Source organism: Vibrio sp. 11986-1-5 (assembly GCF_963878025.1).
GTDB classification, from domain to species: domain Bacteria; phylum Pseudomonadota; class Gammaproteobacteria; order Enterobacterales; family Vibrionaceae; genus Vibrio; species Vibrio injensis.
In genome coordinates this window covers 519044-613956 of record NZ_CAWNVW010000011.1, presented here as the reverse complement: position 1 = coordinate 613956, position 94913 = coordinate 519044, and the positions used below count along the sequence as shown (strand labels likewise).

Below are 94913 nucleotides of genomic sequence, written 5' to 3'. Positions count from 1 at the left end.
ATGGAAGTTCTGCGGCATTCTGGCTACGCAATAACGAGGAAAGACTTGCTCGTAGCTGCAACCATACTTGCTCAAAATCTATTCAGGTACGGTTGCGCTTTGGGGAAATTATGAGGGGATCCCTCAGAGCAACGTTCCCAAACGCTCCGAAGCTTTGCCATACTGATCTGCCTCAAGCTTCACCCACGCGGCATACGTATCGAGAATACCGTCTTTTTGTTGTTCAAAACGCGCCCAATCAATAGTAAAACCATCTAATTTTTTATTTCGTACAGTATCGAGAATCAGCATTAAACGCGCTTCGGCGGCCAGTTTCGCCTTCTCTACAATGTCACGAACCTGACTAATATCATCGACTTGAATTGCTGCCCGAATCACATTGGCAATATTGGCTTCTATTATCTGGCTATCTGAATCGGGATCTTGAGGCTTTAGCTCTTCATCTGGTTTATTTGGACTTGGGAAAATCAAACAACCGTTTTGTATTTGGTGTAAGTTATAAGCTACCGCTCTTGAGACTTCGGACAATAGCCACGAGCCGCACCACAAATCTTGGCTACGCCTTCCCGCCTCGATCAAACTTTGAACAGGGCCAATACTAATCGCGACTAAATACTTCATTGTTATTGTCCTTGTTTAAAATAGTCGAGGAAGGCGGAAAGAGGGTCGTTAGCTCTCCCTTTCATTGGTTTGATGTCGTTAGTGAGCCTATCTCTCTCAACTTGCTGATCTTCATCTGGCCAATGATTAACTGGATAAGTCACCTTTCTACTCTCTGACGATTTTTGTTCTAATGTTAAGGGCTGAGTTAACGCTTTTTTCCAATTAGGTAGCAGTAACGCCAGCGCTCGCCATTTTTTATTTTTATCTAAATAAGGTCGTAGAATGAGGGGGCTTGCCAAACGTTCTGAGTCTTCTGGACATAACTTCATCTCATCAGGGTCATTATTTTTCCTTGGGAATTGAAACTGTATGGGAAGGCCAAAAGCTGCCCTAGGAAAAGTCAAATTCTTCTCAAATTCCGGCATATGACGTCCATTATCATTCTTACCTGTCAAATGACGTAATTGATCGGCTTCCGGCCAAAAACTACGTCCCTCCTTACCATTACCCTTTTTATTTCGGCCGATGCTAGGTTTTTGACGAAAATTATATAGCAACTCAGTGGCGGCTTCCCAAGCTTGATCAGCCGTATCATAATGTTTCTTAATATACTCTAATTTACACCCATTGCTTGTTTGCGCATGATCAAAATCAGTTAAAGAGATAGAATCGAGCCCCTCTACATCCACCGCGCCAAAACCACGGCGAGTTTTGGCTCCAATACCTCCAAAGCTAGCCCACCACCGTAGGGCAATTTCTACATCAGGCTTAACCTCTTCGGTACTGTAAATATCTATATCAAATGGGATATTTTTTTCGTTAGATAATATCGAAGGTAATTTTGCACTAGAGCCATTAACAGAACCCAATACGTACTTAATTCCTATTGAAGGTTGACGCTTAAATTCATTAACTGTTTTTACTGAATAGTTACCTAGATCAAGTGGCTTTACTCTAATCTCCACCTGACTCGCTACAGCTGCCTTATCGCCAATCCCACCCCAAATCTCTGTCTCTCTATCAAACATCTCTTTTGGACTACTAAACGGCCCACAAGCAATGCGCCACCAAAAACGTAATTGCCCACGAATTGAGCTAGCTCGAATCGGCATGTCTTTATCGACTTCGCCCGCCTTTACCCCGCCACCGTACATAGGGGTAACAAGCGTACACTTGTATGTTCGCCACTCTTTGCTAGGTTTGCTGCTTAGCTCTGCTCGCAAATCATCCAGCAAACTTTTCTCTATTTGTCTTCGCATTCCATAGTTCCATTCGCTAAATTAACAACCAAAGGTGAGGATTTATACCCTTTAGCCAACCTTATACCGAACGTAACATTGATTAATGTAATAAAGAATCGACACTTATCAATAACCTATTGCATATCAAAAAATAAATAATTATGACAACTTTCCCAGTAACAATGAAACTGCCTGTGCGGCAGTGAACTTATTGACGTATCCGCAACCAGCCCAAGTGCTTTTCTAAGCTGCCTGTGCGGCAGTGAACTAAAGCGGTGTTTCTGTGCGGCAGTGAACACAAGGCGTTGTTTGCCTTCCTTTTCTTTGATTTTCTAAGCTGCCTGTGCGGCAGTGAACCCATGGCAGGATTTTTACTCCCTGTATTAACATTTCTAAGCTGCCTGTGCGGCAGTGAACGAAAGTGGAACAAGGAAATCACAGCTTCTGGATTTCTAAGCTGCCTGTGCGGCAGTGAACTGGTTTCTTACCTGTGGTTTCGCAAGCATTAATTTCTAAGCTGCCTGTGCGGCAGTGAACACAAACCCTGACCATATCGGGAATTATCAATTTTTCTAAGCTGCCTGTGCGGCAGTGAACATGTGGCGTAAAGCTTAGGGATGTAATCATCATTTCTAAGCTGCCTGTGCGGCAGTGAACGAAAGCGTCATTAATGAAGCAAGGGCAATTGTTTTCTAAGCTGCCTGTGCGGCAGTGAACTTGGATAAACCTACAGCGGTATATCATCTATATTTCTAAGCTGCCTGTGCGGCAGTGAACAATAGAATAAATCAATAAAAATAAGTTACAACAGTCAGTTAGGATAAAAATCATCTTTTTACCTTGTCAAAAACCACCAGTTGTAACTTATTGTATTTAAAGCTTATTTTTAAAGAGCAAAAATAAAGGGTAAAAACTACCCTTTTTCGTTCAATTTAAAAGTGCGGCACGGTAGCCAATGCTGATTGTCCATTCGCTTTGCTACTTAAACCATAGCAATCGAAGCCCCCATCTTGAGATGTGCTTTGCGGCTGCATCTCAATAAACAGCGGAAACTTGCTGTTTTTATCGGGTGAACGCTGCTTAGTTTGCTGGCTATGTAGGTAAATAAACGGCAAACGGCACAGTTCTGTGGGCTTACTTTGTTCAAGTACGGCTAAGCATTCTGCAAGCGATTGACCCGATTTAGCAGCCCATCGTGCCGCTTTTTGCTGCATATCTCGCTCTATTCGTTCGGGCGATTTCACCTGCTTGCGTAAAAAGCTGACGTAAGTTACATCGCTTGGTACGGATTTGATGCCTTTGATGTGCACATAGTCTTCTAGCCGAGTTAGCCAGCGGTGGATATCCAACTTTTCCAATGTCGCTTGCTCTTTTGCAAAGAGACGCAGCTTAGCGCCGAGCGGAAACTTTGCTTGACGATAATCAGGAAAACCGACCGCAACCAGAGATTGATTGCTACCCACTTTGTGCTCCACCAAAGCAATGTGCACTTGTTGAAAGACGTTTTGCCACAGGAAGCCTACTGCGATGTCGGCATCTGGCAATAACGTGATCTCTTGGTAGTAGTTCATCACTGCCACCTATTTGTCACTTTCGCCAAATACACCACCACGCACTAATACCGCCATAACGTAATGCTCATCTTCTTCACGAGGCAAGTTTTCACCACGCGCCCACTTATCGAAGAAGGTATAAAAATCCTGCTTGTCTTTCGGGGTACGGAACGCCTTTCCTAAATTAGTGACAGCGCCATAGGGTTCAATCGCAATGGCTCCTGCACTTTGCTCTTCAGATGCGTAATCTGGGTACCAAGTATCAATGGAACGCAGTGCGTTACCAATTTTTTGTGAATGCATCGCAGCATGCTCATTAACCGCATACAGGATTTTACTTTTCTTGGTTTTGCTGTTGCCCTTATCGAGCACTAACTCTTCACTTGGGTAAACCTCTTGGGCTTTACCGACTTTGGCATAGCAATCAATTTGCAGCATCAAATGTTCAGACTCGCTGGCTAAAGCTTTGGCAATACGTTCTGCCAAGCTATTAATATGCTGATCATTATGATCAAAATGACGTGTACTAAATTGTTTGGCATCAAAAGTCCAAGTTTGCTCCGCTCCTTTGTTAAGCGCCTTGACTTGCACTTCAATGTCTTCTGCACCAACTCGGTTGCGCCATAGAAAACGGGCATTGGCAAGGTTGCTAGCGTAGCGTTTCGCCAACTCAAAACAGCCATATTTGGCAATATACTGCGAAACCGCAGCACTGTAACTCTGTTTGAACAGCGTATTGTTACATGCCGAAGGTTGAGCAAGCCCGCCTAATACTTTGAGTGTGAAGTGCAACTTCAAAGTATCGTGATCCTGCCCCAACGCACAAGCATCCACTCGCTGTAAGTTTGCTTTTTCAACTTCCGCATTCAGCTTAGCGGGATCATTTTTCACCGCCGCTTTTAAGCGATTAGAAATCGTGCCGCGTACTGATTTTTCTTGCAGCGCTAATGGCTTTGCTTGCTCTTTGGTTTCCCACTGGCATCCAAAAAGGTAGCCATCGGATGGAACTAATTTTTTTTCAAATGCCAGAACTGAAGCTGTGTCGTTATTTTTAGCCATGAGAAATTTCCTTATTGATGTTCGTTGATAGGGTTAACTTGCTGACAAAGGTAGAGATCGTTTTCTAAATCAGTGTGGTATTGCCAAAGGATGTCATCGAGATGTTTGATTTTGTGTGCCATGACAAATTCGCCTAGCGTGACCACACTTTCGGCAAAGCGGTGCGGCACTGATGGATCGCGCTGATTTTTGGCTTCACCTAATGGCGAGATACCCTGAAAACCAGTGGCAATCGGCACAATCCAGCCACTCGTCTTGCGTTGGCTATGGCAAACAACACTTTGCTCTTCAAACTGTTCACAATGGTGGTGCACGGTGAGATAACCCAGCAGCGCATCTATTGCGTCATCACCTTGCTGCATGGCGTCAATCATTAAATCGCGGCGTTCGATTAGCACATAACCAGGCATTAATTGGCGCAGAACTCTGCCAGTATCATCCTCAGTGATCACAGATTTAACTGAGGGCTTCCCAACAGCAAGAACGTCACCTCCTGCCACTTTCATCGTCGCGATCACTGCTTGCAACTGCTGGATAAACTCTGGCTGCTGAACTTCATCCTTATTACCACTCCATTCAATGACAAGGGACACATCCAAATGACAGCGTGCTTCCTCAATAAATGCCGAGCGTGAACCATCCTTATCGAGTGGATTACCTGTACCGATAATGGAATAAACATAGTCACCTTCGCCTTTATGAGTCTGTACATCACAACGGTGGCTCACCACCGCAGCACTATGCAGCATGAGATCGGATAACCCAGATTGGCTGAGCTTGCGCTCTAAGGCGTGCACAAAACCTAACCATGCCGTCATGGCCGGAAAGCCGATAGTAAAGGGGCTTGAAAGTGCATTGGCGTTGTGAATTTTAAGATGCGGTAAAATCAATACGTTCATCGCAAGTTCTCCTTATTGCTGGCAACCACCTTTTCTATCGCCAGCAGCTCGTGGTCTGCCAATGTGACGGGACTGGCGATCACTTTGCTGCGGCTGTAATGGTTGATTAAACCGCGTGCAATGTGGCGAATGATTTTATCGAGCCACTCATCTTCCTGATGACGCTGCTCAGCAAACTCTGGATAGAGCCAGATTTTTTGCTCCAAAGGCAACGCACTCGATAATTCACCGGAATACGCTTCAAGAAACAGGCGTACTTGCCACATTTTTTCAATCACCAAATCAACGTATTGCTGAATGCGGTAGTCGCGCCCATCACGGAGATTGATGTTGTTGTAGTCGGTTTGAAAGAGTCGATGCAGCGCTTCAAGGATTTCTTTGGCTTGCCAAGCGGTAAAACTCTCTTTGAAAAAATCCGCTCTCGGCAGACGAATATCGCGAGGTGTTAACTCCGGAGGTATGGACGATAACAAATAGTAAGTCTGGTATTTATTATTTAAACCAGAAATATTTTTAGGATGATCACCACCATGCTTTGTTACCGTAAGATCCGATAACGTTTTGTAACCCAGTTCATGATAATCATTGTTCTTTCTAGCTTTCTTCCCAGAGTAAGCTTGAGGTGAACGACTGGTAATCCAATCAATTTTGGCTTTCATATTGAAGACCAAACCAGCTGGTGTTAACAGAGAAAGTTGATGGTACTGCTCAAAACCAATCGGAAAATAAACTTGTTTTACAAACCTATCAGTGTCAACAGATTGCGAATAAATGCAATCAGTAAACATATTCACAATATTCTCAAAAAACGCTCCACTAAGTCCGAATGTTTCGGCAAGCAATGCAACATTAGAATTTTTTAAGTGCTCTAAAATATAAACGTCGTTTATTTTCAAAGACAGGAATTTGTAGACCTTCAATTGAGTAGCATTGATATGCAAATCAAAAAATGTCTCCGCATTACCACTCCGAAGATAACCATCTTGAGTTTTTTTAAAATCAGTAGAATACACTCTCGGGTACTTACAAGCAGGATGACTCATTTTACAAGGGTGACTAACCACAGTGCCATGCTTGCTGTCTTGGGCAACTTTTTCGATTAATCCTGCTACAGCATCGGCTTCAAAATTAGCAATTTCATCATGAGCCATACCATCCTTAAACAAGAAATATGCTTCTAATCTTTCAGCGCAAAAACCTTTTGCAAGTTCAACTAAACCCGCTGATTCATCGCTAGAAATATCAAGTAAAGTCCACAACTCAGTCAATTTGGGATGAGAATGCTCACACATAAACTTAAAAGTAATCTCATATTTAAATGTAGTCGTGCCTTCATTAATAGAACTAATCATCAATAGACAGGCATCACACTCAGAAACTGATTTAGGCAAATAACTCTGCGGGCTATGTCTCAACACCCTATCTAAGACCTTAAAATAATCAGGTTTTGCCTTACCATTCTTGTCTGTTTTTTTAAATACTAGATCCGGCCTATTTTTTATCAGCCTGTCTAGATTTTGTTTTATTTCACACTTTTCTTTTTCCATTATTTAACCTTAACCAAGCCTAGTTGGTCGTTGTAGCTGTATTGCTGATTACCTTCACGGTAGATAAAACTGATTTCGCCATAGCGCACAGAGGTGGCGAACTCCTGCTCAGCACTAGGGCTGTATAAACTGACTAGCTCGCTGTAATCACGCTGTAGCCAGAGCTTCTGTTGCTGCATTGGTGGAAGCGGCAGGTGTTTAATATTTAACACTTCATCGATTGAAGGCATCCCCTCTTCACGCAAACAAAACTCAATGCTGCGCTCTTTTTTAACTAAGTAGATTTGCACTGTCGGTTCACTTTTACGAAAGCGCTTGAAGTATTGTGGCAGTGCAGTAAGCCACCAGTAGCCGTGAATATGACCGTGCAGATGCTCATACCAACATGACTGCGGCGAGCGACTGCGACGATTACGGTTGTATCTATCCTGACGACTAGTATTCGCTTGCTGTGGTTTGCCAATTTGATCGGTGCCAAGGGTTTTCGCGATGGCAAAGTGCTCTAAATCCGCTAAGTTGTTGCGAGGTTCTAGTACTGCTCGCTTTTGAATACGGACAATGGCATTAACCGCTTGTAGCAGCGACTTTTCATCCACCAACTCAGATAAGTCATGAGTGGCGAGCTGGGTGGCGCTGTCTGTTTCATAACCGGGATAATTAAATACTCGCTCAGCGCCGCCCCTGAAGCCTTTGACGTTGTATTGCAACAAGCCAATATTGGGCTCCTGAATCTCGCCATCGCGATGTCTGCGCACCCGACCTGCCATTTGAATAATCGAACGAAAAGATGAGGGTTCAATTACCGCCCAGTCAAAATCATGGTCACGCCCCACTTCTTCAACTGGGGTGGCAACCAAAATAAAAATCAGGTTTTTCGCTTGGCAAGTCGTTAGATGTTCACGAATCACTGGGTGAGCAAAAGCAGCGGGTAATTCTTCCGGTTTCTCTTTACGTTTGAGTACCTCATCCAAATGCTTTTCTTGCTCATGGCGCAGCAACAGAACCTGCTGGCTGTGATAAGCCATGCAGCGCACTTCGGTATCGGAGGGCCAATCACAACTGAGTAGATATTGGGTTAATTCGACACAAGGTTGAATATTGGCAACCCGAACCACACCGAACGACACCCTGGTTTGGCTTTCTGGTTCTAACGTGTTGTGGTGCTGGTGTTTGGCTAAAACCGCTTGCTTCACTGTCTCGAAGTACTGTTTTTCTAGCGGTTGATCATTCTGTTTAATGCATGGAATGATATCGGCCTTTCTCTTCGCGACCTGCTGTTTTAGCTTATCCACGCGTTTAGAAACAAAGCTTTGCTGGAACTCCTGATAGGCAGCTAAGTCCGAATCATTGCAGCCCACCATCTGAACATCAGCGCTAAATTCATCGACATAAACACAATTAACAGCGCTGACTCGATCACGGCTGGCGGCAAAGACTGTCCATCCTTGACGATAGGCATTGTATAAACCCAATGCTAAATCCGGCGGTATGGTGGCAGAGGAAATCATCACTTTGCGCCCCAGCATGGCTGCCAGATGCACTAATCGGCCAATCGCAATCAGATCATCACCGGTAAAGTCGTCAATTTCATCAATCACCAAGTCGGATGACATTAAACGTAAACAGGGCAGAATATAGCGTCCACCACGCTTGGTTTCGGTCGCGGCCATGATGTGGTCGATGGTGCACACCAGTACTGGGGCATACAGAAGTTTTCGGTCTTTTTCTTTGGTTAAAACGGTCGTGAGCTCTTCTTCAGGCAGCACACCTTGCCAATCCAGAACATCGTTTTCATCTTGAAGACTCTCCAAAGACTCAGAACCAACGTCAGCTTGTTCAGGTTCAATGTCGTCTTTTTCAACCGCCTTACCCGATTTATGCAACTCCGAAATGGCTTTAGAGCCAATCAGTACTGCTAAATCGCTCTGTTGCAGTTTGAGTCTTTCCTTATATTCGTCTCCGGTTTGCAAAGTGAGTGTGCGCAAACCAAGTGCCAAGATAAATCGTAGGCTTTCACCCTCTTCAGATAACGCCTGCATAATTTTGGCGTTAGCGATGGTTTTGCCACAGCCGGTACTGGCCATGTTCACCACAAAATAGCCTTGGCTTTTATCTTCCGTGTGTTCTCGCCACTCATTGATTTTGCGTACCGCTTTGTCTTGCCAACGGAATGCTTTAGGCGTGTTGGCCTTAGGTACAAGCTCGTAGAGCTCGGTGGCTTTGAGCGGTTCGGTTTCAAAAAACGGCAGTAACTTCACTGTGTTCACCGCGACTTTAGCAACATTCACTAAGTGCTCATCCAGCTTTTGTTTACGCGCTTTGGTGCTGGGATCGGTGTTGGCGTACAGCTCTATCGATGTCTTCCATTGATGATCATTAGGCTGTGAAGAGTAATAGTGGTCACCTAACATCAAGCACAAACGAGCATGGTGTAGAATCCCTCGCCAACTACCATCATTGATTGCCTGATCGAGTAAAGGTAGATGATGCAATAGATCCTTGGCACGACGTTTAAGTTCGGCAAGCCAAATCGAGGAATTAGAGAGCAGACCTAACGGAAATTCAAAACATTTCGGCAGCAGCGCGTTGTACTCATCAAAGCGGTTTTCATAACCCCATGCTGGGGTAATTCTGGCAAGTAAATCCGCCAGCGACGAGTTATCAACTTCTCGTTGTCTATCACACAAGTCTTTCTCTTTGGGTAGAGGCAGGCGGTGATGAGAAACGATCAGCCAAGCGATCAAAGCCGCCGCTGTCGGCAATTCAGCAAGTGCTTTCTCTTTTTGTAAAACGTTGGTGTTAAAGCAAGTTTCATCAATGCCTTTATCAATCAATGAATTTAGCCAAACCTCATCAAGACGTTCATGTGTTTGATTGGAAATCCATTGCTGAAAAAGCAAACAAGATATCCACTCATGGCGTAGCGGGTCACCTTTGTGCTTGGTTTTAATTTCTGGATTTAACTTTTCCTGAAAAAGTAAAGAGGCTTTACCCCAATCGTGCAGCAAAGCGGCCATTCCGGCTATCGCTTTAATCAGGGGTAAATATTTCCAATCATTTTCAAATTCACTGTTCAACAGGTCTTTCTCTGTACTGTTTACTGGCACATATCCTGCTGCATTAAATTTCTTCTTGTTACCCACCACCCACAACAACTGACTGCGCGAGCGAGAGCGGATCCAGTGGCAACTGACTGCGGTACTGCGACTGGCGGTTTGGCCTAGCATTTTTTTCACCGTGAGCAGCCCTTCTTCGGTGATGAGGGTTTGCCAAGTGTTATCACCAATGCGGTTGGCGAAAGCATCCAGTACGCGGCGGGTTTTCTTGAGGGCGTTTTTCTCACACTGAGAGACAAAAGTGACCATCATAAAACGCGACCCTCACTCTCTTCTTCCTCTTTGCCTTGCAGTGCAACGTGTTTCATGGTGTCAAACATGAAGTCGAGCGCTTTGTGTTCAATGAAAGATTGTAGAATTTGCTGGCGAAACTCTTGCTCGGTAGCGTTTTCTTTGGCGCAAACAAACGCCCACGGCAGCACAATCGCATCTTTGATTAAGTCGGCGACATCAAACACCAAAGCGCCACGGCGGGTTTTGCCATGCATGACGGCAAAACCGTGCGGAATACCCAACACCCACAAGCAGCTTGCCGCAAGGCCATAGGCTAAGTAGTTACCGTGATTCAAAAAGTCATTGGCTTTATCGGTGGATTTTTTGTCTGGCTGATGCTGGCGAGTAAAGCTATCTTTGCCAGTGTTATTGGCAGCGTACTTGTATAAGGCTTTGGTCAACTGCGCTTCGGTGAGCAATAAGTCGGATTGTTTGCTCGCGGCTTCAGTACGCTGATGGAAGGTTTCCAACGATTGCTTTATCACTTCATCTTGCAGATTAAATTTCTCAAGGGTTAATTCTCGGTCTGATCGCCAAACGCGCTGTAAGTAATCAATCCGCGCGTTTTGAAATTGTTTGGCGGCGGCCAAGCGTTTTTGATCATCAAACCAGAATGAGAGCCAACCTTGTAAGTATTCTGTCGGGCGATACTCGCTCTGCGGCGTAAACCATTCCACCTCGCAAGCCATGTGCAGTGGCGTACCGCCGCCACCACAAAACCCGACCAATACACCAGCCTGTGAGAGCATGCGCATAGCGGCTTGAGTAATGGAGGTGCCGTTTCCGAGCATCAAAACGGTAGTATTCGCAATCGGAATATTGAAGTAGAGATTTTCTTTATCAGCTTCGGTGAGATAAAGTACGCGGCCATCTTTTTGCATCACGCGGCAGTATTCTAGGTAATACATATTGGCGCGCTTTGAGTGCAGGATGGTTTTTAAATCGGAAGGGGATAAATCGTCCATGTTTTATTCCTTATGCATTCTCGCTGATCTCGACACTCAACGCTCACCTACAACGCCACATCATTTAACGCCAGATCAAGTGGTTTACTATCTTGATTTGGCACCTAACACCATCGTCTCACCCTAACATAAGCACACCTAAGAGGCTTTAGGCTCTGTTGCATAATGCCGAATCAATCATGCTTTTATTGCTGCCTTAATTCACATTTTCGCGAACTGCGTTCACGGATAGCTGCACATTCTGTTGCGGTTTCACGATATACTGATGATCTTATTTTTATCTTGGTTATCAGGGCTAAACGTACAGTCCATCATCGTTAGGCGGGAGCATGAAACTAAAAAGTTATTTAGCATTAACGACGATTGCGACAACGTCTTCGATTGTGATTGTCGTCACTTGTGCGATCTTCTTTCTGCTCCAGAACTCTTATACTGAGGGGCTTAAAGCTCGTGGCTTAGAGTTAGCGCGCGTTATCGCCAATGACCCAGCCGTGATTGATGCGGTTAAAGCACAAAATTTAGCTCTCCCTAATGCCTCAATTGCTGGTTATATGGAACATATCCGCGCCCAAACCGATGCTTCTTATATTGTGGTTGTGGATAAAAAGGCGATTCGGTTAAGCCACCCCGATGCAACGCGAGTCGGTCAAAAATTCATTGGTGAGGATATTTATCCGGTATTAATCCAAGGCGCTGAATACAGCAGTATTCATTCAGGAACTTTAGGTAAAGCCATTCGTAATTTCTCACCTATTTACTGGCAAGACGAAGTTATTGGTGCGGTTAGTATCGGTTATTTATCTGAGAAAACATCGGATATTTTATTGGCACAATATGGTCATCTTGGTGGCTTAATTGCTGTGGTCTATTTACTAGGCATCGGGATCAGCAGTGCGTTTGTTTTTAAAATGAAACGAACGTTTCTTGACTATGAACCGGAATTTATTATTCATAAGTTTCGTGAGCATGAAATGGTGCTAGACAGTATTCGTGATGCGATTATTGCCATAGATAACAATATGAATATTACCACCATCAATAATAGTGCGATGCAGAAGCTCTCTATGGGGGTATGTAATCGTTATGATTATTTAAACCAACCACTCTCCCGTTATTCAACACCATTAAGTCACTTGGTTTTAGCTAAACCGAGCCAATTACATCAAGGTGAATTTTTAATTGGTCAATTAAACTACAAAGTAGATATTTACCCTATTACTACTCCGAAAGGACTTAAAGGCCAAGTTATTGTCTTTTTTCCTAATCTGGAACAAAATGAACTTGAACGTGAGGTGGTTTATCTTAAAAACTATGCTCAACTCTTACGCAGTAAAACTCATGAATACTCTAATAAATTAAATGTCTTATCTGGTATGTTACAAAGTCAAAAATACCATGAGGCGATTGAATTTATCCAACAAGAAACCGATCGTTACCAGTCTATCATTCATAATATTGTTTTTTCAGTCAATGATAGTGTGGTTGCAGGTCTACTACTGGCTAAGTTTAATAAAGCTTCAGAAATTGGCGTTAAGTTTATTATTGATGAAGATACTCATTTATCAAGCTATCCGAAAAATCTTTCTGAAAAGTTTGTGACTATATTGGGCAATCTTATTGATAATGCTTTACTTGCGGCGTGGAAAAATCGGGCGAGCTGCTCTCCTTTAGTGCATATTTATCTTAGTGATCGAAGTAATCATATTATTTTTGAAATACAAGACAGTGGCACTGGAGTGAGCGAACAAATTGCCAAAAATATTCTAGAGTTTGGAGTAACAACGAAACTCGATCATGAACAAAGTGGCGTAGGCTTGTATTTGGTCAAACAATGGGTCGATAATTTTAATGGCAGTATTGACTGGGAAAGAACCGACGAGAATACCACCCTATTTAGTATTTACTTAGATAAAAATAAAGTTCTCCATTATGAATAAAACAACTGTGATGTTACTTGAAGATGATCACCGAGCTAGCTATATGCTTGAATCAGCGATTAATCAACATCCTGATTTTATCGTCGTTGCTGTCAGTGAAAGTTGTGCCGATGCTTTATTGCAATATACCGCTTTTCAACCGCAGCTGATTTTTGTCGATATTAGCCTACCAGACGGCAGTGGCATTGATGTGATTCGTCAATTACGCAAGCAACAAATAAGCTGTGATTTTATTATGACGACCGCCGAGCGTGAAACCACCACCGTACAAAAAGCCATTCAATTAGGTGTAACCGATTATTTGGTTAAGCCACTGCGAATTTCACGAGTCCATCAAGCATTAGATGATTACAAACATTACACAGCAAAATTGGCACGTACTGCCACCGTTGATCAAGGTGATATCGATGATATTCTCGGTAAATCAGCCATTAAATCATTAAGGCAAACTCCCAAAGGGATCGACGCCACGACCTTAGCATCATTGAAAACACTCCTAAAACAACCACAGTTAGCCGAATTTTCAGCGGATGAGATTGGTGAACTTATGAATGTGAGCCGAATTACTGCTCGTCGTTATCTGGAGTTTTTAGAATCAGAAGGAGTGGTTCGCTTAGCACTAAACTATAAAACGGGCGGTAGACCGCGCCGTTTGTATCATTTGGTCAAATAATTTTGCTCTCTTGAGTTCACTCATCCTTAGCCAGCTCACCACTTAATCGCTGGCATAATAAGAATGAGTGAATCATGAGTGCGCCTAATCGTTAACCATTAATGGCCATCGATAAAAAATAGCCCACGATGGTTGCGGTTGAAACACCGATAAATCCTGGCATCAAGAAGCTATGGTTTAATACATACTTGCCGATCCGAGTTGTCCCTGAGCGGTCGAAGCTTATTGCAGCGAGATCGCTTGGGTAGAACGGAAAGAAGAAATACGCGTAACAAGCTGGTAATACACCAATGATCACTTCTGCTGGGATCCCTAACGAAAAACCCAATGGCAACATAATAGTTAATACCGCCGCTTGGCTTTTTAAGAAGATAGAGACAGCAAACATCGCTATCGCAAAAGTCCATGGATGATGATTCACCACATCACGCACCATATCGATCAAAAAGGTTTTATGATAACTGATGATGGTGTCACTGAGCCAAGCAATACCAAAGATAATAATTACCGCGGTCATCCCAGCAATAAAGACATGGCTGTTGACGATTTTCGACGGCTGAATATTGGTGGTCAGTAAGATGATTGCCCCAACTGACAACATTAAAAACTGAATCGCAACCGACATATTGACGCCATTCGGTAGTAACCCTAACTCTTTACCAAACATGGCAACAAAAATGACAGAGGCAATACCCAGCATAAACACCAATAAACCTGTTTTGGCTTTTTTATCTTCACTAGAGCCCTCGGCGACTTCGGCTTCAGGATCGATAAGGCCATTACGGAATTCTTCATCTTGGCAACGTGCTTGAAACTCAGGATCTTTATCGAGATCTTTGCCTCGGTTTAAACTCCACGTACAAGCAACCAATAGACCTATCAGCGTGGCTGGTATTGTCACCATCAACACGTTGTGCAAACCAATATCTAAATTATTGTCAGCAGCAGTGGCCATGAATACCGCAGCCGCAGCGGCGATGGGACTGGCGGTGATCCCCATTTGTGATGCCACTGACGCGATCGCCATTGGTCGTTCAGGTCGAATGCCTTTTTTATACGCAACATCGTAAATCACTGGCAACAGCGGATATACCGAGTGACCTGTGCCGACTAATACCGTTAATGAATAGGTACAAAGTGGGCCGAGATAAACAATATGATTAGGGTGTTTACGCAACATTTTTTCTGCGTATTTAACCAACAATTTTAATCCACCGGTGGCTTCTAATGTCGCTGAAGCCGATACCACTGCTAAAATGATCAGCATGACGCCAATTGGCGGCGTTCCGGGAGCGACACCAAAAACAAACGCGAGAACCGAAACCCCTAAGCCACCAAGCAAACCAAACGCGATACCGCCATAACGGATACCAGTAAAAATCACTGCAAAAAGAAGCAGCATATGTAGATAGAACATGTATTTTCCTTTATCGAGGGGGCAATTAAACGCTTATCGAAACCACTAAGTTGTGACTCAACGTCACTCAGAGACTGTCATCAGTGTCGGTCAATCTAGAGCCGATACCGCGCTCAAAATACGATCACGCATAGCGATGCTTCCCGAAGTACAATCGAAGCCCAATCATACTATTGGTAATTATAGTGCTGACTATCACTAACACAACTTAACCCGTAAAGCGTTAATCGAAGGCGTCATTTTAAGAGTTCGATGATGAAGGTCGCCATGATTAGCATCAAAGCCCCACCAATGCGTGATGAAATTTGCGCGAAAGGCATAAGCTCCATCCGTTTGCTGGCCGCAAGCACCGCCACATCTCCCGTTCCACCCATGTTTGCCATGCATAAGCCGGCGGTGATCGCCGCTTCAATAGGATGAAAGCCGATTAATCGGCCCATCAACGCTGCCCCAACTACCGCACCGAGCACGGTTGACAGAACCATTAAGAAATAGACCATCGTCAATGAGGCGAGAATTTGGTTAAGATCAGTGTAAGCAACACCGATTCCGACCAGTAACGCTGGTGTTAAGTTATCCACCACAAACTTATACCAACCATGAGCGGCTTTTTCTAACTCCCGTGGAATCAACCCCATGACTTTGACCAATGCGACAAATAGGATCATTAAAGCATAAGGGTGCATGCTGATCACATCGCTCAACATCGTGCCAACGAAATACATAGTGATAGCCAGCAGTGCGCCTATCCCTAACACATTGATCGATACCGGTAACTCTTTTTCAGAAACCGCTGGTTGTTCACGACTGCCTCGAAGCAATTGTCCGTTGCCAGTTAATGACGGATATTGTTTACCCAACTTATCCAGCAGCCCTGCGATTACAATCGCTATCGCGTTACCTATCGCTAATGCAGGAACCATTTTCGACAACAGCATTTCGGCTGACATGCCTGTATTACCCGACATAATTTCAACCAAAGGTACCGCACCAGCGCCCATACCGCCGCCCATGATCGGTAAAGCAATCAACATGACAGAGGCAAAGAACCCCTCACCTAATAAACTGCCAACAATGCCCGCAAATAAAAAAGCACACCCAACACCGCCTAAGATCACTGGAATGTATTTTAGCGCCGCTTTTTTAAGAACCTGCGTGTCCATGCCAAGAATGGATCCAGTCACTAGACTGGCGATAAAAAAGGATAAAAATCCACCGCCTTTAACAAAAGTGGTCACGGTTTCGGTGGTTTCATGTGGCATTATGCCGCTATGAAAAAGGTAGGAAGAGCCAAAAATGACCACAATCGCCCCACCACCAAAGAATTGATTTACAATCGGCGTTTTATCGCCAATTAGGTTTAGGATATAACCAACCACAACCATGATGCCAATCGCACCAATGATTCCTGTTGGTAAGTTATTGGACAGAGTCGAAAAGAGTATCACAGCAGCCGATAGAGCAAAGATGATATTAATCATCCGCTTATCTTTTGAGGAGGTCATATTATTGGCTAACATATTCTACCTTTTTATAAGATTGTTAAAATTATGCCGTTATTCTAACAACCCTTCATCAATCGAATATTGAGCACCCGATTAATGTAACTATCTTTATCTTTTGTAACTTTTGTTCATGACAGTAGGAATTCCTATAACGCAGACAGACATACTGTGTTCATTAGATAGGAATGACAGCATTTCCCCCTTTTTCATCAAACGAAGATTTAACCAAAGAGCAACTCGTTGCCTATTAAATGATATAAAAATCAAATTGAAAGTTATTTATAATCATGACAAGATTGTTATGTTATAACGTATTTCAATCAATCCAAAAGTTCGTATTATGAAAAATAAGAAAAAGATTTTAGATGTCAGAAACTTAAGCTTACGCATTGATGGAACTCAACTTTTGGATAACGTTAGCTTTCAGTTATATGAGGGGGAACGCGTTGCTTTATTAGGCGCTTCGGGATCGGGGAAATCACTGACCGCTCGAGCGATCAGCGGAACTTTACCCCCTTACTGCCATATTGAGGGAGTCATTGATTTCGATGGCGATAATATCGCAAACCAACCCACTCTGGTTCGTCAAGCTCAATCACGTGTCGCGACGATATTTCAAGATAGTTTCAGTGCACTCAACCCACTGATGAGTGTCGGTAAGCAGATGATGCTCAGTACTCATCTTCGTTCACAGCATGAGCTACAAACACTAACGGATAAGATGCAATTAACCAATATACTGTCTCGTTTACCTTGTGAACTGTCTGGCGGACAACGCCAACGCTTATGTATTGCTTTTGCATTGCTAAGTGGATCAAGCCTGCTCGTCGCCGACGAACCGACTACCGCACTCGATGTCATTAATCAAAAACAGGTCATCACGTTACTTCAGCAATGTTGTGGAGAGAGCTGTAATCACGATCAACAGCTACATAGCCGTCGTCTCTCTTTACTGTTCATTACTCATGACATTAATGTCGCAGCTCAACTGTGTCAAAGAGCGATTGTGATGCAAAATGGTCGAATTATAGAAACAGGCAGCATGAATGAGTTGCTTACATCCCCCACCCATGCGTATACCCAGCAGTTGGTTCAAGCGGCAAGTAAAAATCATCTCAATGACCTTATCGTACCTGCTAGGATGGCCAGTGCATGCTAAAAAATATCGACCCGTGTGTGCATTTCCTTATGCTCAATGCCATCAATTACAGTTATCACACGACCGGTTGGAGAGCGGACAAAGCACACCCTATCATTAATCAACTGTCGCTAACTATTGGCCAACAAGAACGCATCGGCCTAGTCGGTGAATCTGGCAGTGGTAAATCGACACTATTAAAGTTAATCCTAGGCTTAGCCGCGCCCCAAGCTGGACAAATATATTGTGCTGGAACTCCTATTATCCATTCCTCTTGGCGAGTGCTAAAAAATTATCGTCGCTTAGTACAATATATCCCACAAGATCCTCATACCGCCTTGCCTCCCAGTCAAACCGTAGCAAAACTGCTCGCGGAACCGTTGAAACGATTGACCGCAGGAAAACCTTGCCAAACCGCGTTAGAAGGTGCCGTAAAACAAGTCGAGTTACCGATTAGTATTCTTTATAAGAAGGCTGGTGAACTGTCAGGTGGTCAAGCTCAGCGGATTGCATTAGCTCGTGCATTGATTATACAACCTAAATTTCTATTAGCAGACGAGCCAACAAGTGGCCTTGACCTACCATTGAAAGAGCAAATTAAGTCGTTACTGAAAAGGGTCTGTCATGAAAACCAGATGGGATTACTCGTCGTGACCCACGACATTTCGTTGGTATCGGATCTTTGTGAACGAATGTTAGTCATGCATCAAGGACAACTTATTGAAGATCGTGCGACACATGATGTGATCCTATCACCCGCACACGCTTACAGCCAAAGATTGATTGAAGCAGTACCTAGAATCAATTTCCACCCTCTCCATGATCGATCATCTTCCCACACAGTTTAATTATGTAAGGATTCACAACGCGATGCTACAGGTAAAAATTGGATTAATATTTGGCCTTGCTGCCCCTTTGTTTTTATTAACTGGCTGTTTTGACTCAGATAACAAGACGGCCCCCTTCGCTGAAAATGATAATCATCGAATTAGAATTGCTATGTTATTACCGCCACGCTCAGGTTTAACGCCGTTAAGTGATGATGCATTCAAATTATCTCGATGGAGTACGGCCGAAACACTACTTAATTTAAACGATGAAGGGCACCTCACTCCTGCATTAGCAACTGAGTGGCAAAGACTTAGTCCAACGACTTGGCAATTTCAGTTACGTTCTGAAGTGATTTTTCATGATGGTACGCCCTTTAATGCCAAGGCTGTTGTCAATGCTCTCAATACTGCAGCAACAGCGAAACCTAAGCCACGTATTTTGGATGGCGTTGATCTGACTATTGAGGCTGACGGTGAATACTCGGTAATTGTACATACTGCAACGCCAGACCCACTGCTACCGCAACGTTTAACAAGTCCACAGTTATCGATTTTGTCACACAATGCTTATGCTGATAATGGCGTAATTAACCCTATTAATGCAGGAACGGGGGCGTTTGTATTGGCTACGGTTAATGGAACGAGTAGTGCTCATCTGAATCGTTTTGAACATTATTGGGGCGAACCTGCCAAAGCAGCGGGGATTGACGTCAGTTTTGTTCCCGATGGCCTCGCCCGAGCTGCCGCACTGCGTACACATTCTGTCGATATCGTCGAAGCCGTGCCGGTATCTCAAGCTCCTTTATTAGACCCAAGCCTAGTTCATGAAGTGCCGATGCCACGAACCAACACCTTGTATCTTAATACTCGTCAAGGAGTTATGGTCGATCCTACGATGAGAGCGGCCGTTCGTGAAGCGATTAATCGAGAACAAATCGTTAATACTGTCTATGAAAAACGTGCTGATGTAGCTCAAGGTCTACTTGGTCCAGCTATCCCTTGGGCAGCGAAATTACGCCAACCCATTGAGCATCCAATACCAGCACGTTACCCTAATGGTGCCACCATTACTTTAGCCACATTTACCGATCGCACAGAGCTTCCAGAAGTCGCGGTATATTTAGCTCAACAGTTGACGCAAGCAGGGTTTACGGTCAAGCAAGTGGTACGCGAATACTCTCAAATTGAAGCGGATGCTTTAGCGGGAAAATTTGACGCCTTTATTCTCTCTCGGGCAACCGTGCTCGATTCCGGCGATCCCGTGGCTTATATGTACAGCGATTTCAGTTGTAAGGGGTCGTTTAATATTGCCCAACTCTGCCAATCAGACATTGACAAAGCGTTGGAAAAAGCTTCTCAATTACCTGCAGGTTTAGAAAGACAACAAGCTATTATGGACGCTGAAGCACTGATTTTAGCTAGTGATGCGGCTATTCCTATGCTGCATGAACGAGTTATTCAAGGAGAATCTACTCGTGTTCGCCATGCCGAACGTGATCCTCGTGAGCGTACTTTAATTAGCAATCAAACTTACCTGGCCACAAGTATTGAAATATCCCAATAATGGCCTCGCTATCGATGATAATAACACCACGATTCACGAGAAAAATAGGCATGCCTTGGCAAGTATCACGCATTAATATTCCGACGTTGGTGACGCTCTGCTCGCGCATTTTTACCATGGCGGGCGTTGTCGTTATCATTGCTTTGTTGCCTTGGCTATCAGGGCAAGATCCCGCTTTAGCTTTACTGAGAGCACGTTCAGCTGAGCAAGATCCAAGTGAGGAAACCTTAAACGCTATCCGTGAATCTCTAGGATTAGACCAAGGTCCTTTACCATTAATGCTGCACTGGTTAACGAATTTGCTACGCGGCGATGCGGGAATATCATGGGTTACTGGCAAGCCAATTCTTAATGATATCTTGAACGCAGCAAGCGTATCATTACAGTTAATGACGCTTGCTCTTGGGGTGGCGTTTTTTATCGCATTCTGTCTAGTTCTGCCAACACTGCGTCGAGGGTTAAAAGGTCAAGCCTATCGAAGCAATGGCATCCTTGCTGTTGGATTAACCGCACTACCGGAGTTTCTACTCGCATCGTTACTGCTCTTAATTGGTGCGGTATGGCTGCGCTGGTTACCACCGTTCGGTTGGTATGGTTTTAGTTATACTATTTTGCCTGCGTTAGCATTAGGTATTCCTGCGGGGGGGTATTTAGGTCGTTTATTTTCTGATGCGATCGCACAAGTTTTTACTGAAGCTTGGGTCGCAACTTGGAGCGTGGCTGGCATTCGCCGTATCCATATTATTTTAGCGGTATGTAAACGAGCTTTAACAACCGTCCTACCAATGATTGGTTTAGTCATCGTGTCATTGACAGGAGGGGCGATTGCGGTCGAAAAAGTGTTTGCTATACCGGGCTTGGGAAGAACAACTCTCGAAGCTGCAATCGCAAAAGACTTACCCACTCTGCAACTGGGTATTTTATTCATTCTTCTACTGGCGTTTATAGTTGGCGTGGTTGTAAACATCATCAAGGCTTTGCTGTTAGGTCGAGCTCTGACACAAGGTGCAATGCCGCTACCTAAAGAATCAGATATCACGATGAGTAAAAACACACGGCGAGTTCCTATACTATGCATCATGATATTGGCTGGTGTGATGTTATTTGGCTTGGGGCGAGATCCTTATACCATCGAATTTATGCGACTCGAATCGCCTTCATTGTTATTACCCTTTGGAGCCGATGCTATGGGACGAGATCTACTAGCTCGAGTTGCTCATGGAAGCCTTTATACTTGCTTATTGGCGATTGGCGTTGCCATCTGTTGTCTTATGATTGGTTTGCTTATTGGTCAATTCCCTCGATTAATGACCGGTCCGATCGAAGTCGCTAACGCACTCCCTCCGGTAGTGAGTGGCTTGTTAATCGCAGCAATCTATGGCCCTGGCTTATATGGCGCAGCCCTCTCTGTTATTCTTATTAGTTGGGCACCTATCGCCGCTCATGCGGCAGCATTGACAACCGAAGTTCGAGCCAGACCTTATATCCAAATGTTACCACTTATGGGTGTTGGGGTGATTCATCGCCACCTATTTTATATATGGCCAGCCGTTATTAAACCATTATTACGTCATGCTATGTTACGTGTACCAGGCATTGCTCTTGCTCTCGCCTCTCTTGGTTTTTTAGGCTTAGGAGCCATGCCTCCCAGTCCTGAATGGGGGCGGATTCTTGCAGAAGGAATGCCCTATATTGAACGCAGCTATTGGGTCGTCCTTGCCCCATCAGTGGCATTAATAACGTTATCCGTGTTTGCGGTCAGTTCAGTGAATGCTATTGGATCGAGAAAGCTCCTTAAATAAAGCAGGGGGGAGCTCAAAAACTCTCAGTAGTTTTGCAGTACTCAACGTTCATCGGGCTAAGTTTTGATACCCGACGAACGTTGAGCGGTTAAACAAGCATTGAATTTTACCTTACGGTTTTAAAACGCTGCACGTGACGTTTGCCGATGCAGCCATACACCAGAGAAAACACCTAATAAGGCTAATGTTATCCAAATCCAGTTGGTTGAAAAATTCAAACCTAGCAACCAACCTGCGAGACTATTGCCAATAAACGCAAAAATACCGCCAATACAAGCTTGTAAACCGTAATAGCTAGCCAATTTCGTTGAAGAGGCAAAATTAGGCACGTAAGCGCTCAGTAACGGAAAAACCATCATTGAGCCAAAACTAAGTAATGCGGCACATAAAACAAACGGCAATGCAGGCCAAAGCGGAAAAGATAGAGTCAGGATTAAGAATGCCCCTCCCATCAGTGACATTCCCCATCCCATCCCTTTTGCTGTGCCTAATGAGCGATCTATCCAACGGCTTATTATCATTTGTAGTGTCACCCCCATCAGTGACGAAACCATAAATACCCAAGTAATAATGCTAGGGTCATTAGTTTCTACGCGCGCATGATAAGGTATTGCCATATACAGTTGATGAAATAATACCTGATAAATTGAAGCGGCCATCACAAAGGCCATAAAAGGTTTATTGTGTAACATCTCTAGCCAGTCTCGCCAAAATGGCTGTTGAGCTGAGCGGTTTATTTGATGTTTTTGATCCGGTAGAAAAAACCATTGCAACAACAGTAAGAGGACAAAAATACCAGCAGATAACACGCCAACCAACGTAAAACTAACGCTTAATAACATCAAACCAAGCAAAGGCCCTAATAACATGCCGGCTTCACTAGCAAGGTTTTGTAATGCAAAGACTCGATTTCGTTGTTGATTTTCAGGATATTCCGCAGCCAGAAACGCTTGACTACTCGGTGTAAACAGTGCACCAGCAAATCCAGTGGCGAAAGCCCCAACGATAATCCACGGTAATTCAACACTCAGTGCAAGCATTAAAAATCCGACAATACGCACCATACATCCAAACAAAATCATTGGTTTATAGCCAAACCAATCACCGAGAGTCCCTCCAACTAAAAAGAGCCCCTGTTGACTAAGAACCCGTAAACCGATAACCAGCCCAATATAGGCGCTACTTAAACCTAAACCTTGTAAATGGTCAGCTAAATAAGGCATCAACATATAGAAACCTAAGTTAAAACTTAGGCTATTCGCGACCAAAACTTTTCCTGCCGGGGAAAGAAGCTGCCAATCATTAAGAAGAGCAACCGGTGGGCGTTTTATCATTGGATTAAACTCGTTTGTTGATTGAGAAGAAGAAACTGAATGAGAAAATTGTAATATTATAACAATAATCAATCATTAAACGCTATTGAATACTAATGATAGGTATTAACAGATATTGCTAGATCACTGACGGCATTGAAAACGGTAAAAAGTAAGAGGGAACAAGAAAGGAAACTTAGGGATAGATACAACAAAGCCCGCTAAACAGCGGGCTTTGCATAAAATTTGGTGGGTCTAGGCAGACTCGAACTGCCGACCCCTACCATGTCAAGGTAGTACTCTAACCAACTGAGCTATAGACCCAAATTCTTATCTGTTCACACTGGTGCGTCCGAGTGGACTCGAACCACCGACCCCCGCCATGTCAAGGCGATACTCTAACCAACTGAGCTACGGACGCATCACTTGAGAACGGGGTGGATATTAGCGATTGATTTTGCTCAGTGCAAGCGTATTTTTACTATTTTTAAATCAACTGACGCTTAGGTGATCAACTTGATGTTTTTTTACCCTAAAATGAGCGTTGCTATAACATTTATTGTTGAGTTCTCTTTCACACTCAATGAGTCATAAGCAGGAAAAGTGAGAAACCTAATGACATCAAAAATCCAAAAGACGAGTAATTAGAACTAGCTCTTCTTTTTGTGATTTAGATTCAAAAATAACGTTGATTGGTGAAAACAAATGAGTACTATAACGGCTATTGGAATGAATATGCAATTGAGTCGGTAAAACATGGATGCAAAACTGTTTAATAACTCGCAAACATTAAGAGCATCCGTGCTTCGTGGGCTCAGCTTATTTTTGTGTTTTATTGCTCTGTGCATGGCGATCTTCAACATTGTCTACCATCAAACACTAGGGCTAGCGAGTATTGAAGTCCTGTTCGCTGGCTACTCTTTTTATATCCATCAATGTACTAAGCAGAATAACTACTCTGAACGCTATGCTCAGTTCTACGTGTGTTTACTCTTAACGATCATTATCTTGGCCATTTATTTACAACCGATTAGCCATGGAACGTATATATGGGGATTATTTGCTCCGGTAGTGCTTTACGTCTTTCTAGGTTTAAAACTGGGAGGAGCGGTGACAGGGATCATTTTAGTGCTCATCAGCTGTCTGCTATTTATTCAACTCCCCTACACATCGAATCCTAACGCCATACCTACACTGATTAATTTTTGCTTTTGTTACAGCGTTCTTTGGTTTATTGCTCATATTTATGAGTCTAACCGTCATAAAATTGAATTTACGCTGACTCATTTAGCCACTCGAGACCCATTAACTGGAGCTCATAATCGACTTTCGCTGCATTCTGCCTTTGACTATTTTGAGCAAAACAAGAGCGCAAATACCTCGCTTTGTTTATTGATTATTGATTTAGATTACTTCAAACAAATCAACGATCAGTTTGGCCATGATACTGGCGATAAAGTACTAGTAGAAACTTGTCGATTATTTGCTCAACATGTTGGGGAGAAAAACTTATTTCGAATTGGTGGAGAAGAGTTTTGTATTACTCTCTTTGATCATTCATTGTTACAGGCAGAGCAAATCGGCGAAAGGCTACGCAATCTTGTTGCTAATTACTCATTTTCTAAACAACAAGCTATCCAGTTAACGCTCAGTGTCGGTATTTGTGAGTATCGCAACGGAGATAACTTAAATGATTTAATTAAATTAGCGGATATGGAATTATACAAAGCGAAAAAGAATGGTCGTAATCAGGTCTGCATTTGTCAATCATCAGCAGAGCAAGAGTACATCGAACTCTCACAGGTAGATTCAATTTAGCCGTTTAATCTCAGAAATTGGCATCTCATTTTCTTCACTTTCAAAAACAACATTATAGTTCTCAGTATAAGTACAATGAGGTAAACGACTACAAGTAAAAAAGCGTCTCCCCTTAAACTCACCTTGACTAGCCGTTTTGATGACCATTGGACTGCCACAACGTTTGCAGAAACGAACCTCTTTATCCGGCTCAATCAGATCAATATGTGCAGCAAGCAGTCGGCGTAACTTACCGACTTGATAACTGTATTTAATATTGGCACCAATTAATGGAATATTGGCTGACTGACACACCTGCAATAGCAGCTTTTGCCGTTCTATTTTGCCTTTATTCAGCGGTTTTCCATCATCAAGCTCAATGATAACTCTTGGTTCTAATGTTCTGGCATCACAAACCACAAAACTAAAAGAATGTTTAGCGATCCGACTATGAGCAATAAACCACTGCTTTTTATTTTTCAATGACTTGGGTGAGACAACATGATTAACGCCGACTTTAGCAAGCACAATACCATGCTCACCTACAGCGGTAGTTAATGCATTAAAGAAGGTACTTTCTGCGATATTCAGTAATGGCCCATTTTTTTTGTAAGTGTAATCTTTACTATCATCATTACGAATTAAATATTTTTGAATGAATAGAAAAAAACCGACTAAAAGAGCAACAATAATAAAGACGTTCGCCATAGTACCTATTCTTCATAACGCTAACAAAAAAAGCTTATCGTTATATTGACTATTATTAAAAAATAAAGCTATCCATTAAACCAACCATCTTACCAATTTCAGGTTTAGTGATGGTATCGTTAGCACCCAAAGCAAGTGCTTTAGCTCGGTTATCATCACTCATCAATGATGAGAACATGATGATCGGTGTTTGATTATAAGCTTCATTCTCACGTAACCGTTTGACTAAATGCATCCCGTCCATACGTGGCATTTCTACATCGGTGACAATCGCATTAACTAACTCACTAACAGAGGTATTTTCTTCTTTAGCCACACGTTGAATCTCCATCAATTTTTCGTATGCTTCTCCTCCATCTTTACAAGCAATCACGTTATAGCCCGCTGAACTTAATGTTTCCTGAATCATGCTACGAATGAAGGCCGAATCATCAACCACCATAATCGTTTTCGCGTTACGCTTACTGACCATTTTCTGGTTCAAATCAATCGAGCGATCCATTTTAACATCGTATTTACCCATACTTAATTCTGGGTTGATATCAGCAATGATTTTCTCAAAATCTAAAATCATGATCAGCTTTTTATCTTTACGGACGACGGCAACGACACAGTCTTGCTCACCAGCTTCTAAAAATTGACTCGGTGACTCAACATCATTCCACGAAATACGGTGAATTCGACTAATACTGTCAATTAAAAATCCGTTGGTCATACGGTTAAAATCAGTCACTATAACGTATTTATTCTTGATGTCGGGACGAGTGGGAACACCGAGCCAACCAGCAAGGTCAACCAAAGGGGTTAAAATTTCCCGAGAAGAAAATACGCCTATCATATGAGGCTGAGCATTGGGATAATCGGTGGTTTCAGGTACACGAATAACTTCTCGGACTTTAGCCACGTTAATTCCGTAATAACAAGTTTTCGTCTCGCCACTAGGCAATAGTTTTTCTAGATGGAATTCAATAATTTCCAGCTCATTAGTACCACTTTCTAATAAAATTGTATTATTTGGATTGCTCATAATCATTCACATCTTTTCGGCAAAGCGTTAAGTTCGTTCCTTTTTGTAGTATATACGCAAGTCGCTCAAAGAAAATGATAATGGCGTAGATTGTTTATTTAATTTGTTATCTATACCCAATTACTAAGAAAAAAGTGTCTGTTCGCCCCACCCCAGCCCTCTTGAAAAAGACCATTACCAGCAAGTCTATGAATATCGGTGAATAGTTGTAAAAAAAGCGCCAGAGTGAGAATGATTAACCAGTTAAGATGGAAAAATCGCACCTCAATAGCAACTCTTTTGCATATCAATATGTGACATCGATCACCTATAATTTCGCTTGTTTTTTACTCAACAGATACATTCTTCTATATACTGATAAGTGCAGTGAGGTGCTCAATGATCAGTCATTCCCTACTCACACAATTATTTTAAAAGACTAGGGAGCGATAAACTTATCTCATTTACATCGTCAGGAGGAAAGTCATTATGGAAAAAGATGCCTTAGGTATATGCCTTTCACGAGACATGCTAAGCGAGCATCTTCTGTCAACGTTCACTCATGTTCGGGCTTACGAACTAGCGGTAGAGAACGATGAACAAGTCCGCGTATTATTCGCTTTTCCACAAATGTCAGGCAAGGATGTGCTCACTACGATGCAAGGCACGAAAAAGTTGATTTGGCGAGCAGATTTCTTCTGTCCCCATTTCCCTCATCGATAAAGCAAAGCTGGTTCGTTACTACGAATCAGCTTTGTCTCTTGTTACAACAAAATACTACTCTCTCGAAAAAAAACTCGCTACTATAGAGTAATCACTCTAAATCGAACTCTGAACAGTAACATGAAGCTAAAAACCATTACTTTGATGTTGTGCTCGTGGGCGGGTAGTGCTTCTGTCCACAGCATGCCTATTTCGTTTCAGCAAGCTTGGGATATTTTGCAGCAAAGCAATCACTCATTAGCCGCCGAACGGGCCAATGTCGAACACTACCAGCATTTGCAAAACGCAACGAGTCATCTTAATTATCCTTCTCTATCCGTTAGCGCAACTTATGCTAGAATTGCTGAACGAGATATCACGCTTCCTACACCTCATTTAGAATTACCGATCCCCAATACAATCGGTATAACTTTAGCCGATAAAAATGCTTATAGTTCATCCATTCGCGCTATCTGGCCTATCTTTACTGGTGGACGAATCACCGCAGCACAAACAGCTGCAGAAGGACAAAAACAAGAGGCTGAAAGTCAATTTGCCATGGTAGTGCAAGCTCGTTATGAGGATTTAGCCAAATACTATTTTAGCGTGATACTTGCTCAAGAAGTATTACAAACACATATTGCTGTCGAACAGGGCCTAACCAAACATCGCGATAATGCATTAAAACTTGAACAACAAGGACAAATTGCCTTAGTTGAACGTTTACAGGCAGAAGCATCGTTAGATAAAGCCACTATTGAACGTAAAAAATCAGAAAAAACATTAGACATAGCTCAAAGTGCATTGACACAGATTCTGAACCAAACTCAGCCAGTCTCCCCCAGTGGTCAATTGTTTATTAATAAAAGTCTTCCCCCGTTAACTGCTTTTATTGAGCAAACATTAGCCACCTACCCAGGTTTAGATCTCTTGAGTGCTAAAGAGAAACAAGCTAATAGCCTTATTAAGGCTGAAAAAGGTAAATACTATCCCGACGTATATCTGTTTGGTCATTACAGTTTGTACGAAGATGATTCACTTCTCAGCCAACTCACACCCGATTGGATGGTCGGTGTTGGAGTAAGTATTCCGCTGATAGAGAACACTGGGCGCAGTCATCAAGTACGAGCCGCAAACAGTTTAGTCTCTCAAGTCCGTTCTTTACGTGCACAAGCAGAACAAGACTTAACAGTATTGGTTGAAAAAACCTACAAAGAAGCTGAACAAGCTTTAGAGGAAGCTCAAGGACTTAACTCGAGCTTACGGTTAGCTAAAGAAAACTTATCCTTACGTCAAAAAGCATTTAATCAAGGTTTGGCTACATCGCTTGACGTGGTCGATGCCGAACTCTATTTAGCTAGCATTCGAACTCAACAAGCGGTGGCTGGTTTTAACTATCTTATTTCTCTGAGTAAACTTTTAGCTCTATCGAGTGAGACGCAAACTTTCTCTCATTATAAGCAAATGGCAGTTCCTTTAACTATGCTGCCAAATCACCTTGTCCATTCACAAAGGGAACCTTCATGAAAGCGGTTAAATCTTCTGTTATTGCAATCTCTGTCGTCGCCGCTGTCGCTTGGATAGGTTATAGCTTTTATCAAGCTTATCAGCCTCAACCCATCCGTCTCCAAGGGCAAATTGAGTCTCAACAATACAGTATCTCATCCAAAGTACCTGGACGTATTGATCAAGTTTTTGTTCGTAAAGGCGATCTCGTCAACAAGGGGCAGTTAATTTTCACCATTCATAGTCCAGAGATCGAAGCTAAGTTAGAGCAAGCGATGGCGGGACAAAGAGCAGCTGGCGCATTAGCTCAAGAAGCGGAAACCGGTTCACGTAGTCAACAAATACAAGCGGCAAGAGACCAATGGTTAACCGCAAAAGCTGCCGCTGATTTGGCTGAAAAAACGTATTTACGAGTGAATAATCTCTTCGAACAAGGCGTTGTTGCTGAGCAAAGACGAGACGAAGCAAATACTCAATGGCGCGCAGCCAGATACAGTGAAAATGCCGCTCTACAAATGTATGAAATGGCTAAAGAAGGGGCTCGTAAAGAGACCATACTCGCCGCCTCTGAAAATGAACGTATGGCCGCAGGAGCAGTGGCTGAAGTTGAAGCTTATGCTGCCGATACACGCATCGAAAGCTGGTTTGATGGTGAAGTGTCTCAGGTGTTAATGCAAGCCGGTGAACTCGCACCACAAGGCTTTCCGGTTGTTACGGTTGTTGATCGCGCCGACTCTTGGGCTGTATTTAATGTCCGAGAAGATCTGCTGCGCCATTTTCAACAAGGTTCAACCTTTAAAGCCTTCTTACCTGCGTTGAATCAATACGTTGAGTTTACCGTAACGCATATTGCGGTAATGGGCGATTTTGCTACTTGGCGCTCAACGGACTCATCACAAGGTTTTGATCTAAGAACCTTTGAAGTTGAAGCCCGCCCCACACAACCTATTGATGGGTTAAGAATGGGCATGAGTGTTGCTGTTGAGTTATAAGACGATGCCAAATCATCTACCTTCACAGTGGCAGTTATTACGTCACGATCATTGGCTACTCTCATGCCTAACCTGGGTGCCCATTGCGCTCGCGGCTCTATTATGGTGGATATTTTCCCAAGGTATCCTCCATAATTTACCGATAGGTGTTGTCGACTTATCACACAGTCAGTTATCGCGGCAAATGATTCGTCAACTGGATGCCACTTCAACCTTATCGGTAACCCACCATTACCAAAGTGCCTCAGAGGCGAAACAAGCATTAGTATCAAGTGATATTTATGCTTATGTGATTATCCCTGCACAATTTGATAAAAGCATTTATCGTGGAGAGCAGCCTCAAGTTAGCACTTTTTACAATAGCCAATACATTTTGATTGGACGCTTAATCAATTCAGCGGTTCTTCAAGCGCAAGGGACATTCAATGCTCAACTGGATGGTGCTCGAACCTTAGCGAAAGGAGAGCAAACGCTCCTCAGTGCGATGGGACAAGCAGTACCTGTGCGCACTCAAGTCACCCCACTGTTTAATAAAAACAATCACTATGCCCAGTTTTTAGTCTCTGCGGCAGTGCCTGCACTGTGGCAAATTTTTATCGTGGTCACGACAATTTTGATTTTGACTGCGAACTATCGTGAATACGGACTACAAAGTTGGTTAGCGGCTCAACCTTTACGAAACCTGAGTAAAACACTGGCCCCCTATTTTGTCATTTTCCTTCTACAAGGAGTTGGCTTTTTAATTTGGTTCTATCAAGTCATGCAATGGCCAATGCATGGTCGTTTTTCAATCATTATTCTGGCCCAGATAGCAACCATTTTAGCGTGTATGATTATGGGCGGTTTTTTCTATTTTTTAACCTTGGATCCGGCTCGGGCAATGAGCTTTGCGGGCGCGTTTACCGCACCGAGCTTTGCGTTTATGGGCGTCACTTTCCCTGCCTCTGATATGAGTAATGTCGCTCTTGCTTGGCGAAGTTTATTGCCCATCAGTCATTACATTGAAGTACAGATTAGTCAGGTCAATTATGGGTTAAACGCTCTACAATCACTCCATCATTTATCGCCAATGCTCGGTTATGGATTGCCTTTGATAATCACACTGGCACTTATCAATAAACATAAAAACAAAGAAACTGCGCTAAGGAGTAATCATGACTCTGTTTAATCTGCTTAAAGCTGAGTTAAAAGCGCTACTCACTAATCCTGTCGTGATGTTAACCATGATTGGAGGAGTGGTTTTTTATTCTTTCCTCTATCCATTACCGTATAGCCAGCAAACCCCTCGTGAATTACCCATTACTGTTGTCAATTTAGATAAAAGCCAGACTAGCTATCAACTTGAGCGAATGGTAGACGCTACCCCACAGATAAAAATCATCCAACGAAATCACTCTATTGAGGATGCCAAAACCGCTTTTTTAGCTGGCGAAGTAAGCGGTATTTTGGTGATTCCTGAACATTTTTATAAAGATTTGCTGCTCGGCAAAAGTCCAACGTTAGCGTACGCTGGAGACGCGGCTTACTTTCTGGTCTATGGCACAGTAGTTGAAGGATTAGTGCAAGCCGGAGGGACATTGTCGGCAAAAGCTAAAGTGGCGCGCTTAGTCGTCGATGGGGAACCTTTAGGTCTCGCAATGGAACACTGGTCTGCATTGCAGTCCAATATGAAGCCCACTTTTAATCCTAAAATGGGTTATATCGATTACGTTGTGCCCGGCGTATTTGTGCTGATATTACATCAAACACTGATTATGGCGGTGGGATTAATGGTCGGCACCCAAAAACAGGGCAAAGGCTACTGGCAGCGCGTCTCTCCATTTCGATTGATTGCAATAAGAACGCTACTGTTTGTCGCCTGTTATTACCTCCTCAGTATGTATTACTTTGGCGCTAGTTTTAGTCGTTTAGGTATCACGACCCTCGCGAATATGGGGCAATTGCTGACACTTTTATTGCCCTTTTTATTGAGTGCTTGTTTTCTCGGTATATGGCTTGGCGCGCTCGTACCAAGGCGAGAGCTCGTTACCGTTGTTGTCTTAATCAGCTCGATGCCGTTAGTTTTTTCTTCTGGCTTTATTTGGCCACTAGAAGCGATTCCGCCGCCCATCACTTGGCTGGCTAGCCTATTTCCAAGTACGCCGGGAATACAAGGTTTTCTTGCTCTGAATCAAATGGGCGCTGAATGGTGGCAAATAGCGCCACAATGGACACTGCTTTGGTTACAAACCTTAGGCTGGGGTTGGCTAGCGTGGTGGCAATACCGTCGAACCGGCAAAGGAAAACTCGCTCATCATGACTAACTAATCTCTACTCAGGATAATGAAAATTCTACAAGCTTTCTTATCCTGAGCTAGCATTAAATCATAAGAGCAAAAGCATGACTCCGGTTGCTTGAACAGCGCACAAGCCTTTCTTTTATCGCCATCACTCCCCCTGCTACATACATCTGTTACCGCTATTAACACGATATCTTTCCTTTATCTTATCTCTTATCGAAGTTAAATAAATATCCATGATAGATACCACTTAGCTATCGACTTTTAAAGTTGCATAGGTTATAAGTCTAGAAGTATAGACGTCCATTAGCTTAGGGAGCAAGCCGTGCCAATTAAGATCCCCGATCAACTACCTGCAACCGATGTGCTACGCCAAGAAAACATCTTTGTTATGTCCGAATCTCGTGCATCAACGCAAGGTATTCGACCTCTTAAAGTATTAATTTTAAACTTAATGCCCAAAAAAATTGAAACCGAGACACAGTTCTTACGACTGTTGTCTAATTCCCCTTTGCAAGTCGATATTGAGTTATTACGCATCGATGACCGTCCGAGTAAAAATACACCGGAAGCTCACCTCAATGCTTTCTATCGTCAATTTGATAAAGTCAGTCAACGCAATTTTGATGGCCTTATCATTACTGGCGCGCCTCTCGGATTGGTTCAATTTGAAAATGTCGCTTATTGGGATCATCTACAGCGCGTCATGAGTTGGGCTAAACATCATGTCACTTCAACGCTATACATTTGTTGGGCTGCGCAAGCCGGGTTAAAACTGCTGTATAACCTTCCCAAACGCACCCGAGAAGAAAAACTCTCTGGGGTTTACCAACATGAGATTCATCAGCCTTTTCATCCTCTGCTAAGAGGATTCGATGACACCTTCCTCGCCCCACATTCTCGTTATGCCGATTTCGCCGCCGATTATCTAGAACAACATACGGATCTCGATCTGCTTGCAACATCAAGCATTGCGGGTGTTTATCTAGCGGCAACGAAAGATAAACGAAATGTATTTGTTACTGGCCATCCCGAGTATGATGCTGATACCCTACACCAAGAATATATTCGAGATCTTGCAGAAGGTTTGCAACCGCCAATACCGCTCAATTATTATCCTGATGATAATCCGGAACATTCACCGCGTGCGAGCTGGCGAAGTCATGGACACTTATTGTTTGCCAACTGGCTTAATTACTGTGTTTATCAACAAACGCCTTATGATCTTGAGCACTTTAGTGAAGATAAATTCACTAAAGACGATTAATACCACCTCTCCTCTTACCTTAGGCTAACTGAGTTTGCTAACTGACTCGCATCCTTGTCAGTTAGCCATTTTTCAAATACCCAATCATTCTATTATAGACGCCACAACAACTTGAATTTACAGCTGTATTTGGGCTTCACCAAGATTTCTAAATCGCTCTGGCTAATCCTATCGATGATGTGATGTCAGAAAACCCCTGTAGTAACACGACTGAAAATTCAAGCAAAACAAACGTCACAGCGTTGCTGAATGGAGAAATGGCATGAAATGGGGATTCGTATTGGGCTTAGGGATCAGTGTCTTGTCGCTAAGTGGCTGCGTTACTATGACTGAACAGGGACAAGCAGAATTACGAAGTACTCCAATTGAAATGGCAGAATCAAGAATTGCGTTAGGCTTAGGTTATCTTGAACAAGGTAACCGAGTAAGGGCTAGGCAAAGCCTACAAAAAGCGCTCCAACATGCACCGCACTATTACCGTGCTCAGCTATCAATGGCGCATTACTTTGAAATAGTCGGAGAGACCAGCGCCGCTCAGCAGCTTTATCAAACGGCATTAAGAGAGCATCCCAGAAATGGGAATGTACTCAATAACTACGGTGCTTTTTTGTGTAAACAAGGAGAATACAGCCGAGCCGATCAGTACTTTATGCGTGCCGTTGAACAGCCTTATTATTATCTGATTCCCGCCAGTTATGAGAATGCGGGATTTTGCGCTTTAACCTCGGGTGATAAACAAAAAGCGTACTACTACTTCGAACGCTCGTTAGATCATGATCCCAATCGTGTTCGTTCAATCCTACAACTGGCTAAATTGGAAATAGATGATCGTCAGTTTATTCCGGCACGACTGCGTTTAATGAAGTTCCATCAACAGTATGGTTATCAAAAAACATCACTAGAACTACTGATTGAACTAGAAAAACGCAGTGGTAATCCTGCGTTAGAAAACAAGTATCAGACATTGTTAGCAGATCTAGTCTGACTATTTTTTGATGTTGGTTGGACGACCGTCTCTACCGCCTTTACGATCGCGATAATTGACACGGCGCTGCTTTTTAACGGCTTTAGCACGCTCAATTTTTTTGTATTCACGATAAGCGATACGGATAAACTTAACCAGTCCGGCTAAAAGTAGCAAACCAAAGACAGTCATAAAAGGCACGCAAAGCCACTCAGGTTGACATGGCATGTAGAAGTCGATGTCCATTTGTGGCCTCCTTAGATTTAGGCGCTATTTATACCTCTTACTGATTTATCGGCAGATAAGCCATATTCTTGACCCTCATGTCATTATACACGTAATTTACTCAAAATTTTTGCTTTCAGAATGACTTAACCTTGTTGAGATCTCAATTCTAGTACCATCATGTATAACCGAGCATCAAACTCTAACTGATGATAATTAGGTTCCATATGACAACACAGCTGATAAAAAGCTTTATTGTGGTCTTTTTCGCGTAAATGGGCTAATTCGTGCACCACGAGCATACGTAATAAAGCTTCTGGTGCTTGTTTAAAGACACTAGCAATACGAATCTCGTTTTTGGCTTTTATTTTGTTGCCATGTACCCGAGAAACATAACTGTGTAGACCGAGCGCATTATTAATGAGATGAATTTTACCATCGTATACCACTTTACTTAGCGGTGATGTCTTCTTCATATACTGATTTTTAATTGCCAGTGTGTAATTAAACAGCGCTTTTTCACTCTGTATAGCGTGCCGCTCAGGGTAACGCTGCTCAAACCAAGGGATCAACTTATCTTGCGTGATTAATTGTTGAATTTGTTCTATTAGCGAGGTGGGATAACCTTGAATATATTTTAATACCGGATGCATAAATTCACTCTGTCGCATCGATTTTCGACGTGGCAGTGTAACTTAAATTGGTCAAGAAGTAATGCCGATTGCCAATGCTAGCTGGCTTGTGCATTGGCTCAGCCAGCGTTAGAATTCGCCCTTTTGCATCAAAGTGAGTCTAAAAATGAAACGTGTTGTCCTCTATGTCAAAGACAAATGTCCTCATTGTAAAGATGCCCAGCGTTATTTGGATACGAAAGGCATTCCGTACCGTTTGTGTAATGCGAAAATGGCGCGCGGCCGCAAAGAGTTAGATGCCCTCGGAGCAAGAAGTCTACCTGTACTCAAAATTGGCGATCAACTTTTAATCGGTTGGAACATCAGTAATTTTGAACGACTCTATACTAAAAAAGACTAAGCACGGCTGATTAAACGTATTGCTTTACAAATTCAATAAACGTTCTATCAGCATTCGATAGATAGCCCTCTTTACGCCATGCTAAAGCGAGATCAATGGAGACGGGAGGCGTGAAGGGGATTGCTCTGACTTCTGGTTCATTATCAGCAACCAACTTTAATAATGCGGTAATCGCATGCTCTTGTTTAACAATACTAAGAATCATCGGTAGTAAGTTAGTCTCAAAAGCAATCTTGGCATCATGTTGATGTGTTTTACACACCTTATCAATAAACTCTCGGTGGAAATAACCCGCTTTAAACATCACCAATTGATGGTCAAAAAATTGCTTAAAGTCGATCTGCGTTTGAGCGGCCAGTGGATGATGCTGCCCTACAACAGCAACCATCGGCGAAGAGAGTAACGGGTCAGTCTCTAAATCAGCAGGCACATCTTGATTTAAAATCACGCCAACATCGAGCTCTCCAGCTAATAACATTTTGCGTATCGATTGAGTTCCCGCATCAATGACCGTCATTTTTAAATTCGGGAACTGGGTTTTAAACGCCATTACTATCGGTGGAAAAAAATAGCTGCCCATCATACTTGGTGCACCTAAGCGCACTTCCCCTTTCACCAGTCCTTTGAGTTCATCCATCGCCAATTGTGCATTGTCGATTTGCTGCAAAATTCGCCGAGCATGGTCAACTAATACCGTACCTTCATGCGTTAAGCTTACCTTACGATCACCACGCTTAAATAAATTGACACCCAGCTGTTGCTCAAATTTTTTAATAGCAATACTTAATGCAGGCTGAGCGATATGCAGGTGCTGTGCGGCGTGGGTAAAATTTTCATGTTCTACCACCGCAAGGAAATACCGTAATTGACGACTGTCCATTGACTATTAATTAAAGTTATTGCTTCGATATTTATAATATATTTTATTAATCCAGATAACGCTGCTAGTTTGATCACATTAAGCTTACTAACGACTTAACCTGACCAATAAACCTATGATTGAACAACACAGCCAAGCCTATCGTCGAGTCACTTTTGCTCTTGCCCTTGGATCTTTTTTGATCTTCTGTAACTTGTATCTTTTCCAACCTATGCTGCCTTATCTGGCTCAACACTTTGCGGTGTCAGAAACTCAAATTAACTGGCTATTTGCCGCCTCAACGTTAGCATTATCAGTAAGCTTAGTACCTTGGGCGATCAGTTCTGAAGTTTTTGGCCGCCGCGGAGTGATGCTACTCGGGCTATTCGCGATGCCATGGTTTGGTTTACTGAGCTTGTTAAGCGATCAATTATGGATCTTAATCATCAGCCGAGCCTTAATGGGAATTGCGTTAGCCGCTTTTGCATCTGTTGCTGTAGCTTATATGGTTGAGGAATTATCGCCACAAGCATTCAATAAAGCGATTGGGGGATATATTGCCGCCAATTCACTCGGTGGGATCAGTGGTCGTATTGCTGGCGGGTTGTTAACGGATGCTTTTGGCTGGCAATCGGCCGTCGTTGCGATGGCTATTTTTACTTTATTGGGTGCATTGATTGTTTATTTTTCTTTACCCGTACAACGCCATTTTACGCCACAACGTGGGCGTTTTTTACAACATAATCAAGCACTGCTCTCGCATCTAAGGCAACGTCACTTGTGGCTAGCCATGCTCATCGGTGGAACCAACTTTGCGTTATTCGTCAATCTCTATTCGGTAATGGGCTTTCGATTAGTCGCAGAACCATATGCACTACCCGTTGGCATTGCCTCATTAATCTTTCTCTGTTACCTCGCTGGAACCATCAGCTCACGACTAACTGGCCGCTGGGTATCTTATTATCATCCTGTTGCTGGAATGATTCTTGGTGCGATGGTCAGTATGGCCGGAATGTGGCTAGCCGCCGTCGAATCATTATGGTTCATGGTGTGTGGTTTACTTTTAATAAGTTTCGGTGCTTTTTTCACTCACACCTTAGCTTATGCTTGGGTCAGTCAAAAAGCGCTTCAAGCCAAAGCGACCGCGACTGCTTTGTACTTAGTGCATTATTACGTAGGAGGAAGCCTAGGAGGATTTTATCTGCTCTATTGTTGGCAACAGGGTGGCTGGGTAATGGTCACTCTCGGTGGTTCAGTATGTTATTTGATTTTGTTCTTACTTTGCTGGCAGCTATACCCAAAGCAAGAAAAAGTGGCCATCAATAGTAAGTAACCGATACAATCCTGTACTCATCGATGTCTGAGTCGTATTATGCTACTCAGACAATTATTCATCACTATACCCAAACGACTTGGAAAAATAGATAAGCGGCCAGTGAATCAATTGCCATCAGCATCAAGCAACGATGTGATTGAAATAAGTGCTCTCGCCAACACCACTGTAATTTCAAGTCGTAAAGGTATACTAATCACTGTGCTTAATCATTATGTCAACACTTAGTCCCTCGACGATTACCGAACATGTCAATCAATGGCTCAATGAAGTCGTGATTGGCTTAAACTTATGTCCGTTTGCTGCAAAACCTCAACGCAATCAGCAGATTAAAATTTTCGTTAGTCAAGCGAGCCGTGAAGAAGAACTACTACAAGACATCCTTGATCAATTGCTTGAACTGGATACGAAAGAAGCACAAGAGCTAGAAACAACCTTAGTGGTAGTCCCGAATATGTTAGATGATTTTATGGACTACAATTTTTTTATCGATTGGGTTGAAGCCTTGATACGTCAGCAAGATTGGGAAGGCATTTTCCAAGTCGCGACTTTTCACCCCCAGTATTGCTTTGCTGGAACCTGTCCAGAATATGATGAGAATTTAACTAATCGCTCACCCTACCCTATTTTTCATTTAATTCGGGAGCAGAGCATGGAAAAAGTACTCAAACATTATCCAAACCCAGAAGCAATCCCTGAGATAAATATCCAACGCGTTAGTCAGCTCTCTGCCGAGGAACGTAAAGCGCTTTTCCCTTATTTGTTTAATCAATAAAAGCGAGTAAAAAAGCCGGATGACTCTTTGTTCGCAGTGGATATTATCGAAATCTTAATGGGATTTATGCCTTGAAAATGCTACCCTAGCAGCATCATTCTTAGTGAGAGAATAAAATGAGCAAATTAACCGCAGACATTCAAGCGAACCTAGATCTTTTCATCAAAGAGTCCCAAGAAAACAAATTAGTATGGGGACTACGTAATGAAGAAGGTTGGCTTTCTTGTGAATCGACTGAGTTTGAAGATAGTGAAGTGATGCCTTTTTGGTCTTCAAAAGAAGATGCTCAACTGCATAACGTTGAAGAGTGGTCTGATTTTGAAGTGCTTGAGATCCCTTTAGATATCTTTGTCGAAGATTGGTTAATCACTTTAGCTGAAGATGGTGTGCTAATTGGACCGAACTGGAATGCAACGCTAGACGGTAAAGAGATGGAATCATCGGAACTGGCTAAGCTGTATCTATAATCTCAGTGAATCACAGACAAGACGCAGAGCGCGTCTTGTCTGTCTCCTTAAGCGGTAAGAGCTCAGTAATCAATACCCCCTCTCCTGAACAATAATCCATTATTCTAGTTATAACGTTCTTTGAGAGAAGCAACGATCACCACGGTATTATTACTGTAAGTGGCCGATAAATGGCTGTCACTAAAGCCTTACCTGTAAACTCTTTTAACTATTTCAACCACGGACTAGACCATGCATTTATCTAAGCTGACTGACGATATCTATCAACACCTCTATCGTGATATTAGCGAATTTCGCCATACGTTTGATCTCCCTGTCGCGGATCCATCGAGCTTAGATAGCCAAGCCGATACCCTGCATACGTCGCTAATTATTGAAGAGCTGACGGAGCTAGCGGAAGCCGACAGTAAAACTGAGCAAGCTGATGCAATAGTTGATAGTGTCTATGTGTTAATGGGACGTCTGGTTCATTTAGGTCATAATCAGATTACCGACAATCTAACAATCAGTTATCTTATTGATTTGCTACTAAATGTTGCCGTTAATCGTGGCATTGATTTTCTACCCTGCTGGGATGAAGTACATGCGTCAAATATGAGTAAAGTTTGTCGTAACGAGCAAGAGTTCGCCGATACTGAAGCGTTTTATGCCAAACAAAATATCTCGCTGACGGCGGTACAAAAAGGCGACTATATCATCGCCAAGTGTGCCCATGATGTAATGATGGAAGGCAAAACTATCCGTCAAGGTAAGGTGCTGAAATCGGTATATTATCGTCCGGCGAACCTAGCCGCACTCACTCAATCCTAAAACAGCTTTAATCGCTCTGTCGTCTGGCTTACCTAAGATAAAAAATGGCCGTCTCGTTGAAGAGACGGCCATTTTATTACGCTTTATTAAGCACGAGCGCTTTATGCAGAAGCTTCTGACTCAACTTTCCCTTGATGTAAATCTTTGGCTAACAGTAAATACATAGCCGGTACAACGAACAAAGTAAATAACGTACCAATTGACATACCACTGGCAATCACTAAGCCCATTGCATAACGAGAACCTGCACCGGCACCAGTCGCAATTAACAGCGGAATCATCGCCAATACGGTTGCCGCTGTCGTCATTAAAATAGGTCGTAGACGAATCGCGGTGGCTTCTTCAATCGCATCGCGCTTACTCTTACCATCCATTTGTAATTGGTTGGCAAATTCCACAATCAAGATACCGTGTTTAGCGATCAACCCGACCAGCGTCAACAAACCCACTTGGGTATAAATGTTGATACTCGTAAAGCCGAGGCTGGTGAAAATCAATGCGCCACAGACACTCATCGGTACGGTAACCATGATAATGATCGCGTTCTTAAATGACTCAAACTGAGCGGCAAGGATCAAGAAAATCACAATCAAGGCAAAGAAGAACGTCACAACCAGTTGCTGCCCTTCACTCTTATATTGACGAGATTGTCCGGAATAATCGACGCTAAACCCAGCAGGCATCACTTCTGCCGCAATATTATCCAGTACGGCTAATGCTTCACCCAATGGAACACCCGGACGTGGCACACCAGAAATTTTCACCGCATTAAGTTGTTGGAATCCACGTAGTGCTTGTGGCTGAACAGATTCACTCAGTGTCACTAAGGCAGACAGTGGTACTAACTCCCCTTGTTTATTGCGAGTGTAGTAGTTAGTCAACTGGTCTGGATTTAGACGCTCACTGCGCTCAACCTGTGGAATAACGCGATAAGAGCGGTTATCCAGTGAAAAGCGTCCGGTTTCAGCGCCCGATAATAAGCTGCCTAAGTCAGCGGCAATTTGCTGCATCGACACGCCCATAAGCGCCGCTTTTTCACGGTCCACTTCGACGATTTGTCGAGGACGGTTAATTTTTAAATCGCTGTCAACAAAGATAAAACGTCCACTCGCCATCGCTCGGCCTAAAATCTCTTGTACCACCTCTTGCAGTGCTTCAAAAGGTTGAGTTGAGCCGATAATAAATTCAACTGGCGTGCCTCCACCTGGAGAGGGTAAGGACGGTGGCACTAAAGCAAAACTATTAAGCGCGGGTTGCTGAGCAAGAAAAGGCTGAATGTCTTTAGCTAGCACATCATGAGTGAGCCTATCACGGCGTTCCCAAGGCGCTAACACGATCCCAGCAATGGCCGTGTTGGTTCCACCCAACCCATTAATGATGAAGACGTTCTCAATTTCTTCCACATCATCAACCAATCTATCGAGCTCTCGAGTACTTTGTGTCAATGCATCCAGTGTGTGATAACTGTCACTTTCCAAGATCGAGAACACAAAACCTTGGTCTTCTGGTGGCTCTAACTCTGAAGGGCTAGTGACAAATAAGAAGTAACAAGAAACCAGTACAATCGCACCAAAGGTTAACACGACACTCTTACTATCCAGTAAGCTGTGCAGAGTACGTTGGTACGAATGATGTAATCGGTCAAACTGCTTATCTAACCACTGCTCAAGCGATTTCTCTTTTTTGTTATCGCTGCTGTGTGGTTTAAGAATATAAGCACACATCACTGGCGATAACGTTAACGCAACAATACCCGATAGAATAACCGATGCTGCAAGAGTAAAGGCAAATTCAACGAATAATACGCCCGTCAAACCACCAACAAAACCGATCGGCAGAAAAACTGCAACCAAGGTCGTTGACATGGTAATGATTGGCCATGCAAGCTCACGAGCCCCTTGGATCGCCGCATCAATGCGACTTTTGCCTTCTTCAATATGACGGTGAATGTTCTCGAGCATGATGATCGCATCATCGACCACAACACCGATCGCCAGTACCATCGCCAGTAGCGTCAGTAAGTTGATGGAGAAACCTAACAACCACATCAAGAAAAAAGTACCAATCAACGATACTGGAATCGCCACCGCTGGGATGATAACCGAGCGAAATGAACCTAAAAACGCATAAATAACGAAAACAACGATTGCCAACGCCAAAATAATCGACATTACCACTTCATCAATCGCATTTTCGATATATTCAGTCGAGTCATAAGCGATGTACGCAGAAAGTCCTTGAGGCAGCTGGGGGATAACATCTTGATCCCACACTTGACGAACATCCGCGATCACATCCAAGGCGTTAGCATCCGGAGAGACTTCGATACCAATAAAGGTCGCAGCTAAGCCATTAAAGCTCACCGAGCTCTCATAACTTTCTGCGCCTAATTCAACGTCTGCCACATCCGCTAAACGCACAACACTTTGACCATCACTACTGATCACCAGTTGTTTAAACGCTTCAACATCGCGTAAATCAGTCGCCGCCGTTAAATCAATCGCGACCATTTGCCCTTTAGTACGACCTAACGCCGCTAATACGTTGTTACTGCGTAACGCCGTCGCTACATCGCTCCCCGTTAAACCATACGCGGCCATTTTGACTGAATCTAACCAGACTCGCATTGCAAACGTACGCGCACCAAGAATTTCCGCTCGTTGCACACCAGGAATGGTCGATAACTGAGGCTCAACGACTCGAACTAGGTAATCGGTAATTTGGTTATCACCCAAGACTTCTGAGTAGAATGCCAAATACATCGCCGCGACACTTTCGCCGACTTTTAAGGTCACCACCGGCTCACGAGCATTTTCCGGTAACTCTGAGCGAACTTTGTTCACCTGAGCAGCAATTTGCGTCAACGCTTGGTTAGGATCGTAATCGAGGCGTAGATACGCTTCGATAGTACTGTTACCCGCAACCGAGGTAGAGACTAAATAATCAATCCCTTCTGCTGCGGCAATTTCCCGCTCTAATGGTGTAGTGATAAAACCTTGGATAAGATCCGCATCAGCTCCGACATAAGTGGTACTGACACTGATCACCGCATTTTGGATCTCAGGGAATTGGCGAACATTCATATCCATAATGGCTCGTAAACCAAGTAAGATAATGAATAAGCTCACCACCGATGCTAAGATCGGTTTTTTAATAAAAACATCAGTAAAACGCATGAATACTCCTACTGATTCGCGGGTGATGGGTTCACTTCCGCACTCGGTTGAACACGCGGATTGTCACTGATTATGATTTGTGACCCATTACGCAGCTTAAGCAAACCTGAAGTCACAATTCGATCACCAACCTCTAAGCCCTGCTCTACCGCAATCAGATCACCGCGGCGTTCACCCGTTTGCACAAAGCGTTGCTGTACGACCAGCTTGTCGTCTTGCTCTTCAATCACAAACACCGAGTTACCATAAGGGTTAAACTGAATCGCGGTTTGTGGAATTAAGCTGACTGAACGAGGTTTACCCGTATCCAACTGTACGCGAGCAAACATCCCCGGACGCAATGCGAGATCTTGGTTATCCAGAGTGGCTTGCACTTCAATACTTCGGCTCGCTTCACGTACCGAAGGCGCTATCGCTGTAATTTTTCCGCTAAACACTCGACCAGCAACGGAATCAACATTGACCTGCACACTTTCTCCCAAGCGAATATTAGCCAGTTGCTGCTCTGGTAAAGTGAAGTTGAGATAAATTGGAGCAAATGATTGCAACGAGACAACGACACTACCCGGAGAAAGTAGCTGACCTAAGCTGACTTGACGCAACCCAGCAATACCATCAAAAGGCGCACGAATGGTCTTTTGCGCGATCCGAGCTCGTTGGCTTTCTACAGCGGCAGACGCTTGCTTTGCTTCACTTTCGCTACGACGCAGCTCTGACTCAGAGACATTCTTCTCGCGGAATAGGCGCTGATAACGCGTTAACTCAATATTGGCTAACTCTTCCACCGCTTGTAATCTTTTCAGCTCTGCTCTATCGACCGAATCATCCAAAGTGACAAGTAGTGTCCCTTTTTTGATATTGCTACCGTTAGCAAAATGGATACCGTTGATGATACCACTCGCTTCAGTGGTTAAATCGGTACTATTAACGGCGACAAAGCTACCAATTGCACTGACAAAGGGCTGCCATTCATCGGTGGTGACTTCGCTAGCCGTCACGGTTACCGGTGGAATCGGCATGTTATCGAAAAATTGATTCATAAAATGGTTGCCGACCGCTTTGTAGGCAAAAATGCCACCAAAAATCAGCGTACTGACGATTAACATCAGGATCATGCGTTTTAACATGAAAACTCCTTGCTGGTTGATCCTAAAAATAAAAAGGGTTAGTGAAAAGCTGGATGCTTTTCTAGTTCGATCTTTAATGCCGTTACTTTTTGTAAAATAACGCTATCCTCCAGTGACAATAAAGGCTGCCACTCCATCCCATTGAGTAACATAGTAATGTTGCGATAAAGCTGCATCGAATTAGGCGACACCGCCAATGCTTCCAGTAAACCATCAGCGTTGACTAAAGCATGATGACCTTGGCACTGTGCCCAAGGCGCTAAAGAGAGATCCATAGCGTGATAGCCATAATCAGGTAATTCACCACAATCAAGCGCATCTTGGGTTATTCTACTGACGATATCGCCAATAGGTTTACAGGATTGGAAAATTTTCTGTTTATGGGTAACAGAGACATTTTCCCACACCGCTTCGGTAAAAACGTATTGTTCTAATTTAGTATGCTGAGGATAGCGCTGTTGGAACCAACGGTCTGCAATCGCTAAAGCTAACATTTTATCGCGCCCATTAACGTCTAATTGAGCAATACACTCAAAACGTTCGGTTCTATCCGCTGCTTTTAAGCCAACGATAGCGGCCAATAAATCTTCTCGGCTTGAAAAATGTTGATAGAGCGTCCCCGTCGCGTATTGACACTGCTTGGCCAACTTCGCCATATGTAAATTCAAGAATCCATCTTGCTCAATCATGTCGCAAGCGGTTAATAAGAACAGTTGTTCCCTTTCTTGCCGCTCACGAAGCTTTCTTTCTGATGTTGTCATAATCAAACCATACTTGAATGGGAAACAGATTATGAACGTGATTCAAAAAGCGATCAATTTTCATTGTTCACACTTAGTTCACAATTTGTATCAAAATGTGAACCAAAGCATAAATACGGATATTCAATAACTCGATATCGATAAGGCCATCGCGAATGGGCAAAAATAAAAAAAGCCACCTTAAGAGCAAGGTGGCTAAAGACTATAACAGCCTAACAAGAACGAGAATGTATCAATACTTTTAATGCGATTGGCATGCCAAGTTTTTACAATCAACCATCTTATTGTTTATAAAGGATTTTTATAAAACGCCATTGCCAAAGGCTAATCATTATTGAACCACGATGGTGCTTGATGCACCACCATCAATCAAAGACTAAATAAGGCTGCCCGGCAATCTCCACTTGTTGAACAGCAGTATGAAAGACTTGTCGGATACGCTCGGCGGTTAACACTTGTCGAGGTTCACCTAATGAATGCATCACCCCATTATCTAACAGTAATACTTTATCAGCATAACGTAGCGAACGGTTCAAATCGTGATTAGCCATGATGACCGTGATCCCATCGCCAGCAATACGCTGGATGAGGTCATACAGCAGTCGCTCTTGCGCAATATCTAACGGAGCAGCAGGTTCATCGAGGAGCAGTAATCGACCAAATGGATTTAACGTCGGCCAAATTTGCAGGCAGCTACCCGCTAAACGTACTCTCTGCCACTCGCCACCAGATAAATTATGGATGGAACAATAGAGCTTATTTTGTAGACTAAGCAGCGAGACCAATTCTTGCAACACTTCACTGACCCTAGGATCCTGATAACGGATCCCTTGCGGAAGTGATAACGCTAAATATTGAAATACATCTAGATGAAAAGCTGGTTTATCGCTTTGCGATAAGTAAGCGCGAACCTGAGCTTGTGCGGGTAATGATCGTGATAACAAATCAACACCATCTAACTGCACCAAACCTTGGCTAGCAATGATCCCCGCTATCGCCGCCAATAAAGTACTTTTACCACTCCCATTAGGACCAATAACATGCAGTACCTCTCCAGCGACGGATTGAAAAGAGAGCGGTAGCAAGCGTTGCCCAACCTGTAAATGACTAACGTCTATCATGACTTCTTACCAGCATCCAAATAAAGATTGGCGCTCCGATCGTTGTTGTCACTACACCGACAGGCAATTCTGCAGAGGCAAGAGAAAGTCGAGCCAGCATATCTGCCGCCACCAACAGAAGAGCACCGCACACCGCGCAAGCGGGTAACAGCATACGATGCTCACTCCCCAATAAAAGACGCAACAAATGTGGGATAACCAAACCGATGAAGCCGATAATGCCAGCCAAAGCAACACTGACACCGACTAATAAAGAGACAGCAACAATCAATTTCCAACGAATGGCTATGATGTCTAATCCAAGTTGTTTGGCATGAGTTTCACCAAGCATCAACTGATCGAGAGCTCGTGCTTGAAACAGTAACCAGACAATCACCGGGAACGCAAAAAGAGACAGAGCATGTTGATACCAACTGACACCACTTAAACTGCCCATCAGCCAATACATTAACTGCCTTAAGCTTAGGTTATCACTAAAATAAAAAGCCCATGTAACGACAGAACCTGACAAAATACCTAAAGCAACCCCAACCAACAAAAGACGCGTCGTCGTTAAATTGGTCAGCTTGGCAATCAACACCAAAAGAAAAGTAAAAACTAATGCCCCTATTACGGCTGCGAACATGAACACCGATGGTACGGCAAGAGCGGGGAAAAAGAATAAAACGATCACCATCGCCACACTCGCACCACCTGAAATCCCCAACACTCCCGGCTCGGCTAATGCATTGCCTAATAGCACTTGTAGAGTGGCTCCGGATAATGCCAACGCACTACCGATAACGATAGCCGCCAGTAATCGAGGTAAACGCAACTCTAAAACTAATTGTTGTTCAAGAACAGTCCAGTCTGAGCCGGGGCCAATAAAACGCTCACCGACCATTAAATAGGTCGCACTTAACATCAATAATAAACAAGTAAAACTACCAATAACCCATCGCCAGCGGCGCTGTTTATTAGCAATTAAGTGGTTAAAGTCCATGAGCCTAGCAGTATAAAAAATAATGGGGCTAACCTTATCGTTAACCCCATGGAAGCTCAAGTGCTTTACTTAATCATAGACCAATTGATCGTCTTCATATCGCGTATCTACTTTACAGACCATCAACGCAGCGCGTTGACCTATCGCCACCTTTCGATTGGGAAACACAATCGCCTCCCCTTCATTTTTCGCCATTAAAGGTTTATCGCCATCATGGCCAAATACTTCCCCATGCATAAAGGAAGTGAAGTTTTCTACATCGTCACCAAAGCGAAAATCGAAATCTTCATGCAAGCGAACAATCGTTCGGCTCACTCGATACATAGTGGTTTTCTTCGCTAAATGTTCCGACTTCTCTGCCGCGACTAAATCGCGTAATGCCAGATCAAATGCAGCAAGGCGTGCCAAATCATTTTCACCCAGTTTTGCCACTTGACCTAACTCGACAGTCATCGCTTGTGCGGCAAAATGCTCGGCACTGAACCAGCTAAAGGTACTTGCAGGGGCATTAGAAAGCATGACCGCTTCAATATGAGCGCTCTCAATAAATTCCATTAAAGCACGGCTACGAACTGGGTGGCGAGTTTTCGGGCTCACAGCAAATGAATAGTGCTTTGATAAACGAATGGCACAGTGTAAATCCAAATGCCAACGAGTCTCAGGGGCGGTTTGAGCAAAAAACTGGCTTATCTGCGTTTTTAACTGATTGGCGATATCGGCCTCTAAACTGGCAGCATGAGGCTTATCATCAAACAATCGATTGAGGTTTTCTTCTATAAAACGGGTATGGCGTAAGGTGGCCTTTGGATGAGCGATGATAAATAAGCAGCGTTGCTGTACACGTTGAAATCCGCTGACGATATCGTCAATGAGTTTGTCAACCAGCTCCATCGGCGCCGTTTCATCACCATGAACACCACAAGAAATGACCATGTTTTTACTATCAGCAGAATAGTGTGCTGGTAATACTTCAAGAACACCACGTTGCCACAATTTAAGCCTGACACCTGCTTGAGTGGTTATTTCTCCGCTTGGCATCGGCTGGTCAATATCTAAACTATCGAAAAGAAAAGATCGACGAAAGAGGGATGTCGTCATGCGCTACTCCTTTATTGCACAGCGGGTATGGTAAAGAATTGTTTAGCCAATTTATGTAGAGAGGATCTCACTTATCAACACCCGAAGGCTGAATAACCTGCAAGTAAGCATCACAAACGGATTTAACTGCCCGAATTCTAACACTAAATATTGCTATTACACTAGAGTTGGGTTATTCGTGCTGATAATCAACTACTGGATATGCTGAGCATAAACCGTCTGACTATCGATGCGCTTTAGGAGTCAATATGAATAACACAACTCGAGATCCGGTGATCATGATTGCTGGAGCTACTGGCCTAGTGGGCTCTTGTGTATTGCAACGTTTATTAGCAGAGCCAGCCATCGAGCATGTCTATACCTTGAATCGACGGAGTTTATCGCTGCCTCACCCTAAATTAACCGAGTTGATTGATTCTGAACTCAGTATTACCCATTGGCCAGAGCGGCAGCCTCGTCCCCGATATGGCGTTATCGCACTGGGTACAACACTCAAACAAGCTGGTTCTAAACAGGCTTTGGAGAAAGTGGATTTTGCATTGGTCTGCCAAGTAGCGCACAGCATGAAGATATTAGGCGTGACTCGAATTGCTATTGTTTCTAGCTACGGAGCCAATCCTAGCGCCCGTTCCCATTACTTACGCTGCAAAGGACGCATGGAAGAAACCATTCGACGACTTGGTTTTGAACATGTGGTCTTTATCCGTCCAGGTCCTCTGGTCGGTCAACGTGAACAGCCGAGAAAAGATGAGATTTGGTTACAACGTGTTATGAAATTAGGGCGCTTTTTTCTATTTGGCCGCCTAAAAAATCTGCTCCCGATTGACGCCGATCTGGTCGCTCAAGCACTCTTGTACGCTTTGTTTGATCAATCAACAAAACGAGTGGCGGTTTTACACTCCATAGAAATGCGTGACTTGCTGAAAAAATACCAATAAACCGCTTATTTCACAACCACCTCGTCGATAAGACATACAAACCAAGGATTCAATAACTATTTGTTCTAAATTATACCGTTTTGGTCTTTTAAGGTTGATTTGGATCACGCTATTCTCAGCCTGTCTTATTACCTCTATACCTACATCATTGATTGACGCAGAACGGTAGCCGCTGAAATGCGATGGATGACACTACCAGATAACGTTAATGGACTTAACGCTCTGCATTGTTAAATTCAATGTTGTTTTTATCCCTGTTAAGGATGTCTATTATGTCAGTTGCAGCTATCGCTATGCTCGCGGTATTTGTCGGTATTTTGCTGTTCCTGTTTGGTCAACAGAAAAAAAGCCATTCACTGTCGCGCTTAGTTCTATTAGGTCTTGTGCTTGGTAGTGCCTTTGGACTAGCGCTTCAGCTTATTTTTAACGAAGGCAGCCCTATTATCCGTGATGTACTTTCATGGATTTCCATTGTTGGCAGCGGTTATGTCGAACTCCTGAAAATGGTTATCATGCCATTAGTATTAGTGTCGATGATTTCTGCTGTAGTGAAATTAGATAACAGCGGTTCGTTGGGTAAAATCTCATTTTTAACCATCTCAATTTTGTTGTTCACAACAGCGATTGCCGCTTTGATAGGTATTTTGATCACTCATGCGTTTGGCTTAACCGCTGAAGGGCTAACCGAAGGCACACGCGAAGTTGCTCGGATGGGACAACTTGAATCTCGCGCATCAACGGTTGCTAACTTAACTATTCCGCAAATGCTGATCGGTTTTATTCCATCAAATCCTTTTGCAGATTTGACCGGAGCCCGTTCATCTTCGATTATCGCGGTGGTTATTTTCGGTATCTTAGTCGGTATTGCTGCACGTAAAGTGATGCAAGAGAAAGAACAACTTGAAGCCCCTATTCGTCTCTTTGTTGATGCGCTGCAATCCATTGTGATGCGATTGGTTAAAATGATCATCGCTCTCACGCCTTACGGTATTGCTGCTCTGATGGCGAGAATGGTTGCAACTTCAAGCGCAAGCGACATTTTGAACTTACTCGGCTTTATTGTCGCTTCTTATCTCGCCATTGCTTTGATGTTTGTTGTGCATGGTTTATTGGTTGCTTTGGTTGGCGTTAATCCTAAAACCTATTTCCAAAAAATTTGGCCCGTACTGACTTTCGCGTTTACTTCACGTAGCTCGGCGGCCACCATTCCATTAAACGTCGAAGCTCAAATCACTAAGCTTAATGTGCCACCAGTGATTGCTAACTTGTCAGCCTCATTTGGAGCAACAATTGGACAAAATGGCTGTGCCGGAATTTATCCTGCAATGCTAGCGGTGATGGTTGCTCCATCAATGGGGATTAACCCACTGGATATCCATTTCATCTTGTCATTGATTGCCATGATCACCATTAGCTCGTTTGGTATTGCTGGCATTGGTGGTGGCGCTACGTTTGCCGCGCTGATTGTACTTCCAGCGATGGGGTTACCTGTGACAATCGCAGCACTGCTTATCTCGATTGAGCCTTTGATTGATATGGCTCGTACTGCGCTCAATGTGTCGGGATCAATGACGGCTGGAACAATCACCAGTCGACTCATGAAACAAACTCATGAGCCAGAAGCTGAAACACAACCTGTCCAAGCGTCTTAATCATTAACGATTGCTTAATCACTAAAAAGCCGACCTGTATATTGGTCGGCTTTTTTGTCTCTTTTTTCTATCCATGAACACTTAATTCTGCTGTTAATTATCGCCAACGCAGGATCCCTAAACGATACAGTGCTAACGCCGAAAGTAACAAAGCACAGCCAAAGATTTTATTCAAAGGCATAGTTTCCGCATAAACCAGCATACTAAGAATCAAAGTCCACACAGGTTCTAATAACATTAATAGCGCCGCATTGGTTGGATTAGCATGCTTTTGACCAATAGTTTGCATCAGATATCGTAAGCTCGTAGCCAATAGCACACTCAGCGCAAACCACTTCCAAGTCATGAGGCTGACAGATTCAGGCCAACGCTCAAAGAGCCAACAGAGCAGTACCCCCAAACAACCGACAGTAAAAAGCTGTAACGTGGTTAATAACATTGCGGGCAATTTCGCCGAGTATTGACTGTTGAAGTTAAAATGTAATGCCAGCCCCATCGCCGCGGCTAAAAACCACAACTGATTGACCGCAATTTGCCAAACGCCATTCCAAGAGAGCAGAAACAATCCTAATACTGCAATTGGAAAAGCCAGCCAAAAAGCTCGATTCGGTCGATTACCGTGTAGTGGCCAAGCCAGTAAAGGGACAAACAACATCGACAAACTCATGATGAATGCACCTTCACCCAAGGTGGGACTCAATGAAATCGCATGTATCCAGCAAAAGAGCGACCCACCCAAAAATACACCGACCCCCATTGCGCGCAGACAATCTTGTCGAGAGGCTTTTTTTAAAGCAGGGAAACAAAACGGCAGCAAGATCAGAGAAGCAGCAATGAATCTCAAACCAATAAAGCCAAACGGTGGTAATTCTTCAATGGCTTGTTTTGAGAAAACCCAACCCGCAGCAGCGAGCAATGTTGTTAATACAAAAATCGATTCAGCGCGAAATTTAACCATCATGGTAAGGTCACACAAAGGCAGGAAAGAGTGAACAGATTGTGCGCCAAATGTAAAAATAAAACCACTCTTCATCGACTAAATATCAATGATTTAGCTTTGCTATAACGTGTTAACACCCCATCTGCAAGCAACACATAAATAGAGATTGATTCGATATCTGAATCATCAAGAACAGCCGTTCTCATATTCATACAACTCTAAAAATTAACTTAAAATAGAAATTAAAACCCAATAAAAACAATTAAATTAGAATAAAAAACCAATATTTTCACTTTTACATAGTTCCATTGGGCCGGCAACTTAGGATTAATCAGTGAATGTGACCACCACCACAAAAATCCTTCATCCACTAAATGTGATAAGTTTTACCACATTATCATTTCTATATGGCTCTAATTTCAGTGAAAGACTCCCAAGAAACATTGCATTTCAGCATCACTCCAGAAAAGACCGCCTGGAATCGACATGACACTTATTGGTCACTCAGCTTATTTGGTACTGCCGTGGGTGCTGGCATTCTTTTTTTACCCATTAATCTAGGGCTTGGTGGGTTTTGGCCGTTATTGATTATGGCGCTTCTCGCTTACCCAATGACGTACTACTCTCATCGCGGCCTAGCAAGATTCGTTTTATCTTCTGCTCATCCTAACAGTGACTTTACGGATGTGGTTGAAGAACACTTTGGAGTCACGGCCGGCAGAGCGATTGCTTGGTTATACTTTCTGTCTATTTTCCCTATCTTATTAATATATGGCGTGGGACTGACCAATACTGTTGATAGTTTCTGGGTTAACCAAGCGCAGCTCAGCGCTCTGCCTCGTTGGTTACTCTCTGGTGTTCTGGTCAGTGGCTTGATTGCGATTATGCTCAGCGGTGAAAAAATCATGTTACGCGCGTTTGCCGTCATGGTTTATCCACTGGCAGCTATTTTAGCGGCTTTATCGCTCTATTTGATTCCCCGCTGGCATCTGCCTTCTCTTGCTTTGCCGAGTGCTGGTGAATTTATCCATACCGCTTGGCTATCGGTACCTGTGATTGTTTTTTCATTCAGTTATGCTGCGGCTATTTCTAGTTTTGCTCATAAGCAGCGACGCCATTATCAGCAACAAGCCTTAAAGAAAAGTGAACATATACTAAAACGCACCAGCATAGTGCTGATTGCTTTTGTTTTGCTGTTTGTTTTTTCATGCGTATTAACACTATCCCCCGAACAACTCCTTGACGCTAAGACGCAAAATCTCTCTATTTTGTCTTACTTGGCGAACGCGACTGATAATCCGTTTATTGCAACACTTGGGCCATTGGTCGCTTTTATTGCCATTACCTCCTCGTTCTTAGGACACTTTTTAGGCGCTCGTGAGAGCCTAAATGGATTGCTGACTAAGCACAGTTCTTTGAATTACGCTCAGGCGAATAAATTAGGAATTGGATTTCTATTTCTGACTATCTGGGCGGCGGCAATACTCAATCCAAGTATTTTGGGCATGATGGAAGCGTTATCTGGGCCAGTTATCGCCTTAATTTTATTTATCATGCCAATGATTGCCGTTTACCGTGTTAGCGCCCTCACTGGTTATAAAAAACACCTTAGCACTTACTTTGTATTTGCTGTTGGCATGATGGCTGTCTCGGCTTTGCTTTATCGCCTACTTCATTAAATCTCGCAGGTCTCTTCTCTCCTCTCCACCGAAAACTTATCGCTGGAGAGGAAATCATCATGCTCATGGATAACCCTCTTTTTTATCAGAGGGTTAGTTCAATCACTGATCTACCTTGGTTAAAATACTTGCAGAACTCATTGACTAATATTTAACCAAGTCGTACCTTATAATGTAATCTTCATCACATTAGGAGGCTATTCCATGAAACGCTCTAGCGCAACTTCACGTCTGCAAATGATTAAAGAGGTTGCAAAACGCAACACCTCTCCTACCAAAGCCGATCCTATGGCGCAATATATCAATACATTAATACACAGCAAAACCAGTCAACCGAAACAAGACCCGAAACGGACTTTCTCTGGCTTGCATTTTGATGAGCATGCTGGGGGATGGGTTAGCGATCATTGGGATAATAAATAACCCAATTCACTAGCTATTTTATTGCTCGTACCCTACCGATGCGAAGTCTGAACATTAAGCTAGATTGAACCAACAGATTGGTCCTTAGGGTATGATAGGTAATGTTGTCATTAGAAATGGATTTCGTTTGATGCTTAACCGCCACTCACCACACTGACTGCTCTGAAAAAACGACACTATCGGCTAGAACAGTTCGTTTTGTCGATCCTCGTTAACCATTTCCACCCTATTCTTGGTCTGATTCTGCTGCGAACGTTGTTTACGCCGATAACGTTGCCGACAAAGATGGATGACATGCAGTTGCTGAGCTGGCGTCATGTCTAGCCACGTAAAACGTTCCTCTCTTTTACGCATACAGCCCTGACAATAGCCTTTCTCATCCACACTACAGACACCCACACAAGGGCTTGGGATCTGGAAAAACTCCAACTGCTCCATAACCACTCCATTGTTTTATGTCCTATCTGACCCCATAAAAAATTCGGTTAGCGATTAGCTCATGATCGCCCACGCTTTAGGCATGACAGTCCGCTAACACAACTTAACCATGGCCCGTTATACTCTATGCCAATCATCTCATCAACTTAACGTGATTAGGTTGTCCTGATGCTATTTGATATCCGATTGTTGATTAGGAGTTCTCACATGAAGCTTAGTTCAAAAACCCTACTTGCCGCAATATCCTTACCGGTCTTACTCTCTGCTTGTGCAGGTTACCAAGATAAAACCGAGATTACTGCCGACGCACTGCAGCATCATCATTGGCAACTGACTCATATTGATGGGCAGCCGTTGGTCATTGATGAGCATTATGATGCACCAAGACTCGAGTTTGGCGAAAAAATGATGGCCAGTGGAAATGCAGGCTGTAACAACTTTTTCGGTCAAGCCGAGCTAAAAGATAACAAACTGCGTATTGAAAGAATGGGCATGACGATGAAAATGTGTATCGGTGATGTTATGGATACTGAGCAACTCGTCTCTCAATCATTAAGTGACTGGAATGACGTAACATTAACCGAAGAAACGCTAACCTTAACAAACCAAGTACATACGTTGACTTTCACGTTGAGTGATTGGGTTAAGTAAACGCCATCGGTTTTTCATATTCCCAGTGAGTAATATAAAGACAGCAAAAAGCTGTCTTTTTTATTAAGCTAATTTTGTTACACAGAAGGTTAACTTATTTAATCATTTTCCTTCATAATGGATTGATGTGACTGTTCGATAAAGGGTGAGGACTGCGGACTCCTGTAGCAAAATGGCTCTGCATTAGCGATCAACGCCACCCTCAATAGAAAAAAAGATTAAGGATAATAATGAAAAATTGGCTAGCTCTACTCTGCGCAAGTTTACTGTCGTTTGCGCTTCACGCTCAATCTTGGCAAGAGATCACTCAACAAGCTCGGGGAGAAACGGTCTACTTCCATGCTTGGGGCGGTAGTCAAGAAGTCAACAACTACTTACGTTGGGCGGCTGTACAACTCAAACAACAGCACGATATCAATTTAGTACATGTTAAAGTGTCTGATATTGCCGAAACGGCCAGTCGATTAGTCGCAGAGAAAGCAGCAGGCCGGAATGATGCTGGTAGTGTTGATATGGTGTGGATCAATGGTGCGAATTTCAAGTCCATGAAAGATAATGGGTTATTATACGGTCCGATCGTTGGCATGCTACCCAACTGGGCAATCGTCGACTCATCACTTCCTGTTGATCGCGATTTTGCTGAACCCACAGAAGGGTTAGAAGCCCCTTGGGGAGTCGGTCAGTTGGTGTTTATTCATGACCGCCAAAAGCTCAATAATCCACCACAATCTTTTGCAGAATTGCTCAGTTATGCCAAGGTATACCCTAACCGGATCACTTATCCTCGCCCACCTGAATTTCATGGTGCCAGTTTTCTTAAAGCATTATTGATTGAATTAACCGCTAACGATGCCGCATTAGGCTTACCCGTTGATCCAGCTTCTTTCGCCATTATAACCAAACCGTTATGGGATTATTTGGATCAACTGCATACCGTTGCTTGGCGATCGGGGCGACAATTTCCATCCGGTTCATCCGAAATGATCCAGTTGCTGGATGATGGACAAATTGATCTTGCGATTACTTTTAATCTTAATGCTGTTTTTGCCGCTCAAGCTGCGGGTAAGCTATCGAAAAGTACACAAAGTTACGCGATGCAAAACGGCGCTCTAACCAATATTCATTTTTTGGCTATCCCTTGGAATGCCAATGCCAAAGCGGGCGCTTTAGTCGCAATCAATTTTTTACTTAGCCCTGAAGCCCAATCTCGTAAAGGGGATTTGGCTATTTGGGGAGATCCTGCCGTTATCCAAAGGCAGTACCTTAGCGGCTCTGCCAGCCGTTCAATATTGTATCCTTCGATAGATGAACCTCATCCCAGTTGGCAAACCGCGTTAGGGGAAGAGTGGCAGCGTCGTTACGGTCATCGTCAATAACGATCATTATGCGCTTAAGATTGGCTTATTGGGGCGTACTGCTGATTTGCGTTGTACCGATCATTCCTGGAGTGCTCGGTATCGTCAGCTCTGCATTGGGTTATATCCCCGCCGTAGGATTGAATAGTGTTGGCGTCGAGGCTTTTCAGCAAGTTTGGCAATGGACAGGTATTGAACGTTCATTGCTGCTCTCGCTTAGCTCAACCCTATTGAGCACCTACCTTGCCTTAGCGATCAGTTTTGCTATTTTAGCCTCGCTTTGGCACTCTCCATATTGGCGAAGGGTTGAACATGCGTTATCCGCACTGCTTGCTCTTCCTCATGTTGCTTTTGCCATTGGCTTTGCCTTCCTATTTGCACCGACAGGAATGGTTTCGCGTTTGATCCATGCCATATCGGGTTATCAACCCTCTACTCAAGGTGCCACTTGGCTAGTTCAAGATCCCTACGCATTGGGACTCACTATCGCCTTAGCATTAAAAGAAGTTCCTTTTCTGCTTTTGATGAGCCTCTCGGTGGTACAACAGTTACGTATTCCGTCCTTACTCACCGTTGCGGCTTCTCTCGGCTACTCACCTCGTCAAGCTTGGTATAAGTTGGTTTTTCCACAATGGCTATCTAAAATGCGCTTTGCCTTATTTGCCGTCACTAGCTACGGTATTTCGGTGGTCGATCTCAGTCTAATTTTAGGTCCGAATACCCCTCCGACCTTCGCCGTCTTAGTCTGGCAATGGTTCAGTGATGCCGATTTGCAGCAAATTCCCCGCGCCGCCGCTGGCGCGTTACTGCTCTTAGGATTAGCGAGTATCATGCTGCTGTTAGTATTACTGATTGAGCGCATACTCTTGGGCTTATGCCACCAATGGATGTGGTCAGGCCGTTACGCCTTATTCTTACCAGGAAAAAGCTTACTCTGTTTAGTGTGCTTTATTTCTTTGAGTATTTTCCCTCTGATGATGTTATGGAGCATTGCCCAGCGCTGGCGTTTTCCTGAGTTGTGGCCCAGCGAATACAGTTGGCGATTTTGGCTAGCGGAGTGGCCGACAATGCTACCTGCCCTCTATCAAAGTGTTGGTTTAGCACTGGTCAGTGGTAGTCTAGCACTGCTTTTTGCTGTCCTGACTCATGAATATCGTCAAGCTTCGCCTCGCTCAGTACCGACCTATTTGATCGTCATGCCAATGCTAGTCCCTGCGCTCTCTTTATTGTTTGGCGTGCAAATTCTCACCTTGCTGATCGCAGGCTCAAACTATGTCTTATGGGTCATTTGGGGGCATCTCTTCTTTGCCTTTCCGCTGGTGTATCTTGCGCTTGATGGGGCATGGAAAAGCTATCCTACTGACTACCATAAAATCGCCACCAGTTTAGGTAAAAGTGATTGGTCTATCTTTTGTAAAGTCAAAGCCCCACTATTGAGACCGGCTATGCTCTACGCTTGGGCAGTAGGAGTCAGTGTGAGTTTAGCGCAATATTTACCAACGCTGATGCTTGGGGGCGGTCGCTTCGCCACCATTACTACCGAAGCAGTGACACTATCCAGTGGTTTTGACCGCCGGGTAATGGCTATTTATGCCCTTTGGCAAGCCGTGCTACCGTTTATTTTTTTCTTGCTTGCGATTATTCTTAGTCGCGCCTTTCAGCCTCAATCTTTAACAAGAAGCCGTTAACTAATGAGTTTTTATCTCAAAGATCTTACCCTATATAAGCCAGATGGCCAGCCACTGCTAAACCACTTTGATTTAACCATTCATCGAGGTGAGATCGTCAGTCTAATGGGGCCAAGCGGCTGTGGTAAATCGACCTTACTCAATGCTATTGCCGGACATTTACCTACCGATTTTCGTTATCGTGGAAAGATGACATTTAACCAGCAAGACTTAACCACGCTGCGTCCGCATCAACGTCAAATTGGTTTACTGTTCCAAGATGACTTGCTGTTTCCGCATCTTAATGTGTGGGAAAATTTAGCCTTTGCTTTACCTAATGCAGTCAAAGGTCAACATCGCAAACGACAAGCGCAACAAGCTTTAGAGAACGTATCGTTACTCGCTTTAGCGGAGTCCTTCCCAGATCAACTGTCAGGTGGACAAAGAGCCAGAGTCAGTTTGCTGCGTATGCTGCTCGCTCAACCTCGCCTAGCGCTACTTGATGAACCGTTCAGTAAATTAGATAAAACACTACGGATACAATTTCGCCAGTGGGTATTTGAACAGTTAAAAGCCTCGCAAATTCCAACCTTAATGGTCACTCATGATGAAGAAGATGTGCTTCACTGTGATCGCGTAATCCAATGGCCAGAGGAGCAACTCAATGCTTGATCGCTACATTATCCCGGTTATTCGCCGCCCCTTATCCTATGCGGCAGAGCAATTGGATGAACTCAACGTGACCGCTAATCAAGTAACACTCTTCGGTTTTGCTTTGGGGTGTTTGGCTTTTCTAGCGTTATTATTAGAGCAGTATACCTTGGCTTTATGGCTGATCCTCGCTAACCGGCTTTGTGATGGGCTGGATGGAGCATTAGCGCGAATTCAAGGACTCACTGATGCAGGGGGATTTCTCGATATTAGCTTAGATTTTCTGTTTTATTCGTTAATCCCTTTTGGTTTTATTCTCGCGAATCCCGAAGCAAACAGCATTGCGGGCGCTTTTTTGATTTTTTCGTTCATTGGTACCGGGTGCAGTTTTCTCGCTTTTGCCGTCATGGCCAGCAAGCACGGGATCATCAACCCTATTTATCAACATAAGTCTTTGTATTATATGAGTGGATTAACCGAAGGGACAGAAACGATCGTCTGTTTGGTTCTATTTTGTCTCTTTCCTGATCATTTTTCACTGATTGCCTATCTGTTTGCAGCGGCTTGCTGGATGACAACTGGGACACGGCTCTATTCTGGTTTTCATACACTATCAACATTAGAGAAAACCAATAACTCACATTAAGACGTTCCTACACAACCCATTAGTGACAGTATCACTAATGGGTGACCCGAAAAAGAACGACACTATTCAACGGTTAATATAGCAACTCATCACGACACTTCGCTCAGCGAGCTTTGATCTCCGGCCAGACGATCTTCCAAGGTTTGATCCAACTATCAATACCTTGACTAACCATAGGTGAAGACCATTTTTCGCCCAGTACAGGAGTATTTCTTGGATCACAAACAAATTCAAAGTGTGTGCCCTGAAAAGGGAAACGCAAAGCAAAAGCATGCAAATAGCCACGATCCGCTTGGCTAGTCGGCAAATAAATCGGATCACCGACGATAGGCGAGCCTATCGATTTGAGCGCTACTCGAATTTGATGGGTTTTACCAGTGTGCGGTTTACATAAAAACAGCCGCTCGCCTGGCTCAGCCGGTAAAGAGAAAAATTGCGTGATGGCGGGGTTATCATAAGTTGGTACTAGTTTCCAACTGGCTCGACGTGAACGTTGCATATCACCACTGATCAACCCTTGTTTCTTCTTCGGTTTTTTAGCACCTATTGCGAGATAATATTTCTCAACCTTTCGCTTAGCAAAAGCCTGCGACAATTCACTGGCTGCCGCCGCATTGCGGGCGAGCAGGAGCAAACCAGAGGTCATTTTATCTAAGCGATGCACCAAATACAGTTGTGTATCGCCACTTTGCTGCCCGATTTCATGCAGCAACATCGTCTCCCCATCATCTTTATGAACAGAAACATTAGGGTGTTTATTAACGACTAAAAAATCCGTATGCATCACAACTATATCAAACATGGTATTTTCCGAATAAAAACGACATTCACCTACAGCGACTTCAGACTGTAGATTAAAAATAGATAGCTAGGATCATAAAGCAACGACTAAGTTTCACCTAGGTTTAGTTAATAAGCGAAACCGACGGTTTCTGTCGCGAACAAGGTGGAATGGTAGCTAGGCATCAACAAATGCTGAAAGTTCATAACCACTTATTCAATACCCCATAAACACAAACACCGTCATAAGAGACGGTGTTTGGGGAGAAAATTAAACAAGTTATTTAGGCAAAAAAGACCAATAACATCAACACGGGGCAGACGATACGCACATACGTAGGCCAAATTTTCCAAAACCAGCTTTGTTCGATTTCTGGATAACCCTGCTTTAACTCATTGAGAATGTGGTTACGATGCCAAATCCAACCGACCATTAAAGTGATCAAGAGAGCAATAATTGGTTGAGAATAAACGGTAGTAAATTGAATCACTAAACCAAATAAGGCCGAGAAATTAAATACAATCACCGCTGAAAATAACGTAACTAAACCTCCAATCCACAGCACCGCAGCACGGCGGCTCTGCTGCAACTCTTCAGTGGCACAGGCCACGGGCACTTCAAGCATTGATATTGATGAAGTTAATGCAGCGATAACCATCAACAAGAAAAACACTAAACCGATCAAAGTACCAACGGTGCCCATAGTATCAAACATCGCAGGTAGAACCGTAAACACCAAAGTGTCTGAATTAAGTAACTCACCCGAGGCAGAAAAAATTTCTACGCCATTATGTTTCGCCACGAACATCGCAGGTAAGATCATCAAACCAGCAATAAAGGCAACACCAGTATCAATCAGTGCTACCTGAGCTGCCGTTTTAGGAATATTGGTCTCTTTCTTCAAATAAGAGCCATAAGTGGTCATCACACACACACCTAATGACAGCGAGAAGAACGCTTGCCCCATCGCACTGACAATCAGTTGTGGTGTCAGATGACTGAAATCGGGTACTAAGTACATGGTTAACCCATCCCATGCGCCTGGCTGAGTGAAAATGTACACCGTCAATAAAGCAAATAGGATAAATAGCAGAGGCATCAGACGAGTTGACCACTTTTCAATCCCATTCGCGACACCATTACTGACCACAAACATGGTTAGCGCCATAAAAGCCATCATCAGAATTAAGTTACGCTCAGTACCAAAACTGGTTAACCATTGACTAGCACCTTCTATGCCTACCAATTCCAAACTGCTGCCAAATAATGACCCTAATAGCCAACCAGCAACAATCGCGTAAAAACTGAGAATTAAAGAGACGACGACCATACCGACAACGCCAAGTAAGATGGCACCGAACTTGCCTTTTGGCCATACCGCACGAAACGAGCGTATCGGGTTAGATTGCCCATAACGCCCTACGGTCAATTCGGCCACCAGCATAGGAAACGCTAACAAGAACACCATCAGTAAATAGACGATTAAAAAAACCGCACCACCGTTACTCGCTGCTTGAGTCGGAAATCCCCAAACATTACCCAAACCGACCGCAGAACCTGCTGCTGCCATAATAAAACCAAATCGGGAGGTGAATTGGCCTCGAGAACTACTCGCCATAAAATAGATACCATCATGTAATTGTAAACGCGCTAATCGCCCTTAATATGTACAAAAAAATATACACCAAAACAAAGATCGACTATCAACGTGGATATAGCAAGTAAAACAGTTTAATTATAAAATTGGAAGCCCGAACCCTCTAAATAAATACCAAGATAAAGCCTCTTTTGTCTGTTTGGTGCTTTTTTGTTCGACCGATTGATCATCTTACGCTCCTCAATCCCGTTATTCTTTTAGCGATCACTTTTTTGCACAGTTCTGTTTCATATCACCTTTCGACCCTTCCTTCTCTGACGCTTTCCCTTTACTATCCACATAGACAACAATCAATACCGTGAGTATATGGATAAGATTTATCACTTTTTAACGTTAGCAGGCATCGTGATTTATTGGCTACTGGTCGCAGGGGTCACTCTACGTGTTGTTCTTAAGCGAAAGGCCATGAGTGTTTCCCTCGCTTGGTTAATGATCATTTACATCATTCCTATTGTGGGCGTGATTTGTTATTTCATGTTCGGGGAGCTCAACCTTGGCCGAACTAGAGCCGAGCGAGCAAAAGAGATGTTTAAGCCGTTTGGGGAATGGTTTCGAACACTCAATGACTGCCAAGCGCATATGCCTGAAACGATGGGCGCTCATATCTATAAAATTGATGAACTATGCAACCGTCGCATGGGAATTCCGGCGCTAAGCGGCAATACACTCTCGCTACAAAACTCGCCTAATGAAATCCTCCATTCGATCATCGCTGATATCGAAAAAGCGCAACATAATATTCGCATGGAGTTTTATATCTGGTATCCCGGTGGTCTGGCGGATGCCGTTGGCTCGGCTTTAATTCAAGCGGCTAAACGCGGCGTCGATGTCAAACTGTTGCTCGACTCCGCAGGGAGCCCGAAATTTTTCCGTAGTCATTGGTACAAATTAATGCGCAGTTCTGGCATTCATGTGGTTGAAGCGCTGCAAGTCAGTCCTTGGCGGATGCTATTTCGCCGTTTAGATCTTCGTCAGCACCGTAAAATTATCGTCATCGATGATAGCATTGCCTATACCGGCTCAATGAACATGGTCGACCCTGCGTTTTTTAAGCAAGACTCTGGCGTCGGGCAATGGATTGATATTATGGTGCGTATCACCGGACCTACCGTTAATGTCCTCTCGGCTATCCACTGTTGGGATTGGGAGGTAGAAACCGGGTCGCGGATGTTACCTAATGTTCCAGAGTGTCAACTCGATACAAGCCAACCCCAGCACCCGATACAAGTCGTGCCATCCGGACCGGGAATGCCGGAGCATTTAATTTTACAAGTATTGATTCTTGCTATGCATCAGGCTAATCAATCCGTACGTATTACCACGCCTTACTTTGTGCCAAGTGCTGATTTATTGGCCACGTTAAAAATGACGGCACAGCGTGGGATCACGGTTGAATTGATTATTCCGCAAAAAAATGACTCAATGATGGTGCAATGGGCCTCTCGTTCATTTTACGAAGAGTTACTTGCAGCAGGCGTCACTATTTACGAATTTCATGGTGGATTACTGCATACCAAATCGGTCGTTATTGACGAAAAATTCTGTTTAGTTGGCACCGTTAACCTTGATATGCGTAGCTTATGGCTTAATTTCGAAGTCACGCTAGCCGTTGATGATCAAGAATTTACCCAACAACTCTATTGGCAACAACAAAGTTATATCGACCAATCACAAGCCGTCCAAGCCAGTGAGTGGGAGAAGCGATCCTTAGGTCATCGCTTTTTAGAGCGGGTCTTTTACCTGTTCAATCCTCTTCTGTAATCGACTAGGAAACTTTAGACAAGGACTCTGACATGTCACACAATAAAAAGACTCAATTGATCACTGCTGGTCGAGATAAAAAATGGACACAAGGTAGCGTCAACCCTCCAGTTCAACGCGCATCAACCATTGTTTTTGAGACGGTTGCCGATAAGCATCACGCGACCGTAAACCGAGCCAATAAGACTCTTTTTTATGGTCGCCGAGGCACCACCACTCATTTCGCCTTTCAAGAAGCGATGAGTGAATTAGAAGACGGTGCAGGTTGCGCACTCTACCCTTGCGGTGCCGCGGCGATCAGCAATGCAATTCTGGCGTTTGTTCAATCTGGAGACCACTTACTCATGGTCGATACTTGTTATGAACCAACGCGCGATTTTTGTGACACCATACTCAAAAAATTTGGGGTTGAAACGACGTATTATGACCCGATGATTGGTGAAGGGATCAGCGCGCTTATCCAACCCAATACCAAAATTTTATTTACCGAGTCGCCTGGCTCTATCACCATGGAAGTTCAAGATATTCCGACTTTAGCTCGTATTGCTCATCAGCATAATATCATTGTGATGATGGACAACACGTGGGCTGCTGGTCTTCAGTTTGCGGCGTTACAGCATGGTGTTGACATATCGATTCAAGCGGCGACCAAATACATTGTTGGTCACTCCGATGTGATGCTTGGTACTGCCGTTGCTAAAGCGGAATATTGGGACCAATTACGTGAAAATAGCTATTTAATGGGTCAATGCATTTCACCTGATGATGCTTATTTAGGTCTTCGTGGATTAAGAACCTTAGCGGTCCGTTTACAGCAACATCAACAAAATGCCCTTGCGGTGGCGAATTGGTTAGCCACTCATCCTTTAGTGGATGAGGTTCGTCATCCGGCATTCGCCAGTTGTCCGGGAAACGAATTTTTCCAACGTGATTTCACTGGTGGCAACGGACTTTTCTCATTTGTTCTTAAAACCAGCTATCCGCGTGCAACCACCGCTCTGCTCGATGGTATGCAACATTTTAGTATGGGTTATTCTTGGGGGGGATTTGAAAGCTTAATTTTAGCGAATGAACCGAAAAGCTTTACCCAGTTACGAAGTGTCTCTCGACCCAATTTTGACGGGACTTTAATCCGTTTACATATTGGTTTAGAAGCGGTAGAAGATTTAATTGCTGATCTTGAACAAGGGCTTGCTCGCTATCAAACCGTATTAGATTCGCGTAGCTGAACATCCTGCTAGCCGATAACTGAACGATTGGGTTATCGGCATGGACAACCCAAGAGGTGATCATTAACCATACCTACCGCCTGCATAAAAGCATATCATATCGTCGGTCCGACAAATTTAAAGCCCTGTTGCTTTAAATAATGGCTCATGGCACTCGACTCCTCATTGTAAGTCGGAACTTGATCTGCGCTTTGCCAATGATTGACTTTTGGCTCTCCGCCAACAAAAGACCATAATTTATCGCTCAATGACCCGTACTCATTCTGTATCGCTATCGCAGCACGAGCATTAGTAAACACCGACGCTATTTTTCCACGATGTTTAATCACATCAAACTGGCTCATGATCGATTCAACATCAGCATCATCGTATTGAGCTAATACGTTCAAGTCATAATTAGCAAACGCTTGCCGATAAGCTTGACGTTTTTTTAACACCGTTAACCAACTCAGGCCCGCTTGAGCGCCTTCTAAGGTGATGAATTCAAACAGTACCCGATCCAGATAGACCGGCCTGCCCCATTCCGTATCGTGATATTCACGCTCAAGAGAATGCTTTAGTGCCCATGGACAGGTTAAATTACTCGTCATTGTTACCTACTCGTTGAATGTTTGGTTAAGCTCAAAGGATAAAATTATTCAGCTATACTGTGATGACCGAGAATAAAAAGCAATCGAATCGACAGGAGTGATAACTTTTCACGATGATTTTTGTAGTGCTTAAAATCGATACTCATCGTTCAAAGCTAAGCTCGAACGATCAACCACGCCTTGCTAACGTATCAATTTTCCTCGAAAAGTATCTCTTCGCTTTACTTGGGTATGCTAGTACAGCAACTTCAAGTAGAATAAGCAGATCTTGCTTAGTCTCGTTGCTCAGATGCGCACTTCTATTATGAATAGTTTATTACGATACACCATAGGCTTATCTGGCCTAATGTTGCTAATTGGATGTGGTGAAAGTATCGAACATCATCAAATCCGCCAATCTGGATTTGTCTACTGTGGACAAGGTAGCCCTAGTACATTTAACCCTCAGTTGGTTGATAGTGGCATCACTTCCGAAGCTTTAAGTCCACAATTGTATAATACCTTGCTCACCATAGAGCCAGATTCTCATGTCGTTCAACCAAGCCTTGCCAATGAATGGTATGCAACAAATCAAGGAACTGAGTATATTTTTACCCTACGTTCAGACGTTCAGTTCCAAACTACACGTTGGTTTACTCCAACTCGGACATTAAATGCAGAAGATGTCGTTTTTAGTTTCAAGCGTATTATTGACCCTACGCATCCGTTCCATAATATCAATAACGCTAGCTACCCTTGGTTTACGAGCTTAAATATCCCTAGTACCATCAAAGACGTCAAAGCGTTAAACACTAATACAGTAAAATTTACCCTGACTCGACCAGATAATACCTTTTTGGCTAATATCTCTACAGCACACGCCGTTATTCTCTCTGCGGAATATGCACAGCAACTGCAAACCCGCAATCAATTAGCAAATATTGACACCCATCCTGTCGGTACCGGACCATTCTATTTGGATGAATATCAACCCCTTGACCTGATTCGCTTACGTCGTCATCCGCACTATTGGAATGGACCAGCAAAAATGCAGCAAGTTGTTTTCGATATCTCCCAACGTGGTACCGGAACACTGGCCAAGTTATTGCGTCACGAATGTGACGTGTTAACATCACCCATTGCTAGTCAATTACCGATCATCGAAAATCAGCCACATCTTTCTCTCAGCTCTAAACCGGCGATGAATATTGCTTTTATCGCCGTGAATACTTCCCATCCGGCACTGAATGATGTTCGAGTACGTAAAGCGCTCAATTTTGCGATCAATCGGCAAAATATCTTAGATTCGGTGTACTACGGTACTGGCAGTATTGCTTATAACCTACTGCCGCCCAGCTCATGGGCCTATCAACAAGATACGGTACAAATTCGCTATGATCGTAACTATGCACTCGCTCTATTACGTGAAGCTGGCGTATCATCAGGTTTGGAACTCACCATGTCGGTTCCTAATGAGCCTCGGGCCTATAACCCTAGCCCAAGAAAAACGGCGGAGTTGATCCAAACTCAATTAGCCGAGGTTGGTATTACGCTACATTTGGTTACGGAAGATCGTCTACAGCGAGGTGAACTGTCACAACGTACCGAGGTCGATTTACTGCTGACCGGATGGATTGGACACACCAGTGATCCGGATAATTTCTTACGCCCTTTGCTTTCTTGTAGTGCCAATCGCGCAGGACTAAATGTCGCTATGTGGTGTAATGATGATTTTGATTTTCTCCTTGATCTGGCAAGGGAAGTTGAACGACCACGCTATCGGCTAAATCTTTACACTCAAGCACAAAACATCCTTAACCAAGAGTTTCCAATTATTCCTTTAGCGCATGGTAAACAATTTAAAGCGTACACAACCTCACTGTCTGGTTTTCAGCTAAGTCCGTTTAATGTACAACCTTTCAATACTATCGAGAGGATCAGTCAATAATGTTTAGCTATACGTTTCGTCGCTTTAACCTCTTTGTGGTGACTTTATTTATTCTAACCTTAGTCGGTTATAGCCTACTGAGATTAGAGCCTAACGCCCATGCACTAGAAAAAAACTATTGGTTAGGCTGGTGGTCTTATGTGCAAGATCTGGCTCGTTTTAATTTTGGTGTCAATAAAAGCGGTACACCAATCATAGAAGAACTGTGGGTCGTCTTTCCTGCCACTTTAGAACTGTGTCTCATCGCTTTTACGCTTGCTCTTGTGATTGGAATTCCTGTCGGCACCATTGCTGGAATGAAGCAAGGTAAATGGGTAGATACAGCGATCTCTTTTACCTCAATTTCTGGTTACTCTGCTCCGATTTTTTGGGTTGCACTGATGATGATCATGCTATTTTCCCTCAATTATGAAGCACTGCCCGTGGCCGGACGTTACGATTTGCTTTATCAGATTCAACCCATTACTGGCTTTGCATTAATTGATGCCTTTCTTGCTCAAGGACCAGATCGTCATTATGCGCTACAAAGTGTCATTGAACACATGATCTTACCTTGCTTAGTCTTAGCTTTAGCCCCAACCACTCAAGTGATCGGATTAATGCGCGCATCGGTTTCCAACATCATGACTCAAAACTATATCCGTGCCGCTCGTATTAAAGGGTTATCGTATTATCGAATTATCACCCAGCATGTTCTTCCTAATGCGATTCCACCGATTATCCCTAAATTTGGTTTTGAGCTCTCTAGCATGCTGACCCTGGCGATCATTACTGAATCGATTTTTAACTGGCCTGGTATTGGTCGATGGCTACTAGAAGCGCTCTCTAATAAAGATTATGTTTCCATGCAAGCAGGGGTAATTGTGATTGGGGTATTGGTATTAACCGCCAATATTTTATCCGATCTCGTCGGAACTCTCGTCAACCCTCTGATAAGGAAAGAGTGGTATGCTAACAAATAGTATTTACCAAGAAGAGCACATCCCTACTCAATTTGAGCGTTTTTGGCGGAGTTTCAAAGCCAATAATCTCGCAATGTTTGGATTGTGGTGTTTGTTAATCATCCTCTTTCTCACGCTGACTTCCTATTGGATCACGCCTCACGATCCTCACAGTCAATCCGGTGAATTACTGATGCCGCCATCTTGGGATCCTAGCGGAACCGTTAAATTCTTTTTAGGCACTGATGACTTTGGGCGTGATATTTTATCTCGCCTGATTGATGGATCTCGCTCAACGTTGGGCGCAGGATTATTGATTACTTTTATCGCAGCACTGATAGGATGTTTAATTGGAGTCTTAGCCGGAATGACTAAAGGGCTGTTATCAAGCACTCTCAATCATTTATTAGATACGGTCATGTCTATCCCTTCCTTGCTACTGGCGATAATCTTCGTCGCTTTTTTAGGCCCTGGAGAATTTAATGTCTTACTGGCGATCGGTTTGGCTTTAATTCCACGTTTTGTTCGCTCGGTCTATATCGCTGTGCATAACGAGGTAGAGAAAGATTATATTTTGGCCGCTCGTCTTGATGGAGCGAGCGATATTTACCTCTTGTGGTATTCCATTTTACCTAACGTACTGCCCGTCATTGCGGCAGAGATAACGCTGGGACTTTCAGTGGCCATTTTAGATATTTCTGCCCTCGGTTTTTTAGGTCTAGGCGCTCAATCACCCAGTACCGAATGGGGAGCCATGCTCGGTGATTCCGTCGAGCTGATTTACTTAGCACCTTGGACAGTAACCCTACCCGGTATCGCGATTATGTTTACCGTGGTAATGATTAACTTAGTCGGCGAAGGCGTGCGTCAAGCCTTAAACGCAGGAGTGGAATAATGCCTCTGTTAGATATTCGCCATCTCACAATTGAAATTGATACGCCGCAGGGATTAGTGAAAGCCGTAGATCGGATGAGCTTAACCATGAATGAAGGCGAGATTCGGGGCTTAGTGGGTGAGTCTGGATCAGGTAAAAGCTTAGTCGCTAAAGCGATTGTAGGTGTGAGCAAAGATAACTGGCGTATTACCGCCGATAGGATGCGTCTTGGTAATATTGACCTACTTCAACTGACACCACGTGAGCGCAGACGAGTCATCGCTCGTGACATTGCCATGATTTTTCAAGAACCCTCTACCTGTCTTGATCCTTCTGATAAGGTGGGTGAACAGTTAATTGAGTCAATTCCTTTTCGCACTTTTGAAGGGCGTTGGTGGGAACGATTTACTTGGCGCAAAAAGCAAGCCATTGCTTTGCTGCATAAAGTCGGTATCAAAGACCATCGTAAAATCATGGCAAGCTACCCTTATGAGCTAACCGATGGTGAATGCCAAAAAGTGATGATTGCCATGGCTATCGCGGCAAAACCGAAATTACTGATCGCCGATGAACCGACAAATGACTTAGACCCCATTACTCAGTCACAAATCTTGCGTTTACTCAGCCGAATGAACCAAGTCAATAATACCTCTATTTTGTTAGTCGGCCATGACTTAACCACCATTACCCAATGGGCAACCCGCATCACTGTTATGTATTGCGGTCAATCCGTGGAATCCGCCGATACACCTAAGATCATGACTGAACCTAAGCACCCTTATACCGTTGCGCTTCTCAAAGCGATGCCCGATTTCAGTGACTGGATCCCTCACAAACAGAAACTGCAATCATTGCCAGGCTCCATTCCCCCGTTACAGCATTTACCTATTGGCTGTCGCTTAGGGCCCCGTTGTCCGTATGCTCAGCGTCAATGTGTCGAAGTCCCGGCCACTCGGTTTATCAAAAGCCATAAATTCGCCTGTCATTTTCCACTGAATATGGAGTCATAAGCATGAGCGCTTCACTGCTAGAAGTTCATCAATTATCCAAAGATTTTGTGAATCGCTCTGGTCTGTTTCGTAAAACCATTCACCATGCGGTCAAACCAGTGAGCTTTAGCTTAGAAGCTGGACAAACCATCGGTTTCATCGGTCAAAATGGCTCAGGAAAATCGACCCTAGCACGTATGTTAGCGGGCGTAGTAGAGCCATCAGGCGGCGATATTTTTGTTAATGGCGAGCGTTTGGCGCATCAAGATTACAGTACACGTTGCAAATTAATTCGGATGATTTTTCAAGATCCAAATACCTCGCTAAATCCGCGCCTACAAATAGGTCGAATTTTAGAAGGCCCACTGAAACGTAACACCAGCATGACACCAGAAGCACGAATGAATCGCGTAAGAGACACCTTGCTGCGCGTAGGCCTGCTTCCTGAACATGCTTACTTTTATCCGCAAATGTTAGCTACCGGGCAAAAACAGCGGGTTTGTTTGGCTCGGGCGCTGATTTTACAACCTTCGGTAATCATTGCTGATGAAGCGTTAAACGGTCTAGACATGGCTATGCGCTCACAAATCATCAACCTTTTCTTAGAGTTACAGGAAGAAATGGGCGTCTCTTTTATTTATGTTTCACAACATATTGGCATTGTTAAACATATCACGGATAAAATCATGGTCATGCATGAGGGTGAAGTTGTTGAGTCAGGTGACACTTTACAAGTCTTAGCTGATCCCCAGCACCCCATCACTCAACGGATGATTGAAAGCCATTTTCAAAAAGCACCGAACTTTAAGTAACGGCTTAACGGATAACATAAAGTAGTATTTAACTGTGGTGATCACTGATGGAATACCCTATCGAATAAACCAAAGGCCCAAATTATTGGGCCTTTGTTCTCTCTATCACAGTATTAAGCAGACTTTTGTTTGCCCAATTCTCTATCAAATTCATCGGGAAATAAAACTACCCCTTCTTCATTTTCATTCGGACAAACTACAACCGAAAGATCATCATCTGCCAATCCAGGAGTCCAGCGACTACGCCATTGGTTAAGAGGAATCGACTGCGCTTCACACTCTGCCCACTCACCAGTGGCCCATGCCTCAGCTAACTCACGATGTGGCCAAACGGGCACACACTCTTCGTCTTCAGTATTGAGCATCACACAGCCATCTTGATCTTTTAAAATCCAGATTTGCTGATTGGCCACAATGTGTTTAAGACAATACGTTAAACGTTGTTCAGAATCATACTGATTGACGGCAGCGATTTGTTCGGCACTAAGTGAATTAGACATAATATACTCCGCTTTTTTTAAGCCCAAAATGATACCGTAATTTCATCATTACACCAGCTCCGTTTCCGCCATCGCGACAACACAAAATTCACCCGCACCGCTTTATCTTGCTCACTAACGGTGCTGTCACTGCACAGATTTCGTGCATGATTTACACGAAAAATCATTTAGTTAATGTTACGCACTGAGTTTGAAAGCACTTATCCACAGAAAATGTGGATAACCAACCAAACGATAAAAACCTACTCTTTGAGATAAATTAACCAATACCAAATCCCCACAAACACACCACCACCGACAATATTGCCTAAGGTGACAGGAATTAAGTTATCGACAATAAAGTTCATCATGGTTAAGTCCGCATACTGAGCAACATTTGCTCCAGTCATCTGCCAGAAAGCCTCAGGAGCTACATATTTGATACCAATCGCTAATGGCACTTGGTACATGTTCGCAATACAGTGTTCAAACCCCGAAGAAACAAACATCGCCACGGGTAAAATCAGCACCATAACTTTATCTGTTAAAGAGCGAGCGCTGAAGGTCATCCATACGGCTAAACAGACCAAAATATTGCACATCAACCCAAGTGAAAAAGCCTGTAAAAAATCATGATGAAGCTTATGCTCAGCAATCGCCATAGCATTGAGCCCCAATTGCCCACCATCGTCCATAAACTGCTTGGTTGATAACATGATCGCTACGAGCAACACTGAACCACATAAATTACCAAAATAGACCACGATCCAGTTTTTGACTAACTGTGGCCAAGAAATTTTCCCACTCGCTTTAGCGACCAAGGTTAACACCGAGCTGGTAAAGAGTTCTCCCCCCGTGATCACCACCAAAATCAATCCCAGGCTGAAGGCGATTCCTCCGATAAGCTTAGCAATACCGTAGGGAATGTCTTGTGCGCCAGTGGTTACTACGGTGTAAAACACAAAAGCGATACCGATGTGAATGCCAGCAGAAATCGCCAACAAAAACGATTTATACATAGGTTTAGTGGCTTTGCTTTCTCCAGTGACGGCAGCACGTTCCGCCATTTGTGGGGGAAGCAAAGAGTCGAATTGGTTCAGATCCATAATTAATGTTACATTTTGATACAGGTAAAAAGAGTGGCGGATAATCGCTCTATTTCCTTTTTTGTTCAAGGGGTATTATGGCCGTTTACTAAAAATGTTTTACATCCCGATGCATGCCGCTTTTTCTCGGTCCTTGAACTGGATAAAAAAAGCCCATAATGGATTAAGATAACAGTTCTCTATGTTTATGATTGCGTCTTTTTCTTTCGCCGATTAAGGTGAATTTAAATCAACCATAGTAAGGGTTTACGATGAAATTTTCTCCACAGCACCTAGACGAGTTAAATCTGCTGATTCAATTTGATGTCAGCAGCGCAGCAACGGGTATCAAGGTACACAGCGATGCTCCAGAAGCACTCCAAGCCGCAGCTAAACGGCTTCACGAAAAGGGCTTATGCAGCTTACCGGATGGTGGCTATTTAACTCACGAAGGGATTGAAATGGCTGAACTTACTCAACGTCTTTTGCATGTGTTAACTCACGCTTAATCTTCTTCCATCAAACCATGCGATAATAACGTTAACTTTCAGCTCATCATTCACGATGGTTTTGGGGTTAACGCTATTGTCCTCTCAGTGACAAGCTCTCTAACACCCCCCTACCAATAGGTAATCGTATGCAACGTATCGCCATTATCGGTGCAGGTTGGCTGGGCCAACCACTGATTCAACATCTCAAGCAACAAAATTATTACGTTTGTGCCAGCCGCACCAATCTATCAGGTGTCGAGCAATTGCACACACAAAGTGTGGATGGTTTTGTTTGTCAATTACCAGAAGCCTCTAGACTTACCGAAGAATTACTGACCTTTCGTTGCGATGCACTGATTGGCTGCTTTCCTCCCGGTTTTCGCAAAGGTCAAGGCAGCGATTATCACACAAGCTGGCAAGCTTTAGTTCATGCGGCACAACAAGCGGGTATTCGCAAAATCATCATGATCAGTTCCACCAGTGTTTATCCGGATCAGGCACAAATCATGCGGGAAGAAGATGCCTCTTTAGTTCAGTGTGAACAAAACCCTATGTTTTCAGAGAAAGCCAAAATCATGCTATGCGCCGAACAAGCCGTGATCGATAGCGGTATCGAGTATGCTATTTTGCGTTGCAGCGGGTTAATCGGTCCCAATCGTCACCCTGCTCGCTTTGCGGCTCGTCTTTCTCAAGTCAGCGATAAAGCGCCCGCCAATATGGTCCATCAATACGATGTATTACAAGCGATTACTTTTGCGCTGACGGAGATTAGCAACCAAATTGTTAATGTCACCACACCGACAACCGTTAATAAAGCCGAGTTTTACCGAGCGGCTTTGTCTGCAGTCCAATCGTCTCATCCTTTACCACCGATTGTTCATTTACCGGATAAACGAATTGTCAGTGATAAGCTGATCACGATGGGATTTCATTTTCACTACGCTAATACATTAGAGGCGCTGCACGGCTATGAGTAAACGTCTTTATCAACATTTAGAAACTCTGTGGCAATTTATGCAGATGAAACACGAGTTAAAATCTGCGGATGTCATCATTGTTCCAGGTAGCAATGATATACGCGTTGCCGAAGTTGCTGCAGATTTATATCAAAAGGGCTTGGCACCTTGGGTATTATTCTCTGGCGATAAAGGGCGTTTTACGGAAGATTTATTTGAGTACAGTGAAGCAGAAACCTTCGCGATGGTCGCTAAAGAGTGTGGCTTACCCAGTTCTGCAATCTTATTAGAAACTCAAGCCACCCATAGTGGTGAGAATGTGTGTTTGAGTCATCAATTACTTAGTGAGAAAGGTATTCAGGCTTAACGTTTACTGATTGTGCATAAGCCATATATGGAGCGGCGTGCTTTCGCGACCTTTACTAAACAATGGCCAGCAACGTTGACGTCTTTGCAAGTGACCTCTTCTGGCGGAGATTTTTTTGATTACTTGACCGAATCCCTGACACTCGATGTAGTACTCCATGCCTTACTGGACGATTTTCAACGTTTGTTGGATTACCCAGCACGAGGTTTTCAGATCCCACAACCGATCCCCGATGAAGTGCAGCAAGCTTATCAAACCCTTAAGCGGTTGTTTTAAACATTCATGATTAGGGGCAAATGAAGACTTGCCCCTAGTCTATTGAGATGATTGACTGCAAAGAATGTCGTGAATAGAACTCAACGCCCAAGCGCTTGTTTATAGTGCTGACGGCATACCGAGACATAGCGATCATTACCACCAATATCGACTTGGTCACCTTCGCTAATCGCATTGCCATGTTCATCAGTCCGAATCACCATGTTCGCCTTACGACCACAGTGACAAATGGTTTTTAATTCAATCAGTTTATCCGCCCACGATAATAGATATTTACTTCCCTCGAATAACTCACCGAGAAAGTCAGTGCGTAAACCGTAACACAGCACTGGAATATCTAATTTATCAACCACTTCCGTTAATTGATAAACCTGTTCACGAGTTAAAAACTGGCATTCATCAACCAGAACACAATGCCGAGTTTGTTCAGTATGGAGTTGAGTTATCGCCTTCAGTAAATCGGTATTTTCATCAAATAAATGAGCATCGGCTTCAAGGCCAATCCGTGAACTGACTTTTCCCACCCCAAATCTATCATCGATAGCAGCGGTAAAAATTACTGGGGTCATACCCCGCTCTTGGTAGTTAAACGACGATTGCAATAAGGTGGTTGATTTACCCGCGTTCATTGCGGAGTAATAAAAATACATCTGAGCCAACGGAGAGGTTTCCTATTAAAACTAAAAAGCGCGCCATTGTAGCAAACCATCATCAAATGTGGACGCTTATTAGCAATGAGGGTGCTTTTCGATAGATTAAGGCGAATGTTTACGATCAAAAAGGGCGGCCAAAGCCACCCTCTTATCATTAACCGATCATCGTTTACTGTGCTTTTTCTTTAGCTGCCGTCACGGCAATCGCTAATTCTTCAAGGGCGGCAGGGTTAGCCACACTTGGCGCATCCGTCAATAAACAAGCCGCGGCGGTCGTTTTCGGGAAAGCAATCACATCACGGATGTTTTCCGTTCCACACAACAGCATCACTAAACGGTCTAAGCCAAATGCAAGACCAGCGTGTGGTGGTGTGCCGTATTTTAGTGCATCTAACAAGAAACCAAACTTCAAACGTTGCTCATGCTCATCAATACCCAGCAAATCAAATACCGCTGATTGCATGGTCGCATCATGAATACGAACAGAGCCACCACCAACTTCATAGCCGTTTAAGACCATATCGTAAGCATTAGACAATGCATTACTTGGGCTAGCTTTTAATTCTTCTGCCGTCATATTCAACGGAGCAGTGAATGGGTGGTGCATCGCCGCAACATTGCCTTCGCTGTCGGTTTCAAACATAGGGAAGTCAACAACCCACAATGGTGCCCAAGTTGCCCCGTTGGTGATGGCCAAATCTTTGCCTATTTTAAGACGTAAAGCACCCATCGCTTCCGCGACAACATTGGCATTATCTGCGCCAAAAAGAATGATGTCGCCATTCTCTGCTTGAGTACGCTCAATAATAGTTTGCACAATCTCTGCATTTAGGAATTTAGCGACTGGCGATTGGATACCCTCCAAACCAGCAGCGCGATCATTAACTTTCAACCACGCTAAACCTTTCGCGCCATAAATAGCAACAAACGCGGTGTATTCGTCAATTTGCTTACGCGATAGTGCTGCACCACCAGGTACGCGAAGCGCAGCAACGCGGCCTTTTTCATCATTGGCAGGACCAGAGAAAACTTTAAAATCGACGTCTTTCAGTAAATCTGCGACATCAACCAGTTCCATTGGGTTACGCAAATCAGGCTTATCACTACCAAAACGACGAATCGCTTCGCTATACGGCATGACTGGGAACTCACCCAAATCAACATCCAATAGTTCTAGCCACATCTCACGAATCATTTTCTCAGTTACAGCGCGTACTTGATCCGCCGTCATAAATGAGGTTTCAATATCGATTTGAGTAAATTCTGGTTGGCGATCGGCACGTAAGTCTTCATCACGGAAACACTTAACGATTTGATAATAGCGGTCAAAGCCAGACATCATTAGTAACTGTTTGAATAACTGAGGAGACTGAGGTAGCGCATAAAAACTGCCTTTGTGCACTCGACTTGGGACGAGATAGTCACGCGCACCTTCTGGTGTCGCTTTGGTCAATACTGGTGTTTCAATGTCCAAGAAACCATGTGTATCAAGGAAGCGACGGACAAAACTTGACGCTTTAGCTCGTAACTTAATCCGATCGCTCATCTCTGGACGACGCAGATCTAAATAACGGTATTTGAGACGCTGCTCTTCCGAATTCTTTTGATTAGAATCTAAAGGTAAAGCTTCAGAGCGGTTGATGATCTGTAAGTCTTTAGCCAGCACTTCCACTGCGCCCGTTGCCATATCTTGATTGATTTGACTGTCTGGACGAGCGCGGACTTCACCGGTTAATTTAATGCAGAACTCATTACGTACTTGGTTTGCGATGTTAAATACATCCACCATATCGGGGTCGACAACAACCTGAACGATACCTTCACGATCTCGCATATCAATAAAAATCAGACCGCCTAAATCACGACGGCGGTTAACCCAACCGCAAAGTTCTACTGTTTGTCCAACAAGGGACTTGTTCAGGTGACCACAATAATGGCTACGCATAATGAAATTCCCAACCTCTATTTAATTCATCTTATTCCTAGCCGCAGAGCATCTCGCTGCGGCGCATGATTCCATTTATACGCTGAAAAAAGTTGAAAATCGACCTTCCAGAATACAATTTTGCTGTGTTTTCCTCTGCTCTGCTTTTTCCGTACAATAATCAAGCAAAATATGCACAAAGCATCGACAGTAATAAAATTGGCGCTGATTATAACGCTAAAATAACGTATTCTTCAAAGAACTCATGCTCGCCGACAAGAAAAACCTCATCAGCACAGAGATACCTCTATCACTGGAAGTCAAAAGAGTACAAATCGTGACAATGACAAACTTACCATTACGTCTAGGACTGACCCTATGGTCACACGCTGGTTGGCAAGGGCGTTTTTATCCTTCTGGTAGTTCAGCGGCCGATCGTTTAGCGCACTACGCAACCGTTTTTCACACCGTCGAAGGTAATACGACGTTTTATGCGTCGCCCTCGCCACAAACGGTGAATAATTGGCGAGCCGCAACCCATGACCATTTTCGGTTTACATTTAAGCTACCGAAAAGTATTACCCATCAGCATCAGTTGGTTGGATGCCAAGGCGAACTCAAACAGTTTTTACAATTAATGGCTCCACTGCATCAGCGAATTGGTTTATGGACCATACAACTGCCGGCTTCGTTTAGTGCCGTGCATTTTGGTCATTTACAAAAGTTTTGCCGTTATTTCCCCAAAGATTTCCCATTAGCGGTAGAAGTACGTCATCGTGACTATTTTGCCAAAGGTGAGGAAGAGCGCCGTTTTAACCAATGGTTGATTGAACAGGGAATCAATCGAATTATTATGGATAGCCGCCCTGTTTTTGCTGCCGAGCCAAGCAATGAAACGATTATTGATGCACAAAAGAAAAAGCCGAAAGTACCCGTCCACGCATTAGCCACGGCCGATAACCCCATGATTCGCTTTATCGGCCATCCTGATTTAACCGCGAATTACGCTTTTTTTAAGCCTTGGCTACAAAAGTTACCTCAATGGATCGCCGCCGGAAAACAACCCTATCTGATGATTCATACGCCAGATAATTTTTACGCTCCAGAACTTGCCGTTGATTTATATCAACAGCTACAAACCCGTCTTCGCCATGCACTTCTCAACGAAAGCGCTGCCAATCAAACGGTGTTACCAGACTTAACTGCTTTTCCTGCCCAAAATAGTCAGCAAATGTCGATTTTTTGACGACACCTTGTGACCCACTCTGGGTATATAATGACAGGCCATCAAATTTTTCATAAAATGCCTCACTTTTTTATCCAACCAGTCACTTTATTCCTCATTATTAACGAGGCTATGCCTACTACGTAATAAAGTTCGTAATAAGGTTATAGTTATAAAGGACAGGTGAAATCAAGCGTGCATAAGGTTTACTCATGGCCAACAAAGACACCATATTCTCCGCTCCTATTGATAAAATCGGTGATTTTACCTTCGATGAGAGAGTGGTTGAAGTCTTCCCCGATATGATTCAGCGTTCGGTTCCGGGATACAGTAATATTATTTCCGCAATTGGTATGCTCGCCGAACGTTTTGCTAAGCCGCACTCCAATTTGTATGATCTTGGCTGTTCATTAGGTGCAGCGACCCTATCGATGCGGCGTCATATCCAACAAGAAGGGTGTAAAATTATCGGCGTCGACAACTCATCGGCGATGGTGGAACGTTGTAAACTGCACGTGAATGCTTACCGTTCTGATACGCCAGTCGAGATTATCGAAGCGGATATTCGTGATATCCAAATTGAAAATGCCTCAGTGGTGGTGCTTAACTTCACACTGCAATTTTTATCTCCTGACGATCGTTATCGCCTACTGGAAAATATTTATGCTGGATTACGTAGTGGCGGCATACTGATTATTTCTGAAAAGTTTATTTTCCCGAATCAAACGGCCCACGAGCTGCTGATTGATTTGCATCATGACTTTAAACGTGCCAATGGTTACAGCGAATTAGAGATTAGCCAAAAGCGCAGTGCTATTGAAAATGTGATGCGCCCAGACTCAATAGAAGCTCACAAAGCACGCTTTAAAGCCTTAGGTTTTTCCAGCTATGAAATGTGGTTCCAATGTTTTAATTTTGGGTCGATGTTCGCCATCAAATAACTGAATCGTACTTTGTGGGATTACCTCAAATAACCAGCACGCTTTTTCCTTCATGGTAGATATGGGTTCTCTACCATGAGGTTTGTACTCATTAGGAATAGATAATTATGTTTAATTTTGGTCCACTTTATCAGCGCATTGCGCAAGACACCCGTTTACAGCCTTGGTTAGAGGTGTTACCGAAACAACTTGCTGAATGGCAAGCGAAACATCATGGGGATATGGAGCGCTGGTTACGTGCTTTAAAAAAAATTCCAGAGGCGAGCCCAGATCATATTGACTTGAAAGAGTCGGTGTCGGTGAGTAATACTCAACCTTTGCCTGAAGGCGAGCAAAAAAAACTAACCAGCCTATTAAAAACGCTCCATCCATGGCGTAAAGGTCCTTATTCATTGCATGGCATTCACATTGATACTGAGTGGCGCAGCGACTGGAAATGGGATCGTCTTCTACCTCACATTTCCTCTCTTCAAGGCCGTTCAGTATTGGATGTTGGTTGTGGTAATGGCTACCATATGTGGCGCATGCTCGGCGAAGGTGCGTATCAGGTGATGGGTATCGATCCATCTGAGTTGTTTTTAATCCAGTTTGAAGCTGTGCGTAAATTAATGGATAACGATCAACGTGTCCATTTGGTGCCGCTTGGTATTGAACAACTCCCTGAATTACAAGCATTTGATACTGTATTTAGTATGGGAGTATTGTATCATCGTCGTTCACCACTGGATCACCTTCTCCAATTGAAGAATCAACTGGTTAGCGGTGGTGAATTAGTCTTAGAAACACTGGTGATTGAAGGTGACGAAAATGCCGTTCTCGTCCCTTTTGATCGCTACGCTCAGATGCGTAATGTCTACTTTTTCCCATCAGCGCTGGCCTTAAAAGGTTGGTTAGAAAAAGTTGGATTTGTAGAGGTAAAGATTGTCGATGAGAACATCACCTCGCAAGATGAGCAACGCAGTACCGAGTGGATGACTCATAATTCATTACCTGATTATCTGGATAATGAGGATCCCAGTAAAACCGTGGAAGGCTACCCTGCACCACGTCGAGCAATTTTAATTGCTCAGAAACCATAATTGACACAGCCTTAACTCGTCAGGCTACGGATAAGTCTACCCTAATGGATGAGATCAGCGCCGCTAGGCGCTGATCGATGACTTAAGTATCGAGATCATCCCTTAAGTCATCGAGGGTATAACGAATGAAACCATCACATAATAATTAAGGTTGCCAATGTTTAAGCGAATAGCTCCCATCGTCGCACTAAGCCTACTTTCAGGCTGCACCCTATTGAAGGGAGATGAATATCATCAGGCTACGCTGGCCGCACTTCACCAATCTGAATCGAACATTGCTAATAAAATTGTTAATTTAGAACTCCATATCAGCAATCAGATGGATTATATCGATAGCCTTGAAGGTAAAGTCTCTGGTCTACAAAATGAGATGTATGAGCTAAAAAACCTCGCCAACCGACCGATCATCATCAATGAACCATCGCAATCTGCTGACTCACTCGTTACGGTGAATGCTACTCAAACGATACCCCGTCAAGATCTGGTATTAGGTGAAATAGAACGCGTAACCATCGACAGTATTAAACAGTCATTTGATGCTCGAATTGATACTGGTGCAGCGACTTCTTCGCTGAATGCGGTAGACGTTGAAGAGTTTGAACGCAATGGCAAAAATTGGGTACGATTCCACCTTACTGGCGATAATAGCGTCAAAGACGATAGTAATTGGATAGAAGCCCCTATTCTCCGCTATGTTCGTATTCGTCAATCCACCAACGAACAAACCGAGCGCCGTGCTGTGGTCGAATTATGGGTGAAATTGGGGCCTATTCATCAAAAATCTCAATTTACCCTCGCTGATCGCTCACAAATGACCCATCCTATTTTATTAGGTCGGGAATTTATTCGCGATATAGCCGTGGTGGATGTAAGCCGTCAATACATTCAGACAGAAACTAAAGCAAAATAAGGCCCATTATGACGTCACGAATTCCGTTTTATCTATCCATATTCTTATTGATTGTGGTTGGGATTACTTTAAGTGTCATGCGTCATCAAAGCTATGGTGTACCATGGACACCCGGTGAAACTCGCCAAGTCTGGGACATTGAAGCGCGCATTGAATTTAACGCGCAAGGCCGAGAAGTCAAAGTCTCTCTCGCTGCACCTCATACTCAAGATGGCTTTACGCTGATTGGCGAAAATGCTTCTTCTCCGGGTTACGGTATTTCTTATGTCACCACGGAAAGTGGTCGCCGTGCAGAGTGGACAATTCGTCAAGCCAAAGGCCCACAGACCATTTATTACAAAACCCAGTTCTTAGTAGACCCACAAGCTAACGCGCTGCCCGTCCCTCCGAGTACGCCTATTGTTAGGCCGACATTTGACGGTCCGGATGAAACCTCAGCCATTGCACTTATCGAGCAAGCTAACCGCCGCTCCGCGAATGACGTAACCTTTACTCGCGAACTGATTAAAGCGCTCAACGAAGCAGAAAATCAAAATGCTGCATTGCTGCTTAATAGAATGAGTAAAGTGGATGCGGCGCAAAAACTCCTCTCTTATGCACAAATCCCCAATAAAGTGGTCGGCGTCATTCGCCTTGAAGATGGGCGTCGTCGCCAATCGATCCAACATATGAATCAAGTCTGGGATGGTAATAAGTGGGTGCTGTTTAATCCAGAAACTGGCACTCAACCGACTCAACCCAATTTGTTGGTGTGGGATGAATCGAATGTTTCTTTACTTGATGTGATGGGTGGGCAAAACAGCCAAGTCCATTTCTCTATGATTGCGCAAGATGTCTCGCCTCAACAGGCGACCAACAGCAAAGTCAGCGCCGATGGATTATTAAATCTGTCTATTCATAGCTTACCGCTTGAAGAACAAGCGATGTTCAAAAATATCATGTTGATCCCTATCGGTGCACTGATTGTGGTCTTTTTACGTGTGATCATTGGCTTAAAAACCTCGGGGACTTTTATGCCCGTTTTGATTGCCGTCGCGTTTGTACAGACCCAATTAACCACTGGGATCATCGGATTTTTATTGATTGTCGGCACAGGCTTAATTATTCGTAGTTATCTCTCCAAGCTAAACTTATTGCTGGTCGCTCGAATATCGGCGGTGATCATCTCGGTGATATTGATCATTTCAATGTTCACTGTGGTTGCCTTCAAAATCGGCCTGACCGAAGGTTTAACGATTACGTTCTTCCCGATGATCATTTTATCTTGGACCATTGAACGGATGTCAATCCTCTGGGAAGAGGAAGGCGCTAAAGAAGTGATTCTGCAAGGTGGCGGCTCTTTATTGACTGCCGTGCTGATTTATTTAGCCATGACTAACCCTTATGTGCAGCACTTAACCTTCAACTTTATTGGATTACAGCTAATTGTCTTAGCGGGCATTTTATTATTGGGAACGTATACCGGTTATCGCTTAACCGAACTACGTCGCTTTAAACCCTTGGTAGACGGAGATTAATATGTTTTTTTCTCTTTCTGAATACACCTCCCCTTTCAAATTGCGCCGTAAGGGGATCATGGGCATGAATAAGCGTAATCATAGCTATATTGGTCGCTATAACGATCGCTCCAAGTACCCTCTGGTCGACGATAAACTGCAAACAAAGCTGATTGCTCAACGCGCAGGTTGTACGGTGCCAAAACTGATTGGTGTGATCAGCAACCAAGGGGATGTTAAACGCATCCACGAAATGGTTAAGGAGTGGCCGGGGTTTGTCATCAAACCGGCACGAGGCAGTGGCGGCAAAGGTATCTTAGTCATCACTTCCCACCAAGATGGCCTTTACACCAAACCTTCTGGATCGACGATTAATAAAGAGGATGTTGAGCGACACATTAGCAACGCTTTAGCAGGTCTTTTCTCACTGGGCGGTAAAAATGACGTCGCGGTGGTCGAAAACCTAATTAAATTTGATGACTGCTTTGATGGTTTCAGCTATGAAGGCGTTCCCGATGTACGGATCATCGTCTTTAAAGGCTACCCAGTAATGGCAATGATGCGGCTTTCTACCTCCGCTTCAGATGGCAAGGCTAACTTACATCAGGGAGCAGTAGGCGTCGGGGTCGATATCCGATCCGGTAAAGCAGTACGTGCCGTACAGTTCAATCGCCCAGTAACTCATCATCCCGATACCGGTAAATCATTATCTGAGCTCACGGTACCGCATTGGGAACGCTTATTAACCTTAGCGGCCAGTGCATGGGAAATGACCGGTTTAGGTTATATTGGGACTGATATGGTGCTGGATAAAGAAGAAGGCCCAATGGTGCTTGAGCTTAATGCCCGCCCAGGTTTAGCGATTCAAACCGCTAATGGCGCAGGGTTACTACCGAGGTTACAGCATATTGAAAGTATCGGCTCACCGTTGATTTATCCGACCCCAGCTGAGCGAGTCGCTTATGCCGCGAAACAATTTGGACTAAATAACGTTTAATCCCCCGTTGTGTTACCCTTTCAAAAAACCGTTCCGCGGAACCATAAAAAAGCGCCTTATCCTTAAGGCGCTTTTTATTGATAAGTGGCTAAGCCCTAGCTAAGCGCATCGGCTAGCGGCAGAGACTCATTTTTCGGTTTTTCACTGGTGAAGCCACGTAATCCTACGACATGCACGTGTTCGTGATCTTTAAATACCTTACGCACCAGTTTATAGGTGGTTCCTCTTTCTGGGCTGATATTTTCTGGAGCCGCAATCAACAATTGCATATCCAAACGTTCACACAATTCAAATAGCGTTGCTATTGATTTAGCATCTAAACGTGCCGCCTCATCTAAGAACAATAAACGGCATGGAATAATATCTTTACTGCGTAGACGACGAGATTCTTCTTCCCAGCTCTGCACGACCATTAGTAAGATGGACTGACCCGTACCAATCGCTTCACCTGTTGACAATGCGCCCGACTCAGCTTGTAACCATCCATCTGAACCACGATTAACCTCAACACTTAACTCTAGATAGTTACGGTAATCGAGCAGCTCTTCACCCAATATTTGTGGTGAACGCTGTCCCATATCGATATGGGGATTCACTCGTTGGAATAGCTTCGCCATCGCTTCTGAGAAGGTATAACGTGAACTTTCAAACAAATCTTTATGCTGAGCTTGCTGCTCGGCTAAACCACTGAGCAGAACTTCATGGCTTTCACGAACTTTGACATTTAAGCGCACACCGTTAACTTGCCCAAAAGCGATATTCGAGAGCCCTTGGTTAAGCATGCGGATCCGGTTTTGTTCACGTTGAATGGTTTTACGAATAATGCTCGCCACCGAATCTGAGCTGATCGCTAATCGGTTTTCCCGCTGAGTCAGCTCTTCTGTTAGACGAGCTAGCTCGACTTCCATCTCTTCAATCGCTTCGACAGGATCATCGGTACGAATAATATCTTGTCGAATTCGTTCACGTAAGTGCTGATAAACCGCAATGTAAAACAGTACCTTACGTTCAGGATAAGCATTATCCTCCGAGAGACGTAGCGCATCACGCAGCGCCTCATTATTCGCCACGGCAAGACGTAGCGCCCCGAGCGATTTATCCGACATGGAGCGTAACTCGTCAGCCGATAAATAAGCCAATTCACGTTTATGCAAACGACGTTCAACATCATTTTGGCGGGCTAAACGAAGTACCGCACACCATCCTGCTTTAGCATTCACAACGAAGGTGCGTAAATCTTGATACTCTTTTTCTAATTTTTTCAATCGCTTGGCAAGCGATTTCATCTCAATTTCGGTTGAGGTGATTGTCCGCTCATAGTGACTCTTACGGCTACGAGAGCTGTGCAAACGTTCATGCAGCTCATCACGGTGCTGCTGAGCTCTGAATAATGCGTTTTCATCTGGATGTACGCCAAACTCCTGTAGCTCTTGCTTAAACTCTTGCATCGTTTCCAATTTGGATTGATGAGCACTTTTTAACGACGCTAATACTTGATTATATTGATTGAATTGCGCTTGCGCTTGTTTTAGCTCTTCTCGTGTACGTTGACGTAAACTCTCGGCTTGAACTAACTTGGCTTTTAGCTGCTCACTGAGTTCGCTACTTTGATTGAGAAGATCCACCGAATCTGCGTAAGCAAAGTGGTGACGACGTTCAACCAAATCCGCTAGGGCAAAAATCTGCGCCTTCAGTTGTTGCAGCGAACGATCCGCAGCAAGATACTGCTGTTCTAAAACTTCAAACTGTTCAGGATCAACCTCTAACGCTGAAGCAATTGGCGCGAGCTGTTCAACCGTTCTACCATGTGCATTCAGCCAAGCCTTGGCTTCCATCAACTGAGCTAACTTGGCATCAATATCTGCAGCTCGTTCGGTTAATCCAGACTCAGATAACAAACGAAAATTAGGTGCAATCTTCTCTAATAGTGCTAATGCCTGTTTACTCAATTGACGCCGACTGGTTTGTTGCTGTTGCTGATGCTCTAACTCGACTAACTGGCGAGTAAGATGATTGAGCGCATCACGAGCATGACTGAGTGCTTGTTCAGGATCCGACTCAAACGCAACTTGCAAATGCTGAGCAACAAAATCATTAAAACTACGGTATAAGCGCTGTAACTTTTGTGAATCAAACGCGGCCTTAGCATGCGCTTCTACGACTTCATCACGCTCATCGCGCAGTAGTTCTAAACGCTGCTCACGAGCAGCACGTCCAAACAGTGGAATTTTTGGAAAACGTGAATAGCGCATTTGACGCTGATTGAGCTGAACACAGACCGCACCTTCCAGTTCTGCCGCATTAAATGAGCTGTCATCGAACGCATCAATATCACCCTCAATCAGATAAAGATCTTCTGGACAGTCATCTAACTCAACCAGTTTTTCTTTTATGCCTGAAAGATCAGAGACCACAATCGCGTGGCGGGCAGGACCGTACATGGCACTGAAGTACGGCGCATCTTCTAACGTAATATCATCGTAAATTTCAGAAAGTAAAACGCCACCAAGGGTATCGGCAAGGCCTTTAAGACGAGGATCATTCGATCCGCCCGGTGAAGCTAAACGTTCAATATCATTTTCTAATTGCTCGCGACGTTGAGCCAATGCGTCTTTCTGAGCCGATTGATGTTTTTCACGCTCTAGAATGGCTTGCATTTCAGCCATTACCGATTGACGGCTGTCTAAACTCGCTCCACTTTGCTCTCGCAATAGCTGCAACGCTTCTGTCGCTTGGTGCCAAGCCGGTGCTTGTGACTCTAGCTGTTTAATCGCATTACGCTGTTCTTGTTCAAGACCACGCTGTTGACTACGCTGATCGCGTAGTGCTTCTTGTGCTTGTTCAAGCTCTTCCAAAAGTGCAAGGTGCTGCTCACGCTCATGCTGCAATTGAGAGGGATCATCCAGCATTACCTGAAATTGCTGATGATATTCAGCCACCGATTGACGCACGGATTGTTGCTGTTCGATACGGTGCTGTAAATCTCGCTGCTGTTCATACCATAGCGCTTCATTCTGTACGAGTTGTTGTGCTTGCTGTGCTTGAGCGAGTAACTGGTTTGCACACTCTGCTGCTTGGCTACGAGCCACATCACCTAAAACGCGACTCACTAAGTGCAAGGCTTCGTTAAACCGCGCTGAAGCAGCTGAAGACATATCGAGCTTATGTTTAACCGCCAATAATTCGCTGGTGGTTGACTCTTGACGCCCACTTAGCTCAATCATCACCGCCTGAGCACTTTCCGCCGTCAAGTTATCATCAGCGAGCTGTTGACGTGCCTTGGCCAACGCTTGCATCGCTTGTTGATACTGCAAAGCTCGCGTTTGCTGAATGTCCAAAGCTTGTTGATAATCCGCGAGCTGAGTTTTCAGACTATCGACTTCCTCTTCAGCAGCAGTAGCTTGGTCTTCAACCATCACTAAGCGCTCTTGCGCTTCCTCAACCACCATCAACTGTTCTTCAAGACGCAAACTCAACTCTTCAAGATCATCTTGATAACGGGCAATTTTTTCTTGCTGACGCAGTGCATTTTGTACTAACTGTAAATGATCGGCCGCACTTTGATGATCCTGTTCCAGTGCAGCTTCTTGTTCAAGCAGCGTTTCCAGTTCTTCGTGCACTTGATTCAATAACCGATTGTGCTCCAGCAAACTATCACGTGCACTAAATAACTCTTGGCGTAAGGTCAACGTTTGCTGCACTTTACTACGACGTTCATTGGCGTGCCGCATATAATCAGCGGCAACATATTGGGTCGATTCGGTGATTAAATGTTTGAATAAATCACGATCAGCTTGGGTGTTTTTTATCGCTTCCAGCGTCATACGGTTTTCTCGCAGCGCTGACTCCATATCTTGGAAAGCTTTTTTCACCCCACCATTTTGTGGCAGTAAGTAATCGCGTAATGAGCGGGTAATCGCACTGGAAATACCTCCGTATAAAGAGGCCTCAATGAGACGATAAAATTTTGAGCGGTCACTGCTATTACGCAGCTTTTTCGGTACCACACCAAATTCAAACATTTGACTGTGATAATCAACGATGGAACTGAACGATTTAAAATGTGCCCCTTCAATACCATGAACGGCTTCTTTAACTTCGTTGAGCTGCCTCACTCGAGCGTGTTGATCGGAAACACTTTCAATCAAAATATCCGTCGGTTTGATATGGCTAGGTAAACCCTGAATGACAAAAGGTTTAATATCGACTTTTTTATCACGGCCAGCGACTTGTTGCAGTTTTACCGCAAACAGCAAGCGTTGATGACGAGAATTCACCACATCCAATGCCGCATAACAAGCGCCAGGTTGTAATTTACCGTAAAGACCTTTATCACGAGATGCCTGAGAGCTGCCTGCTTCTGTGGTATTACGAAAATGCAGTAGACTTTGATCGGGAATTAATGCGGTGATAAACGCCGCCATCGTGGTTGATTTACCTGCCCCATTGCCTCCAGATAACGTCGTCACCAAATTATCAATATCAAAAGTACGTGCGAAAAAGCCGTTCCAATTGATCATGGTCAGCGATTGATACTTACCTCTTTCAATCATGCTTCATCTTCCCATAATGTCGGTTGATCTTCATGTTGTTCGTCAGCAGATACCGTATCCAATAAGCTTTGCTGACTTGGCTCTTGACTATGAACAACGGCTTCACCATCTCGTATCAAACGCAATTGCGCCTGACGTAAATCGTCACCAAGACGCACATCGGCCCCAAAACGAAATACCGCCTCGGTAATTCTAAATTTGGTCGTTTCCCCAAGATGGATAATCATCCCTAGGCGGCGTAAACGACGTAGCGAGGTACGGACTTTTTCAAACAGTTTCTCTTTATCCAAATCTGAACCTTGCGCACGATTGGTCGCAAGCTTCATCAATTTCTTCTCATCGGTCAAACTCAATAACTCTTCATAGAGTTCTTGATACGTAAATAAACCTTCATGGGCAAGACGCTCTGGACTTAGATATAAAAAGCACAGCACTTTACCAACCAGCATATCTAATTCAGAAAGAACGCTGCGGTTGATCAACGAAGTAGAACGTGGGCGTAAGTAAAAAAAGCCCTCTGGAGCACGAACTAACTCGGTATTGTAGCGCTGATAAAAAAGAGCCAACTCAGGTTCAAAATCACTGAGAAATGCATGGTTATCTAAATCATCACTAGACACATGACGTCCAGCGCGTAATTGGCTGTCTAAAGCCGGGAAAAGCGGGTTAACAATCGCTTTAGCCAGATTTTCTGGCATGTAGTGGTTAATATCGGTCAATGACATTAGCTTGTACCTTTGCACCAAATTGGTTAATCGCTTGCCAATCAGGTTGAATGGCTTGGTAGTCGGATTGTGAATAGCCCAAGCGAACCGCTTGGTCGACAACAATGCGGGCTAGATCGAAATGATGGGTTCTTGGATGTGCGGCAAGATAATCACGCAGAACATGACCAAGGTTGATTGGTTGGTCCTGCTGCTTGTGACTCTGGAGCATATCAGCAATACGTTCCGCAAGCTCATCGTGAACCTTTTGAAACGTTTCATATTCAACTTGTGGTGGAATATGACCGGTGACTTCTTCATCTCGTAGCATCAATGTCTCGTCACGCAGATCAGATAAACGCTCTGCTTCTGCATAAGTGAGTAACCAAGGCTGTAAAAAATAGTCCTGTAACGACTGACGTAAACGTTGGCTGAAGGCGCGATTTTGGTCCATGTCGATCGCGGTACGAATGAACTTATGTACATGACGATCATAACCAATCCATAAATCGATCGCTTGTTGCCCCCAACTGATGATTCGGTCTAACTTCATTTGCAGCACAAACAGCACTTCATCGATAAACTCTAATTCTGGATCGCCATAAACAATCTCTTGAATATCAAGAATTTGAGTTTGTAATTCGTCGCCTGCAGCTTGAAGCGTATCTTGCAATTCTCGTAATGTTGATGAGGTTTCAGACAATAAACTTTCACAATTATGAATCGCTTCTCGCCAATCTTTATTCAATAGATCGGCTATTTGTTGTTTCACTGATTGCTGCTGCTCATCCAAGACGCGTTGGTTAAGATCGATACGATCAAAGATTTCACTCACTGAGTATTTTAATACACCATAAACATTCTTTTTCCAATGTGCGGGTGTACCACCTTGCTGAGCCGATTTAACCGCTTTAGCCATTTCATCTGCTAACAAAGAGAGTTGAATAGAGAGTTTTAATTTCGAGAATTGACGATGACGAACATAATAATCGGTAATGCCAATCGCTAAGGGAGATAAGCGATAAATACTTGCGCCATCGGTAACCTCACTAGTAAAACGACTGAGCAAACGCTGTTTAACCAGTTCATTAATAGCATTATTAGCCCGAAATGCAGAGACTTCACCCGTTTCAGTAAATAGGCGGCTAACAATTGCAAATGCATCATGCAATTCTCCTTCACCTAATTCTTCATCGAATTTTTCATGGCTCAATACAGCAATCGCTATTAAAAACGCCAGCCGTTCAGCAGGTAAGTTCAAAGAAAAATCGTGCTGCTTCACCCAACTGACGAGTTCATCAATCGGTTGTTCAGTCGCATTGTGAGTCATATCACTCATTGTTCTTCCTGTGGTTGTTTCCTAGCCCAAACATGGATGTAGCGTCCTAAAGATAGATAAGGCTCTTGGCGGCAAAATTGTTGCTCTAATGCCAACAGGTCTGCAAACTCAAACTCGCCCATATTGGCCATATTGCCGATATAGTCACTAAAGCAGCGAATACCTGACTTACCCATGATTTGATATCCAGCATGTTCAATCCACTGATATACATCAGCGGGGATCAGCCCTTTTTGTGGCTGTAATTTAAATCGTTTACGATGTGGCATGCCATTTAAAATATGTGGAATATTGCCACATACCGCATTTTTATAAACTAAGCCATGTTGGTTGTAAAACATCACCGAGACAATACCGCCGGGACGTACCAGTGTTAATAACTGCTGTAAAGCCTCTTGGGGATCGGTCAACCATTCCATCACTGCATGAAATAAAATGATATCAACGGGCTCCGTCAAGTGTTGCTGCACAGCTTGTACCGAGGAATGCACAAAGCGAAACCTCTCTAATAACCCTTGGCCAGTCACTTCTTGTTTGGCCAAATCGAGCATCTCTTGCGAAAGATCACATAATGTAATCTGATGACCAAGCCTCGCGAGTTTTTGCGACATTTGCGCAAGGCCACCGCCCGCATCCAAAACATGCAGTGGTGTTGTTTGGCCGTTAAAATGGGTCAAAATTTGCGTGAGATCATCCCAAACAATGACTTGACGAATCTCGCCTTTGTCAGAGCCGTAAATATTTTTTGCAAATTTGTGGGCAATATCGTCGAAATTGCGATCTTCAGTCACAGTAGCTTGAGTTATGATAATAAATCGTGCTGCTATTCTGTCATAGGAATGGCAGGAATAAAGGACCTTTCGCTGATTTTATTATCAAGTGCTGTTTTTTCGGACTATTTAATCTATGTTTGAGCTGAAAAAAATCGTTTCTTCTCTACTGATGCCATTACCAGCGCTGCTGTTGATTGGTTTTATCGGCTTAATGCTGATTATGTTTACCGCTAAGCGTAAAACTGGTTGCCTAGTAGTATTGTTTTCTTTGTCCAGTTTATTCGCCATTTCTTTTCAACCAATCTCCAGTCAGTTATTGATGCCTTTGGAGCGTCAGTACAGCGCTTTTTTACCAGTTGAAGGTACTATCGATTACGTAATGGTACTAGGTAATGGTCATGTCGTTGATGATAGCATTCCACCAACCTCAGAACTCACTCGAGCCGCTTTAATGCGTCTGACGGAAGGTATTCGTGTCATGCGAATGTATCCCGGTTCAAAACTTATCTTGTCCGGCTATACAGGAGGTAGTGAAATTAGCCATGCACGTATGTTGGCTAAAGTTGCGCTGGCGCTTGGTGTTGCTAAATCGGACATTATTTTGCTTGAAACCGCGCAAGATACGTGGGAAGAAGCGAGACAAGCAGCGGCTTTTGTTCAGCAGCGCACTTTAGTTCTGGTCACTTCGGCCAGTCACATGACCCGAGCAATCAATGAGTTTCAATCTGCTGGGCTAAACCCAATCCCAGCACCAACCAATTATCTAGCTCAAACTAATATCAGCCAAGCTTGGGATAAATATACCCCAAGAGCGCTCTATTTAGAGCAAACTGAACGATATTGGTATGAAACCATGGGGCTCATTTGGCAAACGATGCGCGACTGGGTCACTCATGAACCTAAGTTGCCTGAATCAAAACCTATGATAGAGGGTAACTGATTTTCTCGTTATCAGTCGAAAAGTGGTGGTGTGCACAACTTGATAAACATTGTACCTATTTAGCATTAAATGGAAGGATTATGGGCCGAATTTGATTGCGAGTTACTGCGTTGCAGTCTAGAATCTTGCTGGTTATCAACAAGATTAAATGTAACCAATAGGCCGCTATTTAACAGCGGTTTTTGTGTTTTTATTACTTTTAGGCTGACGTTAGCCTATACCCGAATCATGAGACTTTGCATAAAGGGCAGCTCCGGTAATACCCTTGGCAAACCTCTCGTCTATCACACTCCCTAGTAGGATGATTGCATTTTCGGGCACACAACTACTGCTCCAGTTGTCTCAACACCGAGCAGTCATCGACAGGATAATTTTATGGCTACGATTAAAGACGTTGCACGCCTAGCGGGCGTATCAACAACAACCGTATCTCATGTCATCAATAAAACTCGTTTTGTGGCAGAAACCACCCAAGAAAAAGTCTTGGACGCTGTTAAACAGCTGAATTATGCACCGAGCGCGGTCGCACGCAGCTTAAAATGTAATACAACGCGTACAATCGGTATGCTAGTGACTCAATCAACCAACTTATTTTTTTCTGAAGTAATCGATGGGGTTGAAAGTTATTGTTACCGCCAAGGCTACACACTCATTCTCTGTAATACTGGTGGTATCTACGAGAAACAGCGTGATTATATTCGCATGCTTGCTGAAAAGCGGGTCGACGGTATGTTGGTCATGTGCTCCGATTTAACGGAAGAGTTACTTGAGATGTTAGACAGTCATCCCTCCATCCCTAAAGTTATTATGGATTGGGGCCCACAAACGTCACAAGCGGATAAAATCATTGATAACTCTGAAGAAGGGGGTTATCTGGCTACAAAATATTTGATCGAAAATGGGCACACTGAAATCGCTTGTCTAAGCGGTCACTTTGTTAAAGCCGCCTGTCAGGAGCGTATTGCCGGTTTTCGTCGTGCCATGGCAGAAGCTAACCTAACCGTTAAAGAAGATTGGATCTTAGAAGGTAACTTCGAATGCGATACTGCCGTTCTGGCCGCGGATAAAATCATTGCGATGGATACACGCCCTACTGCGGTGTTTTGCTTTAATGACACCATGGCATTAGGCTTAATCAGCCGTTTACAGCAACGTGGCGTACGCGTACCAGACGATATGTCTGTTATTGGTTATGACAATATTGAGTTAGCTGAATATTTTTCTCCACCACTGACCACTGTGCACCAACCTAAACGCCGTGTAGGTAAAAATGCCTTTGAAATATTGTTAGAACGTATTAAAGATAAAGAACATGAGAGACGTATTTTTGAAATGCACCCAGAAATCGTTGAGCGTGATTCAGTCAAAAAACTCACTAATTAATAGATAAGCACTTCATTACCCCATCATAAATCACAAGCTCCAATCATAACTCTAGGCTATGATTGGAGCTATTAATACCCAAACCATTCACACTACCAATGAAATAAAAGGCATACTAGTGATGACTGAGTGTGATACTTATTCAATGATTTGTTTATTTTATACATCCACGTTATACTATTTTGTCAATAATGAAACGTGTCACGCACAGGGCAAACCATCTGAAAAGATGGGACGCAAAGCCTCCGGCCTAAACCAAAGTGGTAGGTAGCGGGGTTGCCGATGACAAAATAGCCAAAAGAAGAAGTCAACTCCCCTTACTATTATGCTTTTTGACTTTTTGCTATTTTCTCGGACCTGATTTTGCTGGCGAATTGCTTAATACACCGAGAATAACAGCATGGATAAACCCGTATTAAAAGATTCAATGCGACTATTCGAACTGCTTGGCCAGGTCAAGTCGCGCTCAATGTTTGGTGGCTTCGGGATTTTTGTCGATGACACCATGTTCGCTTTAGTTGTCAATAATCAACTGCATCTTCGAGCTGACGATGAATCGGTCAAAGTTTTTTCCGCAAGAGGCTATCTGCCCTATGTTTATAAAAAACGGGGCTTTCCTGTGGTGACTAAATACTTTGCGTTACCTGATACCTGTTGGCTTAATCCAAACTATATCTTGCAAGAAGCAACCACTGCATTACGCCATGCAAAAGCTGAGCGAGAGCAACAAGAGCAAACGAAACCCACTCGCTTAAAAGACCTGCCTAACTTGCGCTTAGCGACTGAACGGATGCTTAAAAAAGCAGGTATTCACTCCGTTGATCAGTTACAACAAGCTGGTTCTGTTGCGGCTTATCAAGCAATTAGACAAAGTCACTCATCGGATGTCAGTGTAGAACTATTGTGGGCATTAGAAGGGGCAATTGAAGGTAAACACTGGTCGGTTATCCCCCCAAGCCGCCGAGAAGAACTGAAAAAAAGCCTATTCTAATTCAGATACCTAGCCCGCTAGCCAGTCAGGCGTAGCGGGCATATTGATCCGTAATCACTTACCCTGATAGATATTATAGCCGTTTGAAATTCATCATTTCGGTATCATTGACACGACTTGAATGGACAAAACTGCAAGCCATCCCCTTCCATCGCTATCGTTATAAATCAACAACATAATAAAACTAGGGCAACTAAACCTAGCTGCCTCACAATCGTATTCTTCTATTAGCAAATGGAGAAATTAAAGCACAGAATGAGATAAAGTGGTTGGTGTGCTTTGCCGCTGGATAAATTGAATCGACAGCTGGTTAAACAACTCCGGTTGT

79 protein-coding genes, 2 tRNA genes, 5 pseudogenes, 1 CRISPR repeat array and 1 riboswitch (1 of these 88 cut by a window edge) are annotated in these 94913 nt (G+C 43.7%); of the genes and pseudogenes, 48 read left to right on the top strand and 38 right to left on the bottom strand.

The window, feature by feature from the left end:
- Positions 1–123: 123 nt before the first annotated feature.
- From AACS00_RS05750 to cas1f, 8 genes are all read right to left on the bottom strand, one after another.
- Positions 124–621 (bottom strand): type III-B CRISPR-associated protein Cas10/Cmr2, encoded by a 498-nt coding sequence (locus AACS00_RS05750; protein WP_110166770.1) that lies wholly within the window; start codon positions 619–621, stop codon positions 124–126.
- Between the two features lie 2 nt (positions 622–623).
- Positions 624–1862: a type III-B CRISPR module RAMP protein Cmr1 gene (cmr1, locus tag AACS00_RS05745; RefSeq protein ID WP_110166769.1), complete on the bottom strand. Its 1239-nt coding sequence runs from the start codon at positions 1860–1862 to the stop codon at positions 624–626.
- Between the two features lie 222 nt (positions 1863–2084).
- Positions 2085–2621: a CRISPR direct-repeat array (repeat unit 28 nt; unit sequence TTTCTAAGCTGCCTGTGCGGCAGTGAAC).
- Positions 2622–2776: 155 nt separating this feature from the next.
- Positions 2777–3415 carry a type I-F CRISPR-associated endoribonuclease Cas6/Csy4 gene (cas6f, locus tag AACS00_RS05740; protein WP_110166768.1) on the bottom strand — a complete coding sequence of 213 codons (639 nt, stop codon included), beginning with the start codon at positions 3413–3415 and terminating at the stop codon, positions 2777–2779.
- 9 nt (positions 3416–3424) lie between these two features.
- Positions 3425–4456, bottom strand: a complete 1032-nt coding sequence (gene csy3, locus AACS00_RS05735; protein WP_110166767.1) for a type I-F CRISPR-associated protein Csy3 — start codon at positions 4454–4456, stop codon at positions 3425–3427.
- An 11-nt stretch (positions 4457–4467) separates the two neighbouring features.
- Complete coding sequence (csy2, locus tag AACS00_RS05730) at positions 4468–5355, bottom strand: type I-F CRISPR-associated protein Csy2 (RefSeq protein ID WP_110166766.1); 888 nt, start codon at positions 5353–5355, stop codon at positions 4468–4470.
- Positions 5352–6902, bottom strand: a complete 1551-nt coding sequence (locus tag AACS00_RS05725) for a type I-F CRISPR-associated protein Csy1 (RefSeq protein ID WP_258306839.1) — start codon at positions 6900–6902, stop codon at positions 5352–5354. Before AACS00_RS05725 ends, csy2 begins: the two co-directional genes overlap by 4 nt.
- A complete protein-coding gene (gene cas3f, locus AACS00_RS05720; RefSeq protein WP_110166765.1) occupies positions 6902–10270 on the bottom strand; it encodes a type I-F CRISPR-associated helicase Cas3f in 3369 nt (1122 codons plus the stop codon). The genes AACS00_RS05725 and cas3f overlap by 1 nt, the downstream gene beginning before the upstream one ends.
- Entirely contained in the window at positions 10267–11256 is a 990-nt protein-coding gene (gene cas1f, locus AACS00_RS05715) for a type I-F CRISPR-associated endonuclease Cas1f (protein ID WP_110166764.1), read from the bottom strand. Before cas1f ends, cas3f begins: the two co-directional genes overlap by 4 nt.
- Before the next feature lie 329 nt (positions 11257–11585).
- Here cas1f and AACS00_RS05710 point away from each other — a divergent pair, with 329 nt between their 5' ends.
- Positions 11586–13193: an ATP-binding protein gene (locus AACS00_RS05710; protein WP_110166763.1), complete on the top strand. Its 1608-nt coding sequence runs from the start codon at positions 11586–11588 to the stop codon at positions 13191–13193.
- Positions 13186–13866 (top strand): response regulator, encoded by a 681-nt coding sequence (locus AACS00_RS05705; protein ID WP_181397474.1) that lies wholly within the window; start codon positions 13186–13188, stop codon positions 13864–13866. Before AACS00_RS05710 ends, AACS00_RS05705 begins: the two co-directional genes overlap by 8 nt.
- A gap of 91 nt (positions 13867–13957) precedes the next feature.
- Here the strand turns inward: AACS00_RS05705 and AACS00_RS05700 are convergent, their stop codons facing one another.
- A complete protein-coding gene (locus AACS00_RS05700) occupies positions 13958–15283 on the bottom strand; it encodes an anaerobic C4-dicarboxylate transporter (RefSeq protein ID WP_110166762.1) in 1326 nt (441 codons plus the stop codon).
- 236 nt (positions 15284–15519) lie between these two features.
- Positions 15520–16764: a 2-hydroxycarboxylate transporter family protein gene (locus AACS00_RS05695; protein ID WP_258306838.1), complete on the bottom strand. Its 1245-nt coding sequence runs from the start codon at positions 16762–16764 to the stop codon at positions 15520–15522.
- Positions 16765–17128: 364 nt separating this feature from the next.
- On the opposite strand from AACS00_RS05695, the gene AACS00_RS05690 reads away from it, so the two are divergent.
- Genes AACS00_RS05690 through AACS00_RS05675 form a run of 4 tightly spaced genes read left to right on the top strand, consistent with a single transcriptional unit; the run spans position 17129 to position 22122 of the window.
- Positions 17129–17947, top strand: a complete 819-nt coding sequence (locus tag AACS00_RS05690; protein ID WP_110166760.1) for an ATP-binding cassette domain-containing protein — start codon at positions 17129–17131, stop codon at positions 17945–17947.
- A complete protein-coding gene (locus tag AACS00_RS05685) occupies positions 17941–18774 on the top strand; it encodes an ABC transporter ATP-binding protein (RefSeq protein WP_110166759.1) in 834 nt (277 codons plus the stop codon). Before AACS00_RS05690 ends, AACS00_RS05685 begins: the two co-directional genes overlap by 7 nt.
- Positions 18775–18796: 22 nt before the next feature.
- On the top strand, positions 18797–20320 hold the full coding sequence (locus tag AACS00_RS05680; protein ID WP_110166758.1) for an ABC transporter substrate-binding protein: 1524 nt from the start codon (positions 18797–18799) through the stop codon (positions 20318–20320).
- A 50-nt stretch (positions 20321–20370) separates the two neighbouring features.
- On the top strand, positions 20371–22122 hold the full coding sequence (locus AACS00_RS05675) for an ABC transporter permease subunit (RefSeq protein WP_240004046.1): 1752 nt from the start codon (positions 20371–20373) through the stop codon (positions 22120–22122).
- 119 nt (positions 22123–22241) lie between these two features.
- Here AACS00_RS05675 and AACS00_RS05670 read toward each other — a convergent pair whose 3' ends face one another.
- The 3 genes from AACS00_RS05670 to AACS00_RS05660 form a co-directional block, all read right to left on the bottom strand.
- Complete coding sequence (locus tag AACS00_RS05670; protein WP_110166757.1) at positions 22242–23456, bottom strand: MFS transporter; 1215 nt, start codon at positions 23454–23456, stop codon at positions 22242–22244.
- A 226-nt stretch (positions 23457–23682) separates the two neighbouring features.
- Positions 23683–23759 (bottom strand) — tRNA-Val (locus tag AACS00_RS05665).
- A gap of 20 nt (positions 23760–23779) precedes the next feature.
- A tRNA-Val gene (locus AACS00_RS05660) sits at positions 23780–23856 on the bottom strand.
- Between the two features lie 335 nt (positions 23857–24191).
- Between AACS00_RS05660 and AACS00_RS05655 the strand changes: the two genes are divergently transcribed.
- Positions 24192–25253: a GGDEF domain-containing protein gene (locus AACS00_RS05655; protein WP_110166756.1), complete on the top strand. Its 1062-nt coding sequence runs from the start codon at positions 24192–24194 to the stop codon at positions 25251–25253.
- Here AACS00_RS05655 and AACS00_RS05650 read toward each other — a convergent pair.
- A complete protein-coding gene (locus AACS00_RS05650; RefSeq protein WP_072669518.1) occupies positions 25245–25940 on the bottom strand; it encodes a DUF2726 domain-containing protein in 696 nt (231 codons plus the stop codon). The genes AACS00_RS05655 and AACS00_RS05650 overlap by 9 nt on opposite strands.
- 55 nt (positions 25941–25995) lie before the next feature.
- Entirely contained in the window at positions 25996–26967 is a 972-nt protein-coding gene (locus AACS00_RS05645; RefSeq protein ID WP_072670044.1) for a chemotaxis protein, read from the bottom strand.
- Between the two features lie 468 nt (positions 26968–27435).
- Here AACS00_RS05645 and AACS00_RS05640 point away from each other — a divergent pair, with 468 nt between their 5' ends.
- From AACS00_RS05640 to pilW, 7 genes and pseudogenes are all read left to right on the top strand, one after another.
- Entirely contained in the window at positions 27436–27669 is a 234-nt protein-coding gene (locus AACS00_RS05640; RefSeq protein ID WP_040904267.1) for a hypothetical protein, read from the top strand.
- A gap of 186 nt (positions 27670–27855) precedes the next feature.
- Positions 27856–29175, top strand: a pseudogene (locus tag AACS00_RS05635) (TolC family protein); the annotation flags it as partial.
- Entirely contained in the window at positions 29172–30146 is a 975-nt protein-coding gene (locus AACS00_RS05630; protein WP_072669520.1) for an HlyD family secretion protein, read from the top strand. The pseudogene AACS00_RS05635 and the gene AACS00_RS05630, both read left to right, overlap by 4 nt.
- A 4-nt stretch (positions 30147–30150) precedes the next feature.
- Complete coding sequence (locus AACS00_RS05625; protein WP_072670045.1) at positions 30151–31314, top strand: ABC transporter permease; 1164 nt, start codon at positions 30151–30153, stop codon at positions 31312–31314.
- Positions 31301–32449, top strand: coding sequence for an ABC transporter permease (locus tag AACS00_RS05620; protein ID WP_072669521.1), 1149 nt, complete (start codon positions 31301–31303; stop codon positions 32447–32449). Before AACS00_RS05625 ends, AACS00_RS05620 begins: the two co-directional genes overlap by 14 nt.
- Positions 32450–32750: 301 nt before the next feature.
- Positions 32751–33692: a homoserine O-acetyltransferase MetA gene (gene metA, locus AACS00_RS05615; protein WP_072669522.1), complete on the top strand. Its 942-nt coding sequence runs from the start codon at positions 32751–32753 to the stop codon at positions 33690–33692.
- Positions 33693–33954: 262 nt separating this feature from the next.
- Positions 33955–34677 (top strand): type IV pilus biogenesis/stability protein PilW, encoded by a 723-nt coding sequence (gene pilW, locus AACS00_RS05610; RefSeq protein WP_072669523.1) that lies wholly within the window; start codon positions 33955–33957, stop codon positions 34675–34677.
- On the opposite strand, the gene AACS00_RS05605 is transcribed toward pilW, so the two are convergent.
- Together AACS00_RS05605 and AACS00_RS05600 are read right to left on the bottom strand one after the other, a co-directional pair.
- Positions 34678–34902: a hypothetical protein gene (locus AACS00_RS05605; protein ID WP_072669524.1), complete on the bottom strand. Its 225-nt coding sequence runs from the start codon at positions 34900–34902 to the stop codon at positions 34678–34680.
- A gap of 125 nt (positions 34903–35027) precedes the next feature.
- Positions 35028–35534, bottom strand: coding sequence for a M48 metallopeptidase family protein (locus AACS00_RS05600; protein WP_072669525.1), 507 nt, complete (start codon positions 35532–35534; stop codon positions 35028–35030).
- 145 nt (positions 35535–35679) lie between these two features.
- Here AACS00_RS05600 and AACS00_RS05595 point away from each other — a divergent pair, with 145 nt between their 5' ends.
- Positions 35680–35913, top strand: a complete 234-nt coding sequence (locus AACS00_RS05595; protein WP_072669526.1) for a glutaredoxin family protein — start codon at positions 35680–35682, stop codon at positions 35911–35913.
- Positions 35914–35923: 10 nt separating this feature from the next.
- Here AACS00_RS05595 and AACS00_RS05590 read toward each other — a convergent pair whose 3' ends face one another.
- Positions 35924–36793 (bottom strand): LysR family transcriptional regulator, encoded by an 870-nt coding sequence (locus AACS00_RS05590; protein ID WP_072669527.1) that lies wholly within the window; start codon positions 36791–36793, stop codon positions 35924–35926.
- 115 nt (positions 36794–36908) lie between these two features.
- Here AACS00_RS05590 and AACS00_RS05585 point away from each other — a divergent pair, with 115 nt between their 5' ends.
- From AACS00_RS05585 to AACS00_RS05570, 4 genes are all read left to right on the top strand, one after another.
- Positions 36909–38105: an MFS transporter gene (locus AACS00_RS05585; RefSeq protein ID WP_110166754.1), complete on the top strand. Its 1197-nt coding sequence runs from the start codon at positions 36909–36911 to the stop codon at positions 38103–38105.
- 214 nt (positions 38106–38319) lie between these two features.
- Positions 38320–38880 (top strand): DUF1415 domain-containing protein, encoded by a 561-nt coding sequence (locus AACS00_RS05580; protein WP_110166753.1) that lies wholly within the window; start codon positions 38320–38322, stop codon positions 38878–38880.
- Between the two features lie 116 nt (positions 38881–38996).
- The gene (locus tag AACS00_RS05575; RefSeq protein ID WP_004395137.1) at positions 38997–39347 is read left to right on the top strand and encodes a DUF2750 domain-containing protein; all 351 of its coding nucleotides are present in this window, start codon (positions 38997–38999) and stop codon (positions 39345–39347) included.
- A gap of 231 nt (positions 39348–39578) precedes the next feature.
- Entirely contained in the window at positions 39579–40157 is a 579-nt protein-coding gene (locus AACS00_RS05570; RefSeq protein ID WP_110166752.1) for a nucleoside triphosphate pyrophosphohydrolase family protein, read from the top strand.
- A gap of 101 nt (positions 40158–40258) precedes the next feature.
- Here AACS00_RS05570 and AACS00_RS05565 read toward each other — a convergent pair whose 3' ends face one another.
- The 6 genes from AACS00_RS05565 to AACS00_RS05540 form a co-directional block, all read right to left on the bottom strand.
- Positions 40259–43333, bottom strand: coding sequence for an efflux RND transporter permease subunit (locus AACS00_RS05565; RefSeq protein ID WP_110166751.1), 3075 nt, complete (start codon positions 43331–43333; stop codon positions 40259–40261).
- A gap of 8 nt (positions 43334–43341) precedes the next feature.
- The gene (locus tag AACS00_RS05560) at positions 43342–44460 is read right to left on the bottom strand and encodes an efflux RND transporter periplasmic adaptor subunit (protein ID WP_110166750.1); all 1119 of its coding nucleotides are present in this window, start codon (positions 44458–44460) and stop codon (positions 43342–43344) included.
- A 38-nt stretch (positions 44461–44498) separates the two neighbouring features.
- Entirely contained in the window at positions 44499–45221 is a 723-nt protein-coding gene (locus tag AACS00_RS05555) for a TetR/AcrR family transcriptional regulator (RefSeq protein WP_110166749.1), read from the bottom strand.
- A gap of 365 nt (positions 45222–45586) precedes the next feature.
- Positions 45587–46342 (bottom strand): vitamin B12 ABC transporter ATP-binding protein BtuD, encoded by a 756-nt coding sequence (gene btuD / locus AACS00_RS05550; protein WP_110166748.1) that lies wholly within the window; start codon positions 46340–46342, stop codon positions 45587–45589.
- Positions 46329–47324, bottom strand: coding sequence for a vitamin B12 ABC transporter permease BtuC (gene btuC / locus AACS00_RS05545; RefSeq protein ID WP_110166747.1), 996 nt, complete (start codon positions 47322–47324; stop codon positions 46329–46331). The genes btuD and btuC overlap by 14 nt, the downstream gene beginning before the upstream one ends.
- A gap of 69 nt (positions 47325–47393) precedes the next feature.
- Complete coding sequence (locus AACS00_RS05540) at positions 47394–48422, bottom strand: succinylglutamate desuccinylase (protein WP_110166746.1); 1029 nt, start codon at positions 48420–48422, stop codon at positions 47394–47396.
- A 248-nt stretch (positions 48423–48670) separates the two neighbouring features.
- On the opposite strand from AACS00_RS05540, the gene AACS00_RS05535 reads away from it, so the two are divergent.
- Together AACS00_RS05535 and AACS00_RS05530 are read left to right on the top strand one after the other, a co-directional pair.
- Positions 48671–49360 (top strand): NAD(P)H-binding protein, encoded by a 690-nt coding sequence (locus tag AACS00_RS05535; RefSeq protein WP_110166745.1) that lies wholly within the window; start codon positions 48671–48673, stop codon positions 49358–49360.
- A 272-nt stretch (positions 49361–49632) separates the two neighbouring features.
- The gene (locus tag AACS00_RS05530; RefSeq protein ID WP_181397472.1) at positions 49633–51012 is read left to right on the top strand and encodes an L-cystine transporter; all 1380 of its coding nucleotides are present in this window, start codon (positions 49633–49635) and stop codon (positions 51010–51012) included.
- 97 nt (positions 51013–51109) lie between these two features.
- Here AACS00_RS05530 and AACS00_RS05525 read toward each other — a convergent pair whose 3' ends face one another.
- Positions 51110–51973 (bottom strand): DMT family transporter, encoded by an 864-nt coding sequence (locus tag AACS00_RS05525; RefSeq protein WP_110166789.1) that lies wholly within the window; start codon positions 51971–51973, stop codon positions 51110–51112.
- A gap of 401 nt (positions 51974–52374) precedes the next feature.
- Here AACS00_RS05525 and AACS00_RS05520 point away from each other — a divergent pair, with 401 nt between their 5' ends.
- Positions 52375–53631: an aromatic amino acid transport family protein gene (locus AACS00_RS05520; RefSeq protein WP_110166788.1), complete on the top strand. Its 1257-nt coding sequence runs from the start codon at positions 52375–52377 to the stop codon at positions 53629–53631.
- Positions 53632–53835: 204 nt separating this feature from the next.
- Positions 53836–54054, top strand: coding sequence for a hypothetical protein (locus AACS00_RS05515; protein WP_072669539.1), 219 nt, complete (start codon positions 53836–53838; stop codon positions 54052–54054).
- Between the two features lie 183 nt (positions 54055–54237).
- On the opposite strand, the gene AACS00_RS05510 is transcribed toward AACS00_RS05515, so the two are convergent.
- Entirely contained in the window at positions 54238–54492 is a 255-nt protein-coding gene (locus tag AACS00_RS05510; RefSeq protein WP_072669540.1) for a DUF1289 domain-containing protein, read from the bottom strand.
- 207 nt (positions 54493–54699) lie between these two features.
- On the opposite strand from AACS00_RS05510, the gene AACS00_RS05505 reads away from it, so the two are divergent.
- The 5 genes from AACS00_RS05505 to AACS00_RS05485 all read left to right on the top strand — a co-directional run bounded on the left by AACS00_RS05505 (position 54700) and on the right by AACS00_RS05485 (position 59462).
- Positions 54700–55143 carry an META domain-containing protein gene (locus AACS00_RS05505; RefSeq protein WP_110166743.1) on the top strand — a complete coding sequence of 148 codons (444 nt, stop codon included), beginning with the start codon at positions 54700–54702 and terminating at the stop codon, positions 55141–55143.
- Positions 55144–55373: 230 nt separating this feature from the next.
- Positions 55374–56519 carry an ABC transporter substrate-binding protein gene (locus AACS00_RS05500; RefSeq protein WP_110166742.1) on the top strand — a complete coding sequence of 382 codons (1146 nt, stop codon included), beginning with the start codon at positions 55374–55376 and terminating at the stop codon, positions 56517–56519.
- Between the two features lie 8 nt (positions 56520–56527).
- Positions 56528–58186, top strand: a complete 1659-nt coding sequence (locus tag AACS00_RS05495) for an ABC transporter permease (protein WP_110166741.1) — start codon at positions 56528–56530, stop codon at positions 58184–58186.
- Between the two features lie 3 nt (positions 58187–58189).
- Positions 58190–58837: an ATP-binding cassette domain-containing protein gene (locus AACS00_RS05490; protein ID WP_072669544.1), complete on the top strand. Its 648-nt coding sequence runs from the start codon at positions 58190–58192 to the stop codon at positions 58835–58837.
- Positions 58830–59462, top strand: coding sequence for a CDP-alcohol phosphatidyltransferase family protein (locus AACS00_RS05485; RefSeq protein WP_072669545.1), 633 nt, complete (start codon positions 58830–58832; stop codon positions 59460–59462). The genes AACS00_RS05490 and AACS00_RS05485 overlap by 8 nt, the downstream gene beginning before the upstream one ends.
- A 103-nt stretch (positions 59463–59565) precedes the next feature.
- On the opposite strand, the gene AACS00_RS05480 is transcribed toward AACS00_RS05485, so the two are convergent.
- Together AACS00_RS05480 and AACS00_RS05475 are read right to left on the bottom strand one after the other, a co-directional pair.
- Positions 59566–60264: a TIGR01621 family pseudouridine synthase gene (locus AACS00_RS05480; RefSeq protein ID WP_110166740.1), complete on the bottom strand. Its 699-nt coding sequence runs from the start codon at positions 60262–60264 to the stop codon at positions 59566–59568.
- 262 nt (positions 60265–60526) lie between these two features.
- On the bottom strand, positions 60527–61861 hold the full coding sequence (locus tag AACS00_RS05475) for a sodium-dependent transporter (RefSeq protein WP_110166739.1): 1335 nt from the start codon (positions 61859–61861) through the stop codon (positions 60527–60529).
- A gap of 345 nt (positions 61862–62206) precedes the next feature.
- On the opposite strand from AACS00_RS05475, the gene cls reads away from it, so the two are divergent.
- Both cls and AACS00_RS05465 read left to right on the top strand, forming a co-directional pair.
- Positions 62207–63661, top strand: coding sequence for a cardiolipin synthase (gene cls, locus AACS00_RS05470; protein WP_110166738.1), 1455 nt, complete (start codon positions 62207–62209; stop codon positions 63659–63661).
- A 32-nt stretch (positions 63662–63693) separates the two neighbouring features.
- On the top strand, positions 63694–64890 hold the full coding sequence (locus AACS00_RS05465) for a cystathionine beta-lyase (protein WP_110166737.1): 1197 nt from the start codon (positions 63694–63696) through the stop codon (positions 64888–64890).
- A gap of 32 nt (positions 64891–64922) precedes the next feature.
- Here AACS00_RS05465 and AACS00_RS05460 read toward each other — a convergent pair.
- A pseudogene (locus AACS00_RS05460) lies at positions 64923–65480 on the bottom strand (DNA-3-methyladenine glycosylase I).
- A 304-nt stretch (positions 65481–65784) separates the two neighbouring features.
- Here AACS00_RS05460 and sapA point away from each other — a divergent pair.
- From sapA to AACS00_RS05435, 5 genes are read left to right on the top strand one after another with little or no spacing between them, the layout of a single operon-like run.
- Complete coding sequence (gene sapA / locus AACS00_RS05455; RefSeq protein ID WP_110166735.1) at positions 65785–67407, top strand: ABC transporter substrate-binding protein SapA; 1623 nt, start codon at positions 65785–65787, stop codon at positions 67405–67407.
- A complete protein-coding gene (locus AACS00_RS05450) occupies positions 67407–68369 on the top strand; it encodes an ABC transporter permease (RefSeq protein ID WP_110166734.1) in 963 nt (320 codons plus the stop codon). Before sapA ends, AACS00_RS05450 begins: the two co-directional genes overlap by 1 nt.
- Positions 68356–69243: a putrescine export ABC transporter permease SapC gene (gene sapC, locus AACS00_RS05445; protein ID WP_072669553.1), complete on the top strand. Its 888-nt coding sequence runs from the start codon at positions 68356–68358 to the stop codon at positions 69241–69243. The genes AACS00_RS05450 and sapC overlap by 14 nt, the downstream gene beginning before the upstream one ends.
- The gene (locus AACS00_RS05440; RefSeq protein WP_072669554.1) at positions 69243–70232 is read left to right on the top strand and encodes a peptide ABC transporter ATP-binding protein; all 990 of its coding nucleotides are present in this window, start codon (positions 69243–69245) and stop codon (positions 70230–70232) included. Before sapC ends, AACS00_RS05440 begins: the two co-directional genes overlap by 1 nt.
- 2 nt (positions 70233–70234) lie before the next feature.
- Positions 70235–71023 (top strand): peptide ABC transporter ATP-binding protein, encoded by a 789-nt coding sequence (locus AACS00_RS05435; protein WP_072669555.1) that lies wholly within the window; start codon positions 70235–70237, stop codon positions 71021–71023.
- A gap of 113 nt (positions 71024–71136) precedes the next feature.
- Here AACS00_RS05435 and AACS00_RS05430 read toward each other — a convergent pair whose 3' ends face one another.
- Entirely contained in the window at positions 71137–71523 is a 387-nt protein-coding gene (locus AACS00_RS05430) for a DUF2750 domain-containing protein (RefSeq protein WP_072669556.1), read from the bottom strand.
- Between the two features lie 242 nt (positions 71524–71765).
- The gene (gene focA / locus AACS00_RS05425; RefSeq protein WP_072669557.1) at positions 71766–72608 is read right to left on the bottom strand and encodes a formate transporter FocA; all 843 of its coding nucleotides are present in this window, start codon (positions 72606–72608) and stop codon (positions 71766–71768) included.
- A gap of 251 nt (positions 72609–72859) precedes the next feature.
- Between focA and AACS00_RS05420 the strand changes: the two genes are divergently transcribed.
- From AACS00_RS05420 to AACS00_RS05410, 3 genes and pseudogenes are all read left to right on the top strand, one after another.
- Positions 72860–73096 (top strand): TIGR02647 family protein, encoded by a 237-nt coding sequence (locus tag AACS00_RS05420; RefSeq protein ID WP_110166733.1) that lies wholly within the window; start codon positions 72860–72862, stop codon positions 73094–73096.
- Positions 73097–73224: 128 nt separating this feature from the next.
- Positions 73225–74055 (top strand): NAD-dependent epimerase/dehydratase family protein, encoded by an 831-nt coding sequence (locus AACS00_RS05415; RefSeq protein WP_110166732.1) that lies wholly within the window; start codon positions 73225–73227, stop codon positions 74053–74055.
- Positions 74048–74677 (top strand): annotated as a pseudogene (locus AACS00_RS05410) (YdcF family protein). Before AACS00_RS05415 ends, AACS00_RS05410 begins: the two are co-directional and overlap by 8 nt.
- Before the next feature lie 80 nt (positions 74678–74757).
- On the opposite strand, the gene AACS00_RS05405 reads toward AACS00_RS05410, so the two are convergent.
- Complete coding sequence (locus tag AACS00_RS05405) at positions 74758–75336, bottom strand: thymidine kinase (protein WP_110166731.1); 579 nt, start codon at positions 75334–75336, stop codon at positions 74758–74760.
- Positions 75337–75499: 163 nt separating this feature from the next.
- Positions 75500–77275: an aspartate--tRNA ligase gene (gene aspS / locus AACS00_RS05400; RefSeq protein ID WP_110166730.1), complete on the bottom strand. Its 1776-nt coding sequence runs from the start codon at positions 77273–77275 to the stop codon at positions 75500–75502.
- A 322-nt stretch (positions 77276–77597) separates the two neighbouring features.
- Here aspS and AACS00_RS05395 point away from each other — a divergent pair, with 322 nt between their 5' ends.
- The 7 genes and pseudogenes from AACS00_RS05395 (at position 77598) to AACS00_RS05370 (ending at position 83902) form a co-directional block, all read left to right on the top strand.
- The gene (locus AACS00_RS05395; protein ID WP_072669563.1) at positions 77598–78500 is read left to right on the top strand and encodes a DUF72 domain-containing protein; all 903 of its coding nucleotides are present in this window, start codon (positions 77598–77600) and stop codon (positions 78498–78500) included.
- Between the two features lie 191 nt (positions 78501–78691).
- On the top strand, positions 78692–79420 hold the full coding sequence (gene cmoA / locus AACS00_RS05390) for a carboxy-S-adenosyl-L-methionine synthase CmoA (RefSeq protein WP_004395102.1): 729 nt from the start codon (positions 78692–78694) through the stop codon (positions 79418–79420).
- A gap of 107 nt (positions 79421–79527) precedes the next feature.
- Entirely contained in the window at positions 79528–80499 is a 972-nt protein-coding gene (cmoB, locus tag AACS00_RS05385; RefSeq protein ID WP_110166729.1) for a tRNA 5-methoxyuridine(34)/uridine 5-oxyacetic acid(34) synthase CmoB, read from the top strand.
- A 157-nt stretch (positions 80500–80656) separates the two neighbouring features.
- Positions 80657–80846 (top strand): annotated as a pseudogene (locus AACS00_RS16735) (ATP-dependent Zn protease); the annotation flags it as partial.
- A gap of 113 nt (positions 80847–80959) precedes the next feature.
- A pseudogene (locus AACS00_RS16730) lies at positions 80960–81409 on the top strand (ATP-dependent zinc protease family protein); the annotation flags it as partial.
- A gap of 8 nt (positions 81410–81417) precedes the next feature.
- Positions 81418–82926 carry an inactive transglutaminase family protein gene (locus AACS00_RS05375; RefSeq protein ID WP_110166727.1) on the top strand — a complete coding sequence of 503 codons (1509 nt, stop codon included), beginning with the start codon at positions 81418–81420 and terminating at the stop codon, positions 82924–82926.
- 1 nt (position 82927) lies between these two features.
- Positions 82928–83902, top strand: coding sequence for an alpha-L-glutamate ligase-like protein (locus AACS00_RS05370; protein WP_072669567.1), 975 nt, complete (start codon positions 82928–82930; stop codon positions 83900–83902).
- Positions 83903–83997: 95 nt separating this feature from the next.
- On the opposite strand, the gene mukB is transcribed toward AACS00_RS05370, so the two are convergent.
- Genes mukB through cmoM form a run of 4 tightly spaced genes read right to left on the bottom strand, consistent with a single transcriptional unit; the run spans position 83998 to position 91289 of the window.
- Positions 83998–88455 (bottom strand): chromosome partition protein MukB, encoded by a 4458-nt coding sequence (gene mukB / locus AACS00_RS05365; RefSeq protein WP_110166725.1) that lies wholly within the window; start codon positions 88453–88455, stop codon positions 83998–84000.
- Positions 88452–89180 carry a chromosome partition protein MukE gene (gene mukE, locus AACS00_RS05360; protein ID WP_181397470.1) on the bottom strand — a complete coding sequence of 243 codons (729 nt, stop codon included), beginning with the start codon at positions 89178–89180 and terminating at the stop codon, positions 88452–88454. The genes mukB and mukE overlap by 4 nt, the downstream gene beginning before the upstream one ends.
- Complete coding sequence (gene mukF / locus AACS00_RS05355; protein WP_110166723.1) at positions 89161–90498, bottom strand: chromosome partition protein MukF; 1338 nt, start codon at positions 90496–90498, stop codon at positions 89161–89163. The genes mukE and mukF overlap by 20 nt, the downstream gene beginning before the upstream one ends.
- On the bottom strand, positions 90495–91289 hold the full coding sequence (cmoM, locus tag AACS00_RS05350) for a tRNA uridine 5-oxyacetic acid(34) methyltransferase CmoM (RefSeq protein ID WP_072669570.1): 795 nt from the start codon (positions 91287–91289) through the stop codon (positions 90495–90497). Before cmoM ends, mukF begins: the two co-directional genes overlap by 4 nt.
- Before the next feature lie 115 nt (positions 91290–91404).
- Between cmoM and elyC the strand changes: the two genes are divergently transcribed.
- The 3 genes from elyC to AACS00_RS05335 all read left to right on the top strand — a co-directional run bounded on the left by elyC (position 91405) and on the right by AACS00_RS05335 (position 94585).
- Entirely contained in the window at positions 91405–92211 is an 807-nt protein-coding gene (elyC, locus tag AACS00_RS05345; protein WP_110166722.1) for an envelope biogenesis factor ElyC, read from the top strand.
- Positions 92212–92586: 375 nt separating this feature from the next.
- Positions 92587–93594: an HTH-type transcriptional repressor PurR gene (gene purR / locus AACS00_RS05340; RefSeq protein WP_072669572.1), complete on the top strand. Its 1008-nt coding sequence runs from the start codon at positions 92587–92589 to the stop codon at positions 93592–93594.
- A gap of 201 nt (positions 93595–93795) precedes the next feature.
- Positions 93796–93878, top strand: a riboswitch (cyclic di-GMP riboswitch).
- A gap of 116 nt (positions 93879–93994) precedes the next feature.
- Complete coding sequence (locus tag AACS00_RS05335) at positions 93995–94585, top strand: TfoX/Sxy family DNA transformation protein (RefSeq protein WP_110166721.1); 591 nt, start codon at positions 93995–93997, stop codon at positions 94583–94585.
- 243 nt (positions 94586–94828) lie between these two features.
- Here AACS00_RS05335 and AACS00_RS05330 read toward each other — a convergent pair whose 3' ends face one another.
- Positions 94829–94913 carry the end of an alpha/beta fold hydrolase gene (locus AACS00_RS05330; RefSeq protein WP_072669574.1) on the bottom strand. The gene runs 740 nt beyond the window's last position, so the window shows 85 of its 825 coding nt (coding positions 741–825); its start codon lies beyond the right edge, outside the window; its stop codon occupies positions 94829–94831.

Coding starts and splice junctions, on each gene's coding strand:
- AACS00_RS05710 (WP_110166763.1), top strand. CDS start 11,586: ATGAAACTAAAAAGTTATTTAGCATTAACGACGATTGCGACAACGTCT.
- AACS00_RS05525 (WP_110166789.1), bottom strand. CDS start 51,973: ATGATGGTTAAATTTCGCGCTGAATCGATTTTTGTATTAACAACATTG.
- AACS00_RS05475 (WP_110166739.1), bottom strand. CDS start 61,861: ATGGCGAGTAGTTCTCGAGGCCAATTCACCTCCCGATTTGGTTTTATT.
- AACS00_RS05510 (WP_072669540.1), bottom strand. CDS start 54,492: ATGGAGCAGTTGGAGTTTTTCCAGATCCCAAGCCCTTGTGTGGGTGTC.
- sapA (WP_110166735.1), top strand. CDS start 65,785: ATGAATAGTTTATTACGATACACCATAGGCTTATCTGGCCTAATGTTG.
- AACS00_RS05515 (WP_072669539.1), top strand. CDS start 53,836: ATGAAACGCTCTAGCGCAACTTCACGTCTGCAAATGATTAAAGAGGTT.
- AACS00_RS05725 (WP_258306839.1), bottom strand. CDS start 6,902: ATGGAAAAAGAAAAGTGTGAAATAAAACAAAATCTAGACAGGCTGATA.
- AACS00_RS05685 (WP_110166759.1), top strand. CDS start 17,941: ATGCTAAAAAATATCGACCCGTGTGTGCATTTCCTTATGCTCAATGCC.
- AACS00_RS05480 (WP_110166740.1), bottom strand. CDS start 60,264: ATGTTTGATATAGTTGTGATGCATACGGATTTTTTAGTCGTTAATAAA.
- AACS00_RS05650 (WP_072669518.1), bottom strand. CDS start 25,940: ATGGCGAACGTCTTTATTATTGTTGCTCTTTTAGTCGGTTTTTTTCTA.
- aspS (WP_110166730.1), bottom strand. CDS start 77,275: ATGCGTAGCCATTATTGTGGTCACCTGAACAAGTCCCTTGTTGGACAA.
- AACS00_RS05440 (WP_072669554.1), top strand. CDS start 69,243: ATGCCTCTGTTAGATATTCGCCATCTCACAATTGAAATTGATACGCCG.
- AACS00_RS05640 (WP_040904267.1), top strand. CDS start 27,436: ATGGAAAAAGATGCCTTAGGTATATGCCTTTCACGAGACATGCTAAGC.
- AACS00_RS05415 (WP_110166732.1), top strand. CDS start 73,225: ATGCAACGTATCGCCATTATCGGTGCAGGTTGGCTGGGCCAACCACTG.
- AACS00_RS05645 (WP_072670044.1), bottom strand. CDS start 26,967: ATGAGCAATCCAAATAATACAATTTTATTAGAAAGTGGTACTAATGAG.
- AACS00_RS05435 (WP_072669555.1), top strand. CDS start 70,235: ATGAGCGCTTCACTGCTAGAAGTTCATCAATTATCCAAAGATTTTGTG.
- AACS00_RS05490 (WP_072669544.1), top strand. CDS start 58,190: ATGAGTTTTTATCTCAAAGATCTTACCCTATATAAGCCAGATGGCCAG.
- AACS00_RS05680 (WP_110166758.1), top strand. CDS start 18,797: ATGCTACAGGTAAAAATTGGATTAATATTTGGCCTTGCTGCCCCTTTG.
- mukE (WP_181397470.1), bottom strand. CDS start 89,180: ATGTCATTGACCGATATTAACCACTACATGCCAGAAAATCTGGCTAAA.
- AACS00_RS05375 (WP_110166727.1), top strand. CDS start 81,418: ATGACGTCACGAATTCCGTTTTATCTATCCATATTCTTATTGATTGTG.
- sapC (WP_072669553.1), top strand. CDS start 68,356: ATGCTAACAAATAGTATTTACCAAGAAGAGCACATCCCTACTCAATTT.
- AACS00_RS05670 (WP_110166757.1), bottom strand. CDS start 23,456: ATGATAAAACGCCCACCGGTTGCTCTTCTTAATGATTGGCAGCTTCTT.
- AACS00_RS05585 (WP_110166754.1), top strand. CDS start 36,909: ATGATTGAACAACACAGCCAAGCCTATCGTCGAGTCACTTTTGCTCTT.
- AACS00_RS05420 (WP_110166733.1), top strand. CDS start 72,860: ATGAAATTTTCTCCACAGCACCTAGACGAGTTAAATCTGCTGATTCAA.
- AACS00_RS05395 (WP_072669563.1), top strand. CDS start 77,598: ATGACAAACTTACCATTACGTCTAGGACTGACCCTATGGTCACACGCT.
- AACS00_RS05335 (WP_110166721.1), top strand. CDS start 93,995: ATGGATAAACCCGTATTAAAAGATTCAATGCGACTATTCGAACTGCTT.
- pilW (WP_072669523.1), top strand. CDS start 33,955: ATGAAATGGGGATTCGTATTGGGCTTAGGGATCAGTGTCTTGTCGCTA.
- cmoA (WP_004395102.1), top strand. CDS start 78,692: ATGGCCAACAAAGACACCATATTCTCCGCTCCTATTGATAAAATCGGT.
- AACS00_RS05570 (WP_110166752.1), top strand. CDS start 39,579: ATGCATTTATCTAAGCTGACTGACGATATCTATCAACACCTCTATCGT.
- elyC (WP_110166722.1), top strand. CDS start 91,405: ATGTTTGAGCTGAAAAAAATCGTTTCTTCTCTACTGATGCCATTACCA.
- cas3f (WP_110166765.1), bottom strand. CDS start 10,270: ATGATGGTCACTTTTGTCTCTCAGTGTGAGAAAAACGCCCTCAAGAAA.
- AACS00_RS05530 (WP_181397472.1), top strand. CDS start 49,633: ATGTCAGTTGCAGCTATCGCTATGCTCGCGGTATTTGTCGGTATTTTG.
- AACS00_RS05540 (WP_110166746.1), bottom strand. CDS start 48,422: ATGACGACATCCCTCTTTCGTCGATCTTTTCTTTTCGATAGTTTAGAT.
- btuD (WP_110166748.1), bottom strand. CDS start 46,342: ATGATAGACGTTAGTCATTTACAGGTTGGGCAACGCTTGCTACCGCTC.
- AACS00_RS05495 (WP_110166741.1), top strand. CDS start 56,528: ATGCGCTTAAGATTGGCTTATTGGGGCGTACTGCTGATTTGCGTTGTA.
- AACS00_RS05620 (WP_072669521.1), top strand. CDS start 31,301: ATGACTCTGTTTAATCTGCTTAAAGCTGAGTTAAAAGCGCTACTCACT.
- AACS00_RS05535 (WP_110166745.1), top strand. CDS start 48,671: ATGAATAACACAACTCGAGATCCGGTGATCATGATTGCTGGAGCTACT.
- AACS00_RS05485 (WP_072669545.1), top strand. CDS start 58,830: ATGCTTGATCGCTACATTATCCCGGTTATTCGCCGCCCCTTATCCTAT.
- AACS00_RS05630 (WP_072669520.1), top strand. CDS start 29,172: ATGAAAGCGGTTAAATCTTCTGTTATTGCAATCTCTGTCGTCGCCGCT.
- cas6f (WP_110166768.1), bottom strand. CDS start 3,415: ATGAACTACTACCAAGAGATCACGTTATTGCCAGATGCCGACATCGCA.
- AACS00_RS05705 (WP_181397474.1), top strand. CDS start 13,186: ATGAATAAAACAACTGTGATGTTACTTGAAGATGATCACCGAGCTAGC.
- focA (WP_072669557.1), bottom strand. CDS start 72,608: ATGGATCTGAACCAATTCGACTCTTTGCTTCCCCCACAAATGGCGGAA.
- AACS00_RS05565 (WP_110166751.1), bottom strand. CDS start 43,333: ATGCGTTTTACTGATGTTTTTATTAAAAAACCGATCTTAGCATCGGTG.
- AACS00_RS05580 (WP_110166753.1), top strand. CDS start 38,320: ATGTCAACACTTAGTCCCTCGACGATTACCGAACATGTCAATCAATGG.
- AACS00_RS05605 (WP_072669524.1), bottom strand. CDS start 34,902: ATGGACATCGACTTCTACATGCCATGTCAACCTGAGTGGCTTTGCGTG.
- AACS00_RS05600 (WP_072669525.1), bottom strand. CDS start 35,534: ATGCATCCGGTATTAAAATATATTCAAGGTTATCCCACCTCGCTAATA.
- AACS00_RS05370 (WP_072669567.1), top strand. CDS start 82,928: ATGTTTTTTTCTCTTTCTGAATACACCTCCCCTTTCAAATTGCGCCGT.
- AACS00_RS05465 (WP_110166737.1), top strand. CDS start 63,694: ATGTCACACAATAAAAAGACTCAATTGATCACTGCTGGTCGAGATAAA.
- btuC (WP_110166747.1), bottom strand. CDS start 47,324: ATGGACTTTAACCACTTAATTGCTAATAAACAGCGCCGCTGGCGATGG.
- AACS00_RS05675 (WP_240004046.1), top strand. CDS start 20,371: ATGCCTTGGCAAGTATCACGCATTAATATTCCGACGTTGGTGACGCTC.
- AACS00_RS05450 (WP_110166734.1), top strand. CDS start 67,407: ATGTTTAGCTATACGTTTCGTCGCTTTAACCTCTTTGTGGTGACTTTA.
- cls (WP_110166738.1), top strand. CDS start 62,207: ATGGATAAGATTTATCACTTTTTAACGTTAGCAGGCATCGTGATTTAT.
- mukF (WP_110166723.1), bottom strand. CDS start 90,498: ATGAGTGATATGACTCACAATGCGACTGAACAACCGATTGATGAACTC.
- csy3 (WP_110166767.1), bottom strand. CDS start 4,456: ATGGCTAAAAATAACGACACAGCTTCAGTTCTGGCATTTGAAAAAAAA.
- cmr1 (WP_110166769.1), bottom strand. CDS start 1,862: ATGCGAAGACAAATAGAGAAAAGTTTGCTGGATGATTTGCGAGCAGAG.
- AACS00_RS05505 (WP_110166743.1), top strand. CDS start 54,700: ATGAAGCTTAGTTCAAAAACCCTACTTGCCGCAATATCCTTACCGGTC.
- AACS00_RS05555 (WP_110166749.1), bottom strand. CDS start 45,221: ATGACAACATCAGAAAGAAAGCTTCGTGAGCGGCAAGAAAGGGAACAA.
- csy2 (WP_110166766.1), bottom strand. CDS start 5,355: ATGAACGTATTGATTTTACCGCATCTTAAAATTCACAACGCCAATGCA.
- purR (WP_072669572.1), top strand. CDS start 92,587: ATGGCTACGATTAAAGACGTTGCACGCCTAGCGGGCGTATCAACAACA.
- AACS00_RS05430 (WP_072669556.1), bottom strand. CDS start 71,523: ATGTCTAATTCACTTAGTGCCGAACAAATCGCTGCCGTCAATCAGTAT.
- AACS00_RS05690 (WP_110166760.1), top strand. CDS start 17,129: ATGAAAAATAAGAAAAAGATTTTAGATGTCAGAAACTTAAGCTTACGC.
- AACS00_RS05695 (WP_258306838.1), bottom strand. CDS start 16,764: ATGATTAATATCATCTTTGCTCTATCGGCTGCTGTGATACTCTTTTCG.
- cas1f (WP_110166764.1), bottom strand. CDS start 11,256: ATGGACGATTTATCCCCTTCCGATTTAAAAACCATCCTGCACTCAAAG.
- mukB (WP_110166725.1), bottom strand. CDS start 88,455: ATGATTGAAAGAGGTAAGTATCAATCGCTGACCATGATCAATTGGAAC.
- AACS00_RS05595 (WP_072669526.1), top strand. CDS start 35,680: ATGAAACGTGTTGTCCTCTATGTCAAAGACAAATGTCCTCATTGTAAA.
- cmoB (WP_110166729.1), top strand. CDS start 79,528: ATGTTTAATTTTGGTCCACTTTATCAGCGCATTGCGCAAGACACCCGT.
- AACS00_RS05625 (WP_072670045.1), top strand. CDS start 30,151: ATGCCAAATCATCTACCTTCACAGTGGCAGTTATTACGTCACGATCAT.
- AACS00_RS05575 (WP_004395137.1), top strand. CDS start 38,997: ATGAGCAAATTAACCGCAGACATTCAAGCGAACCTAGATCTTTTCATC.
- AACS00_RS05750 (WP_110166770.1), bottom strand. CDS start 621: ATGAAGTATTTAGTCGCGATTAGTATTGGCCCTGTTCAAAGTTTGATC.
- AACS00_RS05655 (WP_110166756.1), top strand. CDS start 24,192: ATGGATGCAAAACTGTTTAATAACTCGCAAACATTAAGAGCATCCGTG.
- AACS00_RS05700 (WP_110166762.1), bottom strand. CDS start 15,283: ATGTTCTATCTACATATGCTGCTTCTTTTTGCAGTGATTTTTACTGGT.
- AACS00_RS05590 (WP_072669527.1), bottom strand. CDS start 36,793: ATGGACAGTCGTCAATTACGGTATTTCCTTGCGGTGGTAGAACATGAA.
- AACS00_RS05560 (WP_110166750.1), bottom strand. CDS start 44,460: ATGTTAAAACGCATGATCCTGATGTTAATCGTCAGTACGCTGATTTTT.
- AACS00_RS05500 (WP_110166742.1), top strand. CDS start 55,374: ATGAAAAATTGGCTAGCTCTACTCTGCGCAAGTTTACTGTCGTTTGCG.